The 115,343-nt window shown below is 60.8% G+C and carries 98 protein-coding genes, 2 tRNA genes and 2 riboswitches (2 of these 102 cut by a window edge); of the genes, 40 read left to right on the plus strand and 60 right to left on the minus strand.

Annotated elements, in window-relative coordinates; all coding sequences use genetic code 11:
* Positions 1–321, minus strand: the 5' portion of a protein-coding gene (gene rpsB, locus ABNT42_RS15815; RefSeq protein ID WP_348698866.1) for a 30S ribosomal protein S2. Its footprint begins 432 nt before the window's first position; the window shows 321 of its 753 coding nt (coding positions 1–321); its start codon is at positions 319–321; its stop codon lies beyond the left edge, outside the window.
* A gap of 375 nt (positions 322–696) precedes the next feature.
* On the opposite strand from rpsB, the gene ABNT42_RS15820 reads away from it, so the two are divergent.
* The 6 genes from ABNT42_RS15820 (at position 697) to ABNT42_RS15845 (ending at position 7,249) form a co-directional block, all read left to right on the plus strand.
* Entirely contained in the window at positions 697–1,512 is an 816-nt protein-coding gene (locus ABNT42_RS15820) for an MHFG family PEP-CTERM protein (RefSeq protein ID WP_348698546.1), read from the plus strand.
* Positions 1,513–1,647: 135 nt separating this feature from the next.
* The gene (gene map, locus ABNT42_RS15825) at positions 1,648–2,466 is read left to right on the plus strand and encodes a type I methionyl aminopeptidase (protein ID WP_348698547.1); all 819 of its coding nucleotides are present in this window, start codon (positions 1,648–1,650) and stop codon (positions 2,464–2,466) included.
* A 13-nt stretch (positions 2,467–2,479) separates the two neighbouring features.
* Positions 2,480–5,062 carry a [protein-PII] uridylyltransferase gene (locus tag ABNT42_RS15830; protein ID WP_348698549.1) on the plus strand — a complete coding sequence of 861 codons (2,583 nt, stop codon included), beginning with the start codon at positions 2,480–2,482 and terminating at the stop codon, positions 5,060–5,062.
* Between the two features lie 37 nt (positions 5,063–5,099).
* Positions 5,100–5,849, plus strand: a complete 750-nt coding sequence (locus ABNT42_RS15835; protein WP_202416615.1) for a pseudouridine synthase — start codon at positions 5,100–5,102, stop codon at positions 5,847–5,849.
* Between the two features lie 134 nt (positions 5,850–5,983).
* On the plus strand, positions 5,984–6,799 hold the full coding sequence (locus ABNT42_RS15840) for a transporter substrate-binding domain-containing protein (RefSeq protein ID WP_348698552.1): 816 nt from the start codon (positions 5,984–5,986) through the stop codon (positions 6,797–6,799).
* A gap of 18 nt (positions 6,800–6,817) precedes the next feature.
* Positions 6,818–7,249: a hypothetical protein gene (locus ABNT42_RS15845; protein WP_348698553.1), complete on the plus strand. Its 432-nt coding sequence runs from the start codon at positions 6,818–6,820 to the stop codon at positions 7,247–7,249.
* A 24-nt stretch (positions 7,250–7,273) separates the two neighbouring features.
* On the opposite strand, the gene ABNT42_RS15850 is transcribed toward ABNT42_RS15845, so the two are convergent.
* From ABNT42_RS15850 to ABNT42_RS15890, 9 genes are all read right to left on the minus strand, one after another.
* Positions 7,274–8,242 (minus strand): ion channel, encoded by a 969-nt coding sequence (locus tag ABNT42_RS15850; RefSeq protein WP_348698555.1) that lies wholly within the window; start codon positions 8,240–8,242, stop codon positions 7,274–7,276.
* An 11-nt stretch (positions 8,243–8,253) separates the two neighbouring features.
* A complete protein-coding gene (def, locus tag ABNT42_RS15855; protein WP_348698557.1) occupies positions 8,254–8,790 on the minus strand; it encodes a peptide deformylase in 537 nt (178 codons plus the stop codon).
* The gene (gene galU, locus ABNT42_RS15860) at positions 8,787–9,689 is read right to left on the minus strand and encodes a UTP--glucose-1-phosphate uridylyltransferase GalU (RefSeq protein ID WP_348698559.1); all 903 of its coding nucleotides are present in this window, start codon (positions 9,687–9,689) and stop codon (positions 8,787–8,789) included. The genes def and galU overlap by 4 nt, the downstream gene beginning before the upstream one ends.
* A gap of 9 nt (positions 9,690–9,698) precedes the next feature.
* The gene (gene ligA, locus ABNT42_RS15865; protein WP_348698560.1) at positions 9,699–12,038 is read right to left on the minus strand and encodes an NAD-dependent DNA ligase LigA; all 2,340 of its coding nucleotides are present in this window, start codon (positions 12,036–12,038) and stop codon (positions 9,699–9,701) included.
* 8 nt (positions 12,039–12,046) lie between these two features.
* Positions 12,047–13,177, minus strand: a complete 1,131-nt coding sequence (locus tag ABNT42_RS15870; protein ID WP_348698562.1) for a cell division protein ZipA C-terminal FtsZ-binding domain-containing protein — start codon at positions 13,175–13,177, stop codon at positions 12,047–12,049.
* On the minus strand, positions 13,174–16,701 hold the full coding sequence (smc, locus tag ABNT42_RS15875) for a chromosome segregation protein SMC (RefSeq protein WP_348698564.1): 3,528 nt from the start codon (positions 16,699–16,701) through the stop codon (positions 13,174–13,176). The genes ABNT42_RS15870 and smc overlap by 4 nt, the downstream gene beginning before the upstream one ends.
* 98 nt (positions 16,702–16,799) lie before the next feature.
* Positions 16,800–17,435 (minus strand): phosphatase PAP2 family protein, encoded by a 636-nt coding sequence (locus ABNT42_RS15880; protein WP_348698566.1) that lies wholly within the window; start codon positions 17,433–17,435, stop codon positions 16,800–16,802.
* A 230-nt stretch (positions 17,436–17,665) separates the two neighbouring features.
* Positions 17,666–19,936, minus strand: a complete 2,271-nt coding sequence (locus ABNT42_RS15885) for a DUF1631 family protein (protein ID WP_348698568.1) — start codon at positions 19,934–19,936, stop codon at positions 17,666–17,668.
* A 95-nt stretch (positions 19,937–20,031) separates the two neighbouring features.
* Positions 20,032–20,592 (minus strand): ATP-dependent Clp protease proteolytic subunit, encoded by a 561-nt coding sequence (locus tag ABNT42_RS15890; RefSeq protein WP_348698570.1) that lies wholly within the window; start codon positions 20,590–20,592, stop codon positions 20,032–20,034.
* Between the two features lie 108 nt (positions 20,593–20,700).
* A riboswitch (glycine riboswitch) is annotated at positions 20,701–20,787 on the plus strand.
* Positions 20,788–20,816: 29 nt separating this feature from the next.
* A riboswitch (glycine riboswitch) is annotated at positions 20,817–20,930 on the plus strand.
* Between the two features lie 73 nt (positions 20,931–21,003).
* Between ABNT42_RS15890 and gcvT the strand changes: the two genes are divergently transcribed.
* From gcvT to gcvP, 3 genes are all read left to right on the plus strand, one after another.
* Positions 21,004–22,125 (plus strand): glycine cleavage system aminomethyltransferase GcvT, encoded by a 1,122-nt coding sequence (gcvT, locus tag ABNT42_RS15895; protein ID WP_348698571.1) that lies wholly within the window; start codon positions 21,004–21,006, stop codon positions 22,123–22,125.
* 54 nt (positions 22,126–22,179) lie between these two features.
* Positions 22,180–22,560: a glycine cleavage system protein GcvH gene (gene gcvH / locus ABNT42_RS15900; protein WP_161038626.1), complete on the plus strand. Its 381-nt coding sequence runs from the start codon at positions 22,180–22,182 to the stop codon at positions 22,558–22,560.
* A 128-nt stretch (positions 22,561–22,688) separates the two neighbouring features.
* The gene (gcvP, locus tag ABNT42_RS15905; RefSeq protein WP_348698573.1) at positions 22,689–25,583 is read left to right on the plus strand and encodes an aminomethyl-transferring glycine dehydrogenase; all 2,895 of its coding nucleotides are present in this window, start codon (positions 22,689–22,691) and stop codon (positions 25,581–25,583) included.
* A gap of 117 nt (positions 25,584–25,700) precedes the next feature.
* On the opposite strand, the gene ABNT42_RS15910 is transcribed toward gcvP, so the two are convergent.
* From ABNT42_RS15910 to ABNT42_RS15960, 11 genes are all read right to left on the minus strand, one after another.
* Positions 25,701–26,789 carry a methyl-accepting chemotaxis protein gene (locus ABNT42_RS15910; protein WP_348698575.1) on the minus strand — a complete coding sequence of 363 codons (1,089 nt, stop codon included), beginning with the start codon at positions 26,787–26,789 and terminating at the stop codon, positions 25,701–25,703.
* A 46-nt stretch (positions 26,790–26,835) separates the two neighbouring features.
* Entirely contained in the window at positions 26,836–27,291 is a 456-nt protein-coding gene (locus ABNT42_RS15915) for a cache domain-containing protein (protein WP_348698577.1), read from the minus strand.
* Between the two features lie 154 nt (positions 27,292–27,445).
* The gene (locus ABNT42_RS15920) at positions 27,446–29,113 is read right to left on the minus strand and encodes a peptide chain release factor 3 (protein ID WP_348698579.1); all 1,668 of its coding nucleotides are present in this window, start codon (positions 29,111–29,113) and stop codon (positions 27,446–27,448) included.
* Between the two features lie 84 nt (positions 29,114–29,197).
* Positions 29,198–33,868 (minus strand): PilC/PilY family type IV pilus protein, encoded by a 4,671-nt coding sequence (locus ABNT42_RS15925; RefSeq protein WP_348698580.1) that lies wholly within the window; start codon positions 33,866–33,868, stop codon positions 29,198–29,200.
* Positions 33,869–33,894: 26 nt separating this feature from the next.
* Complete coding sequence (locus tag ABNT42_RS15930) at positions 33,895–34,476, minus strand: hypothetical protein (RefSeq protein ID WP_348698582.1); 582 nt, start codon at positions 34,474–34,476, stop codon at positions 33,895–33,897.
* Positions 34,473–35,669, minus strand: a complete 1,197-nt coding sequence (locus ABNT42_RS15935; protein ID WP_348698584.1) for a PilW family protein — start codon at positions 35,667–35,669, stop codon at positions 34,473–34,475. The genes ABNT42_RS15930 and ABNT42_RS15935 overlap by 4 nt, the downstream gene beginning before the upstream one ends.
* Before the next feature lies 1 nt (position 35,670).
* Positions 35,671–36,099 (minus strand): hypothetical protein, encoded by a 429-nt coding sequence (locus ABNT42_RS15940; protein WP_348698586.1) that lies wholly within the window; start codon positions 36,097–36,099, stop codon positions 35,671–35,673.
* Positions 36,096–36,761, minus strand: coding sequence for a prepilin-type N-terminal cleavage/methylation domain-containing protein (locus ABNT42_RS15945; RefSeq protein ID WP_348698588.1), 666 nt, complete (start codon positions 36,759–36,761; stop codon positions 36,096–36,098). The genes ABNT42_RS15940 and ABNT42_RS15945 overlap by 4 nt, the downstream gene beginning before the upstream one ends.
* A complete protein-coding gene (locus ABNT42_RS15950) occupies positions 36,749–37,174 on the minus strand; it encodes a type IV pilin protein (protein WP_348698590.1) in 426 nt (141 codons plus the stop codon). Before ABNT42_RS15950 ends, ABNT42_RS15945 begins: the two co-directional genes overlap by 13 nt.
* Positions 37,175–37,283: 109 nt before the next feature.
* A complete protein-coding gene (locus ABNT42_RS15955; protein WP_348698591.1) occupies positions 37,284–38,708 on the minus strand; it encodes a sensor histidine kinase in 1,425 nt (474 codons plus the stop codon).
* Entirely contained in the window at positions 38,705–39,382 is a 678-nt protein-coding gene (locus ABNT42_RS15960; RefSeq protein ID WP_348698593.1) for a response regulator transcription factor, read from the minus strand. Before ABNT42_RS15960 ends, ABNT42_RS15955 begins: the two co-directional genes overlap by 4 nt.
* A gap of 240 nt (positions 39,383–39,622) precedes the next feature.
* Between ABNT42_RS15960 and ABNT42_RS15965 the strand changes: the two genes are divergently transcribed.
* On the plus strand, positions 39,623–40,414 hold the full coding sequence (locus ABNT42_RS15965; protein ID WP_348698595.1) for a Crp/Fnr family transcriptional regulator: 792 nt from the start codon (positions 39,623–39,625) through the stop codon (positions 40,412–40,414).
* Here the strand turns inward: ABNT42_RS15965 and ABNT42_RS15970 are convergent.
* The 12 genes from ABNT42_RS15970 to ABNT42_RS16025 all read right to left on the minus strand — a co-directional run bounded on the left by ABNT42_RS15970 (position 40,311) and on the right by ABNT42_RS16025 (position 51,023).
* Complete coding sequence (locus ABNT42_RS15970) at positions 40,311–41,903, minus strand: CHASE3 domain-containing protein (protein ID WP_348698596.1); 1,593 nt, start codon at positions 41,901–41,903, stop codon at positions 40,311–40,313. The two genes, ABNT42_RS15965 and ABNT42_RS15970, sit on opposite strands and share 104 nt — an antisense overlap.
* A 104-nt stretch (positions 41,904–42,007) precedes the next feature.
* Positions 42,008–42,640, minus strand: a complete 633-nt coding sequence (locus ABNT42_RS15975) for a response regulator transcription factor (RefSeq protein WP_348698598.1) — start codon at positions 42,638–42,640, stop codon at positions 42,008–42,010.
* Positions 42,641–42,778: 138 nt separating this feature from the next.
* Entirely contained in the window at positions 42,779–43,186 is a 408-nt protein-coding gene (locus ABNT42_RS15980) for a MerR family transcriptional regulator (RefSeq protein ID WP_348698867.1), read from the minus strand.
* Between the two features lie 17 nt (positions 43,187–43,203).
* Positions 43,204–43,551, minus strand: a complete 348-nt coding sequence (locus ABNT42_RS15985; protein WP_155435261.1) for an integration host factor subunit alpha — start codon at positions 43,549–43,551, stop codon at positions 43,204–43,206.
* Positions 43,552–43,703: 152 nt separating this feature from the next.
* A complete protein-coding gene (pheT, locus tag ABNT42_RS15990) occupies positions 43,704–46,148 on the minus strand; it encodes a phenylalanine--tRNA ligase subunit beta (RefSeq protein ID WP_348698600.1) in 2,445 nt (814 codons plus the stop codon).
* Positions 46,149–46,220: 72 nt separating this feature from the next.
* On the minus strand, positions 46,221–47,240 hold the full coding sequence (pheS, locus tag ABNT42_RS15995; RefSeq protein ID WP_155435259.1) for a phenylalanine--tRNA ligase subunit alpha: 1,020 nt from the start codon (positions 47,238–47,240) through the stop codon (positions 46,221–46,223).
* Between the two features lie 103 nt (positions 47,241–47,343).
* Positions 47,344–47,703 (minus strand): 50S ribosomal protein L20, encoded by a 360-nt coding sequence (gene rplT / locus ABNT42_RS16000; RefSeq protein ID WP_008449404.1) that lies wholly within the window; start codon positions 47,701–47,703, stop codon positions 47,344–47,346.
* Between the two features lie 23 nt (positions 47,704–47,726).
* Positions 47,727–47,924: a 50S ribosomal protein L35 gene (rpmI, locus tag ABNT42_RS16005; RefSeq protein ID WP_057262756.1), complete on the minus strand. Its 198-nt coding sequence runs from the start codon at positions 47,922–47,924 to the stop codon at positions 47,727–47,729.
* 231 nt (positions 47,925–48,155) lie between these two features.
* Positions 48,156–48,725 (minus strand): translation initiation factor IF-3, encoded by a 570-nt coding sequence (gene infC, locus ABNT42_RS16010; RefSeq protein ID WP_348698868.1) that lies wholly within the window; start codon positions 48,723–48,725, stop codon positions 48,156–48,158.
* Positions 48,715–50,622: a threonine--tRNA ligase gene (thrS, locus tag ABNT42_RS16015; protein ID WP_348698603.1), complete on the minus strand. Its 1,908-nt coding sequence runs from the start codon at positions 50,620–50,622 to the stop codon at positions 48,715–48,717. Before thrS ends, infC begins: the two co-directional genes overlap by 11 nt.
* 189 nt (positions 50,623–50,811) lie before the next feature.
* Positions 50,812–50,888, minus strand: a tRNA-Val gene (locus ABNT42_RS16020).
* Positions 50,889–50,946: 58 nt separating this feature from the next.
* Positions 50,947–51,023, minus strand: a tRNA-Val gene (locus ABNT42_RS16025).
* 176 nt (positions 51,024–51,199) lie between these two features.
* On the opposite strand from ABNT42_RS16025, the gene ABNT42_RS16030 reads away from it, so the two are divergent.
* Both ABNT42_RS16030 and ABNT42_RS16035 read left to right on the plus strand, forming a co-directional pair.
* Positions 51,200–52,141 (plus strand): cation diffusion facilitator family transporter, encoded by a 942-nt coding sequence (locus tag ABNT42_RS16030; RefSeq protein ID WP_348698605.1) that lies wholly within the window; start codon positions 51,200–51,202, stop codon positions 52,139–52,141.
* Positions 52,134–52,778 (plus strand): CatA-like O-acetyltransferase, encoded by a 645-nt coding sequence (locus tag ABNT42_RS16035; RefSeq protein WP_348698607.1) that lies wholly within the window; start codon positions 52,134–52,136, stop codon positions 52,776–52,778. The genes ABNT42_RS16030 and ABNT42_RS16035 overlap by 8 nt, the downstream gene beginning before the upstream one ends.
* A gap of 95 nt (positions 52,779–52,873) precedes the next feature.
* Here ABNT42_RS16035 and ABNT42_RS16040 read toward each other — a convergent pair whose 3' ends face one another.
* The 3 genes from ABNT42_RS16040 to ABNT42_RS16050 all read right to left on the minus strand — a co-directional run bounded on the left by ABNT42_RS16040 (position 52,874) and on the right by ABNT42_RS16050 (position 56,433).
* Positions 52,874–55,129: a bifunctional (p)ppGpp synthetase/guanosine-3',5'-bis(diphosphate) 3'-pyrophosphohydrolase gene (locus ABNT42_RS16040; protein ID WP_348698609.1), complete on the minus strand. Its 2,256-nt coding sequence runs from the start codon at positions 55,127–55,129 to the stop codon at positions 52,874–52,876.
* Positions 55,130–55,136: 7 nt separating this feature from the next.
* Positions 55,137–55,487 carry a RidA family protein gene (locus ABNT42_RS16045; RefSeq protein WP_348698611.1) on the minus strand — a complete coding sequence of 117 codons (351 nt, stop codon included), beginning with the start codon at positions 55,485–55,487 and terminating at the stop codon, positions 55,137–55,139.
* A gap of 67 nt (positions 55,488–55,554) precedes the next feature.
* A complete protein-coding gene (locus ABNT42_RS16050; protein ID WP_348698612.1) occupies positions 55,555–56,433 on the minus strand; it encodes an alpha/beta hydrolase in 879 nt (292 codons plus the stop codon).
* Between the two features lie 132 nt (positions 56,434–56,565).
* Between ABNT42_RS16050 and ABNT42_RS16055 the strand changes: the two genes are divergently transcribed.
* Entirely contained in the window at positions 56,566–57,360 is a 795-nt protein-coding gene (locus tag ABNT42_RS16055; protein WP_348698614.1) for a 3-hydroxybutyrate dehydrogenase, read from the plus strand.
* 357 nt (positions 57,361–57,717) lie between these two features.
* The gene (locus tag ABNT42_RS16060) at positions 57,718–59,019 is read left to right on the plus strand and encodes a dicarboxylate/amino acid:cation symporter (protein ID WP_348698616.1); all 1,302 of its coding nucleotides are present in this window, start codon (positions 57,718–57,720) and stop codon (positions 59,017–59,019) included.
* Positions 59,020–59,084: 65 nt separating this feature from the next.
* On the opposite strand, the gene ABNT42_RS16065 is transcribed toward ABNT42_RS16060, so the two are convergent.
* Positions 59,085–59,735, minus strand: coding sequence for a CoA transferase subunit B (locus ABNT42_RS16065; protein WP_348698618.1), 651 nt, complete (start codon positions 59,733–59,735; stop codon positions 59,085–59,087).
* 17 nt (positions 59,736–59,752) lie between these two features.
* Entirely contained in the window at positions 59,753–60,451 is a 699-nt protein-coding gene (locus ABNT42_RS16070) for a CoA transferase subunit A (RefSeq protein WP_155435248.1), read from the minus strand.
* A 129-nt stretch (positions 60,452–60,580) separates the two neighbouring features.
* On the opposite strand from ABNT42_RS16070, the gene ABNT42_RS16075 reads away from it, so the two are divergent.
* Positions 60,581–61,144: a PAS and helix-turn-helix domain-containing protein gene (locus ABNT42_RS16075; RefSeq protein ID WP_348698620.1), complete on the plus strand. Its 564-nt coding sequence runs from the start codon at positions 60,581–60,583 to the stop codon at positions 61,142–61,144.
* A gap of 12 nt (positions 61,145–61,156) precedes the next feature.
* Here ABNT42_RS16075 and ABNT42_RS16080 read toward each other — a convergent pair whose 3' ends face one another.
* Positions 61,157–61,933 (minus strand): SDR family oxidoreductase, encoded by a 777-nt coding sequence (locus ABNT42_RS16080; protein WP_348698622.1) that lies wholly within the window; start codon positions 61,931–61,933, stop codon positions 61,157–61,159.
* Positions 61,934–62,149: 216 nt separating this feature from the next.
* Between ABNT42_RS16080 and ABNT42_RS16085 the strand changes: the two genes are divergently transcribed.
* Positions 62,150–63,826 carry an electron transfer flavoprotein-ubiquinone oxidoreductase gene (locus ABNT42_RS16085; RefSeq protein WP_348698624.1) on the plus strand — a complete coding sequence of 559 codons (1,677 nt, stop codon included), beginning with the start codon at positions 62,150–62,152 and terminating at the stop codon, positions 63,824–63,826.
* 127 nt (positions 63,827–63,953) lie between these two features.
* Here the strand turns inward: ABNT42_RS16085 and ABNT42_RS16090 are convergent, their stop codons facing one another.
* From ABNT42_RS16090 to ABNT42_RS16115, 6 genes are all read right to left on the minus strand, one after another.
* The gene (locus ABNT42_RS16090) at positions 63,954–66,149 is read right to left on the minus strand and encodes an EAL domain-containing protein (RefSeq protein ID WP_348698626.1); all 2,196 of its coding nucleotides are present in this window, start codon (positions 66,147–66,149) and stop codon (positions 63,954–63,956) included.
* A gap of 68 nt (positions 66,150–66,217) precedes the next feature.
* Positions 66,218–66,883, minus strand: a complete 666-nt coding sequence (locus tag ABNT42_RS16095; RefSeq protein WP_348698628.1) for an amino acid ABC transporter permease — start codon at positions 66,881–66,883, stop codon at positions 66,218–66,220.
* A 2-nt stretch (positions 66,884–66,885) separates the two neighbouring features.
* Complete coding sequence (locus ABNT42_RS16100; RefSeq protein ID WP_348698630.1) at positions 66,886–67,683, minus strand: transporter substrate-binding domain-containing protein; 798 nt, start codon at positions 67,681–67,683, stop codon at positions 66,886–66,888.
* 20 nt (positions 67,684–67,703) lie between these two features.
* Positions 67,704–68,111, minus strand: a complete 408-nt coding sequence (locus ABNT42_RS16105) for a hypothetical protein (protein ID WP_348698631.1) — start codon at positions 68,109–68,111, stop codon at positions 67,704–67,706.
* A 42-nt stretch (positions 68,112–68,153) separates the two neighbouring features.
* Positions 68,154–68,900, minus strand: a complete 747-nt coding sequence (locus ABNT42_RS16110) for a DUF882 domain-containing protein (RefSeq protein ID WP_348698633.1) — start codon at positions 68,898–68,900, stop codon at positions 68,154–68,156.
* An 89-nt stretch (positions 68,901–68,989) separates the two neighbouring features.
* On the minus strand, positions 68,990–69,826 hold the full coding sequence (locus ABNT42_RS16115; protein ID WP_348698635.1) for an EAL domain-containing protein: 837 nt from the start codon (positions 69,824–69,826) through the stop codon (positions 68,990–68,992).
* A gap of 155 nt (positions 69,827–69,981) precedes the next feature.
* Between ABNT42_RS16115 and ABNT42_RS16120 the strand changes: the two genes are divergently transcribed.
* On the plus strand, positions 69,982–70,779 hold the full coding sequence (locus tag ABNT42_RS16120) for a class II glutamine amidotransferase (protein ID WP_348698637.1): 798 nt from the start codon (positions 69,982–69,984) through the stop codon (positions 70,777–70,779).
* 65 nt (positions 70,780–70,844) lie between these two features.
* On the opposite strand, the gene ABNT42_RS16125 is transcribed toward ABNT42_RS16120, so the two are convergent.
* A complete protein-coding gene (locus ABNT42_RS16125; RefSeq protein WP_348698639.1) occupies positions 70,845–71,390 on the minus strand; it encodes a GNAT family N-acetyltransferase in 546 nt (181 codons plus the stop codon).
* Between the two features lie 286 nt (positions 71,391–71,676).
* Here ABNT42_RS16125 and ABNT42_RS16130 point away from each other — a divergent pair, with 286 nt between their 5' ends.
* Together ABNT42_RS16130 and ABNT42_RS16135 are read left to right on the plus strand one after the other, a co-directional pair.
* Positions 71,677–72,699 carry a sulfate ABC transporter substrate-binding protein gene (locus tag ABNT42_RS16130; RefSeq protein WP_348698641.1) on the plus strand — a complete coding sequence of 341 codons (1,023 nt, stop codon included), beginning with the start codon at positions 71,677–71,679 and terminating at the stop codon, positions 72,697–72,699.
* A gap of 236 nt (positions 72,700–72,935) precedes the next feature.
* The gene (locus ABNT42_RS16135) at positions 72,936–73,808 is read left to right on the plus strand and encodes a serine hydrolase (RefSeq protein ID WP_348698643.1); all 873 of its coding nucleotides are present in this window, start codon (positions 72,936–72,938) and stop codon (positions 73,806–73,808) included.
* On the opposite strand, the gene recD is transcribed toward ABNT42_RS16135, so the two are convergent.
* From recD to ABNT42_RS16160, 5 genes are read right to left on the minus strand one after another with little or no spacing between them, the layout of a single operon-like run.
* Positions 73,809–75,785 carry an exodeoxyribonuclease V subunit alpha gene (gene recD / locus ABNT42_RS16140; protein ID WP_348698644.1) on the minus strand — a complete coding sequence of 659 codons (1,977 nt, stop codon included), beginning with the start codon at positions 75,783–75,785 and terminating at the stop codon, positions 73,809–73,811.
* Positions 75,775–79,533: an exodeoxyribonuclease V subunit beta gene (gene recB, locus ABNT42_RS16145; protein ID WP_348698646.1), complete on the minus strand. Its 3,759-nt coding sequence runs from the start codon at positions 79,531–79,533 to the stop codon at positions 75,775–75,777. The genes recD and recB overlap by 11 nt, the downstream gene beginning before the upstream one ends.
* Entirely contained in the window at positions 79,530–82,946 is a 3,417-nt protein-coding gene (gene recC / locus ABNT42_RS16150) for an exodeoxyribonuclease V subunit gamma (RefSeq protein WP_348698649.1), read from the minus strand. Before recC ends, recB begins: the two co-directional genes overlap by 4 nt.
* A gap of 36 nt (positions 82,947–82,982) precedes the next feature.
* A complete protein-coding gene (locus ABNT42_RS16155) occupies positions 82,983–86,033 on the minus strand; it encodes a CHASE domain-containing protein (protein WP_348698652.1) in 3,051 nt (1,016 codons plus the stop codon).
* Between the two features lie 19 nt (positions 86,034–86,052).
* Positions 86,053–86,676, minus strand: coding sequence for a glutathione S-transferase family protein (locus ABNT42_RS16160; RefSeq protein ID WP_348698654.1), 624 nt, complete (start codon positions 86,674–86,676; stop codon positions 86,053–86,055).
* 213 nt (positions 86,677–86,889) lie between these two features.
* Here ABNT42_RS16160 and ABNT42_RS16165 point away from each other — a divergent pair, with 213 nt between their 5' ends.
* Together ABNT42_RS16165 and ABNT42_RS16170 are read left to right on the plus strand one after the other, a co-directional pair.
* Entirely contained in the window at positions 86,890–89,553 is a 2,664-nt protein-coding gene (locus ABNT42_RS16165) for a M1 family metallopeptidase (protein WP_348698656.1), read from the plus strand.
* A 424-nt stretch (positions 89,554–89,977) separates the two neighbouring features.
* Entirely contained in the window at positions 89,978–90,754 is a 777-nt protein-coding gene (locus tag ABNT42_RS16170) for a YceI family protein (protein ID WP_348698657.1), read from the plus strand.
* A 124-nt stretch (positions 90,755–90,878) separates the two neighbouring features.
* On the opposite strand, the gene ABNT42_RS16175 is transcribed toward ABNT42_RS16170, so the two are convergent.
* Positions 90,879–91,508 (minus strand): LysE family translocator, encoded by a 630-nt coding sequence (locus ABNT42_RS16175; protein ID WP_348698659.1) that lies wholly within the window; start codon positions 91,506–91,508, stop codon positions 90,879–90,881.
* A gap of 152 nt (positions 91,509–91,660) precedes the next feature.
* Here ABNT42_RS16175 and ABNT42_RS16180 point away from each other — a divergent pair, with 152 nt between their 5' ends.
* The 3 genes from ABNT42_RS16180 to ABNT42_RS16190 all read left to right on the plus strand — a co-directional run bounded on the left by ABNT42_RS16180 (position 91,661) and on the right by ABNT42_RS16190 (position 96,337).
* Positions 91,661–94,612 carry an ATP-binding protein gene (locus tag ABNT42_RS16180; protein WP_348698661.1) on the plus strand — a complete coding sequence of 984 codons (2,952 nt, stop codon included), beginning with the start codon at positions 91,661–91,663 and terminating at the stop codon, positions 94,610–94,612.
* Positions 94,613–94,739: 127 nt separating this feature from the next.
* Positions 94,740–95,366 (plus strand): phosphohydrolase, encoded by a 627-nt coding sequence (locus ABNT42_RS16185; protein ID WP_348698663.1) that lies wholly within the window; start codon positions 94,740–94,742, stop codon positions 95,364–95,366.
* Between the two features lie 371 nt (positions 95,367–95,737).
* Positions 95,738–96,337, plus strand: coding sequence for a hypothetical protein (locus ABNT42_RS16190; protein ID WP_348698665.1), 600 nt, complete (start codon positions 95,738–95,740; stop codon positions 96,335–96,337).
* A 243-nt stretch (positions 96,338–96,580) separates the two neighbouring features.
* On the opposite strand, the gene ABNT42_RS16195 is transcribed toward ABNT42_RS16190, so the two are convergent.
* Entirely contained in the window at positions 96,581–96,793 is a 213-nt protein-coding gene (locus ABNT42_RS16195) for a hypothetical protein (protein WP_348698667.1), read from the minus strand.
* Between the two features lie 173 nt (positions 96,794–96,966).
* Between ABNT42_RS16195 and ABNT42_RS16200 the strand changes: the two genes are divergently transcribed.
* Together ABNT42_RS16200 and ABNT42_RS16205 are read left to right on the plus strand one after the other, a co-directional pair.
* Entirely contained in the window at positions 96,967–97,545 is a 579-nt protein-coding gene (locus tag ABNT42_RS16200) for a chromate transporter (RefSeq protein WP_348698669.1), read from the plus strand.
* Positions 97,542–98,129, plus strand: a complete 588-nt coding sequence (locus ABNT42_RS16205) for a chromate transporter (RefSeq protein ID WP_348698671.1) — start codon at positions 97,542–97,544, stop codon at positions 98,127–98,129. The genes ABNT42_RS16200 and ABNT42_RS16205 overlap by 4 nt, the downstream gene beginning before the upstream one ends.
* Here ABNT42_RS16205 and ABNT42_RS16210 read toward each other — a convergent pair whose 3' ends face one another.
* From ABNT42_RS16210 to ABNT42_RS16225, 4 genes are all read right to left on the minus strand, one after another.
* Positions 98,130–98,696 (minus strand): YceI family protein, encoded by a 567-nt coding sequence (locus tag ABNT42_RS16210; RefSeq protein WP_348698673.1) that lies wholly within the window; start codon positions 98,694–98,696, stop codon positions 98,130–98,132. It abuts the gene before it with no gap.
* A gap of 257 nt (positions 98,697–98,953) precedes the next feature.
* Complete coding sequence (locus tag ABNT42_RS16215) at positions 98,954–99,661, minus strand: hypothetical protein (RefSeq protein WP_348698675.1); 708 nt, start codon at positions 99,659–99,661, stop codon at positions 98,954–98,956.
* Between the two features lies 1 nt (position 99,662).
* The gene (locus ABNT42_RS16220) at positions 99,663–100,055 is read right to left on the minus strand and encodes a hypothetical protein (RefSeq protein WP_348698676.1); all 393 of its coding nucleotides are present in this window, start codon (positions 100,053–100,055) and stop codon (positions 99,663–99,665) included.
* 78 nt (positions 100,056–100,133) lie between these two features.
* The gene (locus ABNT42_RS16225; RefSeq protein WP_348698678.1) at positions 100,134–100,631 is read right to left on the minus strand and encodes an MgtC/SapB family protein; all 498 of its coding nucleotides are present in this window, start codon (positions 100,629–100,631) and stop codon (positions 100,134–100,136) included.
* A 112-nt stretch (positions 100,632–100,743) separates the two neighbouring features.
* Here ABNT42_RS16225 and ABNT42_RS16230 point away from each other — a divergent pair, with 112 nt between their 5' ends.
* Together ABNT42_RS16230 and ABNT42_RS16235 are read left to right on the plus strand one after the other, a co-directional pair.
* Entirely contained in the window at positions 100,744–101,940 is a 1,197-nt protein-coding gene (locus ABNT42_RS16230; protein ID WP_348698679.1) for a multidrug effflux MFS transporter, read from the plus strand.
* Between the two features lie 49 nt (positions 101,941–101,989).
* A complete protein-coding gene (locus ABNT42_RS16235; protein WP_348698681.1) occupies positions 101,990–102,439 on the plus strand; it encodes an Rrf2 family transcriptional regulator in 450 nt (149 codons plus the stop codon).
* 20 nt (positions 102,440–102,459) lie between these two features.
* Here ABNT42_RS16235 and ABNT42_RS16240 read toward each other — a convergent pair whose 3' ends face one another.
* Complete coding sequence (locus ABNT42_RS16240) at positions 102,460–103,122, minus strand: GntR family transcriptional regulator (RefSeq protein ID WP_155435221.1); 663 nt, start codon at positions 103,120–103,122, stop codon at positions 102,460–102,462.
* Between the two features lie 140 nt (positions 103,123–103,262).
* On the opposite strand from ABNT42_RS16240, the gene dctP reads away from it, so the two are divergent.
* The 10 genes from dctP to ABNT42_RS16290 all read left to right on the plus strand — a co-directional run bounded on the left by dctP (position 103,263) and on the right by ABNT42_RS16290 (position 112,445).
* Complete coding sequence (gene dctP / locus ABNT42_RS16245; RefSeq protein ID WP_348698683.1) at positions 103,263–104,279, plus strand: TRAP transporter substrate-binding protein DctP; 1,017 nt, start codon at positions 103,263–103,265, stop codon at positions 104,277–104,279.
* Positions 104,276–104,839: a TRAP transporter small permease gene (locus tag ABNT42_RS16250; RefSeq protein WP_348698685.1), complete on the plus strand. Its 564-nt coding sequence runs from the start codon at positions 104,276–104,278 to the stop codon at positions 104,837–104,839. The genes dctP and ABNT42_RS16250 overlap by 4 nt, the downstream gene beginning before the upstream one ends.
* Positions 104,836–106,185 carry a TRAP transporter large permease gene (locus ABNT42_RS16255; RefSeq protein ID WP_348698686.1) on the plus strand — a complete coding sequence of 450 codons (1,350 nt, stop codon included), beginning with the start codon at positions 104,836–104,838 and terminating at the stop codon, positions 106,183–106,185. The genes ABNT42_RS16250 and ABNT42_RS16255 overlap by 4 nt, the downstream gene beginning before the upstream one ends.
* The gene (gene mdcA, locus ABNT42_RS16260; RefSeq protein ID WP_348698688.1) at positions 106,185–107,837 is read left to right on the plus strand and encodes a malonate decarboxylase subunit alpha; all 1,653 of its coding nucleotides are present in this window, start codon (positions 106,185–106,187) and stop codon (positions 107,835–107,837) included. Before ABNT42_RS16255 ends, mdcA begins: the two co-directional genes overlap by 1 nt.
* Positions 107,838–107,847: 10 nt before the next feature.
* Positions 107,848–108,162: a malonate decarboxylase acyl carrier protein gene (mdcC, locus tag ABNT42_RS16265; RefSeq protein ID WP_348698690.1), complete on the plus strand. Its 315-nt coding sequence runs from the start codon at positions 107,848–107,850 to the stop codon at positions 108,160–108,162.
* Positions 108,159–109,070 carry a biotin-independent malonate decarboxylase subunit beta gene (locus ABNT42_RS16270; protein ID WP_348698692.1) on the plus strand — a complete coding sequence of 304 codons (912 nt, stop codon included), beginning with the start codon at positions 108,159–108,161 and terminating at the stop codon, positions 109,068–109,070. The genes mdcC and ABNT42_RS16270 overlap by 4 nt, the downstream gene beginning before the upstream one ends.
* A gap of 1 nt (position 109,071) precedes the next feature.
* Entirely contained in the window at positions 109,072–109,800 is a 729-nt protein-coding gene (locus ABNT42_RS16275; RefSeq protein ID WP_348698694.1) for a biotin-independent malonate decarboxylase subunit gamma, read from the plus strand.
* Positions 109,801–109,807: 7 nt separating this feature from the next.
* Complete coding sequence (gene mdcG / locus ABNT42_RS16280; protein ID WP_348698696.1) at positions 109,808–110,518, plus strand: malonate decarboxylase holo-[acyl-carrier-protein] synthase; 711 nt, start codon at positions 109,808–109,810, stop codon at positions 110,516–110,518.
* Positions 110,519–110,613: 95 nt separating this feature from the next.
* Positions 110,614–111,543 carry a triphosphoribosyl-dephospho-CoA synthase MdcB gene (gene mdcB, locus ABNT42_RS16285; RefSeq protein WP_348698869.1) on the plus strand — a complete coding sequence of 310 codons (930 nt, stop codon included), beginning with the start codon at positions 110,614–110,616 and terminating at the stop codon, positions 111,541–111,543.
* On the plus strand, positions 111,540–112,445 hold the full coding sequence (locus ABNT42_RS16290; protein ID WP_348698697.1) for an acyltransferase domain-containing protein: 906 nt from the start codon (positions 111,540–111,542) through the stop codon (positions 112,443–112,445). The genes mdcB and ABNT42_RS16290 overlap by 4 nt, the downstream gene beginning before the upstream one ends.
* Positions 112,446–112,495: 50 nt before the next feature.
* Here ABNT42_RS16290 and ABNT42_RS16295 read toward each other — a convergent pair whose 3' ends face one another.
* Both ABNT42_RS16295 and ABNT42_RS16300 read right to left on the minus strand, forming a co-directional pair.
* Positions 112,496–113,104: a phasin family protein gene (locus tag ABNT42_RS16295; RefSeq protein ID WP_348698699.1), complete on the minus strand. Its 609-nt coding sequence runs from the start codon at positions 113,102–113,104 to the stop codon at positions 112,496–112,498.
* A 230-nt stretch (positions 113,105–113,334) separates the two neighbouring features.
* The gene (locus ABNT42_RS16300) at positions 113,335–114,159 is read right to left on the minus strand and encodes a hypothetical protein (RefSeq protein WP_348698701.1); all 825 of its coding nucleotides are present in this window, start codon (positions 114,157–114,159) and stop codon (positions 113,335–113,337) included.
* Positions 114,160–114,344: 185 nt separating this feature from the next.
* Between ABNT42_RS16300 and ABNT42_RS16305 the strand changes: the two genes are divergently transcribed.
* Both ABNT42_RS16305 and ABNT42_RS16310 read left to right on the plus strand, forming a co-directional pair.
* A complete protein-coding gene (locus tag ABNT42_RS16305; RefSeq protein ID WP_348698703.1) occupies positions 114,345–114,671 on the plus strand; it encodes a flagellar basal body rod C-terminal domain-containing protein in 327 nt (108 codons plus the stop codon).
* 85 nt (positions 114,672–114,756) lie between these two features.
* A protein-coding gene (locus ABNT42_RS16310) for a hypothetical protein (RefSeq protein WP_348698705.1) crosses the window boundary here: on the plus strand, positions 114,757–115,343 show its 5' portion. 154 nt of this gene lie beyond the right edge of the window; the window shows 587 of its 741 coding nt (coding positions 1–587); its start codon is at positions 114,757–114,759; its stop codon lies beyond the right edge, outside the window.

Raw genomic sequence — 115,343 nt, forward strand, 5'->3', positions numbered from 1 at the left:
TTTGATGGTTTTGAAGTTGGTCAGCATGCCGCCCAGCCAGCGCTGGTCAACGAAAGGAACGCCTGCGCGTGCTGCTTCAGCAGCAATGATTTCACGAGCTTGACGCTTGGTGCCTACCATCAGGATGGTGCCGCGGTTAGCAGCTACCTGTTTCACGTGTTTCATCGCTTCTTGATACATACCCATCGTCTTTTCCAGATTGATGATATGGATCTTGTTGCGGTGACCGAAGATGAACGGCGCCATCTTTGGGTTCCAGAAACGGGTTTGGTGACCGAAGTGGACACCGGCTTCCAGCATTTCGCGCATAGTTACGGACATATTTAACTCCAGGGTTGGGTCTGGAATCCGATCAGTCACCATATAGGCACCCTTGTCGACCGGATTCGCTTTTATTAATAAAAGTAGCAGCAAAAATTGCAGCTTGTCTTTACAACGTTGCCCGAACGGAATTCAAGCAACCCGCTATTCTAGCCCGAAAACCACTGTTTAGGCAATACCTTAGCCTAGCTTGAGCCATAGCAAGCCGGCACAATTTCAATGAATAAATAATCAACACTGCCAGAAAAACACCAAACGTTACATCTTGAGACGAATTATTTCTGCAAAGATACCTAAAATGTAATATCATACCGCAAAGTTTAATTGCACAAAGATAACTAAAAGTTCCTTAATGCACTAACCGGAAGGCATGCTATGTCGGTATTTCTCACTCTTGCTCTCGCTGCAGCCACCCAGCTCCAGCCCACCTGCTCGTGGGACCGGCCCGGTGCCAATCGCTACACCGGCAGCACCCGTGCGGCTATCGAGCGCTATACCGATATTCCCGAGCAGGTGCGAAGCACCCTGATACGCCGGATGGAAGAACGCCAGTCCGATGATCAGGTCCGCATCACCCGCGACGCCATCGTTGGCAAGAACCAGTACGAACCGGCGATACGCTATATGCATTTCGGCGCCGCCTCGGTCTGCGCCAGCGTGACGCGCAGCAAGTGGTCGGAACAGCGCCAGGAGCCGGGCGCCGTGTATTGCGTGGGCGAATACTGCATACTGGTACCCCGTATCTGCGGTAACGTCAGCCGGATTACCCGCCTGCCTGCCGCCCGTACTGCCAGCGCCCCCGCCACTCCCGCCGCTCCGGCCGCTGCCCAGCGCGATCTGGGTGATGCGCTGAATGCACGCGATCTAGGCCTCGCCGATGCCGCCCCGCGTGAAGCCAGCCCCGCCGACGACGACGATCAGCAAGTCCGCGACCGCGCGCGCGGCAAAGTCACCGAAGTGATCGAACTGGTAGAACAGGCCGCCGCCAGCGAAGCGGCCGTCGCAGGGATCGATGACAACGATCAGGACGGCCTGTATGGCCGCCGCCCCCTGTGGCCCAAAAATCCCAATGATGGCAGCGATGGCGGCTATTATCCGCCCGCTCCCGTACCGGAGGCAGACAGCTGGGCCATGCTGCTGGCCGGACTGGGCGTGCTGGGGCTGGCGCAACGCCGCCGCCGGCAGGCTTAATCACCCCCGCCCGCGCCAGCAACTGCACGCAGTTGTCTGCTGCGTCGTTTATAATCCCACCCATCGTGCATGCCGCGCCGGATCGTTCCGGCTGCCGCCTGCTTTTTGACCGTTTACCTTGCAGATTGTGAGCTTATGCCTATTTCCATCAAATCCGCCGAAGATATCGCCGGCATGCGCGTTGCGGGCCGCCTTGGCTCGGAAGTGCTCGACTACATCACGCCCTTCGTCAAAGCCGGCGTGACCACGGGCGAGATCGACCGCCTGTGCCACGAATACATGGTGAATGTGCAAGGCACCATTCCTGCCCCGCTCAACTACTGCCCGCCCGGCTATACGCCTTATCCGAAATCCATCTGCACTTCCGTCAACGACGTGATCTGCCACGGCATACCGGGTGACAAAGTGCTCAAGAATGGCGATGTGGTCAACCTCGACATCACCGTCATCAAGGATGGCTACCACGGCGATAACAGCCGCATGTTCTTCATCGGCGAGCCGTCCATCATGGCCAAGCGCCTGTCCGACATCACCTACGAGTGCATGTGGCTGGGCATCGCCAAAGTCAAGCCGGGCGCCTATCTGGGCGATATCGGCCATGCCATTCAGCAGCATGCGGAAAAAGCCGGCTACAGTGTGGTGCGCGAATTCTGCGGCCACGGCATCGGCAAGATCTTCCACGAAGAACCGCAGATTCTGCACTACGGCAAACCGGGCACGGGGGAACAGCTGCAGGCCGGCATGATCTTCACCATCGAACCGATGATCAACGCAGGCAAGCGCGAAATCCGCGAAATGGGCGATGGCTGGACCATCAAGACCAAGGATCGCAGCCTGTCGGCTCAGTGGGAACACACCATCCTCGTCACCGATACGGGCTATGAAGTGCTGACCCTGTCGGCCGGCAGCCTGCCGCCACCGGCCTTCATCACCAATCTTACCAACGCCGCCTGAACGATCTGACCGGATGAGCACACCAGCGATGAAGAAGGAACTGCGCGAACATCTGAAGCGCCAGTTGAAAGATGAGCGTCAGCAGATCATCGCTGGCTTCCGTGCCGACGGCATGCCGGAAAAGCTGCTACGCAGCCTGCGCCAGAGCGTCGATGCAGTGCTCACTACGGCATGGTTCGAGGCCGGTCTACCGGAAAACACCGCGCTGGTGGGGGTGGGCGGCTATGGCCGCGGCGAGCTATTCCCTCAATCCGACGTCGACCTGCTGATTCTGCTGGAACAGGCGCCCGATGGGGCAACCACGGCCAAACTGGAAGAGCTGGTGCAACTGCTATGGGATCTGGGGCTGGAAATCGGCCACAGCATCCGTACCGTGGACGAATGCCTGACTGAATCGGCGGCCGATATCACCGTGCAGACCAGTTTGCTGGAAGCGCGCCTGATCTGCGGTAATCTGCCCCTGTTCGGGCTGCTGCAGGAACGCTACCGTGCGGCCATGGACCCACGCGCCTTCTACCACGCCAAAGTGCTGGAAATGCGGCTGCGCCACGCCAAATACGAAGACACCGCTTTCAGTCTGGAGCCGAACTGCAAGGAAAGCCCAGGCGGACTGCGCGATCTGCAGGTGATCCTGTGGATGGTCAAAGCCGCCGGCGTGGCCAACTCCTGGCGCACGCTGGCCACCAGCGGCCTGATTACCCAGACCGAAGCCAAGCAGTTGATGGAAAAGGAGCGCGCCTTCAAGGACATCCGTATCCGCCTGCACTTGCACGCCAAGCGCCGCGAAGACCGTCTGGTGTTCGACGTGCAGACAGCCATCGCCGAGTCGCTGGGCCTGCAATCGACGGGTAGCGGCGCCAACATGCGACGCGCCAGCGAATACCTGATGCAGCGCTACTACTGGGCCGCCAAGACGGTGACCCAGCTGAACATGATCCTGCTGCAAAATATTGAAGAGCGTCTGTTCCCCAAGCCGGGCGTGACGGTACGCATCAACGAGCGCTTCAACAATGTCGATGGCCTGATCGACATCAGCGAAGACGACACCTTTGCCACCACCCCGTCGGCCATGCTGGAAGTGTTCGCCCTGATGACGGAGCGCCAGTCGCTGACCGGCATGACCTCGCGCACCCTGCGCGCACTGTGGCACGAGCGCTTCAAGATCGATGCCGAGTTCCGCGCCGATCCGCGCAATCACGCCCTGTTCCTGCGCATCCTGCAGGCGCCCGTCGGCCTGCTGCACGCACTGCGCCGCATGAACGATCTGTCGATACTGGGGCGCTACCTGCCCAACTTCCGCAAGATCGTCGGCCAGATGCAGCACGACCTGTTCCACGTCTACACGGTGGACCAGCATATCCTGATGGTGGTACGCAATATGCGCCGCTTCGCCATGGCCGAACACGCGCACGAATACCCGTTCTGCAGCCAGCTGATGGCCAACTTCCCTACCCCGTGGCTGCTGTATCTGGGCGCGCTGTTCCACGATATCGCCAAGGGCCGCGGTGGCGACCACTCCAAACTGGGTACGGTGGACGCCGAGCAGTTCTGCCGCGAACACGGCATGAGTGAGGAAGATACCGAACTGGTGGTGTTCATGGTGGAGCAGCACCTGACCATGTCGCAGGTGGCGCAGAAGCAGGACCTGTCCGATCCCGATGTAATTGCCGCCTTTGCCAATCTGGTCAAGGACGAGCGCCATCTGACGGCGCTGTATTTGCTCACCGTGGCCGATATCCGCGGCACCAGCCCGAAAGTGTGGAATGCCTGGAAAGGCAAGCTGCTGGAAGACCTGTACCGCGTGACGCTGCGCGTACTGGGCGGCGAACCGCACAGTGCCGACCGCGAACTGAAGAACCGCCAGCAGGAAGCGCTGGCTACGCTGCGCCTGTACGGGCTGCCGCCCGATGCCCACACGGCGCTGTGGAAGCAGCTCGACATGGCCTACTTCCTGCGCCACGATGCAGCCGACATTGCGTGGCAGACCCGCGCTCTGTACGACCGCTACGACAGCGACAAGGCTGTCGTCAAATGCCGCCTGGCGCCCATCGGCGAAGGCTTGCAGGTGGCCGTGTACATCAAGGACCAGCCTGACCTGTTCGCGCGCATCTGCAGCTATTTCGACCGCAAAAACTTCAGCATCCTCGATGCCAAGATCCACACCACGCACCACGGCTATGCGCTCGACACCTTCCTCGTCACCGAGCAGAATTTCGCCAATAGCTACCGCGACATCATCAGCCTGATCGAACACGAGCTGTGCGCATTGCTGTCGAGCGTGGAGGAACTGCCAGCACCGGGCAAGGGCCGGCTGTCTCGCCTGTCGCGCAACTTCCCTATCCAGCCCACGGTAGACCTGCGTCCCGACGAACGGGGCCAGTACTATCTGCTATCGATCGCCGCCAACGACCGTACCGGCCTGCTATATTCGATCGCCAATGTACTGGCCAAGTACAAGATCAATCTGCACACGGCCAAGGTGATGACGCTGGGCGAACGCGTGGAAGACGTGTTCCTGATCGACGGGCCGGCGCTCAATGTCGCACGTAACCAGATCCAGCTGGAAACGGATCTGCTGGAAGCCATCAAAGTTTAATCCGGGGCCTGCCCCTACAACATAAAGAAAACGCATCATGTCCGAAGAATTACTCCGCCTGTCCAAACGCATGTCCGAACTGGGCCTGTGCTCGCGCCGCGAAGCTGACGAATGGATAGCGCGGGGCTGGGTCCGCGTCGACGGCAAAGTCGTCTCCGAACTGGGCAGCAAGGTCTATCCGAGCCAGCGCGTGACAGTGGAGCGTCAGGCTGCGGCCGAACAGTCGAAACGGGTCACCATTCTGATCAACAAACCCATGGGCTATGTCAGCGGTCAGGCCGAAGATGGCTACACCCCCGCCGTGGCGCTGATCAAGCCGGAAAACCACTGGGTCGACGACCCCTCGCCGGAAGTGTTCCACCCAACCCAGCTGCGCTCGCTGGTACCGGCGGGCCGGCTCGATATCGATTCCGTCGGCCTGCTGGTACTGACCCAGGATGGCCGTGTGGCCAAGCACCTGATCGGCGAAACCACTGACGTCGACAAGGAATATCTGGTGCGGGTGGAATACACCAAACCCGGCAAACTGCCGGACAGCGACCTGAAAAAACTCAACCACGGCCTGTGGATGGACGGCAAGCCGCTGCTACCGGCCAAAGTGCGCTGGCAGAATGACGACCAGCTCAGTTTCACCCTGCGCGAAGGCAAGAAGCGCCAGATCCGCCGCATGTGCGACATGGTGGGCCTGAAGGTGGTGGGGCTGAAGCGGGTACGTATCGGCAAAGTCAAACTGGGCGACCTGCCCGTGGGCCAGTGGCGCTATCTGCGTCCGGACGAGCAGTTCTGAGCGTCTAACGCTCGCCACAGCGCCGGCCAATTTAACCTTTAAAGCATAAGATTTTACATTTTGTCATTTTGCAACCGATTGCTTCATGCTAGGATGGTTCACCACCTAACTGGCAGGCGACGGCAAACGGATAAATGGCGAACAAGGCGCACAAATTACTGGCCCTGTTATTGAGCAGCACCTGCGCAGGGGCGGCGCAGGCAGCCGATATTGCCGTCACCTTGTATGCCGACGCGGGCTACCCGCCGTATTCTTACGAGAAGAACGGCAGGCCAGCCGGACTGTACTACGAGATCGTCAGCACCGCCGTCAAGCGCATGCATGGCTACAAGGTCGAGATCCAGCCCGTGCCATGGAAGCGCGGCATGAACCTGCTCAAGTCCGGCACCGGCTTCGCACTCTATCCGCCCTACCACAACACCCGCGATGAGCCATGGACCTGGCCCTATTCGCTACCGCTGTACGAGGAAAAGGTGGTCGCCGTGTGCCGCAAGGAGGTACTGGCGGCCAAACCGCGCAAGCGCTGGCCGGAGGATTTTTACGGCCTCACCATCGGCAATAATGCCGGCTTCATCGTCGGTGGCGAAGCATTCGAGACCGCCATCCGCGACGGCCATCTGAAGGTGGAAGAAGCCCGCGACAACGCCACCAACCTGATCAAGCTGGGACTGAAGCGTATCGATTGCTATATCAACGACCGCATTTCCATCCAGTGGACGCTGAAGCAGCTCAAAGCGGAAGGCCGTTACGACGAAGGTCACAGCCATGCCGAACTGGCGGAAGCGCTGGTAATCGCTACCGAACAGGGCTTCCTAGGTTACAGCGATCGTGACAACGGGCGTTACAGTTACAAAACGGATTTCGTCAAACAGTTCGATAGCATCATCTACCAGATGAAGCGGAGCGGGGAAATTGATACCATAGCGCGTAACTTCTTTAAAACGCACTAAACGGTTTTCTACCTGTCCATGCCCGCTGCGCCACCCTTCCCGCTCCGCAAGGAATGTCCGCCCGGCGCTTGCGACTGCCAGCGCGACGAGCTGCTGGAGCAATGGTGTCAGCAGCCTGACAGCACCGATATCCGCGTGATGCGGCTGACACGGGAAGAAGAAAAGCACCTGATAGCGCGCATCGAAGCCATGGGCAGTTATGCCGACTTGCGCCGCATCGAGGAACGCCTTTACGAACTGCTGGGCATACGCCTGACCATCACGCCCAGCATCAACGGCGTGCGTACGGTGATGGGTCTGCAGATCCGGCTGGCGCCCCAGCCCGGCCTGTGCCGCCGCACCCGCGAAGCCGTGCCCGCTGCTGTGCGGCGCTGTCTGTCCAGCCATCCGGAAATCGTCTACGCCCTGCTGGATGCAGGTGACCTGCTCGGCGGTGCCGGCCAGCTATAGCCACATGCCACTTGCCGATTGCCGCTAGCCCGGGTGAGCCAGCGCGGCACCCGGCATGCTGCCGCCTTCCGAACCATCCGGATAGATGTCGTGGAATTTGCTGTAATCGAGTATCCGCACATTCCCTTCCAGTTTGTCGGACATGATGTCGGCGAAGTGGTGGTTATAGAAAATGTGGTCGGCCGAATAGGTCTGGCGCGCATGCACAAAATCGTTCAGGGTGTCGTCCGTACCCGTCAGCAGCACGGACAGGGTGGCCGCTTCGCGCAGCAGATCGTCCTGCGACTTGCCCCACAGCGGGCTCGATTCGTCGATGCGGTGCAGGATGGTCCAGGTCAGCGCGAACACGCCGGTGGTTTCGCGCTCCAGTTCCAGATCATAGAAGCGGGTGAACATCTGGCCTTCCTGCGTCATTTCACGCCGGATCAGCGAAGCGCGCACAGACGCTTCCAGAATCAGGTTGCCGCGCTCGTTACCAGCGCGCAGCATCAGCGTCGGCACGCCATTGAAAGGCGTAATCACGGCCACATCGGAAAACAGGATGCGCGAGGTAGGACGGGAAAAACGCGCAAACAGCAGCCCCGTTACCACGGCCACCTGCACCATACCGAACAGGATCTCGGTTGACGCCACCAGGTGACCGTAGGTCGAGCCGGGATTCATATAACCGTAGCCCACCGTGGCCAGTGTCTCGATAGAGAAGAATAGCGCATCGGGGAAATAGCCGGGACGGGCATTGGAAATCGAACCGGGCACCGCGTAGAACGCAGCCGCGAAAAACAGATTGGTCAGCAGATAGCTGATCCCCACCAGCAGGAAGAAATTCGGCCAGCTTAAGGTCAGCATCCAGTGATAGATATCGCCCCAGTACCAGCGCTCCACGCCGACCCGTTTGATCTTCGAAGTCCCCATCTGAAATACCCCGCGCTCATTGCCCACTTTAGGGCGCGCAGCTTTCTGCACAGGGACACGTACCGGGCCATGGTGGTTCATGCTGATCTTCCTTAATCGTCGTCGTTAGGATCGAGCTCGGGGAACATCACTTCGGTGTAGCCAAAACGGGAGAAATCGCGGATCCGCATGGGGTAAAGCATCCCCAGCAGGTGATCCACTTCATGCTGCACCACACGCGCATGGAAGCCATCGACTTCGCGCAGTATCGGCTGGTTATACTGATCTACGCCCTGATAGCGCAGCTGCGTATAGCGCGGCACGCTGCCACGCAGGCCGGGCACGGACAGACAGCCTTCGAAGCCGTCTTCCTGCGCATCCGACAGCGGCGTCAGCACAGGATTGATCAATACCGTTTCCGGCACTTGCGGCGCGTCCGGATAGCGCAGGTTCTGCTTGAAACCGAAGATCACCAGTTGCAGATTCACGCCTATCTGCGGTGCAGCCAGTCCGGCGCCGTTGGCCGCATGCATGGTGTCGAACATATCGGCAATCAGCGTGCGCATGGCGGGCGTATCGAACTCCGTCACCGGTTCGGCCACCCGCAACAGACGCGGGTCGCCCATCTTCAGAATCTCGCGCACCGTCACTTGGCCGCTCCGCTTTCGATCAGGCCATGCATCTCGCGCAGGAACTTGGTGTACTCGCCGCCCGTCTCCGCATGCTTGAGGCCCATGGCCGTCATGGCCTTCAGGTAGCCCAGCTTGGAGCCGCAGTCGTAGCGCGTGCCGTCGTAACGGTAGGCCAGCACCCGCTCATCTTTCATCAGCGCGGCGATACCATCGGTCAGCTGGATTTCGCCGCCCGTGCCCGTGCCAAGGTTTTCCAGATAGTCGAAGATGCGACCGGACAGCACATAGCGCCCCACCACGGCCAGCGTGGACGGTGCTTCTTCCGGCTTCGGTTTCTCGACGATGCCGTGCACCAGTTCCAGCTTGGGCTGGTAGGCCGAAGCACTGACGATACCGTACTGGCGGGTAGCCGCGCGCGGCACTTCCTGCACTGCCAGCACGCTGCAACGCTCGTAGCCATACAGCGCCGTCATTTGCGCCAGCACAGGCTGCACGCCGGCGTCGGTATCCATGAAATCGTCCGCCAGCAAGACGGCAAACGGTTCGTCACCGATGATGGGACGGGCACACAGCACCGCGTGGCCCAGCCCCAGCGGCTCGGACTGGCGGATATAGATGCAATTGACGTGCTTGGGGATGACATTGCGCACCAGTTCCAGCAGCGCCTGTTTGTTGGCCGCTTCCAGTTCCGCTTCCAGCTCGTAGGCTTTATCGAAGTGGTCTTCGATGGCGCGCTTGTTACGGCCCGTGATGAACACCATTTCCGTGATACCGGCTGCCACCGCTTCTTCTACCGCATACTGGATAAGCGGTTTATCCACGATAGGCAGCATCTCCTTCGGCTGCGCCTTGGTGGCGGGCAGGAAGCGGCTGCCCAGACCGGCAACAGGAAAAACGGCTTTGGTAATCTTCGGCATCTTAGTGTTCTATCCTTGGTTTGCGAGCAGTGCCAGCAGGCCTGCCTCGTCAATAATGGTTACTTCCAGATCCTGCGCTTTGGTCAGCTTGCTACCGGCATCGGCGCCAGCGACCAGATAATGGGTTTTCTTCGAGACGGAACCCGAAACTTTGCCACCCTGTGCTTCGATCATAGCGCCAGCCTGATCGCGACTCAAGCTAGGCAGGGTGCCCGTCAGTACAAAAGTCTTGCCTGTCAGAGGCCCTTCTGCAACAGCCTCCGGTAATTGCGCCAGCAAGTCATTGCGTAACTGATCTAGCGCAATCAGCTGGGCGCGGTGACCTTCACCCCGCATCCAGTCTTCCAGCGACTCGGCCACGCCGGCCGGCAGGCCGAACACATTGAATACGGGCAGATGCGCCAGCACCTGCAAGGTGACTTCCTGCTCCACCAGCTGTTTGCAGCGCGCCTCGGTCAGCTTGGGAATGCCCAGCGCCGCCATCAGCTTGACGGGATCGAGCTTCTCGCGCAACTTGGCGCTCGGAGCATGCTCGCCTTGCGGCGTCACGCCTGCGGCCAGCAGCGCATCGATGGCTTCCTGATTCTTAGGCTCGGCAAAGAACTCGGCGATGGAATCGGCCACCACGCCGCCGATATCGGGCAGCACACGCAGCAGTGCGCTCGGCACCCGCCGGATCAGATCAAAGCGGCCCAGCCATTCGGCCAGCGTCTTACCGGTGGATTCACCTACATGGCGTATGCCCAGCGCGAACAGCAGACGCTCTAGCGGTGGATTGCGGCTGGCAGCAATCGCCTCCAGCAGATTCTCGGCCCATTTAGTGGCGACTTTGCCCTGCACCACGGTTTCCGGCGTCGTACCGTCACGTTCGTCGGCCAGCCGTTTCATTTCCAGCAGATCGTCCAGCGTCAGCGCATACAGATCGGCCACGCGCTGCACTTTGCCGTGTTCGACCAGATTATCGATATAGCGGTCGCCCAGACCTTCGATATCCATCATGCGCCGGCCAGCAAAGTGGCGGATCGCTTCCTTGCGCTGGGCCGAGCAGAACAGGCCGCCCGAACAGCGCGCAATCGCTTCGCCCTCTTCGCGCACCACATGCGAACCGCATACGGGGCAGGTGCGCGGCAGCACATACATGGCCGGCTCCGGCTGGGGACGACGCTCCACTACGACGGACAGCACTTCCGGTATTACGTCACCCGCACGGCGCACAATCACCGTGTCGCCCACGCGCACGTCTTTGCGCCGCACTTCATCTTCGTTATGCAGCGTCGCATTGGTGACATTCACGCCACCGACAAACACCGACGCCAGCCGGGCTACCGGCGTGATTGCGCCCGTGCGCCCCACTTGCACTTCGATGGCTAATACCGTGGTCAGCGCCTCTTCGGCAGGGAATTTATGGGCCAGTGCAAAACGGGGCGCGCGCGACACGAAGCCCAGCGTACGCTGATCCTGCAGCAGATTGGCCTTGTAGACCACGCCATCGATTTCGTACGGCATGGTAGGCCGTGCAGCGCCGATGCGGGCGTAATATGCCATCAGCCCTTCATAACCGAGCACCACCGCGCCCTCTTTGGCCACTGGCAGGCCCAGCGTACGATACCAGTCCAGCAGCGCCGAGTGCGAAACCGGCATAGGAGCACCTTCCAGCGTGCCCACGCCGTAGGCGAAGAAGCTCAGCTTGCGCTGCGCCGTAATGCGCGAATCGAGCTGGCGCAAGCTACCCGCAGCAGCGTTACGGGGATTGACGAACTCCTTCTGTCCCGCGTCACGCTGACGCGCATTGAGTGCTTCGAAATCGGCTTTAAACATCAGCACTTCGCCCCGCACATCCAGCACGGCCGGCGGCGTGGACGTATTCAGGCGCAGCGGGATGCTGCGGATGGTGCGGATATTGGTGGTGACATCTTCACCCGTATAGCCATCGCCACGGGTAGCAGCCTGCACCAGCAGGCCATGTTCATAGCGCAGATTAATGGCCAGCCCGTCGTATTTGACTTCGGCCGCATATTCCACGGCAGCGGCAGCATCCAGCCCTTCGCGCACGCGGCGGTCGAAATTCTCGATGTCTTCGTCAGTAAAGCCGTTATTCAGCGACAGCATGGGCACGCTGTGGGTGACCTGATCGAACTGCGGCAGTGGTGCCGCACCTACCCGCTGGGTAGGCGAATCGGGCAGCGCCCACTGCGGGTGGGCCGCTTCCAGTTGCTGCAATTCGATGAACAGACGGTCGTACTCGGCGTCGGGGATAGTCGGTGCGTCCTCGACGTGATAGGCGTGCAGATGGCGGTTCAGCTCTGCGCTCAGAGCGGCTATGCGCGCCTGAAAATCTACTTCGGTCATGCCACTTCCTAGCTAAACAGACGCAGCGCGCGGGCCGAACCGGCCGGAATTTCGGCGTCGTTCATCTCGGTGTAGAAGTCCTGCACCTGACCGGCGATTTCCTCCAGCGAGGCATCGGACAGCGGCTGGTTGTAATCGTCCACAATGGTGGCATCGAGACGCGCCATCAGCGAGCGGGCGCAGGCCACCATGGCGCCGAAACCGTCGCGTGCTGGTGCCACGCAAGGCACATCCAGCAGCAGCGTCAGACGCGAAGTGGTTTCTTCAGCCAGCGTGACATTGGTGGACAGACTAAACAGGCTGCCGCCCTCGCCGTCCGGCATCACGTAGCGGCCATCCGGACGTACATCGAAGCCCTGCTTTTCCAGTGCGCCGATCAGCGTCGCGATGGCCCATGGGGCGCCGTTCGATTGCAGGTTGACGCCCAGCTGGGCATCGTGGCTGGCCACGAATCGGTGCAGATTGCGCGCCTCTGCCATCACTTCTATCATGTCCGGCACTTCCGGCTCGGCGCCGATTTCGTCGGCCATGGCGCGCAGTCGCGTCACCAGTTCCGAGTATTCCAGTTCGTTCAGTGCGGTGGTACGGCTGGCCAGCTGTACGCCGCCCTGCAGCTTGGTGTACACGCCCCCATGCACTATCGGCTCCCACTCGCCGGCCACGCTGTAGCCGATGAAATGTACCGGCTTGTTACCGGCCATGCGCAGGGTCTGCAGCACGGGCAGCAGCTTGTCGCCACGGGCAGCGCTTTCCAGCGCCAGCGGCAGCAGGCAATCGATCTGCGGATCAACCAGCGCCAGCGCCGCTTCGGCACGGGCATTGCGCGCTGCTTCCGCAGCCTCTAACGCAGCGCGTTCGGCCGCTTCGCCGTCCAGCCCTGCGGCCACAGCTTCCAGCGCCGCTGCGGCAGCCGAAGCTTCACCACCAGCCAGCCCCGGTGCATCGTCGTCGGTGGAAAAGCTAGGTTCGTGGCGCGTCGCCGGCACTTCGCCGACGCGCATCAGCACATCGTCGTGGTCGTTGGCAAAGGCCCGGTCCACGCTCTTGCGGGCGCGGTATTCCTGAATTTTGTTGTAGCTGTAAACACCGGCGACGAATACGCCGGCTATGCCGATTAAGCTCAGTTGTAGGTCTGTCATGCTGCTTGTGCCTCAGTAGCAAAATTGGCAGCGGATTCCATATCCACCGCCACGATGCGCGATACGCCCTGCTCTTGCATCGTCACACCGATCAGTTGATTGGCCATCTCCATCGCAATCTTGTTGTGCGAGATGAAGAGGAATTGGGTCTGGTCAGACATGCGTTTGACCATCCTGCAGAAACGTTCAGTATTGGCGTCGTCCAGCGGTGCATCGACTTCGTCGAGAAGGCAGAACGGCGCCGGATTCAGGCGGAACATGGAGAACACCAGCGCCGTCGCCGTCAGGGCCTTTTCGCCGCCCGACAGCAGGTGGATGGTAGCGTTCTTCTTACCCGGTGGCTGCGCCATCACCTGCACGCCGGAATCGAGTATCTCGTCGCCCGTCATGATCAGTTTGGCCTGACCGCCACCGAACAGTATCGGGAACAGTTCCGAGAAGTGGCCGTTAACGCGGTCGAAGGTATCCTGCAGCAGTTCGCGGGTTTCCTTGTCGATGCGGGTAATCGCATCTTCCAGCGTATTGATGGCTTCCGTCAGGTCGGCATTCTGCATGTCGAGGAAGTTCTTGCGCTCCGATGCCGTCGCCAGTTCTTCCAGCGCGGCCAGATTGACGGCGCCCAGCATGGCAATGGCATTGGTCAGGCGCGTCACCTCGCCCTGCAGATACGACGCCTTCATATCGGGATGTAGCTTCTCTGCCAGCGCCGCTTCGTCGGCCTGCGCTTCCACCAGTTGCGCTGCGTACTGCTCCAGATTCAGGCGCGCAGCCTGCTCCTTGAGCTGCATTTCCATAATCTTGTCGCGCTGCGGTTGCAGCGCACGTTCGGTCGACATGCGACCTTCTTCGAACATGCGCAATTGCTGGGCGATCTGGTCCAGTTCATGGCGCGCATCGGACAGAGCTTTTTCCTGCGCCGTGCGGCGATCCAGCAAGTCCTGCAGACCGTCGTTACTCTGGCCCGATTCCAGACTGGCCAGTTCGTGCTGACCCGCTTCCAGACTTTGCGTTACCTGCGCCACCTGTGCGCTGGCCGTGGCAATCGCGCGGCGGTATTCCTCGATCTTGCTGCGCTGCGACTTCTCGGCAAACTGGGCTTCCTGCGCGGCCCGTTCCAGATCGCGCAGCGCTTCGCGCGCGTCGGCCAGCCGCTGTTCCTTTTCCATGAACACGGTCTGCTGGTCTTCGTGCTCGCCCTGCAGATTGCCCAGCGCCATATCAAGCTGTTCGAACTTCTCTTCCGATTCCAGCTTGATCTGGGTCTGTTCTTCTTCCTGCGCGGCGATTTCGGCCAGATCGGCTTCCAGCTGGCCGCTGCGCTGCTTGAAGCGCGCTTCCACTTCGGCCGCCTTGACCACTTCCAGCTGCAGCGTATGCACGCTGGCCTGCAGGCTTTGCAGCTTGGCGCGGTACTCGGCCAGCTGGCGCGTCAGATTGCTCACAGCTGCGTCGGCACGCACGGCACGCGCGCGCGCCTCGTCGGCCAGCATCTGCTGGGCGCGCAACTGCTTGGTGATATTCTCGATTTCCTGCTGGCGTCCCAGCATGCCATCCTGCTCCGAATCGGCCGCATAGAAACGCACACTACCCTGCGTAATCGCATGGCCTTGACGGGTCACGAAGCAACCGCCGGCAGGCAGTTGCGCGCGGCGTGCAAACGCACTGGCCGCATCTTCGGCCAGATACACGTTGTGCAGCCAGTCCTGCAGCAAGGCGCGCAGCGACGGGTCGTTCAGTTTCAGTAAGCTGATAAATGGCGTCAGCCCCGCCACTTCCGTCATTTGCGACGGTTGCGCATTCGACGGTGCAAACAGCGCCAGTTTGGCCGGCGGGGCATCGTTGAAGAAGGCTTGCGCCCATTCGATGTTCGACATCTGCAAAGCCTGCATGCGTTCGCGCAGCACAGCTTCCAGTGCGTTCTCCCAGCCCTCTTCGATATGCAGTTTTTGCCACAGACGGGGCAGCGTATCGAGTTCGTGCTTCTGCAGCCAAGGCGTCACCTTGCCCTGCGACTGCACACGCTCCTGCATCTGGCGCAGCGCATTCAGGCGCGCTTCCAGCTGGGCGTTGGTGGCGGTCTCGGTCTGTACCTGCTGCTGCGCCAGCTGGCGCTCCGCTTCGAGCTGCGGCTGCTGCTCCAGTGCTTCTTCCAGCAGCATATTCTGCTCTTCCAGCGCCTGCTGCTTTTCTTCCAGCTGCAGCCGCAGGTTTTCCAGATGCGCGCTATCGGGCAGGCTCAGACCATTCTTCTCCTGCTGCAGCCGTTCGCGCCGCATCGCCAGCCCGTTCAGAATATTGTTGGCATTGCGTTGATGAGCCGATTCCAGCTCCAGTTGCTGCTGCGCCTGCATAATGCGGGCGCGCGATTCCACGCTCAGCGTCTGCGCTTCGCGCCACGTCTGTTCCAGCATGGGCAGCGATTCGGCCTTCTGTTCGGCCATCATCTGCGCCTGTTCCACCTTGGCTGACAGTTCTTCCAGCGTGAACTCGCCTTCCTCGATCTGGCCCGCGTATTCGCTAGCCTGCTGCTGCCACTGATCACGCTGCGCCGTCAGTGCGGCCAGCTGGGCCTGCAGACGGGTGCGCGATTCGACGACGAACTTGATCTGCGCTTCCAGACTACCAATTTCCGCATTGGTCTGGTACAGATGGCCTTGCGCCGTATGCAGATGATCACCGGCAGCAAAGTGCGCCTGCCGCGTCTGTTCCAGCGACAGTTCCACATTGCGCAGCTTGGCCGTCTGCTCTTCCAGCTCGTTCTGCGCCAGTTCCACTTCGCGGAAATACTTCTTCTGCTCGTTCTCGGCCTCGATCTTGCGCAGCAACCACAGCAGCTTCTGCTTTTCTTCCTGATCGGCCTGCAACTGGTGGAACTTGGTGGCCACGGCCGCCTGTCCTTCCAGTTTCTCCAGATTGGTATTCAGTTCGCGCAGGATGTCTTCCACCCGCAGCAGGTTCTCGCGCGTATCGTGCAGACGGTTTTCCGTTTCGCGCCGGCGTTCCTTGTACTTGGACACACCGGCTGCCTCTTCCAGAAACACGCGCAGTTCTTCCGGCCGCGATTCGATGATGCGGCTGATCATGCCCTGGCCGATAATCGCGTAGGCACGGGGACCCAGCCCCGTTCCGAGGAAGATGTCCTGAATATCGCGCCGCCGCACCGGCTGGCCGTTGATGTAGTAGGTCGAGGTACCGTCGCGCGTCAGCGTGCGCTTGACGGCGATTTCCGCGTACTGGCCCCACTGGCCGGCCGCCTTGCCCGCATTGTTATCGAACACCAGTTCGACCGAGGCACGCCCAGCCGGCTTGCGGTGCGTCGAGCCATTGAAAATCACGTCCTGCATGGACTCGCCACGCAGCTCCGACGCCTTGGATTCGCCCAGCACCCAGCGTACGGCGTCGATGATATTCGACTTGCCGCAGCCATTCGGACCGACTACGCCGACCAGTTGACCCGGCACCTGAAAATTGGTGGGATCAACGAAAGACTTAAATCCCGACAATTTGATGGAAGAAAGACGCACGTTGTTATCTGGTGGTTGGGCTGGAAAACTTCACAATAATACCATTTTGCACTCGAAATCAGGCCATTTTCACTGTGAGAACACTGTGAAACGCACGCTTATGAAGCTGGTTGCAGATTTTTCGGTTTGTGCCAGATGGCGCGCGTATAAGCCTGATCATGGCCCGACAGATGCATGGCCAACTGGGCAATCCAGCGCTCCGCTGGCACCGGCTCGACACGGGGCGCGATCAGCACGATAGGCAGGCACATCAGCAATAGCCAGCGGCTCAGCACCATGTGCTGGCTGACGCTGGCATACCAGATGAAGCTGCAGGCCACCAGCAGACCCAGAATACAGCCCGTGACCGATTCCGACACAGAATGGGCTTCCACGTACACGCGCGACACCGCGATCAGCACCGCCAGCAGCACACCGGCCGCTACGGCAGCACTGCGCCACGCCAGCGTGCGGGTGCGCACCAGCAGGTAGAACGCTACGGGAAACACGGCCGCCGCACGCATGGCATGTCCGCTAAAACCGGCAAACTCCACCGCTTCCACGCCCACGCCCCAGCCCATGAAAGCCACTTTGGTCGCCACCACCAGCGCCATACCGGCACCGAACAGCGCGCACCATGCCGCCGTCAGATGCCACGAACGCCCCGCAACCAGCCAGATGGCAATTGCTACCCCTATCGGCCCCGTTACCGCCAGACTCCCCACCAGACTGAGGCCATGCCACCACATCATCATTCCATTCGCCCTATCGCTGTCCTAAATTCCACCATCGCTCCGGCGCACACTTGCGCCACCCAAGACACCAACCGAGGCCATGGCCGTCATTAAAACACATGCAATAGTAAAACACGTAGAAATTGCTGTGAATCAATAGTTGGCATCGAAAGCCATACCATCGCATATTTTCATTAAGACAACATGAAATCGCTGCCAGCGCGGGCAGATTCGACGAGATCGGGACAGATTCAAGCGGCCTGAGCCAGTGCGCGGTCCAGAGCACCACTGACCACGTCGGGGTCGCAAGTGATACGCACCGTTCCGGCGTCAAAACGCCGTGCGAGTTCGTCCGCACTGAGGGAATAGGCTTCCTGCCGGCTAGCCGTGGCAAAGATGTACAGACTACGCAAGGGACTGACCCATGCCAGCTTGACCTGCTGCAGCGCGCCATGCCCAGCTACGAACTCCAGCCACATACCACGTTGTAGAGTTGCCACATTCACACTAAGTGGCAACTGGGTGGCTGCGCTGGCTGCCCGGGCACCGTTTTGTGCCGCCGCAAGACGGGCTGCATCTGCCGTGCCTGCGGCTATCGCCAGTTCCAGCTGCCGCTCGGGCGGCATTTCCAGCGGTGCGCGCACGATGGAGGCATGGCATTCTGCCAGGTCGGCAAAGAACCGGGTGCGTTGTTCGCCCTGCCACTGCACCAGATCCAGCCATTTGTTGAGAGCACCCAGCAGCGCCGGCAGGCGCAGCAACAGACGCTTGCGCTCGTGCACATTCAACTTGGGCTGTACGCTCCAAAGCAATTCATCCATGGCGCAGGTGGCATGGTCGATGGCGCCGGATTTCTCATCTTCAACGCGATAGGCGAAGGCCAGTACCTCGATCCAGTGCTGCGATAGAAAATCGCGCACCAGTTCCAGCACATCGCCCTGCTCGAGCCGCGCTGCCAGCGCCGCCTCGGCCTGACGCCGCGCCACCAACGCCTTTTCCTGCTTGAGCGCGCTCGCGATCGGCGTGGCGATCTGCTCGGCTTCCTGCTGCTCCTGCGCTGCCAGCGTCGCTTCCAGTTCATCCACGGCACGGGCAAACGCGGCAGATTCCTCGGCGCTATCACGCCCTACCCGTTCCACACTGCGCTGCATGGCCTGCAAGCGTGCCGCATCCGGCTGCACCCGCTGCTCCCAGCCCAGACGGGACAGCAGGTCGATCAGCTTGCGGGCGGGATGGCTATCCTGAAAGAAGAATTCGCGGTCGGCCAGCGCAGCCTTCAAAACCGGAATCTGCAGTAACAGCACCAGCTGGCGGATTTCCTGCGCCATCCTGTCGTCACGGAACACGGATTCAAATACGGCCGACAACAGATCGATTGCACCCGCCTCGGCATGGGATAGGCTGCCACGGGGCAGTCCCGCTTTAATCTGGGGTAGATACAGAATTTGCGCACCAGTGCGAGTACCAGCGTCCGCTTGCGAGGACGGCTGCAAGGACGCGTGCAACTGCGACGGTGCGTGCGGTGGCAACTGAGCCTGCGGCCATTGCGCCAGATAGGCCAGCAGCGACGAAGGCGCGGCGATGCCGCTGACGGCTCCGGCGCCAGCAACGCCAGCGCTAGCTGTGGTATTGGTGGCGCTAGCGGCTGCCCCTGCACCAGACCCGCCAGCGTCGGCCGCGTCGGCCGACGCGGCGGCAAAAAACTGACGCAGTCTCTGCGCCAGTTCAGCCTCGCCCGCGCGACCGAGCGTCGGGAGCGGCTGGCGCGCCGGACCGGCCACTATGGCGCCCGAGTCTGCCGCAAACGCCGCTTGCGGCAACGGCTCGACACAGATATCTGGCACGGCCACCGGCGCAGCAATGCTGTCCGGCCGGTGTGCCAGATGGCCCTGCAGGCAGGTGTTAAGCGCCTGCAGTATGGGCGCAAGGTCCAGGAACAGCTGCGGCTGACACAACTCGTCCAGCCGCAAGGCCGCGCTGTCATCTCCCGCAAAACCATCCCATGCTTGCCGCATCGCCGCCAGAAAGACCTCCGGCCGCAAGGGATTCTGGGCCAGCCGCACGGTGTCGCGCTGGAACAGACGTGCCAGCCCGCCATTCAGGCTCTGCAGCACAGCCGCATGGCGCAAATCATAGGATTTGGCCAGATTGGCCAGCGCCAGCTGCTGATCCATTTCATCCAGAGACACCAGCGACAGCGTCTGCGCGGCCACCGGACGGGCTGGCCGCAACGGCGCCAGCGCTGCCATCTCGCGCCGCACCGACTGCTCCAGCGCGCTACTGGCCACGCTCAAAAAGGCATATTGACGCTGGCGCAAATCATTGCCGGCGCGTAGACGCGCCTGCACCGCCTCAGGTGCCACCGCGCTGCCATCGAGCAGGCACTGGGTCAGCCGCAACACCAGCCCCGCCAGCTGCCCCTCCACCTGCTGCCTCGCCAGCGCAATCAGTTCTTCCAGCACGGCATGGCGCGCCGAGACGGCACGCTGCCTGGAATTCGATGATGTAGAAATTGCAACCATGGCCAGTGCATCCTGCCCTAATCCGAGATACCCTCATTCTGGCACATTATTTCCACAAGGCAATAGCAATCAGGTATTTCCGTGTGGGAAAATTCTCAGATGTTGCAGACCCGCTGCCCCGCCGGCGGCACGAAGTCCGTCACCCCATGCACCAGCCCCACCGCGTGTGCCTCGGCCGCCGTCAGGTGCAGATCGGAATAGGCATGAATCCGCCAGTGCTGCTCCTCCAGCTGCACATGCCGACGCAAAATGGCTTCGGTACGGGCGTCGTCGGCCTGCAGCCCTTCGACGATAATGCGCAGCGCGTCCGGCCGCGCCCCATGCGGTGCGCTGGCATGGGACTTGTGCACCATGAAGCGCGCCGTACCACTGGCGTAACGCTCGGTCCCCGCCAGAAATAGCGTCACGGCAATCGACGCCACTGCCCCCGCGTTATAGGTGATGAACTTGATGGGCAGCTTGCTCAGGTAGTTGTACAGGCAAATACCGTCACTCACATAGCCCCCGTTCGACTGGATCAGCAGATGCGCCGTACTGACCTCGTCCTGCGTCATCTCGGCGACGGCGTCGAACACGCGCCGCACCATATCGCTATTCACATCGCCGGACAGGGTGTACCACCCGTGACCCGCATTCTGACTGGCTTGCTGTGCCATGTTGCCTCCCATGAAATGGTGCAATTTATTCTAGCAAAGCCTGCATTTGCGGGGCGCTCCGTACTGCGTTCCAGATTGACATTAACCCTGTTTCTGACATATATTTCCGAGTCTTGATCGGGAGAGGGCAAACCAGCGTTGCCGCCGAAGGGGCACTACCCAAAAACTCTCAGGCAAAAGGACCAATCAAGGGACCAGCGCGACCGCACCAGCGGGATGCCAACTGGGCCAACTCTGGAGAGCGACTGCGGCACACGCCGGCAGTCCACCGAAGGGGCGCACGGAGCACGGTATCCCCGTCCCGTAATCTCTCAGGTACCAAGGACAGAGGGGCTGCGATCATTGCGAAGTGCCGCACTACGGGCGCTTCTTGTGTGTTCTGTTAACCCCTCACGATTTGGACCGAGTACTATGACGCTCAAAGCCACCCCCCTCAATAATGCCCACCGCGCAGCCGGCGCCCGTATGGTCGATTTCGGCGGCTGGGATATGCCTGTCAACTACGGCTCGCAAATCGAAGAACACCATGCTGTGCGTACCGATGTCGGCATGTTCGACGTAGCCCACATGTGCGTGGTCGATATCAAGGGCGACAATGTGCGCGCCTTCCTGCGCGGCCTGCTGGCCAACAACGTCGACAAGCTGCAGGTATCGGGCAAAGCCCTGTACTCGTGCATGCTGAACCCGCAAGGCTTCGTGATCGACGACCTGATCGTCTACTTCATCAACGAAAGCTGGTTCCGTCTGGTGGTCAACGCCGGCACCGCCGAAAAGGACGTGGCATGGATGCAGCAGCAGAACACCGCTACCAACAGCGGCCTGACCATCACCCAGCGCCGCGACGGCGCGAATGCCATGGCACTGATCGCCGTGCAGGGTCAGAACGCACGCGCCAAAGTATGGCAAGTGATTCCTGAATCGCAGGCCGTCAGCGCTGAAATGAAACCATTCAACGTGGCCTTTGCCCAGAGCGCCGTATTCGGCGAGGCGATGATTGCCCGCACCGGCTACACCGGTGAAGACGGCTTCGAAATCGGCGTTGCTGCGGAACAGGCCGAAGCGCTGTGGAACGCGCTGGCTGCCGCTGGCGTGAAGCCGGCCGGTCTGGGTGCACGTGACACCCTGCGTCTGGAAGCCGGCATGAACCTGTACGGTCAGGACATGGACGAAACCGTCAACCCGCTGGACGCCGGTCTGGCATGGACCATCGATCTGGTCTCCGAGCGTGACTTCATCGGCAAGGCTGCGCTGCAGAGCATGGGCCAGAACGCCCAGTTCGTCGGCCTGATCCTGCGTGAAAAAGGCGGCGTACTGCGCGCCCACCAGAAAGTCATCGTGGCCGGCACCGAAGCCACTGGCGAAATCACTTCCGGCACCTTCAGCCCGACCATGCAGCAAGCGATTGCGCTGGCGCGCGTGCCAATGAACGTGGCAGTAGGCGACACCGTGCACGTAGAAATCCGCGACAAGAAACTGGCCGCTTCGGTAGTTAAGCTGCCATTCGTCCGTAACGGTAAAATTCTGGCTGTCTGATTAGCCGATATCGACAATTAACATAAACATCACTCTCACACTCTGGAGCCACACATGAATATCCCTGCAGACCTGAAGTACACCGAATCCCACGAATGGGTACGCGCTGAAGCAGACGGCACCGTTACCGTCGGCATCACCGAATTCGCACAGGATGCACTGGGCGACATCGTTTTCGTCGAACTGCCTAAAGTCGGTGCCAGCTTCGGTGCCGGCGACGACGCCGCTGTAGTGGAATCGGTGAAAGCCGCCAGCGACATCTACGCTCCGATCGCCGGCGAAATCATCGCCGTCAACGACGACGTAGTGAACGCTCCTGAATCGATCAACAGCGATGCCTACGCTGCATGGCTGTTCAAGATCAAACCAGCTGACGCTGGCGCCATCGATGGCCTGCTGGACGCTGCCGCCTACGGCAAGACCACCGACCATTAATGCTTCTTAAGGCCAGCTTGCGCTGGCCTTTTGCTTATTGCCCAGCCGCGCGCAGTGCTGCTTTTGCGCCGGCCATCAGGCAATACTCCCCTGTTTTCCTCGTATTCCTCTATCGGCCCTGACACATCATGACCCGTACCAGCCTGACCCAACTCGAAGCGCGTGACGCTTTCATCGCCCGCCACATCGGCCCGGACGCCGCTGAACAGCAAGAAATGCTGTCGCTGCTCGGCTACGCCTCGCGCGCTGCCCTGATCGATGCACTGGTTCCAGCCAACATCCGCAACAAGAACCCGCTGCCACTGGGCGCCTATGCCCAGCCCATGCCGGAACAGGAAGCGCTGGCCAAACTGAAAGCCACCGCCTCGAAAAATCAGGTACTCAAGTCGCTGATCGGTCAGGGTTACTACAACACCCATACCCCGGGCGTAATCCTGCGTAACATCTTCGAAAATCCAGCCTGGTACACCGCTTACACCCCGTACCAGCCAGAGATTTCGCAAGGCCGTCTGGAAGCCATTCTGAACTTCCAGCAGACCATCACCGACCTGACGGGCATGGGCATTGCCAATGCGTCGATGCTGGACGAAGGCACCGCTGCTGCCGAAGCTATGACGCTGATCCAGCGCGTAGGCAAATCCAAATCGACCACCTTCTACGTTGCCAATGACGTGCTGCCGCAGACGCTGGAAGTGGTACAGACCCGCGCCAAGCCGCTCGGCATCACCGTTAAGACCTTTGACGCCGCCGAACTGGCTGGCGTAAGCGACGCTTTCGGCGTGCTGCTGCAATACCCGGGCGTGAACGGTGTGGTGCGCGACTACAAAGAGGCCGTTGCTACCGTCAAAGCGACTGGCGCGATGGTGATCGTGGCTGCTGACCTGCTGGCTCTGACCATGCTGACGCCACCGGGCGAATGGGGTGCCGACGTGGTGGTCGGTAACAGCCAGCGCTTCGGCGTACCGCTGGGCTTTGGCGGCCCGCACGCCGGCTATCTGGCCACTCGCGACGAATTCAAACGCAGCATGTCCGGCCGTCTGGTCGGCGTCACCATCGACGCGCAAGGCAACAAGGCCTACCGTCTGGCGCTGCAGACCCGCGAGCAGCACATCCGCCGCGAAAAAGCCACGTCCAACATCTGTACCGCACAGGTACTGCTGGCCGTGATGGCATCCATGTACGCCGTCTACCACGGCCCTAAAGGCCTGCAGCAGATTGCCCAGCGCGTCCACCGCTACACCGGCGTACTGGCAGCCAACCTGAAAGCCCAGGGCTACAGCGTGGTCAACACCACCTTCTTCGACACCCTGACCGTGGCTGTCAAAGACGCTGCCGCCGTACACGCTGCTGCACTGGCTAACGGTGTCAACCTGCGCCAGATCGACGCTACCCATGTGGGCGTGTCGCTGGACGAAACCACCACCCGCGACGACATCGCCGTGCTGTGGACCGTGTTCGCACAAGCTGCCGGTAGCAGCACCGTCTGCCCTGATCTGGACGCCGTGGAAGCGTCGGTCGCCCCTGCCTTCGGCGCCGAACTGGCCCGTAGCAGCGCCTACCTGACCCACCCAGTATTCAACCGCTACCACTCGGAAACCGAGATGCTGCGCTACCTGCGTTCGCTGGCCGACAAGGATCTGGCGCTGGACCGCACCATGATCCCGCTGGGTTCGTGCACCATGAAGCTGAACGCCACTTCGGAAATGATCCCTGTGACGTGGCCTGAATTCTCCAACATCCACCCGTTTGCACCACAGGCGCAAACCGTGGGCTACCGCGAAATGATCGCCCAGCTGGAAGAAATGCTGTGCGCAGTGACGGGCTACGCCGCCATCTCGCTGCAGCCTAACGCCGGTTCGCAAGGCGAATACGCCGGCCTGCTGGTCATTCAGGCTTACCACCAGTCGCGTGGCGAAGGCCACCGCAACATCTGCCTGATTCCATCCTCGGCCCACGGCACCAACCCTGCTTCGGCCAACATGGTGGGCATGCAGGTGGTCGTCACCGCTTGCGACGCCAACGGTAACGTCGATCTGGCCGACCTGAAAGCCAAGGCCGAACTGCACTCGAAGAATCTGGCCTGCGTGATGGTGACCTACCCATCGACCCACGGCGTGTTCGAAGAAGGCATACAGGAACTGTGCGAAATCATCCACAGCCACGGCGGCCAGGTCTATATCGACGGGGCCAACATGAATGCACTGGTGGGCGTGGCCGCACCGGGCGCGTTCGGCGGCGACGTGTCGCACCTGAACCTGCACAAAACCTTCTGCATTCCGCACGGCGGTGGCGGTCCGGGCGTAGGCCCGATCGGCGTGGGTGCCCACCTCGCCAAGTTCCTGCCTAACCAGCGCTCGAACGGCTACGTGCGTAGCGAAGACGGTATCAGCTCGGTCAGCGCTGCACCATTTGGCTCGGCCAGCATCCTGCCTATCTCGTGGATGTACATCGCCATGATGGGCGCAGAAGGCCTGACCGCAGCCACCGAAACGGCTATCCTGAACGCCAACTACATCGCCCGCCGCCTGTCGCCGCACTACCCAGTGCTGTACTCGGGCCACGACGGTCTGGTAGCGCACGAGTGCATCATCGACCTGCGTCCGCTGCAGGATGCCACCGGCATCAGCAACGAAGACGTGGCCAAGCGTCTGATGGACTTCGGCTTCCACGCACCGACCATGAGCTTCCCAGTTCCGGGCACGCTGATGATCGAGCCGACCGAATCGGAATCGAAAGCCGAAATGGACCGCTTCATCGACGCCATGATCACCATCCGCGGCGAGATCGCCAAAGTGGAAAGCGGCGAATTCGACAAGCTGGACAACCCGCTCAAATTCGCTCCGCACACCGCTGAAGTGCTGACCGCCGACAAGTGGGAACGCAAGTACAGCCGCGAAGTCGCTGCCTACCCAGTGCCATCGCTGCGCAAGCAGAAGTACTGGCCACCAGTCGGCCGCGCCGACAACGTCTACGGCGACCGTAACCTGTTCTGCGGCTGCGCGCCGATGAGCGATTACGAGTAATTCTGTCGTAGATAAAGCGGCTGCTCCGGTAGCCGCAGCAGCAAGGGTCAGACCGTATGGTCTGGCCCTTTTTTTATTCGTGCGCCTGCAGGTGCGCAGTTGCGCGTCAGGTGGGCGTCAATTGCGCACGGCACTCAGATGCTTGCGGCTGCTGCGCTTCTGCGCGCCGGCTGGCTCGGCAGGGTCACTCGGTTCGGTCGATGAGTAGTCATCCAGCTTGAACTTGGCGACGGCCTCGGACAGATCGACCGCCTGCTGCTGCAGGCTGCTGGCAGCCATGGCGGCCTGCTCCACCAGCGCCAGCTTCTGCTGGCTGGCGTTATCCAGCCCGCTGATGTGCAGATCGGCCGTACCGGCCGCAATCAGGCGCGAAGCACTGCCTATGGTCTGCGCCGAACTGAGGATGTTGCGCAGCGTGGCATTCAGATTGCGGATGCTGCCATCGAGCGTACGCGCCGTATCGGCAATCTCGTCGCTGCCATAACTGCGCTGCGGCACCGTCAGATTGCCCTGCGCCAGCTTGCTGGCAGCGCTGCCGATATCCTGCAGTTCACGCAGCAGCGCGCGCCGCACGTGCAGCGTCACCAGTAGCGACAAGGCGATCGAGACGATCACTAGCAAAGGCATCATGGTCTTCAGCGTAACGAACTCGCTCTCAGTAACCTCGTAGGCGCTCACACTCAGGCTCTGCTCCAGCCGAGCCAGTTCATCGAGACGTTTTGCCACCACATCGAAACTGCGCTCGGCCTTGGACATGGCATTCGCCGCCATCGAGTGGTCGGCCATACTCAGTTCCACCACATCGGCCACCGCCTTCACGTACAGCGCATAGGCCGCCTGCGACTGCACCACATAGCGCTGCTCGGCCGGCTGGCTCTGGGTACTCATTTCCAGCCGGGCAAACTGGCTATCCAGCGCGGCGTGACGGGCATGCATGTCGCGCAGCAGACCATCTACCCGTGGCGCTGAAAAGCTGGCGTTTATCCAGGTCAGTAGCTGATAGGCTTCGGCGTGCGCCTTGTGGGCATTGATCACCAGATCATCGGCGGCCTTGAGCCGCACGGCGCGCAACTGCACCATCTCCTCCAGTTGCTGATGCTGTCGCAGCAGCCCCGCATAGGCGCCTATCGACAACACCAGCAGCAGTATCAGCACCAGCCCCGGTGCCAGCAGCAGTTTCGGCCCTATCCGCAGTTTGCTTAACATAGTCCCTCTCGTGGCTTGCCTGTTATAGATTAGAGCGTGGCGAGATTCAGTGCCGGTTCACGCCATCCTCGTGCTTGTAGACGCCCGCCTCCAGCGCCACATCCTCCACCCGCAGCACATAGGTGGTCTTGGCCTCGACTTTGCCTGTCTTGGGGTTGAGGAATTTGTAGTCGACCCAGCCGCTGCCTTTGCCGCGCGCCAGCGCCAGCATCTCGTGGCGGAATAGCTTGCCGTCAGCATCGGGCACATCGAGCAGATTCTTGCCTATCAGTGCACTGGTAGGATGGGCGATGGTGATGCCGTTCATATCGCGCATGGCCAGATACAGCGCGCCCTGATTGAAGGCGGGATCTTTGCGGTTAATGCTGGCAATCAGGGCATCCTTGCCATGCTCCTGCATATAGCGCGCGCCCCGCACCGCCAGCGCCATGGCATCACGTTCACTGGGCGCAGCCAGTGCCAGCTGGCTAGCAGCAAACAGGGAGACGATTACAGCACGCATGGCGTCCTCCGACAGGAAAGATGCCATACGATACTGCCCATGCTCCGATGCAATCTTGCGATTGATCAAGCACTTCAGTAATGCAGCTTGTCGGGAAGGGACAACCGGGAGGCGCGTGCGATGGCGTTAAGCCGCCATCGCACGGCGGGGATGCTTACACCAGCTTGGCCGAGTGTTCGCGGGTAGCGTGGAACTTCAGTTTAGGCCAGCGTTCTTCGGTCAGACGCAGGTTGACGCTGGAGGTAGCCAGATAGGCCATGTTACCGGCCGCATCGTAGGCCACGTTATGACCGAGCGAGTTCTCGAAGTCGGACAGGGCTTTCTTGTCGTCGCTGGAAATCCAGCGCGCGCTGCTGATGCTGGTGCCTTCGAACACGGCGTCCACGCCGTATTCGTTTTTCAGACGGCTAGCCACCACCTCGAACTGCAGCACACCGACCGCGCCCAGTACCAGCTCGCCACCCTGCACGGGCTTGAATACCTGCACAGCGCCCTCTTCGCCCAGCTGCTGCAAGCCTTTGTGCAGCTGCTTGATTTTCAGCGGGTTCAGAATCCGCACGGAACGGAAGAAGTCCGGCGCGAAGTAAGGAATACCGGTAAAGGTCAGCATTTCGCCTTCGGAGAAGGAATCGCCGATCTGCATATTGCCGTGGTTAGGCAGGCCGATGATGTCGCCAGCGTAAGCCTCTTCCACCTGTTCGCGCGACGATGCCATGAAAGTCACCACCGACGATACCTTGATCTCGCGGCCCAGACGCAGATGCTTGACCTTCATGCCGCGCTCGAAACGGCCCGAGCACACGCGCAGGAAAGCGATACGGTCGCGGTGCGCAGGGTCCATATTGGCCTGAATCTTGAACACGAAGCCGGAGAATGGCTGCTCGGTCGGCGCGACGGCACGTACCGTGGCATCGCGCGCGCGGGGCGCAGGCGCCCAGTCCACCAGTGCCGACAGAATTTCGCGCACACCGAAGTTGTTAATCGCAGAGCCGAAGAACACGGGCGTCTGTATACCGGCCAGGAACTGCTCCAGATCGAAGGGATTGGAAGCGCCATGCACCAGTTCCACTTCCATGCGCAGCTGATCCATCTCCAGTGGGAACATCTCCTGCAGGCGCGGATTGTCGATGCCCTTGATGATTTCGAAAGCGCCATCGGCCTTCTCTTCACCTGCCTTGAACAGCATGATCTCATCGTTGAGCAGGTGGTACACACCGCGGAAGTTCTTGCCCATGCCGATAGGCCAGGTCACGGGCGCGCACTTGATCTTCAGGACCGATTCCAGTTCGTCCAGCAATTCCAGCGGATCGCGGGTTTCGCGGTCCAGCTTGTTCATGAAGGTAACGATAGGCGTATTGCGCATACGGCAGACGTCCAGCAGCTTGATGGTCTGGGCTTCCACACCTTTAGCCGCATCGATCACCATCAGAGCCGAATCCACTGCCGTCAGCACGCGATAGGTATCTTCCGAGAAGTCCTGGTGGCCCGGAGTATCCAGCAGATTCACCACGTGATCGCGGAATTCGAACTGCATCACCGAGGAAGCCACGGAAATGCCGCGCTGCTTCTCGATCTCCATCCAGTCCGAGGTGGCGTGACGGCCACTCTTACGGGCCTTGACGGTACCGGCCATCTGGATCGCACCCGAGAACAGCAGCAGCTTTTCGGTCAGCGTGGTCTTACCCGCATCCGGGTGAGAAATAATGCCGAAAGTACGGCGGCGCTGCACTTCGCGGGCGATCAGCGCCGGCGTTTTGGAGCTGGTGACGACGACATTGTCGTCAGCCGGCTCGGGGCTTACATTTTCGATATCGTTGGACATTTGTGATGTTCTGGTGCGGTTCTGCAAAACCCTCGATTTTACCGGAACTTCTCCCCTATCGTGCGCTTTTGTTGTCCCTGCCGGCTATTCGCCTTTCACTCTGCGCCAGCCGCTGCGGTGCGCATCGGCCGAGATCTGCTCGGACAGTGGCGAAGTCTTGTTACTGCCGTCGGCCAGCGTGGTCACCATTTTCAGCTGGCCATTGGGCAGACGGATGATGATGAAGCCCACTGCAGCCGAAGTATTCGACAGCGTCAGCCCGACCGGATGGCTGCCGATAGCCTGCCCGTTGCACACATTGACCTGATACAGATTGCTGGAACCGCCCACCGAGCAAGCAGAAGAAGATGTCGGCAAGTTGGTCACCACATTGGCCACGCCGCTGACGATCTGCGGGTCCAGATTCATCCGTTCGCCCGCGTTCAGTGCCCAGTCGAAGTACCAGCCATCCTTCTGGGTCAGATCAACGGGATTGCTGGTGATCTGGTAGGTGTTGATATTGCTGCCCGAACCCAGCGCGCTCAAGGTCTGTTTGACCATCGTGGCACCACGGATATCACTGATGGTGCTACCACCATCCTTGAGCAGATACAGGCTCTGGATCGAGGTGTCGGTCGTATCGGGGACATCCAGCAGACGTCCCGTCCCGAACAGCACCACGCGCACCCCGGCCGTGCTATTGACGGTCACGCCATTGACTTCCGTCTGCACCGGCACGGCACACATCGTCACATCGGGACGGGTGGTAATCGGCTTGCCGCTACCGGCATCGCCTAGCAGCTTGACGCTGATAGCGCCGGACGATGCACTGAGGTCGAAGCGCCACATCTGGCCCTGATTATCGCCGCCATAGATGTAGTTGACACGCGGATCGGCACCGGGATCGGCACTGATGGCTGAAATCTTGGCCAGCCCGGACGGCGTGGTGGTGTCGCCGGAATTGGTGCTAATCTTGTTCAGCAGCTCGCCCGTGTAGGCATCCAGAACATACAGATAGCCTTTGCCCGTTCCTGTCCCCACACCGTCCGTGCCCGGCACATTGTTATAGCCGGAGGTGAGGAACACCACCCAGCGGCCACTGGCCAGGGTGCCGAACTGGGGGTTACCAAAGCTCAGGCCCAGATCGCCGTCACTGAGCGGGCAGGTCGTGGCATCGGCGCAGAACTCCCATAACTGCTTGGGATTGCTGGTATCCGTGATATCGAGCGCATAGTAACCGCGCCCGCCGCCATTCAGACCGGCCACCAGTACTGTACGCCAGCTGCCGCCCGTGGTTTTGATGTCGGCCACCTCGGGCGAACCGTCGGCCGTAAACTGGTGGTTGGTACTATAGATAGTGCTGGCCAGCGCATACAGCTTGTTCATGGTGGTACGCGGCACATAGGCCCACAGTTCCTCGCCCGTAGCAGAACTGAAGGCGTGCAGCATGCCATCGTTGGCCGCCGTGAACACGGCGCCGCTACGGTAGCTAGGGCTGGACGGATTGCCGTAGGTATCCTTGAACGTCACATAGTCAGCATCGGCGTAATCGTTGCGGGGATCGCGCACATAGGCCGGCTTGGACGAAGCAATATCACCTAGCACAATCGGTATCGGCCCGCTGGCACCGGCCGGCGTATTCGGCGTCATGCTATAGGCGCGGAACAGGGTGTCATTGGCATACTGCTGCTGGCCACGCAGCCAGTTGACCAGATTGTTGCCGTCGTTGACGATGGCCTTGTCACTGGCCGACAGCAGCGCGCACTGGGGCAAACCGCTGCACTTGTTGGCAAACCATGCGGGTGCAATCCCCTTCATATTGGCAAAGCGGAATTCGTCCGGTGTGCTGCCATAGCTGCCGGCCGTGTTGTACATAAAGATGCGGCGGGTATCGCTGCTGCTGCCCACCTTCTTGCCCAGCGTATCGCTAGTGGTCCACGTTACCGTGCTGGAGACACTGCCATCGGTGCTGTCGATCTTACGGTCGGACAGTTCGCCAAACCACTTCACGGTAGTGAAGGTATCAGAGAAAATATCGTTATCGGTCAGCGTGATATTCGGCGTGGACGTGGCGGCCGCCGCAGCCGCGCCCACATGCACCTGCATATTCGACAGCGCTTCGCTAAGCCCGTTCACCACATCTTTCGGGTCCTGCGCACTGAAGTATTTGCCGTGACCGTTGATGGCAGCGTGCCACAGATCGTCCACTCGTTCCTGCACCGTGCTGGCCGTGTTGGTCGTGTCCGGATCAGGCCACACGTAGGCGCCATTGTTATTCCATGGGCAGCCCGACGTGGCACCGGTAATCAGCTTGTAGAAATCGCCGCCCGCCTTGGGCGCACTATCGTAGTTAGGCTCATAAGTCATCACCCCGTCCACACCCAGCCCCAGCGTGTAGGTATTCATGTGCAGGTGGGTGTTTTCGCCCGCCGCTGCCGGCACCGAACCGGGCTTGCTCATATCCGGTTCCAGTGATGGCCGCAGTGACACCGTGCCCGTGCTAGAGCCGCCGTTATACCAGTGCAGCGCCACATCCGAAATCGACGGCTGGCTCTGCGAACGCGCGTCCACGCAACCGCGCGCCAGCGTGCAGAAGCGCGCCGCATTTTCCACATTATCGTTATTCGTCACGTTGGCCGTACTGCTGCCGTTCCAGTATCCGTCCGTGGTCAGGATCATGAAGTTCTGCTGGCACGGGTACTGCACCACCTCCTGCCCTGCCGCATAGTTGTACGGCGACAGATTGCCAAACATGCGGCCCACGTTATCCATCGCTGTGCGGATAGGCGTCGAGCCGGAAGTGGTCGTGTTGTACAGCGTGGTGTACCAGTTGGCGCGTGCAGTACCGGCAAAATCGGCCGGCTTCAGATCAATGGCCGCACCGGCGCCGGCATTCGACAGCTTGACATAGCCCACCTTGTAATTCGAGGTGATGGCCGAGAAGGCAATGCCGACCGAGGTCTTCATCATTTGCAGCCGGCTCTTGTAGTACACGTACCAGTTAGCAAAGTTGGTCATTTCCTCCGCATAGCTACAACTGCTGGCAGCCGCACAATCAGTGCGGTCGGTGCTTTTCGGATAGCTCTGGCCGCTGACGATATTCACCCGCACGAAGGGATTGGGCGCACCGGAACCGGCCGACAGTGCACTGGTAGAGACGGGGATCGCATCATTGACGGCGGCCACAAAGCCGCTGGTGGCCGAACGGTTCCAGCTGATGCTGCCCTGATTATCCATGGTAAAGGCGCTGATAGTGGCCGTATTATCAGTCGCCGCCCAGTTGACCAGACACACACTGCTGCTGGTGTAGCCACTCGGGCAATTGCTGTTATTACCGAGATAGGCCTTGATGGTGCCCGCCGTGCCGATGGCACTGACGACGGAGCTGGCGATCTGTGACGGCGTGCGGCCTTTGCCCAGACTCAGATAGGTGGGGCTGCTGAACGATGAAGAACCAATCAGCGTGGTACCAGCATAGCTGAGGCTTTTCAGAATGGCGGTCAGGGAAGACGAGGTGGCTGTGCCGCTGAAAGTGATCACGGCACTGCCCGGCGCATACGGCGTCGTCACGACCGATGGTGCCGTAACGGCCAGTCCCCAGCCGGCGCGCGAACTATCCGTCAGCGGCTGGCAGTTGGTCACGCTGACGCTGCCCGTACAGCTGACGGGCAGCACGGCCACCACGTTTTCCGCCGTCAGGGTAATCCCGAAGGTAGTACAGGCGGGCACCGTGGCCTGCCCCGTCGGCGTGCGCACGCAGGCGTAATACAGCTTGCTGGAACCGGCACCCAGATTGACCGAGGTGGCGATAATGTTGGCGGCCAGCGCACTGGCCATGGTCTGCTGCTTGATCAGGCTATTGGTGCCGGTGGGTGCCGTCACCGTGCCGTTGGTGATGGTGGTGCTGCTGTTGACCACCACGCTGGTGATAGTCAGCGCACTGGCCGTGCTGGACGCACCGATGGCAATCGTGCCGTAGGAAGCGGTAGCACCGGTCGGGGTGGAATAGGCCGGATAGATAAAGCTGCCCACCCGCTTGCCCTGACACTGGGTCAGCAACCGGTCACTGCACCAGCGCACTTTGACAGGGACGGGATAACCAGCGGGCGCGGTGGCGCCCACGGCGGTGGACTTGCAGGTCTTCATGGTTTCATCGGTGCAGAACTGCCCTACGCCGATGGTGTAATAGTAAGGGCCCGTGGTGATCGCCGTCGCCGTCTGATAGGTGGCATCGGGATAGGTGTAGCTGGCCGTATTGAACTGGCAACTGCTGCCGGAACACCATTTCAGATCGGGGAAACCGGTCACCAGATTGATGTTCGAGGTGACCACATTACCGGCCATATCGTTCTTGCGCGCGCCAAAGCCATCCCCCGTCACCGAGGTCCAGTTGCTGGTATTGGCCGCATTCTGCTCGGGATAATAACTGCCGTCCGCCTTCACCGGCACCACATAGCGTATGGCCGGATTGTAGTACTGCTTGTTGAAGTCGGGGCTCATGAACGGCGGGTGCCCCACCGCGCAGGAAGTAACGCCTGCCTGCAAGGTGGCGCCGCTGCGGCAGATATTGTCGTTGACGTAGTCCGGCGTATAGGTCTGGTCCATCGAGCCGGAGTTATCGAACAACAGCATCAGATTCGGCTTGACTGTCCCCGTGCCAGAGATATTCAGCAGGGGCACCTGCGCAATCTGGGTCAGGCCAGCTTGCGCCGGCACGCACACCAGGAAAAACCCGGCTAGAGCCGCCAGCGTAGAGAATAAACGCAGCTTGTTCATGATTCTATCCATCCAGAGTACGGGCCTTACGGCCCTTTCATGATGACGGCCTGCGTCACCACATTGCCGCCGCGTGCACCGGCGATACGCGCCGTCACCACATAATGAAGCTGGGGCTGGTCGAGGTAATTCGGGCTATCCGAACGGCCGCTGCGGCCATACGGCTGACTAGTTTTCGAATTTGGCCGTGCCGACGTCAACTGGCAGCGATTATTCGCCGCGTTATACGGTCCGGCAAAGTCGCACAGACGGTGGATCACATATTCCACCCGATTGCCCGACGCATCGGCCGGCAGCGTCAGCGAGCCTTGCCAGAACGCCGGTGTGCTTACCGTCCACGTGGGTGACATGGTGGCGACATAGCCATTGGCCGCCTGATTCGATTCGAGCAGCGCGTTATTCGGGATATCACGCAGGTAGGCAAACGCCGTGTGCACACCCAGATCGGCCGCTTTGCTGAGCGAGGCCTCGTAAGCCAGATTCGACGTAGTCAGCGTGGTGGAAGTGCTGGACTTGAGCAGATAGATGCTACTGACCAGCATCACGGTCAGCATGATCAGCATGATGGGCAGCGCTATCCCGCGCTGCTGGCGACGATACGGCATCATGGCCTCCATTGCGCGTTACGGATAGGGACGATGTTCTCGAACACCCGATAGCGGTAGCACTGCCACGCCTGCGTATCACCTGCCACGGCGACATTCACCTGCATGGGCACAGCGGCCACGTTAGCGGGCGCTGCGCTGGCAAACACGGTCGGCTGTTCCGTCGTCGCCGAACACTGTCCTTTGGAATCAGGCTTCTCCACCGTCTTGCTGCGCGCAACCACGGCCAGCCGCACGGCGGCGATGCGCTGATAATCGCCGGGACTGCCCACCACACCATCGCCATCGGCATCGATCATGGTGGCGCTCCAGCTGGTGATCTGCATGCCATTACCGCTGGGATTAGGGTCGTAAGTGCCAGCCACCACCCGCGTATCGAAACCATACTGGCCTTTGATGCTGACCACATTGTCCGTCACCGACACGCCGGCAGACTCGGCCCCGGCCAGCTCGGCGGCGCGCAACAGCAGTACGCCGTTGGCCACCGACCAGGTGTGAAAATGCAGCTGGGTAGACGGCCCCAGATTGTAGATATAACTGACGTTCTGGCGGTACACATTGGCCAGGCCGGCCGGTGGATTGAAACGGAAGCCCGTGCCGGCATTGAACTGCAAGGTATTCAGCGGTGCTGCGCCAAAGCCCGAAAGCTGCACCAGCGAGCATTGCGCGCTGCCCTGCGCCAGCGGCGCAATCACCATCACATCGCCAGTCTGGAAAGTATAGGGATTGCGGCTATCGATGGTGAACTGGCTGCCCCCCAGATAATCAGCAAACAAACGCGCCGAGCCATTGCCGCTTTGCGAAGTACCGCTGCTGAACGCGATCACATCGGGATTGCTGCCGTTCGACTGGATCAGCACTGCCGTCAGCGGCGTAATGTTAACGCCGCCGCGGCTCGCGCTGGGCAGTACATAGCCACTGGTATCGGTCAATACGGTATCGCAGCCGGCCAGCATGGGATCATTGATACCCCAGCCCGATTCGGCCGCATCGTTACTGAGCGAATACAGCGCCAGCATACCGTTCTGCATACTGTCCGAGCCGCCCACGGCGGCATCCTTGTTCAACTCGCCGCTGATGATCAAACGCGTCGCGAACAGCAGCGCCAGCATGCCGATCACCACGCTGACCATCAGCTCGACCAGCGAGAAACCCGCTGCGTCGCTGCGCCCATTCGATAGATTGAAATGCTTCATCTCAGTTCGCAATATAAGAAGTGACCTGATGCTGGTTCATATCGTCGCCCGCCTTGCGCTTCCAGCGGATGGAAATATCCACCCGCACCCGCCGCGCTTCCGGCGTCACCTGCACGGCCAGCAAGGCATCCGGTATGTACTGACGGGTTTCCTCCACCCATGGCTGCAAGGCTTCGGTGGCCTCTTCGCCCTCTGCCACCCCGTAATTGAGGACATTGGCCACATCGGCATTCATCACGCCCAGCAGCTTCTCGCTGGCCATGGTGGCTTCCGCACGCTGACTGGCATCGGACAGTGCCGAATAGGCGCGCGCCTGCAGGCCTATGGTGCCCAGCAGACCGATGCCAAGTATCAGAATGGCCAGCAGCGCTTCTAGCAAGGCAATGCCGCGCTGGCTGCGATGGTGCGGGATGACTGGATGCGGTTTCATGGCGGACAGGCTCGCGTATCTGAGGCCGGCACATCAGGCTGGCATTTGGTGGCCATACCGGCCAGAGTTACCACCAGTGCCACACTGGGCACTTCGCCCTGAAAGCGGCTGGCTGGGTCTAGCTGCAAACGGCTCAGGCGCTCGGCAAAACGGGTATCGACCCAGCCCATGGGCGTGAAATACACTTGCGAACTACCTTCCGGCAGTGTGCTCGGCAGCAGCACTTCGGAATTGGGCAGCGCATCGGCCAGTCGCAGCACGGACTTGAAGCCGGCTGCGCCTTCCGGATCATTGGCGGCCGCTGCGGCCACGGTGGACCAGCCGCTTTCCGCTGCCCCGCACTGGCTGTTGGCCGAGACAAAGCACAAGTCTACCTGCCAGTTCATCTGCCCCGTCGTCACATTCGGCGTCAGGCTGATGCGGCTGAAGGTGTTGTGCAGTATCGCCTGCCGGCGCGCCATACTGAAGCCTTCGGCATAGAATTCGCTGGCACTACGGGCACGGTTAGCCAGCAGCCAGTTGCTGGCATTCGGCAAACCGATGGCCAGCATGAAAGCGAAAATACTCAGCGTGATCAGCAATTCCAGCAAGGTCAGCCCGCGCATACGGGCCAGCCCCGGCCTGCGCGACAGCGCCTGCAACACTGGCATCAGTTGGAACATGCTCCACCTTTGTGATCCACCCAGCAGGATGCGCTAGTGCCCCAGCCCGTCGGGCTGCCCGTGGTGGCATGGGTGCTATTCTGGTCAATGGTGTAGACGAAACCGGCCATCTTGCCGCTGCCCGTCGCCGTGATGGTGTAAGTCGATGCCGTGGCCGTGGTCAGCGCGTAGGTGAAATTGGCCGTGCTGGCCGGGAAAGCTGCGGCCCCGTCGAAGCCCGCATAGCTGCGGTTATTCGCCCAGTACTGCTCGGCAGCCGGTTGCGCCCCGCCCAGCGCTGTGAAAGCTTCGCTCAGGCGGCCGCGCACCACGTATTCCGTGTACGAGGGAATGGCGAACGCCATCAGTATCCCGACGATCGCCACGGCCACCATCATTTCGATCAGAGTAAAGCCGCGCTGGCTAGTTTTCATGGCCTGCTCCTGTTATCAATGTGCACGTTTAATAGTGTAGCCGAGCAAGCTTGCATTTCCCTGAGGAAATGCTGACAAAGTGCTGACAATTGCACGAAAGAATTAAAAATCAGGGGAAAATGATGGAAAAACGGGCACCCTGCCCGCTGCTGGCGTCGTCGATGCGGCATTCGGCACCGTGGACGGTGGCAATATCGCGCACGATGGCGAGACCAAGGCCACTACCGCTGATGCGGTCATCAAGGCGGACAAAACGGCTGAACACCTGCTCGCGCCGCTCGGGCGGAATCCCGGGGCCGCTGTCTTCCACCACCAGTCTGGCGCCGCCCGCAGCACGACCGCCAGCGGGCGGCAGACAGCTCACCGTTACGCTGCCACCGGCGGGCGTGTAGCGGATGGCGTTATCGATCAGGTTGTCGATCAGATCGCGCAGCAGGAAGCGGTCACCCCGTATCATCACTGGCTGCAACTCGAAGCCCAGATCGATCTGTTTGCGGCTGGCCTGTTCGACAAATAGCTGGATCGATTGCTCGATCAGACTGTGCAGCGCCAGCGGCTCCAGCCGGGCCTTCTCGAAGTGCTCAGGCTCGGCACGGGCCAGCGCAAGCAACTGGTTAGTCTGGCGTATCATGCGCTCGGTGGTGGCCAGCATCAGTTGCACCGACTTGGCTGGTTCTGCCTCGCTCTGGCGCGCGCCCAGCCATTCCAGCTGGGTTTTCAGACCGGCTAGCGGCGTACGCAACTGATGCGCCACATTGGCCAGAAACTGCTGACGGGCCTGCGCGCCCTCACCCACTTTTTCCAGCAGCCCGTTAAGGGCATGCACCACGGGTTTGAGTTCCTGCGGCAGATCGGTCAGCGCCAGTGCCGCCAGCTGATCGCTGTCACGCCGGTTCAATTCCGTGCGTAAGCGCTGCAGCGGCAACAGACCGTTGCTGACACTGAACCAGATCAGGCCGATACTGGCCAGCGCAAACAGGCCTTCCAGCAGCAGCAGGGCACGCAGCGTGGCTTGCTGGATCTGCTGGCGCTTGCGCAGCGTCTTAGCCACGACGATGCGTGCGTGCGTAACGGGAGCGTTCTCTGCGCGTGCCGGTAACGCCCACGGCAGTACCAGCACCCGCAACGCCTGTTGCTGGCGTATGGCATCGAATACCTGCTGCGTTCTGCCGCTGGCGCCGACACCGGTACTTGCCGCTACCAGCTTCTCGCTTGCAGGAGCTGCAGCAGGCAAGGGAAGCTCGCGGTCGCCGGCGATCTGCTGGCCGGCACCGTCATACACGGCAAAATACAGGCTATCGCTATCGTCGTTGCGCAACACGGCTTCCGCCAGTGCGGGCAGATCCAGCCGTAACTGGCCGCCCTCATCGCTCAGGCGGGCGCCCAGACTGGCCGCCGCCTCGGCCAGACTTTGATCGAAGGCTAGCTGGGCAGGAGTCCATGCCAGCAGATAGGCCAGCGCACCGCCGGCCAGATTGATCAGCAGTATCGGCGCAATCAGCCACTTGAGCAGATGCAGGCGGATACTGCTCATGGCGCTAGCGGCTCCGCTTCCAGCATATAGCCAAAACCCCGTATGGTGCGCAGTGTCACGCCCGTATCGGCAATTTTCAGGCGCACGCGCGACACATAGACTTCCACCGCATTCAGCGTGAGATCATCGCCCCATGGCAGGATGGCATCGATAATCTGCTGTTTGGAGACCACCTTGCCAGCCTGCTGCAGCAGGAATTCCAGCACCGCCCATTCGCGCACCGACAGTTCGATCAGTTTCTCGCCCACGCGGGCCCGTTTGGCATCCAGATCCAGCGCCAGCCTGCCCAGTGCCAGCAGCCCCGGCTTGGGAGCATTGCGTCGCGCCAGCGCGCGCAGACGTGCCACCAGCTCGGCCGTAGCGAACGGTTTGACCAGATAATCATCGGCGCCCAGCTCCAGTCCCCGTACACGCTCATCGATGGCATCGCGCGCCGTCAGCAGCAGCACGGGCAAAGCACTGCCACGGGCACGCAGGCGCCGCACTAGCTCGTAACCATCAAGGCCGGGCAGGCCGATATCGAGCACCGCCACGGCCAGCGCGTCGGCATGTTGCAGGCGCAGGTCGGCCTGATGGCCATCGGCCAGCAGTTCTACTGACATGCCATGCTCGCCCAGCACGCGGCGCAGGCCATCGGCCAGAACAGCATCATCTTCAACGACCAGTACCTGCATGGTGCACGCCTATCTAGGGGAATGGCTGCATTATGCACTTGCCCCGAGACTAAGCCTAGTACCGTAGCGCCTGCCCGGCCAGCGCGCCATGTAGGATCAGGACTACAAAGCTGCGCCACACAGGACTACAAGCCAGCGTCTGCTGCGCTTATGTTCGTCAGCTCTCCCTCCCCTTACAGTAGTGACAACACCGAAGCGCAGCAACGGTGTTGTTTGAGTAGCCAGACTGTGAGGAACAAGATGAACAATACCCAACTGAGCCCATCGCCCAGAACACGCGATTACGGCAACACAGCCCGTCCACCTTTAGCTTTTTCCATCAGCCCCAGCGGTGCACGCCAGAACGAATTACTGGCCGCCTTGCCCGAGCGCGAACTGGCCGCACTGCTGCCTGAACTGGAGCTGGTCACTCTGCCCGTGGGCAAAGAGCTGTTCGAATGCGGCGCCTGCATGGAGTATGTGTATTTCCCAACCAGCGCCATTATTTCGCTGCTCTATGTGATGGAAAATGGCGCGACCACAGAAATTGCCGTGGCTGGCCGTGAAGGCGTGGTCGGCGTTTCGCTGTTTGCTGGCGAACGTGCCATGTGTAGCGCCATGGTGCAATCAGCTGGCTATGGTTATCGTATGCATGCCCGCCATCTGCGCACCGCCTTCCATCAGGGAGGCGCCCTGCCCGCCCTGCTGATGCGCTATAACACGGCCCTGTTTGCCCAGATGGCGCAGAACGCCGTGGGTGGCCGCCACAGTTCCATCGAACAGAAACTGTGCCGCTGGCTGCTCGAACGACTGGACCGCTCCAGCGACAACGTGCTGAAAGTCACACAGGAGATGATCGCCATCATGCTGGGCGTGCGGCGCGAAAGCATTACCGCGGCTGCCGGCAAATTGCAGGAGGAAGGATTGATCGCCTACCGCCGCGGCACTATCACCGTACTGGATCGCTCAGGTCTGGAGCTGTATGCGGGGGAGTGCTACAAGGTGGCGAAGACGGAATATGACCGTCTGCTGGAGGATGTAGCGCATTATTGAGCACGGCGCTGAGGGCGGGCGGCAAGGTGGCTGACAGTTCGCTGACGCTAACCGCAGCGAGTGCCGCTATCGGCGCTTCAAGCTGCGCGTCCGCTACCGCGCTCGGCTGTGGCAAAGGTATGCACACTTCGATGCAGGTGCCCTTGTCATTGCGTCCCCGCCGTATGCTCATGCTACCGCCCAGCAGTAAGGCACGCTCGCGCATGCCGAGCAGACCGTGCGACATAGGCTTGGCAATATTGGCAGCGGCAATGCCGATACCATCGTCAATGATACGCAATATCAGCCCATGCTGGTCGCGCGTCAGCGTTACCGTCACATGGCTGGCGCGGGCATATTTGCGGATGTTGGTCAAAGCTTCCTGCACGATACGGAACAGTGCTATCGCCAGGTCGCCGGAGCGGCGCGCAGTTTTCTCGACGCCCGCTGCCACATCGCAATCGCAACGCACTTGCGCCAGCCGGCTGAATTCTTCGCAATAGCTTTCGATGGCCGCACATAGCCCCAGATTATCCAGCAAACTAGGACGCAGATTCTCGACGATACGGCGCTTCATCTCCACGGTTTCCACCAGCGTGGCGCGGGCGCGCTTGAGCTGCGCGGCCAGTTCCGGCTCGCGCTGCTGCAGTTGCTGAGTCACAGCGGCGATATCCATGCTGATGGAAGTCAGGTTGGCCCCCATCTCGTCATGCAGTTCGCGGGACAGACGGATCTTCTCTTCCTCGCTGATGCTGATCAGGTGGCGCGACAGCAGCGACAGCTGTTCGGTACGCTGCTGCACTTGCGATTCCAGCGTTTCGTTCGCGCTCTGTAAAGCGTGCTCTACTTGCGCCCGGTTGGCAAAACTACGCCGCACCAGCTGGTAGAACATGATCAGCACGAAGATCGCCAGTGCATTGATGCTCATGCCCAGCAGAATGGCTTTCAGATACTCCTGATAGAAGGCGCTACTGCGGTGCGCCATGGTTTCGTTCTGCTCCTGCTCCATGATCACCACCTGCAGGCGGATCTCGTCCATATTGACGCGCCGTTCGCTCAGCTTGGCGATCTTGACGATTTCGGACAGGCCGCCATCGCGGTAGACATCGACTGCCTGCCCCATCAGGCGCAGCCGGCGCCGCACCAGCGTATGCAACTGGGCTAGATTACGTAGCTGCGAAGGGTTATCGGCCAGCAGGGTTTCCAGTTCCTTGAATTCGGCTTCCGTCTCGGCAGAAGCCGAGGTAGTCGCGCGTAAGGTCTCTTCGCGGCCATTGAGGAAATAGCCGCGCATACTGCTTTCCGCTTCCAGCACCAGCACATTCAGGTACTGCAGGCGGTCAGCGACGCGGGCCGACTGGGCCAGCGACTGCTGCGCCACTCTTAAAGACTTCAAATTATGGAACAGGCTGAAGCCGTTCACGATCAGCAGCAGTGCGCAGGTCACGCACAATACCGTCTTGTACAGAGGCAGACGGTGTTGCGGTGCCGGTTCTACAGTGAAATGCATCCTAAGGAGTTCCTTCATGAGAGTTGCGCCGGCTTGACTAGGCGCATTATAGACCCGTGAAAGAATGGCTGCGCTGCCCCCGCAGTTCAACCGTGCGCACCTGCTCACTCGAGCAGATTATTCTTCATGGCGTAATAGGTCAGGTCGGAATTCGACTGCATGGCCATTTTTTCCATCACCCGGGTACGGTAGGTACTGACCGTTTTGATACTGAGCGACAGCGCCACGCCGATATCGGACACCGTTTCGCCCTTGGCCAGCCGCAGAAATACCTGAAACTCGCGGTCCGACAGTTCCGTATGCAGCGCCGTGTTCGGATCGCGATCCAGCGTCTGCGCCAGCAGTTCACCCACAGTGGCATTCACGTAGCGGCGCCCTTGAAACACCGTGCGCACAGCCGTCATCAGTTCCTCGGCGTCGCACTCCTTGTTCAGATAGCCGTTGGCCCCCATCTTAAAAAGATTCACCGCATACTGCTGGGCCGGATAGCCGGATAGTATCAGTACGGGCAGATCGGGCTGGCCCTGCCGTATGGTGCGCAAGGTATCGATGCCGCTCTGGTCCGGCATGGCGATATCCAGCATGAGCACATCGCAAACTTCACGACGGGCAATATCGAGCGCTTCACGGCCGGTGCCGGCCTCAGCCACCACTTCGAATTCGTCGGTGGCGGAAAAAATCTGTTTGAATCCTGCGCGGACTATCTGATGATCGTCGCAAATGGCAACGCGTATCATGCATCCTCCTGTCTGGCCGGCGTGCGGCATAGACTTTACCGGAACGGAAGTACCGGTATTCAGCGTCGCTGATTTTTAGTCAATGTTGAGAGTATAGCAGCTAGGCGCCGGGGTGCCGCGTACGGCTGGCGCCAGCTTTCAGTTCTGCTTGAGCAGGTCGAGTATGGCCTGCAATTCGCGCCGGATCAGGCTGCGGTCGAGTGGTGCGACTTCGGCCGGCACAGCGGCCTCGAGGCCCACCTCGGCACTAGGCGCCAGATGATGCTCGCCACGGCTATCGAGCTTGTTGCGGGCACCACTGATGGTAAAGCCCTGCTCGTACAGCAGTTCGCGGATACGCCGGATCAGCAGCACTTCATGGTGCTGGTAATAGCGCCGGTTGCCGCGCCGTTTGACCGGTTTCAGCTGGGTGAATTCCTGCTCCCAGTAGCGCAGCACATGGGGCTTCACGCCGCACAGTTCGCTGACTTCACCGATAGTGAAATAGCGCTTGGCCGGTATCGGCGGCAGCGGGGCAGCGTCGGTCTTGGCAGCGCGGTCATTCATCACGACTTAGCTCCCGTTCAGGCGACACGTGCCGCCGGATTGCTCTCCTCCACCATGCCTTTGAGCTTCTGGCTGGCGTGGAAAGTCACGACGCGGCGCGCCGTGATAGGAATTTCTTCGCCCGTCTTGGGGTTGCGGCCCGGACGCTGCGGCTTGTCACGCAGCTGGAAGTTACCGAAACCGGACAATTTCACCGCTTCACCGCGTTCGAGCGCATTGCGGATCTCGTCAAAGAAGGTCTCCACCATGTCTTTGGCTTCACGCTTGTTCAGGCCCACCTGTTCGAACAGCAGTTCGGCCAGTTCCGCCTTGGTCAGCGTCGGCAAATCTTTTTCAGCATCCTGACGTACTTTGGCAACCTGCATGGCGCGATGCAGATCGGCAGCCAGTGCGGACTGCAGTACGGCGGAATCGACGTCGTTGTTATTAATTTTACTGCCCTGCCTTCTCTAATAACGAATGAGTCCGGCATTAGCCGGACTCCCGAGTATACACAACGCTCAGCTATGCGCCCGTATCAGGTGCGCAGACGTGCGCCATGTTGCTGCTTGGCGGCGTCGCCCAGCGCCGTCATAACGGCCTCGACTACGTCATCCTGCAGCGTGTTTTGAGTATCTTGCAAGCTAAAGCGGAAAGCAAGCGATTTTTCGTCCGCTTCCAGCCCTTTACCACGATATTCATCAAACAAAACAATGGCTTGCACAATCTTTCCGTGTGGATTTGTTGCCAAAGCTTCATTGAAGGCATCTTGCAGAGCCTGCGCCGGAACATCCTGTTTGACCACCACCGCCAGGTCGCGGGTGGCGCCAGGGAACTTGGAAATTTCCGCGTACACCGGCAGATTGCGTTGCTGCAGCGCCTCAGCGTCCACTTCGAACACCACTGGCGCTTGCGGCAGCTCATATTTCTGCAGCCAGCGTGGATGCAGTTCGCCGATGAAGCCGATAACTTTACCATTCAGCAACACATTGGCCGAGCGGCCCGGATGCAGCGCCGGATGTTCGGCTTTGACGAAGCGCAGCGACAGCGGCGCGAACAGGTGTTCCAGATCGGCTTTCAGGTCGAAGAAATCGACATGGCGGCTGTCCAGACCCCACTGCTCGTCTGCCACGTGGCCATAGGCCATGGCAGCGACACGCTTAGGCTGGTGGTAACCGGCCACGGTCAGCGCGCCATCGGTCACGCTGTCGTCGCGCAGATAGATGGCACCGACTTCGAACAGACGCACGCGGTTGGTCTTGCGGTTCAGGTTGTAGCGCACATTGCTGACCAGACTGCCGATCAGATTGGTACGCATCACGCTCATCTGGCTGGCAATCGGGTTCTGCAGACGGATAGGCTGGTCGTTACCGGCAAAATCCTGCTCCCATGCCGCTTCTACGAAGCTCATGTTGACCACTTCCTGGAAGCCCAGATCGGCCAGTTGGTGGCGCACGGCGAACAGCGAACGGGTGTTTTCCGGTGCAATGATCATGGTGTTGGCCGCTACCGGCGCCACCGCAGGAATATTCTCGAAGCCGTACACGCGAGCCACTTCTTCGATCAGATCTTCTTCGATCTCGATGTCGAAACGGTAGCTAGGTGCCGTTACGGAGAACACGCCATTGTCATCACCTTCGCCCGCTTGCAGCGAGAACGGCAGACCCAGACGGGTGAAGATGTCCGCGACCATCTGGTCGTTGACGGCCACGCCGATCACCTTACGCGCACGCGCCGTGCGCATCTGCACTGGCTTGGCCGCTGGCACGTTGACGATCTGGTCATCCACCGGACCTACTTGCGTGGTCGGCGTGCCACAGATTTCAATCAGCAGCGAGGTAATGCGCTCGATGTGCTCAACGGTCGTCGCATGGTCCACGCCGCGCTCGAAACGGTGCGCAGCATCGGTCGAGAAGTTGTACTTGCGGGCACGGCCCTGAATGGCATTCGGCCACCAGAATGCCGCTTCCAGATAGATCGATTCCGTCTCCAGCGAAACAGCCGTAGCGTCGCCGCCCATGATGCCGGCCAGCGATTCGATTTCCTTGTCGTCGGCGATCACGCCCACCCATTCATCGATGTTGATGGTGTTACCGTTCAACAGCTTGAGGGTTTCACCAGCTTTACCCCAGCGCACATTCAGGCCGCCGTGGATTTTGGCCAGATCGAACACGTGGGTAGGACGCCCCAGTTCCAGCATCACATAGTTGGAAATATCCACCAGTGCCGACACCGAGCGCTGGCCGCTGCGCTCGAGGCGCTGCTTCATCCACGCTGGCGTGGCGGCTTTGGCGTTCAGGTTGCGGATCACGCGACCGGAGAAACGGCCGCACAGATCCGGTGCCGAGATTTTCACTGGCAGCACTTCGGCGCTGTTCACAGCGACCGGACGGAAGGTCGGTGCCTGCAGCGGCACACCCGTCAGGGCCGACACTTCGCGCGCCACGCCCAGCACGGACAGGCAGTCCGCCTTGTTCGGGGTCAGCTTGATGGTGAACTTCAGATCGTTCAGCGCGTAGTAGTCGCGGAAGTTCTTGCCGACCGGTGCATCGTCCGGCAGTTCCAGCAGACCACTGCCCTCTTCCGACAGCTTGAGTTCCTTGGCCGAGCACAGCATGCCTTGCGATTCCACTCCGCGCAGCTGGCCTACCTTGATTTCGAATGGCTTGCCATCGGCGCCCGGTGGCAGCACGGCACCCGCCATGGCGCACACCACTTTCAGGCCCGGACGCACATTCGGTGCGCCGCAGACGATGTTGAGCAGCGTACCCGTGCCCACATCCACCTGACACACGTTCAGACGGTCGGCATTCGGGTGCTTGGCCATTTCACGTACATGACCGACCACCACATTGGAAAACGGTGGCGCCACCGCTTCGACTTCTTCCACTTCCAGACCGGACATGGTCAGCATGTGGGCCAGTTCGTCCGAAGTCATCTTCGGATCGACCATGGTACGGAGCCAGTTTTCAGAGAATTGCATAATCAAGCCTTCAAAGAGAGTCCGACGGGAGCGCAGCCAGCCAATCGCGGCGCGCTCGACCGACTTGAGGATTTAGTTGAACTGCTTCAGGAAACGCAGATCGCCTTCGTAGAACAGACGCAGATCGTTCACGCCATAACGCAGCATGGTCAGACGTTCCAGACCGGAGCCGAAAGCGAAGCCGATGTATTTTTCCGGATCCAGACCGAAGTTGCGCACCACCGATGGATGCACCTGACCCGAGCCGGAAATTTCCAGCCAGCGGCCTTTGAGGGGACCGGAACCGAAAGCGATGTCGATCTCGGCCGAAGGTTCGGTGAACGGGAAATACGACGGACGGAAGCGCACTTGCAGATCGTCCGTCTCGAAGAAGGCTTTGACGAAGTTCAGGTACACGCCCTTCAGATCGGCGAAGCTGATGTTCTCGGCGATCCACAGACCTTCGACCTGATGGAACATCGGCGAGTGGGTGGCATCGCTGTCGACGCGGTAGGTACGGCCCGGTGCGATCACCTTGATCGGTGGCGTGTGGCTACGCGCATAACGCACCTGCATAGGGCTGGTGTGGGTACGCAGCAGCAGCGGTTTGCCGGTGGTGTCATTGCCTTCGATGTAGAAGGTATCCTGCATGGAACGGGCTGGATGGTTTTCCGGGCTGTTCAGCGCCGTGAAGTTGGTCCAGTCGTTTTCGATTTCGGGGCCGTCGGCCACTTCGAAACCGATGGAGCGGAAGATCGCTTCGACGCGTTCCCAGGTGCGCATCACGGGATGCAGACCACCGCCGGCGCGGCCGCGGCCTGGCAGGGAAACGTCGATCGCCTCGGCGTTGAGGCGGGCTTGCATCTGGGCTTCGGCCAGCGCGTCGCGCCGGGCCGTCAGAGCCGCTTCGATCTGCCCTTTGGCAGCGTTGATCAGGGCGCCCTGCGCCTTGCGTGCTTCAGGGTCGAGCTTGCCCAACCCTTTCATCAATTCGGTAATCTGGCCAGTCTTGCCCAGATATTTGGCTTTAGCATTTTCCAGTGCGGCGGCGTCATCTTGCGCGGCCATGAAATCCTGCACTGCTGAGGCGACGAGTTGTTCCAGGGAGTCCATGCGTTTTTCTTATCCTCAATCAAAAACGGGGCACAGGTATCTCACCTTGCCCCGTTCTCTCGGCTGCTGCGTTGCCGCAGCAGCTAGTGACAATCATTGCGTATTAAGCAGCGATTTTAGCTTTCACAGCGTTGACAATCGCAGCGAATGCTGGCTTGTCCATCACTGCCATATCGGCCAGAACCTTACGGTCCAGTTCGATCGAAGCTTTCTTCAGACCGTTCATGAATACGCTGTAGGTAACGCCGTGCTCACGGGAAGCAGCGTTAATACGGGCGATCCACAGACGACGGAAGACGCGCTTCTTGTTACGACGGTCACGGTATGCGTACTGGCCAGCGCGCATAACTGCTTGCTTAGCAATACGATATACCTTGCTACGACGACCGCGGTAGCCTTTGGCCAGGTTCAGTACTTTTTTATGACGGGCACGAGCTGTAACCCCACGTTTTACTCTAGGCATAGTAACTCCTTAACAGTGTGAGATTAAGCGGATGGCATCATACGCAGTACGGACGTTACATCCGAAGCGTTGATGTTGCGAGTGCCGCGCAGTTGACGTTTGTTTTTGGTGGTTTTTTTGGTCAGGATGTGGCGTTTGAAAGCCATACCCGATTTAACAGTACCACCTGGACGCACGCGAAAACGTTTTTTCGCGGAGCTTTTGGTTTTCATTTTTGGCATAGTAATCTACCCCTTCGGGTAGCTCCATATCAAACAGGATTGCAGGTGGTAACTACGTTACGCTTAGATGCCTGCTTTCACTTGTTTTTGCAGCAGATGCGAGTCCACTACATTTACTACAGCCGGACATTATAGACCAGTTGTAGCAATAGCGCAGCAAAAAATTCGGGGCTGGAGCACGTTTTTTTAGAAAACGCCCTCCAACCCCGAATTTCTCTTCAGTCTAACGACTTACTTTTTCTTTTTAGGTGCCAGCACCATAATCATCTGACGGCCTTCCATTTTCGGGAACTGCTCGACCTGGCCATGCGGCTCCAGATCAGCTTTCAGACGTTCCAGCATACGGAAGCCAATATCCTGGTGCGCCATCTCACGACCGCGGAAACGCAGCGTGATCTTGGTTTTATCGCCATCTTCCAGGAACTTGATCAGATTGCGCAGCTTGATATTGTAGTCGCCGTCATCGGTACCCGGACGGAACTTGACTTCCTTCACGGAGATGACTTTCTGCTTCAATTTCGCTTCGTGAGCCTTCTTCTGCTCCGAATACTTGAACTTGCCGTAGTCCATCAAACGGCAGACCGGCGGGACCGCAGTAGGTGCGATCTCGACCAGGTCGACGTTTGCCTCTTCCGCCAGGCGGAAGGCTTCGGCCAGGCTCACGATACCGAGCGGCTCGTTATCAACCCCGGATAAACGCATTTCAGGGTGAGTGATTTCGCCATTGATGCGATGCGACTTGTCAGTAGCTATGGTGATTCCTTTTAATGTCTGATGAAATGCTGCGCGCTTAGGCTTTATTGGCGACGTCTTGCTGGAGTCGCTCGATCAGGGCTTCGACGGACATGACGCCCAGATCGACATTACCCCGTGCCCGCACAGCTACGGTATTAGCATCCCGCTCCTTGTCGCCCACAACCAGAATGTAAGGCAGTTTTTGGACGGAATGTTCGCGTATTTTATAGGTAATTTTCTCGTTGCGCAAATCGGTCTGCACGCGGAACCCGCACCGGCGCAGCTTTTCAGCCACTTGACCCACATATTCAGCTTGCGCGTCGGAGATGTTCAGAACCGAAACTTGCACTGGCGACAACCAGGTTGGCAGCGCGCCCGCATAGTTTTCGATCAGGATACCGATGAAGCGCTCCATCGAACCAACAATCGCACGGTGCAGCATGACCGGCACCTGACGGCTGTTGTCAGCGGCCACATATTCGGCACCTAGACGTTCCGGCATGAAGAAGTCCACCTGCATGGTACCCACCTGCCATGGACGACCCAGCGAATCCTTCAGGTGGTACTCGATCTTAGGACCGTAGAACGCACCCTCGCCTGGCAGCTCGGTCCACGTCACGCCGCAGGCGCGCAGGCCGGAGCGCAGCGCTTCTTCCGCTTCGTTCCAGATTTCGTCGGTACCGATGCGGTTATCGGGACGCAGCGCCAGCTTGACTTCGATGTTATTGAAGTGGAAGTCTTTGTAGACTTCCATGGCCTGCGTGTGGAAAGCCACCACTTCCGGCTCGATCTGCTCTTCGGTACAGAAGATGTGACCGTCATCCTGCGTGAAGCCGCGCACGCGCATGATGCCGTGCAGCGCGCCCGAAGGTTCGTTGCGGTGGCACTGGCCGAACTCGCCATAGCGCAGTGGCAGATCGCGGTAGGAACGCATATTGCTGTTGAAGATCTGCACGTGACCCGGGCAGTTCATCGGTTTCAGTGCGTAGGAACGGTTTTCCGATTCCGTCACGAACATGTTCTCGCGGTAGTTATCCCAGTGACCGGTCTTGCCCCACAGGCTGGAATCGAGAATCTGCGGCGCTTTAACTTCCTGATAGCCGTTCACCTGATACTTGTTGCGCATGTACTGCTCCACCTGCTGCCAGATGGTCCAGCCTTTCGGATGCCAGAACACCAGACCCGGCGCTTCATCCTGGAAGTGGAAGAAATCAAGCTGCTTGCCCAGTTTGCGGTGGTCGCGCTTTTCCGCCTCTTCCAGCTGGAACAGGTACTGTTCCTGATCTTCTTTCTTGGTCCATGCCGTGCCATAGACACGCTGCAGCATTTCGTTCTTGCTGTCGCCGCGCCAGTAGGCACCGGCCAGTTTCATCAGCTTGAAGACTTTCAGCTTGCCCGTCGATGGGACGTGCGGGCCGCGGCACAGGTCGGTGAAATTACCCTCCGTGTACAGCGACACATCCTGATCGGCAGGAATCGACTCAATGATCTCGGCCTTGTAGGCTTCGCCGATGGACTTGAAGTAGGCCACCGCCTCGTCACGTGGCAGTACTTTGCGGGTGACTGGCTCGTCTTTCTTGGCCAGTTCCGTCATTTTCTTTTCGATCGCCACCAGATCGTCCGGCGTGAACGGACGCTTGTAGGAGAAGTCGTAGTAGAAACCGTTGTCGATGACCGGGCCGATGGTCACTTGCGCATCAGGGAACAGTTCCTTGACGGCGTAGGCCAGCAAGTGGGCGGTCGAGTGACGGATCACTTCCAGACCTTCCGGGTCCTTGTCGGTGATGATGGCCAGATCGGCGTCCTGTTCGATCAGGAACGAGGTATCCACCACTTTGCCATTGACCTTACCGGCCAGCGCGGCTTTCGCCAGACTGGTGGCGATGCTGCCCGCCACTTGAGCCACGGTTACCGGGCCGTCGAATTGACGGGACGAACCATCAGGAAGGCGAATTGAAAGCATAGTGATCTCCATTACGGCGCACAGGCCAGGGTGTCGATGAATTAAAAAATACGGACGAAAAAAAACGCGGACTAGCCGCGTTTTCTCTTTTTTTGAGCAAAAGGATCCCGTTCGACTAGCGTCACTCACCAATACTGGTAGTAGTTCGCGGTGTCATAACCGGATTGCCTTTCTCGCTCTTACATGTTCTGGTGGGCGGTGCAGAATTCGAATCTGCGACCCCTTGGATGTCGACCAAGTATTCTAACCAGCTGAACTAACCGCCCGAGGTACTGCTATCGTTATAGTGATGTACTGCTTGCTCCACTACCTACTACTTAATTCTGGTGGGCGGTGCAGAATTCGAATCTGCGACCCCTTGGATGTCGACCAAGTATTCTAACCAGCTGAACTAACCGCCCGAAGACCAGCATTATAGAGAGCGATGCGAAGAAACACAAGGGCATGGAAGCGAAACATTTACAGAAAGCACTATCTTGCTGTTTTGACTGTATTAATCGGGGCCGAGCGCCTGCCAGCACGGCAGGAAATGCCGTGATCCATTAAACTACGCTTTTCCCAACCTCGCATTCGTCCCATGCCCCAGAACTCCGTGGCTGGCAGCCAGCTGCCCGACTCCCCTTCCGCCCACCTGCACGCGCACCGCGATGGCGACGCGCTGCACGTCCACTTTACGGAGCAGCGCAGCCAGTCGGTACTGGCATGGTCGCTGATTCTGACGCTGGGGTTTGCCGTGGTGGAAGTGGTGACGGGCTTCATCTCGAATTCGCTGGCCCTGATTTCCGACGCCGGCCACATGGTGACGGATGCCGCGGCGCTGGGGCTGGCTCTGCTGGCGCAACTGATCGCCAAGCGGCCGCCATCGGCGCGTAATTCCTTCGGTTTCGGCCGCGCCGAAGCGCTGGCCGCCTTCGTCAATAGTCTGGTGCTGCTGGTACTGGTGGGCTGGATCGTGGTGGAGGCCGTGCACCGCTTCTCGCAGCCGGAACAGGTACAGGGTGCCATGGTGACGGTGGTGGCGGCCATCGGCCTGCTGATCAATGTCGTGCTGGCGTACATTCTGTCGCGTGGCGAGAGCAATATGAATACCCGCGCCGCACTGGTGAATGTGATCGGCGACCTGCTCGGCTCGGTGGCAGCACTGGCAGCCGGTGCCATCATTTACTACACGGGCTGGATGCAGATCGACCCGCTGCTGTCCATCTTTGTGGCCATGCTGATCCTCAAATCCACTTGGGGCGTGCTGCGCGAGTCCTACCACTTCCTGATGGAAGGCGTACCCGAACATATCGACTATCTGCAGGTGGGCGCCGATCTGGGCCAGATCGATGGCGTGCTGTCGGTGCACGACCTGCACGTGTGGGATATGTCGCCGGGCCAGCCGGCACTGATTGGCCACGTGGAAATCACCGACTTGTCGCGCTGGCCTACCATCCTGCAGAATATCAAGACCATGCTACTGGATAAGCATGGCATAGACCACATCACCCTGCAGGCAGAAGTCCCCCACGATGCATAATTTCGAGAAACGCCGCGACCGCTACAACGGATACACCCAGTTCGCCAACCCGCTGATCAACCTGAGCTTCACGCTGACCGTACCGGATCTGCGGCCCTACTGCAAAGCGCAGCAACTGCCACCCTTCCACGTCTTCCTGTATTGCGTGCTGCGCGCTGTCGCCAGCATCGACAATTTCATGTACCGCGAGCTCGATGGCGAAGTGATCCGCATCAAGGACTTCATGGCCTCGTACACGGTGCTCAATAGCGATAACAACCTGAATTTCGCCCGTTTCGACATGACGGACGATCTGGCCCTGTTCGTGGAGCGTAGTCTGGCCGCCAAAAAAGTAGCGGAAGCCAGCGCAGAGCTGATCAACACTAGCGCCGGTCTGAGCCCGCTCGACCACAAGCGCAATGTCTACATCACCTGCATGCCGTGGCTGGAGCTGACAGCGATCGAACACCCGATCTACCTGCACAAGACGGCCGACATCCCCGCCCTCGCCTGGGGCAAATTCGGCCCACCGCAAGACGACGGCATGATGCGCCTGCCCTTATCGGTACAGGCCCACCACGGCTTTGCCGACGGCTACCACATCCACCTGCTGGGCGAGGCCATCAGGGCCCAGCTCTCCCAGCTGATTACCACCTAGGGGTCAGGTCGGGCAAAGTGCAGGTGTCAGGTCGGGCAAGGTGTCACCTTTTGATATTTCTCAAAAAGTGCACTTTGCCCGACCTGACCCCAAGTTTAGGCGCGGCGTGCTTCCTGTACGCCGCTCACTTCCGCAATCGCCGTCAGCGCTTTCTGCAATTGCGCGGTGGCGCCAATTTCGGCCGTGAAGGTCATGCGTGCGAAGCCTTTGGCGCTCTGGGTGTTCACCCCGATCACATTGATTTTCTCGCGCGAAAAAATCTCCGAGATATCGCGCAGCAGCCCCTGCCGGTCGCCCGCCAGAATGAAGATATCGACTGGATACACGGTGTCGGACGAGGTGCGGCCCCATTCCGTGACGATCACCCGCTCCGGTGCCTGTGCGCGCATTTCGGCGAAGTTCTTGCAGGTGGCGCGATGGATGGATACGCCTTTGCCACGCGTGACGAAACCGACGATGCCATCCGGTGGCGCAGGCTTGCAGCACTTGGCTAACTGCGTCATCAGGCCATCCGTCCCCACTACCAGCACACCGGATTTAGCGCCCTGCTCCACACTGGAAGCACGGCTGCGGCTCAATACCACGGCATCTTCCGGCTCGGCCGGCTCGCCCGTATCGTTGAGCGCCTGCTCGACCTGCCGCAGACTGAATTCGTCCTTGCCCACCGAGAGGAACAGATCGTCCACCTTGGCGAAGCCCAGCTTGTTGGCCAGCGCTTCCAGATTGACGGCGGTTTTGCCTTCACGCTGCAGCGTCTTTTCCACCATCGCACGCCCATCGGACAGCGTCTGCTGCATATCGATGGCATGGAACCATGCGCGGATTTTGGAACGGGTGCGCGAGGCCACCGTGTAATCATTGTTCAGCCAGTCGCGCGACGGGCCGGCAGTACCGGGCGCGCCTTTGGCGGTAATGATCTCGCAAGTCTGGCCGTTCTTCAGCGGCGTATTCAGTGGCACCATCACATTGTCGACGCGCGCCCCACGGCAGCGGTGCCCCACATCCGTATGCAGATGGTAGGCAAAGTCCACCGGCGTAGCACCCACCGGCAGTTCCAGCACGCGCGCCTGCGGCGTCAGCACGAAGATGCGGTCATCCAGTGCAGCGGATTTGAGCTTTTCCACCCACTCGCGCTGCTGCTGCTCTTCCTGCCCCACCACGGCATCGGCCACGTCGGTTTTCCACGCCAGCAGCTGGCGCAGCCACGCAATTTTCTCGTCGTATTTCTGCCCCTGGAAGTTGGAACCGCCTTCTTCCTTGTAGCGCCAGTGCGCTGCCACGCCATATTCGGCGAAGTTGTGCATTTCCTGGGTGCGGATCTGCACTTCCAGCGGCCGGCCATCTTCCGCCGTCACCACCGTGTGCAGCGACTGGTAGCCGTTCGGTTTGGGGCGCGAAATGTAGTCGTCGAACTCTTTCGGGATCGGCGTCCAGATGTTGTGCACCACGCCCAGCACCGTGTAGCAAGTCTTGACGTCCGCCACGATCACGCGGAAGGCGCGCACATCGTACAGATCCGTGAAGTCCAGCTCCTTGCCCTTCATCTTGTTCCAGATTGAGTAGATGTGTTTGGGCCGGCCGAACACGTCAGCCTGTATGCCGGCCGCCGCCATCTCCGCCTGCAGACGCGCAATCGCCGATGTCACGAAGCCCTCGCGCATCATGCGCTTCTCTTCCAGCATCTTGGCGATACGCTTGTAGGTATCCGGTTCGATGAAGCGGAACGACAGGTCTTCCAGCTCCCATTTGAGCTGCCAGATCCCCAGACGGTTGGCCAGTGGTGCGTACAGATCCAGCGTTTCGCGCCCGTAGGTACTGGTCATTTCATTAAACAGCTTGATCTCGGCGAAATAGCGCAAAGTGGTCACGCACGACGCCAGCCGTACCAGCACCACCCGCATATCGGAGGCCATCGCCAGCAGCATCTTGCGCAGGGTTTCCACCTGTGCCACCGCCTGCTGCGCGGCATTGCGGCCACGCGCTGCGGCACTCGATTCCTTCTGCCCCAGCGTCAGTTCGCGCAGGCGTATCAACTGGCGCACACCGGAAGCCAGATCACAGACATCTTTGCCGAAGCGGGGTTCGATCAGCGGTGCATGGGAGGGATCGAGCAACGTCAGCTCGAACATCAGACCTGCGATACGGGTCTCGACGTCGGTACGCATGAAGGCCAGCGTACTGGCAACGCCCACGGCAAAATCGAAGGCGGTCTGCCCGGTGGTGCACACGCGCTCACCATAAGCGTCGCTGGCGTAATCGAGCGCGGCCAGCATACGGGCGCCGTCGTCGACCGACAGGCCCTGTACCAGATGTTCGGAAGTCGCGCTGGTGATGGCGGTGGTGGAAACCATGGGACTCCTAGCGCTGCGCAGCGATGACGACGATCTCCACGCGCCAGTCCGGATCGGCCAGCTTGGCTTCCACCGTCGCCCGCGGCGGCGTGTGGCCGTTCGGCACCCACGCATCCCATACCTCGTTCATACCGGCGAAATCGGCCAGATCGGCAATGTAGATCTGGCAGCTCAGGATACAGGTCTTGTCGCTGCCCGCTTCGGCCAGCAGCCGGTCGATATGCCCGAGCACTTCGCGCGTCTGGCCTTGGATATCGAGGGTCTTGTCATCGGCGATCTGACCGGCCAGATACACGGTGCCGTTATGAATCGCTACTTCGGACAGGCGTTTGCCCACATGCAGTCGTTTGATTTCCATACTCATCTTCTTGTTAAAACCAGTACGCAAGCATACTGTTGATTCTTTAAATACTGATTAGTGCAGATCAGCCCAGCAGGAACTTGCGCACAATAGCGATCTGGTCGTCATGCACAAAGGTTGGCGCATGGCCGACGCCGGGAATTTCCACCAACTGGGCGCGAGGACCACGCTGGCCCATCTGCTGCGCCGTTTCAGCCGACAGCAGGTCCGATTCGGCACCTCGGATCAGCAGCGTTTCGCAACGGATCGCATCATAGGCCGCCCACAGTGCCGCCTGATCGGCATCGACGGATTCCGGCGTGGCCGAACGGAATGGCTGCGCCAGACCCATATCGTAGTGGCGCACCCACTTGCCATCCTTATCCTGACGGAGCACATCCTGTGCCAGCTTGTGCCATTCGGCTTCCGTGTGGGGACCGAAGGTCACGGACACATCACGGATGAACTGGGCCGCGTCTTCGAAAGTGTCAAAGCGCATGTCCTGACCGATGTAATCGCCGATGCGCTGCAGCGCTGCCGGTGCCAGTACGGGGCCGATGTCGTTAAGGATCAGCTTGCCGATCGGGTTGCCGGGCAAGGACGCCAGCCCCAGACCGATCAGACCGCCCATCGACGTGCCAAACCAGTCCACCTTGGCTGCACCATGATCGGGCAAAACGCGCGCCAACAAGGTGACGATGTCGCTAACATACTGGGGAATCCGGTACAACTGCGGGTTGAGCAGGCGCCCCGAACGGCCACGACCGACAATGTCGGGCGCGATTACTCGGTAGTCGCCGGCCAGTGCTTGTGCCATTGCATCAAAATCGTCGGAGACACGGGTCACGCCGTGCACACATAACAACACGCGGGGATTATCGGCATCACCCCATTCCTTGTAGGCCATGGTGTGCAGGCCGGTCATCGACAGGCATTGAACAGACTTTATTTTTGCTTCGAACATGCGGCTTCCTTGATGATTTTTATTCGATTTATGTAATGATGTTCTGAACTAACATTTTACTGGGCAATGCGCTTAAAATCCTACAGAAGTGTAGCGCAGCGCGACTTTAATCTCCAACCCTGCAGAGGAACTATGGCAAACAAGACTTTGAGCGGCAAAACGGCACTGGTGACGGGTTCGACATCCGGCATCGGGCTGGGCATCGCACGCACGCTGGCAGCGGAAGGTGCCAACGTCCTGCTGAACGGTTTCGGCGACGCGGCAGAGATCGCCAAACTGCAGGCGGATCTGGCGGCCGAATTCAGCATCAAGGTGGAATATCACAATGCGGATATGTCGAAACCGGACCAGATCGAAGCCATGATGGCCTACGCGGGCGAAAAATTCGGCGGCGTGGACATTCTGGTCAACAACGCCGGCATACAGTATGTTGCCAACGTGGAGGACTTCCCCGTCGAGAAATGGGATGCCATTCTCGCCATCAACCTGAGTTCGGCGTTCCACACCACCCGTCTGGCGCTGCCGCGCATGCGCGCCAACAACTGGGGCCGCATCATCAATCTGGCCTCGGTGCACGGCCTGGTCGCCTCGGCCGGCAAATCAGCCTACGTAGCAGCCAAGCACGGCCTGATCGGCCTGACCAAAGCGACGGCGCTGGAAACCGCCACCACGGGCATCACCGCCAACGCCATCTGTCCGGGCTGGGTATTGACCCCGCTGGTGCAGAAGCAAGTCGACGACCGTGCGGCCAAAGAAGGCATCAGCAACGAAGCGGCCAAGAAAGCCCTGCTAGCCGACAAGCAACCATCGCACGAATTCGTCACACCGGAAGAACTGGGCGCCATGGCCCTGTTCCTGTGCAGCGACGCGGCCCGCCAAGTGCGCGGCGTAGCGTGGAATATGGACGGCGGCTGGGTTGCCCAATAACCCCTTCGCAACTTCGGGGTCAGATCTGTCATTCGGACATTGGCGCCTGACCTCTGAGGAAAATCAATACAGCTCCGCTTACATCGATACCATGTAAGCCCACAACTTCCCCATGGTTCCTGCTTCACTGCCGAGGCAGGCACCAATCCCCCCCTAGAAGCGGCTTTCAGCGCTAGCACAACGCATCGTGCCGCAGCTTGCGCTAAATCAGAAAACAGCCGCCGATGTCCGAATGACAGATCTGACCCCGAATTCGGCAATACGGGTTTTCACCAATGTCGCGGAGGATTTCCACAATAGTGATGACTGTTATTTTCACGGATGATGAACGCTTGACATTGAAGCGTGGAGACATCCGTGAAAAAACCTTTCTATAAAATCCTGTACGTACAGGTGCTGTTCGCGATTGCGGTCGGCGTTCTGCTGGGTATGTACTACCCTAGCGATGCGGTTGCCATGAAACCGCTGGGCGATGGTTTCATCAAACTCATTAAGATGATCATCGCACCCGTGATCTTCTGCACCGTGGTATCCGGTATCGCCGGTATGCAGGATGTGAAGAAAATCGGCCGCGTGGGCGGTAAGGCCCTGCTGTATTTCGAAGTCGTCTCTACTTTCGCGCTGGTCATCGGTCTGTTCGTGGCCAATCTGGCCCGCCCCGGTGCCGGCTTTAACGCCGATCCGGCTACGCTCGATACTAAATCGATTGCCCAGTTCACGGAAAAGGCCAAACAGCAATCGACCATCGATTTCGTGATGAACATCATCCCGAATACCATCGTCGATGCTTTCGCTAAGGGCGATATCCTGCAAGTGCTGCTGATCGCTATTCTGTTCGGCTTCTCGCTGTCGCTGCTGGGCGAGCGCGGCAAGCCAGTTGCCAAGCTGATCGATGAACTGGCTTCGGCCATCTTCGGCATGGTCGGCATGGTGATGAAGGCCGCCCCTATCGGTGCCTTCGGCGCCATGGCTTTCACCATCGGCAAATACGGCATCGCTTCGCTGAAACCGCTGGCCGCGCTGATGGGCTGCTTCTACCTGACCTGCGGCGTGTTCGTGTTCGTCGTGCTGGGCGCCATCGCCCACTTCACCGGTTTCTCTATCTTCAAATTCCTGCGCTACATCCGCGAAGAACTGCTGATCGTGCTGGGCACTAGCTCGTCGGAAAGCGCGCTGCCTTCGCTGATCACCAAGCTGGAACGTCTGGGCTGTTCCAAATCCGTCGTGGGTCTGGTAGTGCCAACCGGTTACTCGTTCAATCTGGACGGCACCAACATCTATATGACCATGGCTGCCCTGTTCGTGGCACAAGCCACCAATACCGATCTGACGCTGACGCAGGAACTGACCATTCTGGGCGTGGCCATGCTGACCTCGAAAGGTGCTTCCGGCATCACCGGCGCCGGCTTCATCACGCTGGCCGCCACGCTGGCTGTGGTACCGACCATTCCTGTCGCCGGTATGGCACTGATCCTCGGCATCGACCGCTTCATGAGCGAATGCCGCGCCCTGACCAACTTCATCGGCAACGGTGTGGCAACGGTAGTGGTGTCGAACTGGGAGCGCGAGCTCGATCACGACACCCTGCACAAAGAGCTCAACAATCCGGGCTCGACTGTGACGGATCCTGATCTGATGCCACTGCACCGCGCTCACTAAGCGCCGTCAGCGGAATAAAAAAAGAGCACGCCGCGGCGTGCTCTTTTTGCATCTAAAGCGCAGGCTTACACCGCCGACAGATCGAGCGGCACGCCCGTCGCAGCCTGAATCTGTTCCTTATTTACACCCGGTGCCAGTTCCAGCACTTTCAGACCGGACGGCGTCACTTCCAGCACGCCCAGATCAGTCACGATCAGATCGACCACCCCCACGCCCGTCAGCGGCAGATCGCACTGCTTGAGCAGTTTGTGCGAAGTGGAGCCATCTTTGGCCGTGGCCACGTGTTCCATCAGCACCACCACACGTTTCACGCCGGCCACCAGATCCATGGCGCCGCCCATGCCTTTGACCATCTTGCCCGGAATCATCCAGTTAGCCAGATCGCCCTTCTCCGACACCTGCATGGCGCCCAGAATAGCCAGATTGATCTTGCCACCACGGATCATGCCGAAGGAATCGGCCGAGCTGAAGTAGGCCGCGCCGGGCAGTGCCGTCACGGTCTGCTTGCCAGCGTTGATCAGATCGGCGTCCACCGCATCATCGGTGGGGAAAGGGCCGATCCCAAGCAAGCCGTTTTCCGATTGCAGGAATACTTCCATACCCGCCGGCACATAGTTGGCTACCAGCGTAGGCAGGCCGATGCCGAGGTTCACATAGAAACCGTCCTGCAGTTCCTTCGCCGCACGCGCGGCCATTTCATCACGAGTCCAAGCCATAGTAATCTCCGTTGTTCTTAGTTGGCGCGCACGGTGCGCTGCTCGATACGTTTTTCCGGCGTCGCGTTGACGACGATGCGGTGTACGAAGATGCTCGGCAGATGCACGGCATCCGGATCGATCTCGCCCACTTCCACCAGCTGCTCGACTTCGACAATGGTGATCTTGCCGGCCATGGCGGCATTCGGGTTGAAGTTGCGCGCCGTTTTACGGAACACCAGATTACCGGCCTTGTCGGCTTTCCACGCTTTGACCAGCGACACATCGGCCACCAGCGAGCGCTCCATCACATACTGTTCGCCATCGAATTCGCGGATTTCCTTGCCTTCTGCCACGATGGTGCCCACGCCCGTCTTGGTGAAGAAGGCGGGAATACCGGCGCCGCCTGCACGCAGCTTCTCGGCCAGCGTGCCTTGCGGGGTGAATTCCAGTTCCAGTTCGCCGGCCAGATACTGGCGTGCGAATTCCTTGTTCTCGCCCACGTAGGAAGCAATCATCTTCTTGATCTGGCGGGTTTCCAGCAGCTGGCCCAGACCGAAACCGTCCACGCCGGCATTATTCGAAATCGCCGTCAGGCCTTTTACGCCAGAGTCGCGCAGTGCCGCGATCAGCGCTTCAGGAATACCGCACAGACCAAACCCGCCCACGGCGATGGTCTGGTTGTCCTGTACCACACCGGCCAGAGCGGAGGCGGCGTCCGGATATACTTTATTCATGGGTCTCCCTTGTATGGATTGTTGCAAGTTCGGTGCCAAACTTATGAAAAATGAATCGGCAGCGAAGCGTGTCAGCATAGAATAGGCACATCAAAAGTACAATACCGTAGAAATACCTGTACCTCGCCCATGACTGCTGCCCCTGCCATCGACTACGAATCCATCTTTCTGCATGCCCCCGTCGGCATGTGTATTTCGGACCACCGCACCATACAGGCCAGCAACGATGCGCTGGCGCAGATGTTCGGTTATACGCGCACGGCCATGAACGGCATGTCGTTCCAGCTGTTATACCCCACCATGGACGAATTCCTGCGCACGGGTGACCGCATCATTCCCATCATGAATGCCAAGGGGCGCTATTCGGACGAGCGCATCATGCGCCGCGCCAACGGTGAACTATTCTGGTGCCACGTAACAGGCCATGCCATGCGCGCCAGCGAGCCGCTGGGGCCGGGCATCTGGACTTTCGAGGATGTGAGCGAGAAGCGCCCCGTGACGGCAGAACTGACCCCGCGCGAACGGGAAATTGCCGCGCTGCTGGTGGAAGGCAAGACCAGCAAGGCGATTGGCCGCCAGATCGACCTCAGCCCGCGCACGGTGGAAATGCACCGCGCCAAGCTGATGCGCAAATTTGCTGCTGCCACCTCGTCCGAACTGGTACACAAGCTGGTCGGGTTGCAGCAGCTGTAAGCAAGGAGCGACTCAGGTGGCCGTCATGCCGTCATCGGCAGAGATGATGGCACCGTTGATAAAGTTGGAATCTTCACCGGCCAGCAGCAACAGCAGGCCATCGAGGTCTTCCGGCTTGCCCGGACGCTTGCGCGGCAGCATATCGATCAGTTTGCGTCCCTGTTCGCTGGCGAAATAGTCTTCATTGATCTCGGTCGAGATATAGCCCGGGCAGATGGCGTTGGTATTGATGCCGTACTTACCCCACTCCACTGCCATGGCTTTGGTCATCTGCACCACACCGGCCTTGCTCATGCAGTACACGCCGATCTGCGGCAGCACGCGCAAGCCCGCCACCGAGGCGATATTGATGATGCGGTGCTTCTTGCTCGGATCGCCCTTGGCGCGCGCAATCATGCGCTTGGCAGTTTCCTGTGCCACGAAGAAGCCGCCGCGCAGATTGGTATCCATCACAAAGGCATAATCATCCGGCGTGACATCGACCAGACGTTGCGTAGTTGATACGCCGGAATTATTCACCAGAATGTCGATCGGGCCCGCTTCCGTTTCCGCATGGGCGATGGCCGATTTGATGCTGGCATAGTCCGTCACATCGAGACTGACCACATGGGCGGCGCCGCCGTCTGCTTCGATTTCGGCGCGCAATTCCTTGAGCCGGTCGATGCGGCGCGACGCCAGTACCACTTGCGCTCCAGCCTGAGCCAGCACTTTGGCAAACCGGGCTCCCAGACCGCTGGAGGCGCCCGTAATCAGCGCAATTTTTCCCTCAAAGTTGACTTCTATGCCCACGAGCTACTCCTAAATGATTTTGATGGTGACAAACGCCAGCCTAAGGGGTCTAAGCGGGAATGTCTATCCATAATCATTACATAAATCGCCAGTATTAGATTGCGGTGTCTAATAATGTCCCTCAAAATGGCGCCACAATTGCATTTCGGACGAAAAAGAAGCACACTCGTGCTAAAATTTTTTTGATCCTTTCATTCACCACTATAAGAAGAGACTATGACACAGCCTCAAAACCTCGTTGAACAGTATGGCCCACGCGATGCGATGGAGTATGACGTCGTCATCGTTGGCGGCGGCCCTGCAGGCTTGTCGGCAGCAATCAAGATTAAACAGCTGGCCGCGGAACAGCAGCGCGAAGTATCGGTCGTCGTGCTGGAAAAAGGCGGCGAACTGGGCGCCCACACCCTGTCCGGCGCCGTGATGGACCCGAAAGCGCTGACCGAACTGATTCCTGACTGGAAAGAAAAAGGCGCGCCGCTGCACACTCCGGTAACGGAAGACCGCGTGCTGTTCCTGACCGAGACCGCCGCACATAAAACCCCGAACGCGCTGCTGCCAGCCTGCTTCGAGAACCATGGCAACTATGTGATCTCGCTGGGTAATGTGGTGCGCTGGCTGGGTCAGCAGGCCGAAGCGCTGGGCGTGGAAATCTTCCCCGGCTTCGCCGCAGCCGAAGTACTGTACAACGATGATGGCTCCGTCAAAGGCGTGGCCACCGGCAATATGGGCGTCAAGCGCGACGGCGAAGCGGGCCCTGACTTCCAGCTGGGCATGGAACTGCACGGCAAGTACACCCTGTTCGCCGAAGGCGCACGTGGCCATCTGGGCAAGCAGCTGATCGCCAAGTTCCAGCTCGATCAGGGCAAAGACCCGCAATCCTACGGCATCGGTATCAAAGAACTGTGGGAAATCGATCCGTCCAAACACCAGCCCGGTCTGGTCGTGCACACCACCGGCTGGCCGCTGGACAGCAAGACCTATGGCGGTTCCTTCCTCTACCACCTGGAAAACAATCAGGTCGTGGTCGGCTACGTGGTCGGTCTGAACTACGAAAACCCGTACCTGTCGCCGTACGAAGAATTCCAGCGCTACAAGACTCACCCAGCCATCAAGCCGTTCTTCGAAGGTGCCAAGCGCATCTCCTACGGTGCACGCGCGATCGCGGCCGGCGGCCTGCAGTCGCTGCCTAAGCTGGTATTCCCCGGCGGTGCACTGATCGGTTGCGATGCCGGCTTCCTCAATATGAGCCGTATCAAGGGTAGCCATGCGGCGATCAAGTCGGGCATGCTGGCGGCCGAATCGGTCTACGAAGCACTGGTGGCCGAGCGTCAGGGCGATGAACTGAGCAGCTTCACTACCCGCTTCGAGCAATCGTGGCTGCACGAAGAACTGCACGTGGCCCGTAACGTCAAGCCATGGCTGAGCAAAGGCCTGTATCTGGGTTCCATCATGACCTGGGTCGATCAGAAGATACTCAAAGGCAAAGCGCCATGGACGCTGCACCACAGCTATGCGGACCATGAGTGCCTGAAACCGGCCTCGCAGTTCAGCCCGATCAACTATCCTAAACCGGATGGCAAGCTGACCTTCGACCGTCTGTCCTCGGTGTTCATCTCCAACACCAACCATGCAGAAGACCAGCCTATCCACCTGACGCTGAAGAATGCCAGCGTGCCGGTAGACGTCAATCTGGCCAAGTATGCCGGTCCGGAAAGCCGCTACTGCCCGGCCGGCGTGTACGAATTCGTCAAGACCGACGACGGTGCCGACCGTCTGCAGATCAACGCGCAGAACTGTGTGCATTGCAAGACTTGCGATATCAAGGACCCGACCCAGAACATCGTCTGGATCACGCCGGAAGGCGGCGGCGGCCCTAACTATCCCAATATGTAATGCCCAAGGGCAGGCCAGACGGCCTGCCCTTTTTGTTTCCAGCCCCGGGGTCAGGTCGGGCATTGGCGCAGAGTCCGCTTAATTTGAAGCGAGCTCTGCGCCAATGCCCGACCTGACCCCGCCGTTTTTAAAAGTGATCGAGCGTGGGCAGGCCGTTGCGGTACAGTTGCTCGAACTGTTCAGGCGTCAGCGCCCCCGCATACACATAGCCCTGCACATAATCGCAGCCCGTCATGCGCAGCAGCGCGCACTGGGGCGCCGTCTCCACGCCTTCCGCCACCACCCGCAAGCCCAGTTTGTGCGCCATCACGACCAGCGCTTCGCACATGGCCAGTTCGCTACTATCGGTGACGATGTCGGCGAGGAAGCTGCGATCGAGCTTGAGCTGGTCGATGCCGAACTGCTTCAGGTGGGATAGCGAAGCATGGCCATTGCCGAAGTTGTCGAGCGCTACCTGCAAGCCCATTTCGCGCAGATTGCGCAGCCGCTCAACCACCCGCGTGACGCCATCGGCCAGCACGCTTTCCTTGATTTCGATGACCAGACTGTGCGGACTCAGCTGCAGTTGCTGCACATAGTCGCACCAGCCCGCATACAGCGCCGCTTCGCCGCGCAACTGGGCGGCAGAGAAATTCACGCTGATCTGGAACTCGCTGCCACAGGTGCGCTGCCATTGCTGGGCCTGACGGGCAGCATGGCGGAACACCCAGTCGCCCAGTTCCAGCATCATCCCGCCCGTTTCCGCCTGCGACAGAAAATCGGCCGGTGCCAGCAAGCCCCGCTCGGGATGGCGCCAGCGTAGCAACGCCTCGGCCCGTTCGATGCGGCCCGTGGCCAGATTGACGATGGGCTGGTAATGCAGCTCGAACTGCTGGGCCTCCAGCGCGCCGCGCAAGTCCAGCGTGGTCTGCAGGCGCTGCTGCGCAGCCTGCTGCAATTCGGCCGTGAAATAGCTGTAGCGATTGCTGCCGCCCGATTTGGCGGCATACATGGCCTGATCGGCGTTGCGCAGCAGTTCTTCCGGTGCATGGCCATCGTTCGGGTAGAGCGCAATGCCTATGCTGGCCGAGATAGTCGGGGCACCGCTCTGCAGCAGGAAGGGACGGGTCAGCTGGGTCAGCATGTTCTGGGCGATGCGCTCGATGCCGACCGTCTGTTCCAGCCCCGGCAGGATGACGGTAAATTCGTCGCCGCCCAGCCGCGCCACCGTATCGGAGGTACGCACGCAGTTGCTGATGCGGCGCGCCGCTTCGATCAGCACGCAATCGCCCTGCTCGTGCCCCAGTGTGTCGTTGACTTGCTTGAACTCGTCCAGATCGATGAACAGCAGCGCCAGCTGCAGGCCTTCGCGCTGGGCCTTGCGCACCTCGTAGTTCAGGCGGTCATGGAACATGTGCCGGTTAGGCAGAGCCGTGAGCGCATCGTAATTGGCTTTTTGCCAGATCAGCTCGCTATTCGCGCGGCTGGCCGTGACATCTGTCACCAGCGCCAGCGCGCCCAGATAGGCACCATCGGCATCATAGATGGGGTTGGTAATCAGCGAAGTCCACAGTTCGCCGCCATCTTTGCGCAGGAATTTGAACTCATGCCGTTCGGCCACGCCGCGCTGGCGCCGTGCGATATTCTGTTCCAGTATGCCGCGCCCTTCTTCATCCATGAAGGCCACCAGCGGCTGGCCCAGCATTTCCTCGATGGCATAACCCAGCATGCTGGCCATCTTGGGATTGACGAAGCTGGTACGTGCCATCGCATCGATTTCCCAGATGCCCTCTTCGGCCGTATGGACGATGCGGCGGAAGCGCTCCTCGCTACGTTCCAGCGCGGCCAGCTTGCCTTCGGCCAGTTCCAGCACCACACGGATGGCTTGCGAACTGGCATCGGCACTGGCACGCAAGGTGGCGGCAAAACCCTGCTCATCGGGGTGACGGCAGATCTGTACCCCGCATTGCTGGGCCTGATTGGTATTTAAGGCATTGCGCACCATGGCATCGAAATCACCATGGAAACGCTCGGCCACAAACTGGCGGAACGGCAGCCGGGCGGGGTTGCTGCGGGGAACGCCCAACACATCGGCGCCCACCACATTCATCTGCAGGATGGTGGTATCGAGTCCCAGTACGAAGTAGCCGACGGGGGCCAGCAGATAGATATCGTTGAAATAGGTCTGTTCGGCACTGAGCTGGTCAGCAGTCAGACCCGAGCGTAGCGCGGCGGCCATGGCGCTGCCCTCGAGGCGCTCTAGCTGGCCCCGATTGTCTTCGCCGGTCCCGACGACAGACCGGCGTACTGCCGTCAGTTCTGTCAGCGGCACACGCTCGTCCATACCATTCCTTTGTGAATGGTAGCAAGACTATCATTTTAGCAAGGGGGTGTCGAGCGTCCTGCAGGCGTTTAGCGGTGGGCGCGGTTCAAACGTTGTTCGGCGCGCCGTTGCAGGGCTTCGAAAAGCAGGCTGAGCACCCAATAGATGGCCGCAGCGGCCATATACAGGGGCAGCGGCTGGAAGGTGGTGGCGATCACTTCCTTGGTCGACAGCATCAGTTCCGTCATGGTGATGACGGACACCAGCGAGGTATCCTTAATCAGGCTGATCAAGGTATTACTCATGGCCGGCACGGCGATGCGCAGCGCCTGCGGCAGCACCACCTCCACCAGTGTGGCACGGTAGCCCAGCCCCAGACTGTAGGCCGCCGCCCATTGTCCCTTGCTGACGGCACCGATCGCGCCGCGCAGGCTTTCCGACAGAAATGCGCCCGAGTTCAGACTGAGCGCCAGTATGCCCGCCGTTACGGGCGTGAATTCAATGCCTATGCTGGGCAGGCCATAGTAGATCACGAACATCTGTACCAGCAGCGGCGTGCCGCGCATCAGGCTGACGTAGACGCTGGCCGGCCAGCGCAGCAAGCGGTAAGGCAGCAGCCGCATCAGGGCAACGGGGAAACCGATCGCCAGCCCGCCCAGCATGGACGCCAGCGCGAACAGCACGGTATAGCCGGCGCCCCGCAGCATCACGGGCGCTGCTTCCTGCAGCAGTTCGAACAGCCCTTGCCAGTCCATGCTCAGGGCGCTTTGCTGACGTCAGTACCGAACCACTTGATAGAGATGGCCTTCAGGCTGCCATCGGCGGCTGCTTCGGCCAGCGCCTGATTTAGCGCCTGCTTGAATTGCGGATTACCCTTCTGGAACGGGATGCCCATACGTTCCACCGCGCCCACTTGCGCCCCCGCCTTGATCGGCAGACGGCTAGTCTTCAGCAGATAGGCCGACATCAGGCTATCGTTCAGGGCCGCATCGATGCGGCCGGCCGCCAGATCGGCCATATTGTCAGGCGCAGCCGGATAGCTGCGCACCTCGATACCGGCTACAGCCTTGGCCTGCTGTTCGTACACGCTACCCTGCCCCACGCCCAGCTTCTTGCCCTTCAGATCGGCCAGCGATTTGTACTCGGCCTTCTCATCCTTGCGCACGATCAGCTGGGGCATGGAATAGATATACGGCTGGGAGAAGTCGAATGCCTGCTCGCGCTTGGGGTTGATGCCCACCTGCGAAATGATCACGTCATAACGGTTGGCGGCCAGACCGGCCAGAATGCTGGCCCATTCGCTGCTAACGAATTCCACTTTCAGCCCCAGCTTCTGGCCCAGCAGGCGGGCCACATCCACATCATAACCGGCCAGTTCGCCGGTTTTCTGATCCTTGTAGTTAAACGGCGGATACGTGCCTTCCATCGCCACCCGCAGCGTACCGCGCGCCTTGACCGTATTCAGCAGCTCGGCCGCACTGGCCGGCAAAATACCCAGAGCCAGCAGCGCCAGCGCCGTGCCCACCAGTCGAACTGAAAATCCGCGTTTCTGCATAGCTTACCTTGCTCAGGGAGTTACCACGCGCCCATGCGCTGTGGCCGGCCAAAACGGTGCCCTACTACCAGTATGGAACTGGCGATCAGGCTGCTTAAGCCCAGCATCAATTGTATGAGTTTATCGTCCGGCAGCACCCACAGCTGTCCGGGCGGGGCTTCTGCCACCTGCGCGGCAGCCATGATCAGCGGTGCGATCCACTCGGCTTCCGGCGTCACATCGAGCAGCAGCGCGCCATCGGTAGTCTGTAGATACACTTCGCCACCGGCGGCCAGCGTAAAGCACACGCCATAGCCCGTTTCATTGCGTCCCACATGCTCCTGCAGGGCCAGATTGTGTTCGGCGATCCAGAGTTCGACATCGGCCGGCGTCTCCAGCCCTTGCCAGGGCACGGGACGGAAACGGGGTGCTTCAGATTGGTCTTGCATGAAATTCCTGTTTTGAAAAGCAGACGCCAGTGTAACCCAGCCTCAGCCTTTCCATGTGCGGTTCAGGCCCGTGTCCGTATGGATCCAGCCACCCTTGGGGCCGCTGCGGTAATAGAAACCCACCCCGCCCTGACGGAAGCTGCGCACCAGCCCGCCCAGCACTTCGGAATTCAGATTGGCCAGCCGGATATCGGCCGCCCGCCCTTCCATGTGCAGCGACTGGCGCGCCGCTGGCACGCCCGCTTCGCGCAGCTTCTGGTTGGAAGCAGGCGTGCGGTAGCCGGACAGGATTTCCAGCGGGGTGTCGATGCCATAGCGCGCCACGAAAGCCTGGGTGCCCCACAGCGTTTCGAACAGTTTGGGATCGATGGCGATGGTTTCCTTGCCATTCACGTCGCGCATCAGATGGCACAGGTCCTGATAGGCCGACTGTATCAGTTCGCCATCGCGCCAGTACAGCAGCTTGGCCCGCTCGCCGCTGGCAGGACGCACCACTTCGATGGTGCGGGGACGCAGCCAGAATTCCAGATCGAGTGCCTGAGCGTCAAAAATATCGGGCGGCGGTGCCAGTTCCGTACCGGATGGCGCACTTTGCTCGGACGCCCGCGCCATGCTGGCGGCCGGTTTGCTGGCCGCCGCCTGCGGCGCCCCGTGGTTCACTGGCTTGCTGGCCGATACCGTACTATGGGGCGCCACGCTGCGGGCAGCACACCCTATCAGCGGCACGGTGACCAGACCGGCGCCGACCACACCTAAACTCTGCTGTAAAAAATCTCTGCGCGTTGCCATACAACTACCTGTCAAAAGCAATATGGATACTATAGCCTATGCCGAGGGAATACAAAACCTCCGCACTGGCTCCAATTGCTTCATCCGGCTCAGGCCGCTACCGCTACGGCGGCGACCAGTGGCGCCACTTCCGCCAGCCGGGCGCGGGGCTGATCCAGCAGATAACCCTGCCCCAGCAACGTCACCGACGCGCTGCCCGCTAGCTGCTGCAGGCGCTCCAGCGCAGCCGCCGTTTCTATGCGTTTGAATACCAGCCCGACGCCCTCGTCGCGGCAGCGTGCCATCAGCGTCAGCAGCGCATCGGTATCGGTCAGTTCACGCGCATCGAGCTTGAAAGCAGCTGGCTGCAACCGTTCCAGTATCTGCAGTGCCTGCTCCGCAGCCGCCACGTTGATGGCGAGACGGAAGCCATTACGGCGGTAGTTATCGGCCACATAATTCAGCAGCCAGCTCTGCTGAGGTGAGGCCGCCGGCAACTGCAGTACTACCCGTTGCAGCGGCAGTTCCAGCGCATCGAGTATGCGACGGAAAGCATGGCCATGGTTGCTGCTGACGGCACTGAGCAGGCGGTCGTGCACATTCAGATACAGGTCCTGCCCGTCATCGCCTGCCTGCCGGAAGAAATTAATCGCATGCAGCAAGCGGCACAGCCGGTCCAGTTCCACCGATTCGTCATCGCTGGCCGCATGGTCGAGCAAACGCCACAGCGACAAGCCCTGATCCTGCGACGCCACACTGCGTGCCAGCCCTTCGTAGGCCTGCACGGCACCGCCCTGCAAGGCGCGTATAGGGTGAAAAGTACTGCTCAGCGTGCAGTTAAAAAAGCGTCCCTGCGCACAGCCCGCGTGATCGAGCCAGATGCTGGACGTGGTACTGGCACTGCCGGATAGGCGGGCCAGATAGTCTTGGAGTACGGGGAAGGACATGCTGCTCCTCGCTGCATAGAGATAACAACGACAGCCTAGCGGCGCGACGGCAAAAGCTGAACGAATGCTTTCACCTATGAATATGCCAAAAGCTTCGTTCCCTCTGCTGCAGGGCGCCGCTATCGTTAGTCATCGCCACTGACTACGGAACCCGCATGTGCCAATTACTTGCCATGAGCAGCCGGCAACCTGCCGCACTCGATTTTTCCTTCACCGGCTTCGCCCAGCGCAGCACCGAACATGGCGACGGCTGGGGCATTGCCCTGCATAATGGCAGCGACTGCCAGCTCTACACGGATGCGCTGGCCTGTAGTAACTCGGCGCTAGCGCAGCAGTTCCGCGCCCGACCTATCAAGGCGCGCAATGTGATCGCGCATATCCGCAAAGCCACGCAGGGCCGCGTCTCGCTGGAAAACAGTCACCCGTTTACCCGCAGACTGTGGGGGCAGACCTGGTCGTTTGCTCATAACGGCGACCTGAAACTGTTCCGCCCGCGCGCGGGCCTGTATGCCCCATGGGGCGATACCGATAGCGAACTGGCGTTCTGTCACATTCTGTCGGAACTGGCGCTACGCTACGAACACCGGCCACCGCGCCACCAGCTGTATGCCACCCTGCAGATGCTGGCCACCGCCATCGCCGAATATGGCAGCTTCAATTTCCTGCTGTCCAATGGCGAACTGCTATTCGCCTACTGCAGCACGGAGTTACATCTGGTACAGCGCCAGTATCCGTTCGCACAGGCGCAACTGGTGGACTGCGATCTGAGCATCGATTTCAGCCAGCACAATCAGCCCGATGACTGCATGACGGTGATTGCCACCCGTCCACTGACCAGTAACGAAGCGTGGCAGCCGTTTGCACAAGGCGAACTGAAACTGTTCGTGCAGGGCGAGGAAGTGGGCGCACAGCCAGTGCGCCAGCAGGAATGGGATTTGCAAATCTGCGCCTGAGGGGGCGCAGCGAAAAGTTAGGCTGATCCGGCTAATCCGGCCAAATCAGGCCAAATCAGGCCAAATCAGGCCGAGTTACAGTTACAGAAGCGTTTGCGTTTACTGCCATCGGCCGCCGTGGCCCCCGCGTCGAGCTGCTTCCAGAAGAACACGGTTTCCACGCCGTATGGCGAGCGCACCTTACCGGAATCGATGTAGCCGCATTTGGCAAAGAAACCTTCGCCCGTGGCCGTGCTATGCAATTGCAGTGCCTTCACGCCCCAGTTGCAGGCTTGCGCCTCGACCCGTTCCAGCAGCGCCTTGCCCACGCCCTGCCCGCGCGCTTCCGGCAGCAGATAGCAGAGCGCCAGCTTGCCGGCGCCCGTCAGCAGGGCCACGCCCACGACCACGCCATTCTGCACGGCCACCACGGAATAATTGGTGGGCGAAGCAAACCAGCTAGCCACCATTTCCGGTGTTTTATTGCCCAGCCATGCAGCAAGGATGGCTGGATCCTGCTTGTGATCCTGGGCACAGCATTCGGCGATGGAACGCCGCAGCACCGTACAGGCAGCGACTGCATCGCTGACCTCGGCCGGCCGGACTTCAAGACTGCGAATTTCAGAACTCATGTACGCTCACAAACATTTCTATTAGCAAAAATGAAGCGTTTAAACGCTTTCTTCAGTGCCTGATTCGACTATACACCAAGCCATGAAAGTCGTTGCGGACAGCCCGCATCTGCCTTCACAGCCTAGTAGCTGGCCCTGCTTTTGCCCACGAATGATTCCGGAGTTCCTTATGCGGAAATCGAGGAACTATCGCGTGTCTCCCTAAAAATAAGCATATAACGAAAAATTCGTATCTTTTCGGCGCGGAATTTTACACTATGAGCGTCCGTTCAACAGAAAGCCCGTTATGACTACCAAACCTGCTGCCCGTCGCCTGTTCACTACCGCCCTGCTTGCCACCAGCGCCAGCCTGTTCGGCCTGTCCATGCCCGCACAGGCGGCCGACACCGTACTGCTCAACACCTCGTACGACGTGGCGCGCGAGCTGTTCAAGGACATCAATCCCCTGTTCGTTGCCGACTGGAAAAAGACCACGGGCGAAACCGTCAACGTCAATCAATCGCATGGCGGCTCGTCGAAACAAGCCCGTTCCGTCGCCGATGGCATGGAAGCGGTCGTGGTCACCATGAATCAGGCCAATGACATCGATATGCTGGCCGACCGTGGTCTGGTGGTGCAGGACTGGGCCAAGAAATTCCCCCATAACGCTGCGCCGTTCTACTCCACCATGGTGTATCTGGTGCGTAAAGGCAATCCGCAACAGATCAAAGACTGGGGCGATCTGGCCAAACCGGGCGTAAAAGTCATCATCCCTAACCCTAAAACGGCCGGCAATGGCCGCTACACCTATCTGGCGGCATGGGGTTCGGTACTGAAAAAAGGCGGCAGCGAAGCACAGGCGCGCGAGCTCGTGACCAAAATCTTCAAGAATGTGCCGGTCCTCGATGCGGGCGGCCGTGGCGCTACCACCACCTTCACCCAGCGCAGCATCGGCGATGTGCTGGTGACGTTCGAGAACGAAGTCAATCTGGTACGTGCCGAGTTCGGCGACAATTTCGAGGTGGTCTACCCGTCCATGTCGATTCTGGCGGAATCGCCTGTCGCTGTCGTCGACAAAGTGGTGGATCGCCGTAATCTGCGCAAGCAGGCTACGGGCTACCTGAACTTCCTGTACACGGAGCAGGCTCAGGACGTGATCGCCAAACACTATTTCCGCCCCCGTTCGGAAGCGGCTTTCAAAAAATACAACGCCAACTTCCGTCAGATCAGCCTGTTCACTGTGGATGATGTCTTTGGTGGCTGGAAAGCCGCCCAGAAAAAGCACTTTGATGACGGCGCCGAATTCGACCGCATCTATCAGAGCAAATAAGTAGCGCAAATAGCTGTTCACCTGCAGCACACCGGCCCCGCCCTCGTCGCGGGGCCTTTTTTTTGGCGAACTGGGCAATAAGCCGTGTGGAATCCGACAGTTACAATCAATAGACGAGAAAGCACATTAATGTTATCTTCCAACCTGAGAGATTATTGCCGTACAGATAGTGGCAATCCGTGGCGCGCGCCGCCTGCTCGACCGAATTTCGCCTGAATTAACCGAATATTGAAACTATGCTCAAAAAAATTATCGCTGTCTTACTGAGTTCCGTGACGGCCGCCGCGCTGGCAGTGCCGCTGGGCTCGCAATCCGTACTGGTGGTGGAAGATGACACCGGCAAGGTATTGCTGGAAAAGAATTCCACCGTACAAGTACCGATCGCCTCGCTGACCAAGCTGATGACGGCCATGGTGGTACTCGATTCGCGCGCCGATCTGGATGCACCGATCAGCATCGAAAAAACTGATGTGGACACCCTCAAGCACAGCACCTCGCGCGTACCGGTGGGTGCCGAACTGTCGCGTCGCGATGTGCTGCAACTGGCACTGATGTCGTCCGATAACCGCGCTGCCGCTTCGCTGGCCCGTACCTTCCCCGGTGGTCCGGAAGCCTTCAAGGCGGCCGTGAATGCCAAGATCCGTGCGCTGGGCATGAGCCAGACCGTGATCGAAGAACCGACCGGCCTGTCGCCCAACAACCGCTCCACCGCCACCGATCTGGTACGCATGGCCAGCGCCGCTTCGGCCTATCCGGAAATCCGCCGCATCACCACCGATACCAAGGACATCATCAATATCAAAGGCCGTCAGGTCGAGTACCACAACACCAATCGTCTGGTAGGTGCCAAGGGCTGGGATGTGGGCCTGTCCAAAACCGGCTACACGGAAGAAGCGGGCCGCTGCCTGATCATGCGCTTCAAGTCGGCCGGCAAGAACGCCACGCTGGTTCTGCTCAATGCCAAAGCCAATTCGGCCCGCATGATGGATGCACTCAACATCCGCCGCTTCATCGCCGGTCCCGATGCCGAACCTAAAGTGATGAAGGCCTCGGCCAAATCGCACCGCAAAGCCGCCAAGAACAGCAAGCAGCGCCGCCGCGCTGCCTGATTAATCCTGTAGCAGCGCGCGCAGTCCACTGGCGCGCTGGGTGCGCTGGGCGATGGCATCCAGCAGCACCTGCTGGTTAGGCGTCAGCAAAGTAAAGTATTCGCGCGCCCGCGTAATGCCGGTGTACACCAGTTCGCGCGCCAGCGTGCCATTGCTTTCACGTGGCAGCACCAGCACGGTGTGCTCGAATTCCGAGCCCTGCGATTTGTGTACCGTCATAGCGAATGCCGTTTCCACATTGCGCAGGCGGGTAGCCAGTACACTGCGTACCGTCTCGCCATCGGAGAAGTACACCCGCATGGCATCCCGCCGGGCCGGGTCGGGCAGCGTCAGGCCGATGTCGCCATTGAACACCCCCGTGGCATAGTCATTGCGTGTCACCATCACGGGACGTCCCGCATACCATTCACCGCTACGGCGCAGCAGGCCAGCGCTCTGCAGACGCGCTTCGATGGCGTCGTTCAAGCCATTGACACCCCATTCGCCATCGCGCACGGCGCACAGGATGCGGAAACGTTCAAACGCCACGATCAGGCTGCGCACCCACGCCAGATAGTCGGTGCCCTCGCCTTGCGGCGCACCGGCTTTGAGCAATTGCAGATAGCGGCTATAACCACCGGCCGCGCCATCACGACCGGCCAGCGCCAGTTGCAAAGCATCGGCCGGCACCGCCGGATCAGTCCATCCGAGGCGGCCTGCCGAAGGCTGGCGCAGCACTTGCACGGTGGCCGCAGCATCGCCGCGATTGACGGCCAGCGCCAGCGCACCGATAGGCCCGCCGAAACGCCGGCTTTCGCGCAGCATCACCGTCTGCTGGGCAATCGGGCCGGCATGTCCCGCATACGTAGCAGGAATGCTGATGCCACTGGCATCGAGCACGTAGTTGAGTGTCTCGGCATGGTAGCCGCCCGCTTCGGCATCGAAGCACAGGTCGCCCAGAACGGCCCCAGCTTCCACCGACGCTAGCTGGTCCTTGTCGCCCAGCAGTATCAGCGTGGCATGGGGCGGTAAGGCTGCCAGCAGCGCCGCCATCATCTCTAAATGAATCATCGAGGCTTCGTCAACGATCAGTACATCCACCTCCAGCTGGTTACCCGCGTGATGACGGAACGCGCGCGTATCGGGACGTGCGCCCAGCAGACTATGCAGGGTACGTGCCGCGCCCATGCGTCCCGCCAGTTCGCGCAGCGGCAGCGCTGCGCCGACCCGCTGATCGAGCTCCTCCAGCGCGCTATCGATCGCCTGTTTCAGCCGTGCCGCCGCCTTGCCGGTGGGTGCCGCCAGCGCTACCCGCAGGTTGTCGCGTCGGCTACCGGCAGTGGCAAACAACAGCGCCAGCAGACGCGCCACTGTGTAAGTCTTGCCCGTGCCGGGGCCACCCGTGATGATGCCCAGCTTGCCCCGTACGGCCACGGCACAGGCCATTTTCTGCCAGTCCGGCCCCGCCGCGCCTGCCGTTTCAGGGAACAGCAGATCAAGCCAGTGACGGATGCTGGCGATATCGGCGCCGGCATCGCCGGCCAGCACTTCACCCAGCGCGCGCTGGCGCACGGCCTGCGCCACCAGCTTTTCATCGCGCCAGTAACGGCGCAGATACAGGCGTTCGCCATCGAGCACCAGCGGCTGATCGAAATCCAGATCGCCCACTGCCCACACCTGTTCGCTGGCAGCGAGCAGCTTGCGCCACGCCGCCACGTCCTGCGGCCAGCCTGCCACGCTGTCGTGCAAGGCGCGCCACAACTCCGGCTGCCAGCCTAACTGGGTGCCCACGGCACCGGACAGGTCGGCCAGCTTCATGCAGCTATGGCCGCGCCCTTCCAGTTCGGCCAGCAGCACGCAGGCCGCCAGCAAAGGCGCGCCATCCTGCCCCAGCGTGCCGATAAAGCGGGCGAAAGCGCCGCTCAGGCGCCGCAGATGGCCCGCTTCGGTCAGCACATCGACCTGTACCAGCAGTGCTTCCGAACGATTACCCAGCATGCTGCACCTCGTTTTGTTCCTTGCTTGCCCCCTTGGTAGGCAGTTCCAGCAGTTGTTCCAGTCCGTCCAGCAGTGCGGGGTCGGGCGCAATCAGATAAGCGCCGCGCGTTTGCTCGTTGGCGATCCCGCGCAGGAACAGAAACAGCGCGCCGCCCAGATGGCGCGCCGCATCGTAGCGCGCTCCCAGCCGGCTGCGCAGCAGACGGTGCAAGGCCAGCATATAGATCGCACCCTGTATGTCGTAGCGGTGATCGGCAATGGCCGCCACCAGCGCCGGCGTGTGATAGGCCGCATCGTTGCCGCCCAGCGCATTCGATTTGTAGTCCAGCACCCAGTAACGTCCTTCATGTTCAAAGACCAGATCGGCAAAACCTTTCAGCATGCCGTGCAGTTCGCGCTCCGGCAGGGCCGGCCGGGCCACGCCACCCAGCAGATGCTGCACGCACAGCGCATCGAGTGCGCTGGTGTTGAGCCGTTCGCTGGGGAACCAGAACTCCATTTCCGGCAACGGCTGACGAATCGCCGTCAATGGCGCCTGCAAGTGTGGCAGCGGCGTGGTGACGATCTGGCGCAACCAGACTTCCGTGTCCTGCAGCCGGTTGCTCCAGCCGGCCCGCTCGACGCGTCGTGCCAGCCGGCTGGCAAAGCTATCCTGCGCCACTGTGGCAAAACCTTCTTTGCCCAGCCATTCCAGCTGCTCGTGCAGGAAATTGCCCGGCACGGACCCACGCGGGAAGCGATGCCATGCCACGTCTTCCACCTTCTGCATGGTGGCGCCCGTCGGCGCCGACACTTCGCCCTGCAGCAGATCTTCCTGCGCGCTATCGCGTGGCACGGGCAGCGCCTGCCCTATGCTGGCTGTGGGCCCGGTACGCCGCGCCAGTGAACTGAAACTGCCTACCGTCCAGTCACGCTCGAAGCACGCCGCATAAGCTTGCGGTTCCAGCAGCGCGGGGCGCTGTTCCACCCGCTGCAAACGCGTCACGGACGCCTCGCCCGCCGCCTCCAGTGTGCGCAGCACGATGCTGTCACAGCCCGCGATCGCATGCTGCCAGCGTTCCAGCATCAGCTCTGACGGCAGCGCTTCGCCACCCGTCAGCAGATAGCCGAGTGCCGATTCATGCAGTGTATTTTCGCCTTCCTTGCGCGCTGCCTGCGCCGTGACACCCAGCCATAGATAGTGACGGGCGCGCGTCAACGCCACGTACAGCAGACGCAGATCTTCCTGTAGGCGTGCCTGCTCCATCAGCGCCAGCGCTTCGTCAGTCAGCGCCATATCGATCTGGCGTGCGCCGTTGCCGTCGCTATATTCGAAGAAGCTGCGGTTACGCCGCTCCACTTTACGCGCCGTAACGGCAAACGGCAGATACACCAGCGGATATTCCAGCCCCTTGGATTTGTGCACGGTGATGACTTGCACCAGTTCCGCATCACTTTCCAGCCGCAGCACCCGCTCATCGCCGCCTGCCTCGCCACCTTCGATCTGCTCGGCCAGCCAGCGTATCAGCGCCTGTTCGCCATCGAGCTGGCGGCTGGCCGTCTGCAGCAGTTCGGCCAGATGCAGCAGATTGGTCAACCGGCGCTCGCCACCGGGCTGCTGGATCAGCGTCGCCGGCAGATTCAGATCATGGATGAAGCGGCGCAGCATGGCCAGCACGCCCTGCCGCTGCCAAACCGTGTGCCAGCCTTTCAGCTGTTCCACCCGGCTTTCCCACGCCAGTTCATCGGACGACAGGCGCGCCAATTCTGCCAGCGACAGGCCACAGGTGGCGGTCGCAAAAGCGGCACGCGCCAGTGCGCCATCAAGCGGCGTGGCCACGGCCGACAGCCAGCGCAGCACATCGGCCGCTTCTTCGCTATCCGTTACGGCATCCTTGTCGGACAGGTAGACGCTGGCCACGCCGCGCCGCTGCAATGCCGTACGGATGGCGCTCGCTTCGCGCCGGTCGCGCACCAGCACGGCGATATCGGCCGGCTGCAAACGGCGCATGCCGTGCGCGCCGACAAAACCCATAGCCGTATCGTTCAGCTGGCTGACGATCTGCTCGGCGCACTGCCACGCGAAGAACTCGCGATAGGCTTCGGCCTTGAGCGGCATGGCACTACAGGCCAGCACCATCGCCGGTAATTCGCCCGCCTGATTGGCTAACTGCTCATCACGTCCGCGCGCGCCCACGGCCTCGAACGGCAGCGGATTGTGCCGGTCAGCCGGATTGCGGAAGCGGAAGGCGCCGCGGGCAAAGCCACTACCACCAGCCAGCGTTTCCGCATGCAGGAATAGCCGGTTGACGGCGGCCACCACCGCCTCGGTAGAACGGTAGTTAGTGCCTAGCTGGTAATGCCGCCCTGCGGTCGCCTCCCGTGCAGCCAGATAGCTGTGGATGTCGGCACCACGGAAGCCGTAGATCGACTGCTTGGGGTCACCGATCAGGAACAGGCCGGTGGCCACATCATTGTCGGCCACGCGGTATAGCTGATTGAAAATCTGGTACTGGTTAGGCGCCGTATCCTGAAACTCGTCCACCAGTGCGACCGGATACTGGCTGATGATGCGCTGGCGCAGCGCGCTACCATTCGCGCCCTGCAGCGCGGCATTCAGCCGGTCCAGCATGTCGGCAAAGCCGAACTGGCGGTTACGCTGCTTGAGTTCCGCCATGCGTGCAGCGATCACGCCGACCGCATGTCGGTACAGCGCGAACGACAGCGGCTCGATCTGATCGAGCGCCTCTTTCAGCGGCGCGATGGCATCAAAGCTGTCCGGTACCTCGGCACTAAAGCCTTTGGCAAAAGCGTCGCGGATGCCGTCGGGAGTCAGGCGGCGCCAGGCCGTATCTTTCAGATCGGGATGGGTCGCATGGGGATCGGCCACCCATGCACGCAGGCGCTCGAACCAGCCGGCCACGCTTTCCGGCTTCATCTTTACGCCATTAAAGCACTTGGGCGCAAGCTCGCGCTGTTGATTGATCCATCGTTCCATGTCGGCGATACGCTCACTCCAGCCCTGTTTGAGCTGGCTCAGTATGGCCTGCTGCTGTTGCTGCAACTGCACGATCAGGGTGCCCAGCGCAGCGTCGGTGCAGCCGGTAGCACGGCTGGCGCCGATCAGATCGGCCCGCCGCGTCAGCTCGCGCAGGCTGCTCTTCAGCGCTCCCACATTCGGCCAGCACGCGAGCAGCGGCTGCAGGCAGGCTGCATTGAGCGGATAGACCTGCTGGCGCCAGTAGTCGTGCGCTGCATCTTCGTACAGGGTCTGCTCGTCGCTCAGTAATTCTTCGTCAAACAGGCTACCGCTATCGAAGGCATGCTCGCGCAGCATGCGCTGACACCATGCGTCGATGGTGAAGATGGCCGCTTCGTCCATGGTCTCTGCCGCCAGCATCAGGCGGTGCGCGGCCTGCTGCTGGGCGCTGCTGTCGGGATAGTCGAGCAGGATTTCGTCCAGATAGTCATCACGCTGGTCCCCTAGCGTGTGCGCCGCATGGGCGCGGAAATACGCCGCCGCTTCCACCAGCCGTTCGCGCACACGGTTGGACAATTCGCGCGTGGCCGCACGGGTAAACGTCATCACCAGTATTTCAGCCGGCAGCAAGGGGCGCTGGTAGCCATGTTCACCACCATGGCCCAGCACCAGCCGCACATACAATGCGGCGATGGTCCACGTCTTGCCGGTACCGGCGCTGGCTTCGATCAGGCGCGAACCGTGCAGCGGGAATACCAGTGCCCTGAGGGCGATTGCGCTGCTGCTCATACTGCACCTTCCTGATCCAGTGGATATATCGTCACTGCTGCACCCAGCCATGCCAGCAGCGGCCCGTACAGACGCTCGGCGATATCGGCATACGCGGGCTGCCGTTCCAGTTCGGCGTATTCGGGCCAGAGCCGCGCCAGACACAGATCGGCCACTTCGCCCGTCAGTTCGTAGCCGCCATCATAGACGGAACGGGCATCCTGCTGGTTCAGCAGCGCCAGCGCCGTCTTGCAGGCGGTGGGTAAAGGCTGGTTCATATTCTCGCGCCACAGGCCGGCCAGCTGTTCCAGCGCCGTCTGTGCAGCTTGCTTCAGCATGGGCGCCATCTGCACATGGGCATCGCGCGCAATCAGATGTGCCGTGACCGGGCTGCCGCTGGCGGCCAGTGCCAGCTGGCGCAGCCAGATTTCGATCAGCTTCTCGGCCCGCACTTCGCCCTGCTTGCCCATCACTTTGGACGAGATCTGCCCCAGCCACACCGTGCTATGACCATCGCTGCGCAACTGGTCTACCCAGTCTTCCAGCGGTGCCGCGGACAGTGCCAGCGTCACGGCCACCTTGGCGGCCGGATGCGGATAGCGTTGGCGCAGCTGCAGCCATGCGCTACGCACCGGCACCAGTCCGGCCACCAGCTGCTGCTGGTACTGCTGGCCGATCAGACCGATGGGCAAGCGCCCTTCGCGCGCCAGCCGTGCCGCGCGCAGGGTCAGCTGGTCGGCGACCTGCTCCGCTAATTCGTCCTCGCCTTCATCAGCCAGCAACTGGTCTTCCAGCTGATAGCGTTCCAGCCCGTCCAGCGCGAACGGTTCCTCATCCTCGCCCACTTGCGCAGCATCGCCGAACACCACACCCAGCCGCTGACGGAAGAAGTAGCGCGCCGGCTGGCGCATGAAGTTGACCAGATCGGCCAGTTTCAAACGATAGCTGGCATCGAGCTCGAACGCCGGCAGCGCCGTCGCGACTTCCGCCTGCTGTTGTTCGCCGTGTGCTACGCGCCATTCGCGCGCATAGGTGAGCAGGCCATCCTGCTCGAAGTAGCGCCGACTAAACGGCTGCAGCGCGTGCTCGGTGGTCAACTGATCCAGCTCGATATTCCAGCCCGCACGCAGATAGTCACACAACTGCGCCACCAGAACCGAAGGCGGCTGCGCCGAGTTATCGCGCACATTGCGCCCCACCCAGCTGATGTAGAGCTGATCGCGTGCGGCCAGCACGGCTTCCAGCATCAGGTAGCGGTCATCATCGCGCCGTGAACGGTCGCCGGGACGGGCCATGCCGGGCAGCGCCAGCAAGTCGAAATCGGCGCGTGGCGCACGACGGGGAAAATCGCCATCATTCATGCCCAGCAGGCAGACCACGCGGAACGGCACGGCGCGCATCGGCATCAGGGTACAGAAAGTCACGCCGCCGGAAACAAACTGGTGGTTCAGGGTCGGCTCGTCCAGCAATCCTAGCCACGCTTCGCGCAGCACGGCCAGCGGCACAGCTTCTACAAAGCCGGCGTTGTCGCAGGTTTCCAGCCAGCGCCCCAGCGCTTCATCCAGCTGCGCCAGCGTCAGACGGTCGCCCTCTTCGTCGGCGCTGAAGAATACGGCCAGCAGTGCGCGCGCCTGCACGCCCCACTCGGCCGGCGTGCGCTGTTGCGCCAGTACGCCGCGCCAGTGCAGCAGTGCCGATACCAGCTGTGCCAGCGAACCGGCCAGCGCAGCATCGAGCCCGCCCACTTCGCCATAAGGCTCGATGCCGCCAAAGGCCGCGCCCTCGCCACTAGCATAGCCGAGCAGCATGCGGCGCACGCCGAACAGCCAGGAATTCTGTTCGCCCACGGCGCCCAGCCCCAGCCCGCCGCGATGCTCGGGGTCCAGCCCCCAGCGCACGCCCACGCCCTCGATCCACAGGCCCAGCGTGGCCATATCCTCGCTATCGAGGCCGTAGCGGCGCGCCACCGCCGGCACATCGAGCAGATCGCGCACTTCGCTCTGGCGGCAGCGCTGCTGCGGCAACCGCAACAGCCATTCCAGCGCCACCAGCAGCGGATTGACGCTGCGGTCATTCACATCGCCGATCTCGAACGGGATATAGCGCGCATCGCTGCGCCGGTACTGGGCAAACACGGCATGGATGGCCGCCGTGAAGGTATCGATGTCGGGCACCATCACCACCACATCGCGCGGCCGCAGGCTGCTATCAGCTGCCAGCATGGCCAGCAACTGGTCGTGCAGCACTTCCACTTCGCGCTGCACGCTGTGAGCAATGTGGAATTGCAGCGAGCGGTCGCTGGCCGGTGGCGGCGTAAGCGGGTGTTCGGCCAGCGGCAGCAGATCGCGCACGGCTGCCTGAATCTGCTCCAGTAGCGTGTTACCGGCGCCATCGCTGAACAGATCGACCCGCAGCGGCTGGCCTTCGCCATCGTGCAGACTGGCGCTGGCGCTATCGAATTCGTCCAGCAGACGGATGAAATCACGTCCCTGCCGGCCCCAGCTGGCCAGCAGCGGGTGGCTGTGCGCATGCAGCTGCTCCAGCGGCAGTGCACCCAGATCCTGCCCATTGCGCGGCTGCTGGCGTTTATGCGCGGCGCGCAGCAGTTCGCGCCCTTCGATGATGTCGCCCCAGTAGAACTGGCAGGGGTTAGGCACGGCCAGCAGCACCTGCGTGTAGCCGGCCAGCGCGGCCAGTGCCTGCAGGGTCTGGAACGGCAGCGCCGAGACGCCGAAGATGACGATGCGGCGCGACAGATGGCCGCGCGGCGCTTCGCCGGCGGCAGCAGCGCGGACAAATTCCGTATGGATGGTGGCGCGTCCCAGTTCGCGCTGCGCCGGATCGACATCGGCTATCACGGCGCGCCACAACTGCGCCTGCCAGCACTGATCCGGCGCCAGCGCCTGTGCCGGCGCGGCCGCGCCAGCGCCAGCACCGGCACGACGCAACTGGTCGCGCCCGTGTGCCCAGTCATCTAGCCAGTCGGCACGATAAACCTGATACTGGTCATACAGGTCGGCCAGCCGCTCGGCCAGCTGCAGGCGGCGCTCCGGCGCACCGTCGGCCAGAAAATGGCGCAGCGGCGCGAACACGGGATCTTCCAGCAAGGTGGGCAGCAGACGCATCAAACGCCACGTTAGCGGCCCCTTGTCGAAGGCCGATATGGTAGGCACCTGCTCGTGTCCCAGCATGCCGCGGTAAGTCTCCCACAGGAAGCGTGCCGGCAGCGCCACGCGGGTGGCCGCACAGATGCCCAGTTCCTCGGCCAGTGCGATTTTCAGCCACTCCGCCACGCCGTTCGACTGCACCAGAAAAGTCTCCGCTTCCAGCGCCCCCAGCGGGTGCTGGCGCAACCACTGGAACACCGCACTGCGCAGCATTTCCAGCTGGTTGCCATGCAAAACTATCAGTCCGGGCGTTACGCTTGCGTCCATAGGGCTCATCGGGAAGAAGGAGCTGGTATTATCGCTCTAGCTCTCCATGTAGGCCAGCAGTTCCTGCGTCATTAGCGCTTCCAGTTGTGCCAGCATGGCATGCAGCTGCTGCACCAGCAGCGTGGCCGTGGCCAGCTCGCCCTCATGGCGCAGCTGTTCCAGCGCCAGACACAGGGCACCGAAGCGCATCGCCCCCACCGCCCGAGCCGAGGATTTGATGCGGTGCCCCAGTTCCGCCAGCTGGGCGTAATCCTGCTGCGCCAGCGCGGCATCGAGTTCGCCCAGGCCATCGCGCGCAGCGTCGAGGAACATCAGCGAAAATTTCTGCATCTTGTCGGCGCGGTGGCCGAAAGTCTGGGCCAGTACGGTCAGATCGAACATAGGCTGGGCCAGCACTTCATCATTTGCCACCGGCTGGGCCGGTGCCAGCGGGCTGGCCGGCAGCGCATAGTAGGAGGCCGCCAACGGCGCCTGTGCAGCGATAGCACGCTGGCGCATCCAGCGCGCCAGCGTATTGAACAGCAGCGTAGGCGCAACCGGTTTGGAGATGAACGCATCCATGCCGGCCACCAGACAGCGCTCCTGATCGGCCATGCCGGCATTGGCCGTCATGGCGATAATCAGGCTGCCGGCCAGTTTGGGATGGGCGCGGATCAGCCGCGTGGCTTCATAGCCATCCATCACCGGCATCTGCACATCCATCAGCACGCAATCGAAACGCTCCTTGAGCAGCAGGTCGATGGCTTCCTTGCCGTTATTCGCCACGCACACGGTGGCACCGGCTTCTTCCAGCAGTTCACGCCCTACCTGCTGGCTGAACACATTGTCCTCCACCAGCAGGACGGCGCTGCCCCGTATGCTGTCCAGCACTTCGGCCTGCAGCGTATCTCCGCTATGCTGCAGCAGGCTGCTGGCACAGGCCAGTTGTGCCGTGAACCAGAAAGTACTGCCGGCACCGGCGCGGCTATCCACCCCCACGCTGCCTCCCATCAGTTCCGCCAGCTGCTTGCTGATGACCAGGCCCAGCCCCGTACCACCGTAGCGCCGCGTGGTCGAGGTATCGGCCTGATGGAAGGACTGGAATAGCTGTTCCAGCTGCTGCGGCGTCATGCCTATGCCCTGATCGGCCACTTCGAAACGGACCTCCAGCATGCCTTCACACATGCCCTGCAGGCTGGCGCGGATCTGCACCGTGCCCTGCTCGGAAAACTTGATGGCATTGCTGGTGAAATTCAGCAGCACCTGTTCCAGCCGTAGCGGGTCGCCGCGCAACTGGCGCGGCATGCCGTCGGCCACGGCAATTTCCAGCTTGAGCCCGCGCGCTGCCGCGCTTTCGCCTAGCTGACTGACGACGTTATCGAGCAGCGCATCGAGCGCGAAGTCCAGCACTTCCAGCTCCATCTTGCCCGCTTCGATCTTGGAGAAATCCAGTATGTCGTTGATGATGCCCAGCAGGTGACGCCCCGAATGGAAGATCTTCTCCAGATAATCGCGCTGTTTCGGATCGCTGACAGATTTCAGCGCCAGATGGGCCATACCGATGATACTGTTCATCGGCGTGCGGATTTCATGGCTCATATTCGACAAAAATTCGCTCTTGGCCTGATTCGCCGTATCGGCCTTCTGCTTGAGTTCATGCAGTTGCGTCACATCGGTCGACAAACCGATCACCGCCGTTACGCTACGGTCTATCACCACGGGCGCCTTGATGGTCCAGCGGTAATGGGCGCCGCCATCGGCGTCCACCTGATGCACTTCGCCCGTGCGGGTATGGCGGTCGGCAAACACCTGCCGCTCCTGCTCCCACGCTTCGTCGGCCACGCCGGCCGGCATCAGTTCGCGGTCGGTCTTGCCTATCATCTGGTCGGCCGTCATGCCCATGGCACCGGCCATGCGTGCATTGACATAGATGAAGCGGCGCCGGGCATCTTTCATATATACATGGGCATCGACATTATCCAGCACGGTATCAAGCAGCAAACGCTGCTTGATGGCGCGCCGGCGCGAGGAATACAGCACCAGCACATAGCTATACAGCAGCGCACTGCCGGCAAAGCCAGTTACCCCCGCCACCCACGGCAAGGCGCGGTCGAACGGCGTCAGCAGCTGGTCTTTGCGCACGAAAAACTGCGCCTTCCACAGGCTGCCATGGAAGTCGATTGGTAGCACTGAGACAAAATAGTCTTCGCGCTGCGCCAGCAGATCACGCCGCGCCTGCAGACTGCCGTCGTCATTAAACAGCACATGATCGGCCAGTTCCAGCTCCAGCCGCCGCTGGTCCACCTCGCGGCTGGCATCGGCGTACAGCACCAGATGCAGCTGGCGCACCGCCATTTCATCGATGGCACCCTGCAGCAGGCGGGGAATGCTGAAACCCACGCCCACCGAACCCAGATAGGCAGCGCGGCGCTGCGCCACATCGGTCAGCGCCATGCCGGAGCGGTACACGGGCAGCCGTATGCCCATGCCGATATGGGGCAGCGGATGCTGCACCATTACCGGCTGACCGGAGGCCATCACCTGCCCGCTGTCGCGCGCCGCCATCAGCACCCGTGCCACGGCCGGATCGGCCATCACATCGACGCCCATTTTTTCCTGCAGAATCAGGGGCGGTTCCAGATAGGTCAGCGGCATGTACTGCGCGCGCTGGCCCGCTGGCCGGATCTCGAAGGCGGGATAAGCGCGCTCATCGAGGCTGGCATCGCTACGCACGGCCGCCACAAAACTGGCGCGCTGGCTATCACTCACCAGCGGCGCCCAGTTCAGGGTTTCGATAGCGGGAAAATGGCGCGCGATCGCCAGACTGTCCACGTACTGGTGGAACTGCAGGCGGCTGATCTGCGGCGCCGTCTGGAACAGCGCCACCAGCCCGCGCGTAATGTCGGAATACGATTTGATGCGGGCGGCAATGCTGTACTGGGTATTGCGCGCCAGATTATCGAAGCGCAGCGCTGCATTCGCATCGACCGTGCTGGCCGCCGAACCATACAGACCCGCCCCGATCAGACTGGCCAGTCCGACGCCGCCCAGCCAGATCAGCAGGCGCTGGCTGCGTGCTGCCGCACGCGCATTGGCATCCCTGAACATGCTTCAGTGCTTGCAGCGTTTAATACGCTGCCTGTGCGCTCGGACGGGCAGCAATCCGGTCGCGCCACTCCTGCAGGTGCGGCATGGCTTCGTCGGCGGGCCGGAATTTCAACATGCCGCGACCAAACTCCAGTGCACAGAACGCGGTGATGTCGGCGATGGTGAAACGCTGCCCCGCTATATAGGGCTGCTGCGCCAGTTGCTGGTCCAGCCAGCGTGCCGTGTGGCGCATCTTTTCGCCCTGGGCACGACCGAAATCGGCAAACTGCGGCTGTTCCAGCGGCGCCAGCACAGGGTGGGTATGGCGCGCACAATCGGCAATGGTACTGAGCAGATGCAGTTCGACGCGGCGATCCGCCATTTCGATGAACGCATGTTCGTCATAACCCTCGCCCATCAGATTCGGCTCCGGCACCCGACCTTCCAGCCAGCTGCAGATGGCGCGGGTCTCGGTCAGTATGCGCCCATCATCGAGCTCCAGCGCCGGCACCCGTCCGAACGGATTTTTCTGCAGGAAGTCGGCGCTGCGCTGCTGGCCCTGCAGCAGATCGAACGACAGCAGTTCCACCGCTATACCTTTCTCGGCGAGGAACATGGCCACCCGGCGCGGATTCGGGGCGCGCGGCGCGGAATACAGTTTCATCTAACACTCCCTTCAGTCGGATCACGGCAAGGCTGGCCGCGTAGCGCATGATACGCCGGATTGGGCGAAATGATGCTGGCGCTGTCGTCCGGTGTGAACAGCTGCGGTGCAAAAGATTGACATTATGACCAGATGCACTTAGATTGCCGCTAGGCTCACGAAGCCCACCGGACCATTCGTCAGCCCACCGGCTCACTCTCCACAAGGATCCCCATGCAACGCACTCTGATTTCGCTCGCCGCCATGCTGGCTCTGGGCGCCACGCTGCCCGCCGGCGCACTCGCCGCCGCCCGCGCACCTGCCAGCGCCAGCAAACCCGCCATCGTCACTAGCCAGTTACCGCGCCACGCTGTGCCCAGCCACTACGCCGTATCGCTGGTACCGGATGCCGCCCAGCGCAGCTTCAGTGGCAGCGTCACCATCACGCTGAATATGCTGGAAGCCAGCGACAGCCTGACGCTGCATGCGGCCGACCTGAGCTTCCGTGGCGCCGCCATTAGCGCGGCCGGCGGCCAGACTGGCCTCGCGGCAGACAAAATCAGTGTCGATGCACAGAAACAGACCGTCACCCTGCACTTCCCCCGCCTGCTGACCAAAGGCGGCTACCAGCTTAAACTCGATTACGACGGCAAGATCAACACCCAGGCCAGCGGCCTGTTTGCGCTCGACTATGAAAACGGCGGCGCCAAAAAGCGCGCACTCTACACCCAGTTCGAGAACTCCGATGCGCGCGCCATGATCCCGTCGTGGGATGAACCTAACTACAAAGCCACGTTTGCGCTGGAAGCCACCATCCCGGCCGGCCAGATGGCCGTGTCGAATATGCCGGTCAGCAGCACCAGCACACTGGCCGATGGCCGCCAGCTGGTGCGCTTTGCCGCCTCGCCGAAAATGTCCACCTACCTGCTGTTCTTCGCCATGGGCGAATTCGACCGCATCAGCAAAGTCGCCGAAGGGACGGAACTGGGCGTGATCACCCAGAAAGGCATGGCCAGCCAGGGCCAGTTCGCGCTCGATTCCTCGGTCGCAGTACTAAAAGAGTACAACGATTACTTCGGCGTCAAATATCCGCTGCCGAAACTCGATAACATCGGCGCGCCGGGTCGCAGCCAGTCCTTCAGTGCGATGGAAAACTGGGGCGCCATCTTCACCTTTGAAAACGCCATCCTGCTCGACCCGCGCATCGCCACGCAGGACGACCAGCAGACTTCCTTCCTCGTCGCCGCCCATGAAATGGCGCACCAGTGGTTCGGTGATCTGGTCACCATGGCATGGTGGGACGACCTGTGGCTGAACGAAGGCTTCGCCTCGTGGATGGAATCGCGCACCACCGACCGCCTGCATCCGGAATGGCAATGGTCGCTGCGCGCGGTCGATACGCGCGAGCAGGCCATGGGGCAGGATGCGCTGGCCACCACCCATCCGGTGGTACAGAAGATCGCCACGGTGGAACAGGCTAGTCAGGCCTTCGACAGCATCACCTACCAGAAAGGTGAAGCCGTGATCCGCATGCTGGAGGACTATGTGGGCGAACAGGCATGGCGCGCCGGCGTGCGCCAGTACATGGCCAAGCATAAGTACAGCAATACCGTTTCGGATGATCTGTGGCGCGCAGTAGAACAGGCAGCGCACAAGCCGGTATCGGCGATCGCCCACGATTTCACCCTGCAACCGGGCGTGCCGATGATCCGTGTGGACGCCGCCAGCTGCAGCAAGGGCCAGACCCGCGTTACCCTGACTCAGGATGAATTCAGCAAAGACCAGCCAAATAAAAAAGCCCTGCGCTGGCGTGTACCGGTCATCGCCCAGACCGTTGGCGGCCAGCCAGTCCGTACGCTGGTCACGGGTGGCAAGGCCAGCGTCAACCTGCCCGGCTGCGGCGCGGTGGTCGTGAATGCCGGCCAGACCGGCTACTACCGTACGCTGTATGCACCGGCAGCTTTCGCCAAGCTGGCCAGCCAGTTCGGCCAGCTGCCGACCATCGACCAGCTGGGCATACTGGGCGATACCCGTGCACTGGGCATGGCCGGTCTGATGCCGGCCAGCAGCGCACTCGATCTGGCCAGCAGTACTGCCGTCGACGCTGCGCCGCAAGTGTGGAACAGCATTGCCGGCACCCTGCTCAATCTGCATGCGCTATACGAAGGCATGCCGGCCCAGCAAGCCATGCTGGACAAGTATGGCCGCCAGCGGCTGGCCCCCGTGCTGGCCCACGTCGGCTGGCAGGCACGCGCGGGCGAAAGTGCGGCACAGGCCAATCTGCGCGAGACACTGGTGGTAGCGCTGGGCGCCATGGGCGATGAAGGCGTGAGTGCTGAAGCACGGCGCCGCTTTGCGGCCGTCGGCAACGATGCACGCGCCCTGCCGGCCGAACTGCGCCGCCCTATCCTTGGTGTGCTGGCCGAAAATGCCGATGCCGCCACGTGGGAGCAGTTGCACAAGGCAGCGCGGGAAGAAACCACGCCGATGATCAAGGCCGAGCTGTATGGTCTGCTGGGCGCCGCCAAAGATAGCCAGCTGGCCCAGCGCGCGCTGGAACTGGCGCTGACCGATGAAGGTGGTGTGACCACCAGTGCCGCGATTGTCGGTCACGTATCGGGCAACCATCCCGATCTGGCCTATGACTACGCACTGGCGCACTACAGCGCGTTCGAGCAGAAAGTCGATGCCAGCGCGCGTAGCCGCTACTTCGCCCGTCTCGGTGGCCGTTCGTCCGATCCCGCCATGATCGATAAGCTGCGCGCCTATGCCGCCAAATATCTGGCACCGGAAGCGCAAGGCGACACCAATATGGCCATCGCCGCCATCCAGTACCGCATCAAGGTGCGCCAGACCCGCCTGCCGGAAATCGAAGCCTGGCTGGCCAAGCACCAGTAAGTCAGCTCCACCGAGGCAAAAAAAAACCAGCGTCATCGCGTGATGATGCTGGTTGTAAAACGCTCGAAGGCGTGGGGATGTCGGAAGTCTGGCGGCTAGCGTGCCGCCTGGACGGTAACTGTGCCGGGCTTGCGGGTCCGGCAACCGGGCGCGGGGCTCAGGCCGCGCGCTACAGGTGTTACTTTGCCAGCCTTCCGTCTGACTAGGCTTAGGGGATGATTAAGCTAGATTAATTTTCCCGAACTGCTCGTGCCTGTTCAGGACAGAATGATGGTGCCGGTGCTTCAGGCCACCGGCCAGCCTGCCGAGTCATGCACCGTGGTATCCCGCACCGGCTTGGGTGCGGCGAGCAACTGGCACATGCTGGAATCAGCGAAACGCATCATAATCAAGCTTTGTGACGCCGCCGTGACGCCTTCCAGCAATGACAAAAATACATGTTTTAGCCTGCCCGCGCCAGTCCGTGCGCGCCATCGCCCTACTGCTATGCTGCGGCATGGTGCTGCAGGCCTGCAGCCCTGTGCCGGCGCAACCCTCTCACGCCGGCACCGCCGATTCTGCACCGCGCGGCAACGCTAGCAGCACCCAGCAGCCCACGGCTGCCACTGTGGCTGCAGCGTCGGCGCCAGCGCAGGCCACGGCAACTGCCAGTGCCCCAGCCCCTTTGCCGCTGCTGCAATTCGATGATGGGGCCAGCCAGATCACCGTGATCGTGCGACGCGGCGGGCTGCTGGCACGACTGGGCCATGACCACCTGATACGGGTGAAGAATCTGCGCGGTAGCATCGATCAGCAGCACAACCGCGCCAGCCTGCAGTTCCGGCTCGACGAAATGCTGGTCGATCCACCCGAACTGCGGCTGGCCGCCGGCCTCAGCCCCCAGCCCTCGGCAGATGCCGTGGCCGGCACACGGCAGAATATGCTGAACCGCGTGCTCGATGCGGCGCGCTATCCACTGGTAGTGCTGGAAGCCGAACGCAGTGCCGACGGCCAGAGCCTGCAACTGAGCCTGACGCTACATGGCGTAACGCGCCGCATGCAACTACCCGCCAAGATCCAGAGCGATGGCCGCAGCCTGCGCGCCGAAGGCAGTTTTACCATCCTGCAGAGCGACTACGGCATTACCCCGTTTGCCGTGATGGGCGGCGCACTGGCCGTGCAGGACCAGCTGGAACTGCATTACCGCCTGCTGGCGCACTAAAAAAAAAGCCCGCGGATGAGCGCGGGCCAAAGAAAATTTCAAATCGGGAGAGACTTGAAAGAGCAGAGACAGTATCGCTGCTCAACGTGACAGGGTGATGACAAACCAACGTTTATCTTCCAGCTCATCGGCTAACCAGCAATTTCAATCCCAGCCCGACAAAAATCGCCCCGGCAATGCGGTCCATCCACTGGCCTGCACCCGGATGGCGGTTGATCCAGCCACCCACCGCGCCGGAAAAATAGCCGAGCAGACCGAATACCAGCACGCCCTGCAGGGTGAAAAGTATCCCCAGCTGGGCCGTCTGCCAGCTGGCATCGCCCCGCTCAGCCAGCACGAACTGGGGCAGGAAAGACAGGAAGAACAGCACCACTTTGGGGTTGATGGCATTGGCCAGCAAGCCTTTGCAGAACAGCCGCACCAGAGATTCTTCCGGCAGGCCCGCCCCCTCCACCCGCGCACCGCCACGGCTGCGCAGCGCACCGATGCCCAGCCAGACCAGATAGCCGCCACCCAGCAGCTTGAGCGCACCGAAAGCCAGCGGTGACGCCTTGATCAACGCGCTGACACCCAGCGTGGCCAGCACAGTGTGGCTCAGACAGCCGAGCGCGCAACCCAGTCCGAACGCCATGCCCTGACGCCGTCCGCGCGACATGCCGACACTGAGCACCATCAGATTATCCGGTCCCGGCGAGACGGTAATCAGCATGGCAGCCGTGAGAAATCCAACCAACTGTTCAGGTGAAATAAGCATTCTGGCTTTCCTGCGCGAAAAAACGCCATCTTACCTGCGTTGAAACGACAGTGCCATTGTGCCAAAGATCAATTTTTACTTTCAGGCACTAAGTTCTCGTTTAAAATGCACTCTCCTTGCCAACCCGACTGCCGTCGCTTTTACGCCCCTCTATGAGATTTGCGCGTCGCCTCCTGCAGCAACTGATCTCCGGCCTATCCGGTGCGCAGGCACGCTCGGGCGCAGCGCCATTGCGCAGATGGATGCTTGGGCTGGCGCTCTGGCTATGTGCAAGCACCTTCATGGCGCCTGCGCAGGCACAGATAGGGGATGGCCCGATAGGCCTGAACAACAGCAGCATCGATCTACTTCAGCATGCCCGCCTTTACAGCGACGAAGGCCAGCCCTTCCCGGTCGATGCGGCCAGCCTGCCCCAGTTCGTCAGCCAGCTGAAACCGGCCGAAAAGGTCGATCTGCTGGGCGGACACTACTGGCTGGTGGCAGAAGTACGCAACGACAGCCAGCAGGCAGCATGGGTGATCGATCCCAACGACACCCTGATCGATCTGGTGGATATCCAGCTGTATGGCCCTGATGGCAGCGTGCGTCAGATGCTGACCGGCTATCGCCAGCCCCACGCCTACCTGCTGCACTATGGCCGCGATATGGATCTGCTGCCGGGCCAGCGCTACCAGATCCTGATCCGCTTCTCCAGCCCTTATTTTGCCCGCACGCCCGTCATGTCGGTGCTGCCACGAGCCCAGTACCAGCAACTGGTGGCGACGGAAAATGTGCTGATCATCGGTTCCATCGGCGCCCTGCTGGCGCTCACCGTGTTCAATTTCTTCATCTATTCCATCACGCGCGACCGCTCCTCGCTGTACTACTCGCTGTATGTACTGTGCTATGCGCTGGCGTGGGGCATGACCTTCCACCTCTCGGCCGACCTGTTCGACTGGCACAATCTGCACTGGCATTACGTGCCCTTCTTCCTGCTGCCGGTACTGAGTACACTGTTCTACACCAGTTTTTTGCGCCTGCAGGACTATGCGCCCAGACTATACCGTCTCAGCCGCATAAATCTGATCCTGCCGTTGCTGACGCTGCCCACCTGCTTCTTCGCGCTCAGCTACGCCCACACCATCGCCACCATCGTCATCACCATCTGGATGACGCTGGCCCTGATCAGCGGCATCGTGGTATGGCGCCGCGGTTACTATCCGGCGCGCTTTTTCGTACTGGGTTTTGTCGCCCTGATGGTGCCCGGCCTGCTGATCCTGCCTGCCAATGTGGGCCTGATCCCCGCCGTGGTCAGCAACGCCCAGCTATTCACCCTGCTGGGCGGCACACTCGATGGGGTGTTGCTGGCGTTTGCGCTGGCTGACCAGATCCGCCTGCTGCGCAATACACTGGAGCAGCGCGTGCATGAACGCACCGCCCAGCTGAGTGAAGCCAAGGAACATGCGGAAGTGGTGAGCCGCCACCGCATCGATTTTCTGTCGGCCATGAGCCACGATATCCGCACCCCGCTGGCCGGTGTGATCGGCATGATCAAGTTCGCCATGCGCGATCAGGCCGTGCAGGGCCGCACCGAAGAATACCTGCGCATCGGTCTGCAGAACAGCGAATCGCTGCTGGCCATCCTGAACGACATTCTGGACTTTTCCAAAATCGATGCGGGCCGCCTTTCGATCGAATCGGTCGATTTCGATCTGATGGAACTGGTTGACGACGCCGTTGGCATCCTGCAGACCCAGGCCGATGCCAAGAGCCTGCTGCTGCGCACCGAACTGGCGCTTGATCTGCCGCGCTATGTACGGGGCGATCCGACCCGTCTGCGCCAGATTCTGCTCAACCTGCTGGGCAATGCCATCAAATTCACCGACCGCGGCGAAGTGCGGCTGCAAGTGTCCACCATGCTGCTGCAGGCGGGCCAGCACAGCATCAGCTTCGATGTCAGCGATACGGGTCCCGGTATTCCTGCGGCCGCGCTGCCGCGCCTGTTCCAGAAATTCGAGCAGGCCGACCAGTCCACCACGCGCCGCTACGGCGGCACGGGGCTGGGTCTGGCCATCTGCAAGGAACTGGTGGAACTGATGGGTGGCTCGATCGCCGTTCAGAGCCAGCTGGGCGTGGGTTCCACCTTCAGCTTTACCCTGCCGATGGCGCTGGGCGATGCACCGCTGGCACCTACCACGCGCCTGCCGCGAAGCGAGCGCCATAGCTACCGCCTGCGCATCCTGTGCGCGGAAGATGTACGCACCAACCAGATCATCGTCAGCACCCTGCTGGAAAACATGGGGCATGAAGTGCGCATGGTGGAAAATGGCCTGCAGGCCCTGCATGCACTGAGTAACAGCCAGTACGATCTGGTACTGATGGATGGCCGCATGCCGATGATGGATGGCGAACAGGCGGCGCGCCTGATACGCATCGGCGGCAGCGATGACTATCAGGTGCTCGATGCCGGCGTACCCATTATCGCCCTCACGGCCAATGCCAGTGACCATGACCGTCAGCGCTATCTGGCCGTGGGCATGGATGGTTTCCTCAGCAAACCGGTGGACGAGCAACTGCTGTACGAGCAGATCGAACAGATCATTGCGCGCCACCTGAGCCGCGGCAGGCCGCTGGCACTGGGCCAGCACAGCTACCGTGTCGCCACCAGTGCCGAAGCGCTGGATGCCCAGTTCGGCGTCGCGCCGGCGGCGCCACAGCAGGCTGCTACCAGCCCACCTGCGGCCGGCAAGGATGGCGCCATCCGTATCGAGCCCCTGTCCGGCATGTCGCCCAGCCACATGCAGCGCATCACCCTGGCCTTCCTGGAAGAAGCGCCACGCCGCCTGGAAGCGGCCAGCTCGGCACTGGAAGCAGGCAACGCCGCCATGGCCGCTGCCGCCATCCACGCCCTGAAAGGCAGTGCCAGCTACCTGAGCGACAGCCAGCTACATGGCCTGTGCACGGCGATGGAAGAAGCCGCTATCAGCGGCGACCTGCCGGCCACGCGGGCCCACCTGCCAGCCGTCACGCTGGCGCTGGAACAGGCCTGCGCCGATCTGGCCCATGCCACGCCTGAGCCGCTCAGAAAGCCGGCTCGCCCGCAATCGGCTGTGGATAGCCACTGACACCTGATACAGCAATTAGTTGTACGATGGTCGTATGCCTTCCTGTTTCAGGTTGAAAGCTCAAGGTAGTCACAGTGCGAGGCTAAATTGCCACTCTCTACAGTTTTTTTTCAAAACAGGAAACATCATGGAAGCACGCGCCTGGGTCAGGATGCCATCCGCCCGCCGCCTCGATCTGCTTGATCCTACCCCGTTCGACTGGGACGACAGCGATCTGGCGCTAGGTCTGGCCCGTACCTATCGCTGGGGCGGTCATTCGGCATGGCGCCGTCCCCTCTCCGTAGCCCAGCATTCGCTCAGCGTGATGCATCTGCGCGCCGCCGACAGTCTGGCGCGCGGCACCCCGCTGGCGCCGCTGCAGGCGCTGCGCGAACTGCTACACGATGCCGAGGAAGGCTTGCTGGGCTTCGACTGCATCTCCCCCCTCAAACCGTTTCTGGGCGAGGGCTTCAAGGCACTCAGCCAGCGACTGGAACAGGCCGTGTTCCTGCGCTACGGCCTGCCGCGCTGGAACCAGCGTGACTATGCGGCGCACAAGCGGGCCGACCATCTGGCGGCTGCCAGCGAGGCTGTGCATGTGGTGGGCTGGTCGGCAGCGGAAGTGCGACGTACCCTGCAGATCCGCAGCCAGCCACTGGAACACGATCCACTGGTGGCGATCTACGGCGGTGTTGCATGGGAACCATGGGAACCGGCACTGGCCTGCGAGCGTTTTCTGACCCAGCTAGAACAGCTAAAAACCCGCACCGCGTGACAAACTACCTGACCTTTATACGCTAAAGGGGCGGCAGATAAGGGCTTTTTACAGATATCCACATCAACTGTGGATAAGCTTGTGAATAAGCCCCACTTGACAGCAGAGAACGCCTGTAACGACGCGGCGCAGAACAAATTGCCCATTCTTCGAGCATTTTTTTCACCTCATAAAATCAAGTACTTAGCGCTGGCAGTCGTTAAGTAAACGGGCTCGCTACGGAACCCGGAAAATATTTTTTTGCCCCGCCGGTATAATGCGCGAGACAGTGGCTTTACCGGACGCGCGAAATCTTTGACAAACTTTGCGGCAAGGAATAGTGTGAGCCTTACAACCGCTATTCTTTCTTCGACTCACCGTGGGATTGATGCATGAATCACAACGACGAAGACACTGACTGGATCATAGAGGACGAAGCGGTACCCGGTGCAGAAACGGCTCTGGCCAGCAAACCCGAGGCACCGGCCGGTCCGCCACCATGGCGCATACTCATCGTCGATGACGATGTGGATGTGCACGTCGTCACCAAATTCTCACTCAGCAATGTGTGCTTCCAGGGGCGCCGCCTGAGCTTCCTGCATGCCTACAGCGGTGACGAAGCACTGACCGTACTGGCCGACAACCCCGACGTGGCGCTGGTGCTGCTCGATGTAATCATGGAAACCAGCGATGCCGGCCTGATCGTGGCACGCCAGATCCGCGAAACCCTGCATAACCAGCTGGTGCGCATCGTGCTGCGTACAGGCCAGCCCGGTCAGGCGCTGGAACATAGCATCATTCTCGATTACGACATCAACGATTTCTGGTGCAAAACCGACCTCACCACGCGCAAGCTGTTCACCACCGTAATCGCTTCGCTGCGGGCCTACGAAGGGCTGCAGCAAGCCCACCAGCAGACCCTGCAACTACGTGCCGAACTGGAGATGGCGCGCCAGTTGCTAGCCGCCGCCAAACAGCCCACCAGCGCTTAAGTTTCACTTAAGTGTAGGATTGTTAAAGCACTTTTCTTGATATCCACAGAGGCTGTGGATATCTATGTGGAAAAGCCCCTCTTGACAGCCCACAAAGCCTGTAACCATGCGGCTTTCAACAAACTGCCCATCAATCAGGCAAAAATAAACTCCTTAATAATCAATGACTTAAAATCTCACAGATTATCACCCGAATTTATTTGAAAAAAATTCTTGCTAACATGCTTTGTGTATAAGTAAACATCAAAAACCTGCTAGCTGTGCCAGTTTGCGGCGCAATTCCGGCTCTAGCAGCACCCGCTCGATGACTTCGGCGGGAATGTTGTGCGACTTCATATATTCGATCGCGCACAGGGTATTGAAGCTGCGCTGCACTTCAATGCCCCGATCCACTGCGGCACTCACGAGCGCATTGCGGCGCGGCTGGATCAGGTGGGTGGAAACAGTCTGGTTCATAGTCGTCCCGAGGGCGGTTGGAAGTCGAAAAACCGTATGATCGCAAACAGATGCTACGGGATTATTAACCAGCCGCGACAAAAGTCAATGTCAGCCTCGTATCGGCGGAAAATATACTATTCATGCGTGGAAACCGACATAGACACAGGGAAAGAGCGGCGCGATAATGCCGCATGACCCGCCTTCCCGACCACCCGCAACCCTCCTCCCTGCTCGATCTCTTCGTTTCCTTCACCCTGCTGGCGCTGCAAGGCTTTGGCGGCGTACTGGCGGTAGTCCAGCGCGAACTGGTGGAACGTAAACGCTGGCTTACGAAAGAAGAATTCATCGAAGAATGGGCCGTCGCCCAAATCATGCCGGGCCCCAACGTAGTCAATCTGGCACTGATGATAGGCGGTCGCTACTTCGGTCTGCGCGGCGCGCTGACCGCACTGGCGGGCATGCTGGCCGTGCCGCTGATGGTGGTACTGGCGCTGGCCGTGCTGCACGCCCAGTTTGCCGATGTCGCCGCCGTGACCGGTGCCCTGCGTGGCATGGCCGCGGTTTCGGCCGGCATGATCGCTGCCACCGGCCTGAAGCTGGCGTCGTCGCTACGCAAGCACCCATTACGCTGGTGGATCTCGGCCGTGCTGGCCGTATTCTGCGTGATTTTCGTGGTGCTGCTGCACCTGCCGCTGGCCTACACCCTGCTCAGTCTGGGCAGCATAGGCGTTACCTGCACCTACCGCGCACTGCAACGGGGGCGGGCATGAGCGAAGCACCGCTGCATCTGGTCCTCACGCTGGGCGACTGGCTCAACCTGTTTGGCCACTACCTGCTGCTCTCGCTGATGTCGATTGGCGGCGCCATCTCCACCACCTCGGAAATGCACCGTTTTCTGGTGGAAGAACATCACTGGCTCACGCAAGCCCAGTTCAATGACGCAATCGCCATCGCGCAGGCGGCTCCGGGGCCGAATGTGCTATTTGTGGCGCTGATGGGCTGGAAAGTGGGACTCAACACGGGCAGCTATCTGGCCGCATTTGCCGGTGTGGCAGTGACCATGCTGGGCATACTGATTCCCTCGACTACGCTGACCTATCTGGCCGCGCGCTGGGGCCATGAAAACCGCGAACTGCTGGGCGTACGCGCCTTCAAGCAAGGCATGGCGCCGGTCGTGGTCGGGCTGATGGTTTCGGTCGGCATCATCCTCGGCAGCGCGCATCGCGACTGGCAGCAGGACTGGCCGCTGTGGACCCTGTCCGCGGTGGCAGGGTTGCTGATCTGGCGCACCCGCATCCATCTGCTATGGCTGCTGGCTGCAGGTGCGCTGCTGGGCGGATTACAACTGGTGTAATCAGTCCTTGATGGCTTCGACAGCGAAGCTCAGCGTCACATCGTCACCCACGTAAGGCGCGTATTTACCGGCGTTGAATTCGGTACGCTTGATGGTGGCCGTGGCGTTGGCGCCGCAAGCCAGTTTCTTCATCATCGGGTGATCCATGCACTGCATGTGGGTCACGGTCAGGGTGACTGGCTTGGTGATGCCTTTGATGGTCAGGTTACCGTCGATGGTGGCCAGTTTATCGCCATTGAAGTTGAACTTGGTCGACTTGTAGGTAATGGTCGGGAACTTGGCGGTATCGAGGAAATCTTCGCCCTGAATGTGGCTATCGAACAGTTTCGAGCCGGTATCGACCGATTTGGTGTCGATCACCGCTTCCACCGAACCCGTCTTGGCAGCACGATCCAGCACGATTTTGGCGCTGGTGGCGTTGAAACGGCTTTGCTGCGTCGAATAGCCGAAGTGGCTGTATTCGAAGCGGGCAAAGGTGTGGTTAACGTCGGAAGTGAAGGCTTCCGGTGCCGCAGCAGCGGACAGCGAAACGCCTGCAGCGATCAGCAGAGCAAGGATTTTTTTCATGGGAAACTCCAGTTAGAGCAACAATTAGTCAGAACTCGACCGGACAGGAAAGCTGGCCAGTGAATATCTTCGAGTGCTGACGATTATGCTTGCGAGTTTCTTGAATGTAAAACGCAAAATTTACCGTTTTATTATCGAAAAAATCGATCATACGACACTGTGCGCCGGCCGACGCATGGGCTGACGCTGACCATACATCCAACTCCGCCAACACCATTCGATAGGTCCGAAACGGAAATGGCGCAACCAGTACTGGCTTAACACCAGCTGTCCCGCATACACAAGCAGCCCCAAAAGCGCAGCTGGCGCGGGCGATAGCCAGCCAAACAGTCCCAGCCCGTAGCCGAAGAAGATAGCACCAGCACGCCCGCCAGCAACAGCTTGCCCCGCTGTGGCGCTGCCAGTGTGAATAGCCGGCTACGCCACGCCAGCATGCCGAGCACGAACAGCGCTAGCGTACGGGGGAAAATAGTCACATGCAGCGGCACTATGGCAGACAGTTCATGCCAGCTAAATTGCAGCACCTGCAGCCAGTTGCCTTCACCATAAGCTTGCCGCGCCTGCCGGATATGATTGACCAGCCAGATGCTATCGGGCCATTGCAGCGCCAGCCCGAGTTCGGATGACAACAGGGGCAGTAGCGCGGGTAGCAGCGCAGGCAGTAGCAGATACAGCAGCAGTAGCGCCAGCGCCGACCATGCGAGCGTGCTGCGACGGGCGCGCAGCAGCGGCAGCACCAGCAGACCAGCCAGTGCATACTCGGTCAGAATGTCTCCATTCCAGATCAGCAGCAGGTGGATCAGCCCCAGCACCATCAAGAAGAGCAAGCGCCGCAGCAGCCAGTAATATGGCCGGCCCGTGGCGCACAGCCGCTCGTACTGCATCGCCAGCCCGCGCAGAATATCGATGGCCTCCAGCCGGTTCTGGCTGGCGCCAACGGGCGCCAGCGGGATCGATGGCGGCAACTCAGGCCGCTCCATCGGCCAGGGACATGCGCCACTTGCGCCACTGACGCCATAGGCTGAACGCCAGTGCAGCACCAAACCACAGCATGGTGTAGTAGCTATTGCGTACGCTGCTACGCTGCTGGGAAATGCTGGCGCAGCTCGCCAGTGCCGGCTGTGTCGCGGCATAGCTTACAGTCACTTCGGCGCCCTCTTGGACATGGGTGCAGTCCTGCAAACCGCACACCGATGCACTATCCGTACCCGTGTAGGCGTTGCCGTCCACCACATAGCGATAACTAACGCGCCCATGGTTATGACAGGATTTTTCCGTCACATACCCCGTCACGCTACGCCCAGCGCGGGCGATCTGCTGCGTTTCATAATCACGCTTGAACGTGCTAACTGATATCACCAGAAAAAACACCGCGCCCACAAGATTCAGACCGCGCTGCGACAGCAGCCACTTCCATCGATTTATCACCGCTTTGCCTCAATCTTCATGGCGAGTTAGCTCGTCACGTTCTTTATCGCTCTTGCGCATCCAGCGGTTGTGCAGATGGCGCTCGATCGGATGCCCCACTACGAACAGCAGCAACACCAGCAGCAATGCCATGGCAGCGATGCGCCAGCCGCCCATGCCGCAGACGATGCCGATACAGGCTGTGACCCAGATCGATGCGGCCGTGGTCAGCCCGCGCACTTTATTGGAATTCCGGTCCAGCACAATCACGCCGGCCCCCAGAAAACCGATGCCGGTAATGACACCCTGCAGTGCGCGGCTCAAGGCTTCACGGCTATAGCTGCCGGGTGCCGTGACGAACTCCATGCTGGCCATGGTGACCAGCGCTGCACCCAGCGCCACCAGCCCCAGCGTCTTCATGCCCGTCTGCTTGCCCTTCAGATTGCGATCGAGCCCGATGATGGCGCCAAATACCAGCGCCACCACCAGCCGCGCCAGTACATCCCAGTAATCTATCGTGTCCGTCATTCTGTGCCATACGGTTGCTATCGAATCACTGCATTCTACTCCGGCCACAGCAGCGCCGATGCAAAAACGGCAAATCGCGTAAAATGCTCGCTTAACTCCTCGTTACTCCCACATGAATACTCTGCTGACACTGCTGTTGGCCGGCCTGTCCATGGTCGGCCCGCTGGCCATTGATACCTATCTGCCCTCGTTCCCTGCCATTGCCCGTAGCCTCGACGCCAGCCCGCTACTGATCCAGCAGACGCTCAGCATGTTCCTGTTCTGCTTCGCCTTCATGATGCTGTTCTACGGCACTCTGTCGGACTCGTTCGGACGTCGTCCCGTAATCCTGATCTCGCTGGTGCTCTACATCGCTGCCTCGATCGCCGGCGCGCTGGCGCCATCGATAGGTGTGCTGCTGGCCTGCCGCATCGTGCAGGGTCTGGCCGCCGGTGCTGGCTCGGTGGTAGGGCGCGCCATTATTCAGGATCGTTTCTCCGGCGCCACCGCGCAAAAGATCATGTCGCATGTGATGATGATCTTCGGCCTGTGCCCCGCTATCGCGCCCGTGCTGGGCGGCTGGCTGCAGGTAGGTTTCGGCTGGCGCTCGGTGTTCTGGTTCCTCGCCGCCTTTGGCATACTGATGTTCGTCGCCGTGCAGCGCATGCTGCCGGAAAGTCTGGCGGAAAAAGATCGCCATCCCTTCCACCCCGGCGTGATCGCCGCCAATTACTGGAAGGTGGTCTGCCACCGCCAGTTCCTGCTGCTGTCGGTAGCGGTGGGCACCAGTTTTGCAGGCGTGGCGCTGTACATCGGCTCGGCCGCCTACTTCGTGATGGATATTCTGCACCTGCCGGAAACGGCATTTGCATGGATGTTCGTCCCACTGATTAGCGGCATGGTGATCGGCTCGGCCCTGTCGGGCAAATATGCCCACCGTACCTCCCGTCCGGCACAGGTCTGGGCCGGCTTCGTGGTGATGCTGGCGGCCGGCGTGATCAACGTGGCCTACAACAGCTATTTCACCGCCAGCGTGCCTTGGGCTGTGGCACCGCTGTTCATCTACACCTTCGGGCTGGCACTGGCGATGACGCCGCTGTCGCTGCTGGCACTGGAATACTTCCCCAACAATAACGGGCTGGCGTCGTCCATGCAGTCCTTCATCCAGATGATCCTGTTCGCGCTGGTGTCGGGACTGGTGGCGCCGCTGCTGTTCGACAGCGCGCTGAAACTGGCGTGGGGTGTGCTGGTGAGTCTGGTCGTCAGCCTGCTGGCATGGGTGTGGGCACAGGCCGGACAGCCGAAAACACCGGATGGGGCTGGCTTGTAATAAAATAGCAGGCTGATCTTTCTAACCCTCCCCTAACTATAAGCTGTCTATGCGCCTGACCTCCTTCACCGACTATTCCCTGCGCACGCTGCTGTTTCTCAGCGCGCACCGCGATCGTCTGGTGACCATACAGGATATTGCCGACACCCACGCCATTTCGAAAAACCATCTGATGAAGGTGGTCTACCAGCTAGGGCTGGCGGGGCTGGTGGAAACCGTGCGTGGCCGCAATGGCGGCCTGCGGCTGGCCAAAGAACCCAAAGATATCAATATCGGCGCCGTGGTGCGCAGCACGGAAAGCGATTTCTACGTGGCCGAATGCTTCGACCGCGCCCACGACACGTGCGCCATCACGCCCGAGTGCATCCTCAAGCACTCGCTCAACGACGCCATGGAAGCCTTTCTGGCCGTGCTCGACAAACAGACTCTGCAGGATCTGCTACCGCCGGCCCGCGGCAGCGCCCGCCCCGTCAAACTGCAGCGCGGCGCGGCGGCATAAAATCCGCCGGACCGCCCTACTCAGGCGGCAAACAGCTGCAACTGCGGCAACGAGGCCATCAGATCCGAGAAACGCTGCCCCTGTATCATCACGTGCTCGCGCAGCAATTGCGCTGCACGCTCGCCATCGCCTTCAATAATCGCCTGCACCACCCCATCATGCTCGCGATAGGAATTCGACAGCCGGTCGCGCACCCGTAACTGCAGGCGACGGTAAGGCCGCAGACGACGGTAGAGCGCGCGGGTCTGCTCGATCAGGAACTGATTGTGGCTGCCCGCATAGATAGCTTCATGGAATAGCTCGTTCTTGTAGTAATAGACGTCCGGCTCTTCCGCTTCCATCGCCTGCATGCAGTCCTGATGGGCAGCCAGCAGAGCCTGCTGTTCTTCGCGCGTCATGCGCCGTGCCGCCAGCCGGCCGCAGGTGGCTTCCAGTTCCGACATCATTTCAAACATCTCGACCAGTTGCTGCGGCCCTAGCTCGGCCACAATGGCGCCGCGCCGTGGACGGATAACAACAAGCCCCATCGAGGCGAGCTGGATCAGGGTTTCGCGTATCGGTGTGCGCGACACGCCAAAGCGGGCCGCCAGTTCGGTTTCATCCAGATGCTGGCCCGGCTTGAGCGTGCCAACGGCAATCATTTCTTCGATTTCTTCACGCAGGGTGGCGGAATGGGTAGTCATGGCAATTTGAACCTTGTGTATAACAAGCTTCATTATAAGTGTTCAAAATCTCTTGACAATGTATTTGGACAGGATATTCTTGTATACACAAAAAACAGAGTTGCATAATAGACCCACCCCTTGGAGGAAACATGAGTAAGATGAGTAAGATAAGCCGCCGCTCCGTGCTGGCCGCGCTGGCCGTCAGCCCCCTGCTGCTGCAACCCGCCTGGGCCCAGAACACCACCCTCAAGATCTCCCACCAGTTCCCCGGTGGCACCATCAACGAGGGCGACTTTCGTGACCGCCTGACCCGCATGTTTGCCGCAGAAGTGGAAAAGCGCAGCAAAGGCAGCCTGAAATTCGAGATCTATCCGGGTTCGTCTTTGATGAAAACCAACGCCCAGTTCTCCGCCATGCGCAAGGGCGCACTTGATCTATCGCTGGTTCCGCTGTCGTATGCGGGCGGCGAAGTACCGGAAGTGAACATCGGCCTGATGCCCGGCCTCGTGACTTCCTACGAGCAGGCTTACGGCTGGAAGAATGCGGAAGTGGGCAAGGAGCTGAGCCGCATCCTCAATGAGAAAGGCATCGTGCTGATCAGCTGGATCTGGCAGGCGGGCGGTGTGGCATCGCGCACCAAGCCAGTGATCGATCCGGAAGATGCCAAGGGCATGAAGATCCGTGGCGGCTCGCGCGAAATGGATCTGATTCTGAAGGCGGCCGGTGCCGCCGTGGTTTCGCTGCCTTCCAACGAAATCTATGCAGCGATGCAGACCGGTGCCATGGAAGCGGCACTGACCTCCTCCACTTCACTGATCTCGTTCCGTCTGGAAGAAGTATCGAAAGCGCTGACCACGGGACGCGCCGGCGCCTACTGGTTCATGTTCGAACCGCTGATGATGTCGAAGGCTGTGTTCGACCGCCTGAGCAAAGAACAGCAAGCCACCATCATGGCCGTGGGCGCCGAGATGGAGAGCTTCGCCCTCAACGCCGCCAAGGCCGACGATGTGGAAGTGGCCAACGTCTACACCAAGGCCAAAGCCAAGGTAGTGGATCTGAACCCGGCCGCGCTGAAAAAATGGCAGGCGATTGCCCGTACCACGGCATGGAAGGACTATGGCGAGCGCAATGAAAACTGCGCCAAACTGCTGAAACTGGCGGAGAAAACCCTGTGAGCCACGGCTTCGAACTGGAACCGGCACGCGCCGCCGCCGTGCCGGACAACCCTGCCATTGCTGCGGCCATGGCGCTGCTAGCCAGCATCAACCGTGGCCTGATGCGGCTGTCGATGATCGCGCTGGTGCTGACGGCCGTGATCCTGACCTACTCGGTGGTGTCGCGCTACTTCTTTCAGGCGCCTACCGACTGGCAGGATGAAGCCTCGGTATTCATGCTGGTCGGCGTGACCTTCTTCTGCACCGCGTATGTGCAGTCGCAGCGCGGCCACATCGGCATCGAAGCGATTGCCGGCCTGCTGCCGCCGCGCGTCAATGCGGCCCGCTTGCTGCTGGTTGATCTGGTATCGGCGCTGTTCTGCTGCTTCTTCGCATGGAAATCGTGGGCGCTGTTCCACGAAGCCTATGTGGATGGCCAGACCACCTCCTCCACCTTCGCCCCGCCGCTGTGGATCCCCTACGGCATGATGGCGCTCGGTATGAGCCTGCTGGCACTGCAACTGGTGCTGCAGACGCTGGCCCGCATCACCAATAAACCTGTTACGGAGCGTGCCGCATGAGCGATCTGACCCTCGGCGCGCTGTACGGACTCGCCACCCTTGTCATCATGTTTTCTGGCCTGCCTATCGCATTTGCGCTGGGCGTGGTGGCCACCGGCTTCATGTACTTCTGCATGCCGCCGTCTTCGCTCGACACCATCACCCAGAACGTCTACGAGGAAATGGCATCGATTACCCTGCTGTCGATACCGCTATTTATTCTGAAAGGCGCGGCGATCGGCAAATCACCGGCCGGTAAGGATTTATATTCCGCCATCCACACGTGGATGCACAAGATACCGGGCGGGCTAGGCATCGCCAACGTGTTTGCCTGTGCGCTGTTCGCGGCCATGGCCGGCTCTTCGCCAGCCACCTGCTCGGCGATCGGTTCGGCCGGCATTCCGGAAATGCGCAAGCGCGGCTACTCGCCCGGTTTCGCGGCCGGCATCATCGCTGCCGGCGGCACGCTGGGTATTCTGCTGCCACCATCGATCACCATGATTCTGTATGCCGTGGCAGCCGAACAGTCGCTGGGCCGCTTGTTCCTGGCTGGCATAGGCCCGGGCATTCTGCTGGTAGTGCTGTTCGCCGGCTATGCCGTGTACCGCGCCCGCAAGGAATACCGCATGGCGCTGGAAGTCTATAACAACGGTGGCGCCAAATCGGCCTATCTGGAAGACGAACACTTCACGCTGGCACAGAAAGTGGAAATGCTGCCGCGCGTGCTGCCCTTTATCATCCTGCTGATCGGTGTGATGGTGGCGCTGTATGGCGGCTTTGCTACGCCATCGGAAACGGCCGGTCTGGGCGCGCTGCTGGCCATGCTGCTGCTGGCCGTGATCTACGGCGTATGGCGTCCGAGCGAACTGTCGCCCATCCTCAGTTCTTCGATCAAGGAATCGACCATGCTGCTGCTCATAATCGGCATGTCGCTGTTCTATTCCTATGTGATGAGCTATCTGCACATCAGCCAGTCCGCTGCCGCATGGGTGGTCAGCCTGCACCTGTCCAAGTGGCTGCTGCTGGCCGTGATTCTGCTGATGGTGGTGGTATTCGGCTTCTTCCTGCCGCCCGTCTCCATCATCCTGATGACGGCGCCCATCATCCTGCCGCCACTCAAAGATGCAGGCTTTGACCTGATCTGGTTCGGCATCGTCATGACGGTGGTGATGGAAATGGGGCTGATCCACCCGCCGGTGGGACTGAACATCTTCGTGATCAAGAACATCGCACCGGACATTCCCCTCAAGGATGTGGTGTGGGGCGTGTTCCCTTTCCTGATCCTGATGCTGGTGGCAGTGATACTGCTGTGCTTCTTCCCCGCCATCGCCACCGGACTGCCTGACATGATCATGGGAGCAAAATAATGAACTGGAACACCCTACAGCAGAACCGGACGGCGCGTTTGCAGCGTGCCGCCACGGTGCTGGGCAGCGCGCTGGAAGGCAAAAGCCTGCCGGCGGCGCGCATCGCCGATCTGCTGCATGCCGTGCTCGAATGCGGTGACCGCGTCTGCCTCGAAGGGAACAACCAGAAGCAGGCTGATTTCCTCGGCCATGCGCTAGCGAATCTGGACCCGACCCGCATCAACCAGCTGCACATGCTGCAGTCCGTGCTGGCCCTGCCCGAACACCTCGATGTGTTCGAGCGCGGCATCGCGGCGCGGCTGGACTTCTCCTTCTCCGGCCCGCAGGCAGCACGGGTGGCCCGGCTGGCTTCGGCCGGCAAGCTGAATATCGGCGCCATCCACACCTATCTGGAGCTGTTCAGCCGCTACTTCGTCGACCTGCCGCCACGCGTCTGCCTGATCGCAGCCGAAGCGGCCGACCGGCACGGCAATCTGTACACGGGGCCGAACACGGAAGACACGCCCGCCATCGTCGAAGCCACCGCCTTCAAGCAGGGCATCGTGATCGTGCAGGTCAATCGTATCGTCGATCAGTTACCGCGGGTTGACGTACCGGCCGACTGGGTGGACTTCGTCGTGCAGTCGCCGCGCCCCTACTACATCGAACCGCTGTTCACCCGTGATCCCGCGCAGATCTCCGAGATACAGGTGCTAATGGCGATGATGGCCATTAAAGGCATCTATGCCGAATACGGCGTACAGCGGCTGAATCACGGCATCGGCTTCGACACGGCAGCGATCGAACTGCTGCTACCTACCTATGCCGAATCGCTGGGCCTGCGCGGCAAGATCGGCCAGCACTGGGCACTCAATCCCCATCCGGCTCTGATCCCTGCTATCGAAGCGGGCTTCGTCAAATCGGTGCATTCCTTCGGTTCGGAACTGGGCATGGAAAACTACATCCACGCCCGCCCCGACGTGTTTGCCATCGGCCCCGACGGCAGCATGCGCAGCAACCGCGCCATGTGTCAGGCCGCCGGCCACTATGCCTGCGATATGTTCATCGGCTCGACGCTGCAGATCGATTTGCAGGGCAATTCGTCCACTGCCACGGCAGGCCGTATCTCCGGCTTCGGCGGTGCCTCCAACATGGGTGCCGATGCGCGCGGCCGGCGTCACGCCAGCCCTGCATGGCTGAAGGCCGGCCAGCAGGCACGCGCAGGCCGCAACACCATCCCGCGCGGCCAGAAGCTGGTCGTGCAGATGGTGGAGACCTTCCGCGAGCACATGCAGCCAGCCTTCGTCGAGAAGCTCGATGCTTGGACGCTGATGGAACAGGCTGACATGGCCATCCCGCCCGTGATGATCTACGGCGACGATGTGACCCACATCCTGACGGAAGAAGGCATCGCCAACCTGCTGCTATGCCGCAGCGACGAGGAGCGCGAACAGGCGATTCGTGGTGTGGCCGGCTACACACCGGTGGGACTGGGGCGCGACCAGCGCATGGTGGAAAACCTGCGCGATCGCGGTATCATCCAGCGCGCCGAAGATCTCGGCATCGACAAACGCATGGCCACGCGTGATCTGCTGGCAGCACGCAATATGAAAGACCTGGTGCGCGCTTCGGGCGGGCTGTATCAGCCGCCCAAACGCTTCCGCAACTGGTAAGGAGCACGGCATGGAAACTCTTAATTATCGATTCGAACAGGGCACGCGCTCGCTGACGGCGCAGCCGCAGCTAGTTGGCGTGGTGGGCTCGGGCAATCTGGAAGTGCTGATCGAGGCAGCCGAACTGGGTGGCGCCTGCAGCATCGAAATCCAGACTGCCGCCGTCGGCTTCGGCGCCATCTGGCAGGCCGTGATGCAGGACTTCCAGCAGCGCTGGCAACTGGCCAATGCACGGATATCCATCAACGATATGGGCGCCACGCCTGCCGTGGTCAGCCTGCGCATGGATCAGGCGGTACAGACCATGCTGGGAGGCGCCGCATGAGCCGCCCGGTCAGCTATCAGGAAGCCAGCGCACGCGAACGGCTGCAGCAGCTATTCGATGCCGGCAGCTTCGAAGAATTCCTGCCACCGTCGGCACGCATAATCAGTCCCCATCTGGGCCAGCTCAATGCGCCGGTGGCGTTTGACGATGGCGTGGCCGTGGGGCGTGCGCGCCTGAACGGCATCACCGTGTACACGGCCGCACAGGAAGGCGGTTTCATGGGCGGCGCGGTGGGCGAAGTGCATGGCGCCAAACTGGTCGGCCTGCTGCGCCGTGCCGTACAGGATCAGGCCACCGCCGTCGTGCTGCTGGTTGAATCGGGCGGCGTGCGTCTGCATGAAGCCAATGCGGGACTGATCGCCGTATCCGAAGTGATGCGTGCCCTGCTCGATGCGCGCGCGGCCGGTGTGCCCGTGATCGTGCTGGTAGGCGGCGCCAATGGCGCGTTCGGTGGCATGGGCATCGTGGCGCGCTGCGCCAATGTGGTGATCATGTCGGAAGAAGGCCGGCTGGCCATGTCCGGCCCTGAAGTGATCGAGACGGCCAGCGGGGTAGAAGAATTCGATGCGCGCGACCGTGCGCTGGTGTGGCGTACCACGGGCGGCAAGCACCGCTATCTGATGGGCGACTGCCAGACCATCGTGGCCGACGACATCACCGCCTTCCGCGCTGCTGCGGCGCAGGCCATGGCCACGCTGACGGGCGCGCAGCAACAGGCCGTTCAACTGAGTCTGAGCGCACTGGAAGCGGAGCAGGCAATGCTGGCGCAGCGCATCGAACGCTACGGCCAGTTGCGCGACCCTGTCGACATCTGGAGTGCCATGGGCATTGCCGATGCGGCCAATCTGCCTATGCTGGACATCGATCAATTCATAGCTGTCGCGGGCCAGTGCCGCATGGGAGCCTGAGATGCAAGCAAAAACTGACTGGAAAAGTATCGCTGCGGCGCTGTTCCCCGATGGTCACAGCATCACCGAACAGGACTGCTTCCTGAGTGGCTATGGCCAGTTCGAAGGCCAGCAGATCGGCGTGATCGGCACCACCGAGCACACCCCGATCGGCGTGGAGATTGCACTAGCACAGGCGCAGGCCATATTGCGCATCGTGCGCGAACATCCGGGCATGCCTATCCTGATGCTGATCGACACGCAAGGCCAGCGCCTGCGCCATCGCGACGAAATGCTAGGCATTAACAGCTACATGGCTCATCTGGGCAAATGTGTCGATCTGGCGCGCCGTCAGGGTCATCGCATCATCGGTCTGGTGTACGATCAGGCGCTGTCGGGCGGCTTCATCACCAGCGGCCTGATGGCCGACGCCTGCTTCGCCCTGCCCGATGCTACCATCCGCGTGATGGGTTTGCCCGCCATGGCACGCATCACCAAGGTGCCGGAAGAACGCCTGCTGGAACTGGCACAGAGTAATCCCGTGTTCGCACCGGGGCCGGAGAACTACCAGCGTATGGGCGGGCTAGGCGCCATCTGGCAGGGCAATCTGGCTGCGCATCTGCGCGCCGCACTGGCGCAACCCGTGAGCGGCGATATTCGCAGCGGACTGGGACTGGAACGGGGCGGCCGCCGCTACGCCCAGCCTGTGATCAACGCCGTGCTGCATGGCGGCGATGTGCAGATCCGCTGAAGTGCTCATGTCTGCCAGCCATACCATGCCAGACCGCGCCCATACGGCTACGCCGCGAACCCACCATGCGGCGCGCCACCAGCTAGTCTGGCTCGATGCAGGCGGCTGGCAAGAAGTGCTGGCTGCGGCGCCGCCCGAACACCGTCCGGCGCTGCAGCAGTGGCAGCAACAGCAGGCACCGCTGGTGGTGCGGCGCCATGAGCCCGATGCGCGGGCCGACCAGATCTGCCTCGGCCTGCCCTTGCCGCCCGATGCCGTCAGCGGCAACAAGCTACGCATTGGCCTGAAAGTGCAGCGCACGCACATCGCCCGCATCAAGCCGGCGCTGCCGCTGCATCTGGCGCTCACGGTACAGCAGCCATGGCACGACGCGCTGCTGGAATTTGCCCGCGCTGCACGCCCGCTCGCGCTGCAGGTATATGGCTCGCTGGCCATGCAGGTGCTGACCGGCCTGCCCTACCTGAGTGCCAGTTCCGATATCGATCTGCTGTTCCATCCGCGCAGCGCCAGCCAGCTAGAACTGGGGCTAGCCCTGCTGGCTGAATATGCCCAGCGTCTGCCGCTTGATGGCGAAATCGTCTTCCCTGACGATCAGGCCGTTGCATGGAAAGAATGGCGGTTGGCGTGCAGCACGCAGGCCAAGGTGCTGGTAAAGTCCGGCGCAACCGTGCGCCTGTGTGATACCGCCAGCCTGCTGGCAACGCTGGAGCAGTCCTGATGGCCCAACTCACTCTCGATCCTGCGCTGGCAGCCAGCGCGTCGCTGCACCAGCGCCATGCACTGGCCTTGGCGGCGCTGCAGGCCAGCGCCGCCATGCAGGCACGCGCCCGCGCCCGTGCCTACGCCGCACAGGTGGCGCGACTGGCCGTACGCAGTCTGTATCACGAACTCTGTCTCTATCCTAAACCCGGGCTGGTGTCGCTGGTAGATAACGGCAGCCACGACGATATGGATGCCGCCACCTTCGTGCGCAGCCTGTTCTCGCTGCGCCACTACTTCCGCAAAATCTGTCAGGCCGGCTGGGATGACGCGCCGTTTGCGCAGCTCCGACAGCTGGGCATGGAAGCGGAACGCGCCATGCTGCGCGCCACCCGTGGCATCAACACTCACCGCGGCGCCATCTTCAGTCTGGGACTGCTATGCGCCAGTGCCGGACGCGCGCGCGCACAGGGCATGGCCAGCACACCGGCCAGCCTGCGCGCCGTGCTGCTGATCCGCTGGGGCATGGAACTATCCCAGCACGCAGCCGTGAAGCCTGCCGAGCAGCACCGCAGTAATGGCCTGCAGGTGGCGGCACGCTATGCCGTCAGCGGTGCGCGCGAAGAAGGTGCGCTGGGGCTGCCGTCAGTGTTTGAAGTAGGTGTGCCGGCACTGCTGGCAGCGACCCAGCGCGGCGCCAGTCAGCGCTGCGCCCGCATCGACACGCTGTATGCGCTGATGGCGCACATCAGCGATAGCAATGTCTATCACCGTGCCGGCCCCGATGGTGCACGCGTGGTACGCCAGCATGCCCAGCATTTTCTGGCGCTGGGCGGCACCCGCCATGCGCGCTGGCATGCGCTGGCACTGGAAGGCCATCGCAACTTTGTCGGTCTGCGCCTGTCGCCGGGCGGCGCGGCCGATCTGCTGGCAGCGAGCTGTCTGGTGCAGGCGCTCGCCAGCGCTGGAGCCAACGCCGGAGCCAGTACAGGTGCTAGTGTCAATGCCGCTGCCGGCTTTACATCGCAAGGCAGCGCCACATGAGTGGCAACGGCCGCCTCTTGCTGCTATGCCCCGGTCAGGGCGGCCAGCATGCTGCCATGTTCGATCTGGCACGCAGCCATCCGGCTGGTGCAGCGTTACTGGACAGTCTGCCCCTACCGCATGGTGACGATCTGTATGCCAATCGCCATGCCCAGCCGCTGATCGTGGCGGCTACGCTGGCTATGTGGGAAGCCCTGCGCGAACAGGCCCCCGCCCCCGCCATGGTGGCTGGCTATTCGATAGGCGAACTGGCGGCGTATGGTGTGGCCGGAGCCTACAGCCCCGCCACGTGCATGGCTCTGGCGACGGCGCGCGCAGACATGATGGATCAGGCGGCACAGGCCGAGCCGGATCAGACCCTGCTGGCCATCTCCGGCATGGCGCTTGCGCGCGTACTGCCACTGCTGCCCGCCCATGCTTACGAACTGGCCATCGAAACGGGGGAAGATAGCTGTATTGCCGGTGGTCCGGCTAGCCAGCGCGCAGCACTCGAGCAGACGGTTCTGCTGCACGGTGGCCGCAGCACGCATCTACCAGTGGCAGTGGCGTCCCACACGCGCTACATGCAGACCGCAGTGGCGCCATTCGCTGCGTTGCTACAGCAGACGCCGTTCGGGATGATGCAAGCGCCGGTACTAGCCGGCATCAGCGCCATCAGCGTGCGCGATCAGGCCAGCGCCAACGACCTGCTAGCGCGCCAGCTTGCCACGCCTATCCGCTGGGCCGCCTGCATGGATGCCGCTGCCGAAGCAGGCATCCGCTATGCACTGGAACTGGGGCCCGGTGCCGCGCTGTCACGCATGCTGCAGCAGCGCCCCCCCCACATCAGCACCCGCTCGGTGGCAGACTTCCGCACCATCGATGGCATTTTGCGCTGGCTGGAACGCTGCAGCGAGGAATAGTCAGGCTGCGCCTGCGGCCATTCCCCTGTGACGGCCGATGCAGGATACGCCTAGCTGTCCTTGCGTGCGCCCGTCTGTTTCGCACTTGCCGCACTCTGGGCGCTGCTGCCGCCCGTAGTCGACTGCGCGGTCTGTGGCGTATGGCCGCCCTGCATATTGCCCTGGCTGTCGCTGCCATGCTGGCCGGCGCTCTGCATGGTCGAAGTGCCGCGCATTTCGCTGCCACGCGACTGGCGCATGCCGTCGTTATAACTGGTGAACGGATCGCTGAATTTTTCCAGCGCATCCTGATGGCTGCGCATGGTCTTTTCCGTTTCTTCCGACGTTACGCGTGCCACTTCATCGGCCAGTGCCTTGGCCGTGCGGCTGGTTTCCTGCACATGTTCTTCTGCCACTTTGGACAGGTCCACCTGGGTGTCGGCGGCGATGCGCGACAGGTGCTGCTGATAGGCGCGGACTTTTTCTGCGGCGGGCTGGGCATGCGCTGCCACGGCAGCAAACGCTTCCGTAGGACGATGCGACGTAATGACCTGCTGGCCAGCCTTGGTACTTTCTTCCAGCATGGTCTGGGCCAGCTGGATATTCAGATCGCTATATTGTTGCAGAGTACGGAACAGCGATTTCGACATGTCGTTGAAGAACGACAGTTGCGCTTCCATGTGCGTCTTTGCTGCGGGAGTAACGGATTGGGAGTATGGATACATAGATGTGCCTCGAAAAGTTGGTGAGCCTGAAAGTCGAATCGACGAGTAACACGCCGCGTTGGCAGCGCGAGTGACAAGGCTACGTGACATGCACGAGGCACCTCTGATCCAGATCAAAGGTGTGCCCCCGAATTTGAGGGAACTTTTTAAATCGGAATTTTCTGATACTTGCCGCGGAACTCTGCTCAACGCAGCCGTTTCAAGTCATTCAGACTGAACCACAACTCCTTGCGCGCCAGCGGCGTCTCTGCTGGTAGCAGAGGATTAGGCAGTTCGATCAGTAGGCGCTTGTCCAGTTGCGCGCGGCGGATGGCTGGTCCGAAATGGCGCCAGAACAGTTGGCTGAACGAACCATCTGCCAGTGCCAGCTCCAGCCCCTGCCGCAAGTTTTCCGCCAGTTCAGTGTTCTGGCGATTGACGAAGTAGTAGTCGGCCGTAGGATAGACCAGCAAGACATGCTGATCGACAACAAGCTCCGGATGGCGGCGCGACTCAGCCCAGATTTCGTGCAAGGAACGGGGAGCCCAGTCAAACCGGCCTGCATTCAGCATACCGAACAGACTGCTATACACGGTCACTGGGAACACCACGATACCGTTATGACGCAGGATAGTCAGATCGGGCCAGTCATGCCCTTGTCCCGTTGAGTAGCGGCGCAAGTCTTCGATATTGCGTACATTGGCCAGCAGTTCTTTGTGATCAGCCCGCAACAGACCTAGTCGCCAGCCGATCAGACCGCGCGACATCGGAATGCGGATTGGCAACAGCATGTTCTCCCGTTCCGTCGAGGTCATCGTGCTGACCACGTCGATGCGTCCGGCGCCGGATTGCAGTTCCACAATGGCACGATTCTGCTGCATGCTGGTAGGTGATAATTCCACCCGATACTTGTTGCCGCCCTTGGCCAACGCCAGTTTCAGCAAGGCATAGCCATATTCGCCGCGCTCGTCTTCTACACTTTCCGCGCGTGGGTAATGCACCACGATAGGCTCGGCACGAACCGCGACCATCCACCATAGCGCCAGCAAAACTAGACCATATCGCAACGTCAGCATCATTCCACAGCAAGAATTTTTTCCAGTTCGACAATACCCAGACGTCGTCCAGCCGTCAAGCCTGCCTTTTTTTTCATCAGCGCCGTGCACAGAGCCCGCCACGGGTGTACACTGGAAGCTAATTACCTTGGAGAAACACCATGGCTATCGCTGTGCTCAGTTCCGGCGTCACCGGACTCAACGCTGCTGAACGCGCGCTGGGCAATAGCGCCCATGCCATCGCGAATATAGGCACGCAGGGTTTCCAGCCTTCGCAAGCGTATTTCACCGAGAGCCAGCCGGCGGGCAGCGGTGTTACCGTGTCGTTTCAGGCCCAGCAACTGCAGCAGATCGATGGACCCAGCCAGACCGATCTGACCAAGGAAACCACCAATTCCCTCGTCTACGAAAAACAATACGATTTCTCCGCCAAAGTCCTGCGCACGGCCGATCAGATGCTAGGCTCACTCATCGACATCAAAGCCTAAGTGATCTAGGCATCTATACAACAATCCAGTAGTCGCTATCGTCATAGCAGTGTATTCTCTGCGGATGTTCCTGATGAGGCCGCTCATGCTGCGTTTCCGTTTTGCCAACGTCTGCGCTACCCTGTGCACGCTCGCCAGCGCTGCACACGCCCATGAACCGACCGTGCAGGTACTGTACAGCGAACGCCCGCCCTATCTGGTGGCGGCCGCAGAGAGTGGCCCCAGCGGTCTGACCGGAGCACCGGCCACGCGTGCGTTCCGGCTGGCCGGCATCAGTGCGCGCTGGCTCAACCTGCCCACCAACCGCCAGCTGATGACGGTGCGCGACAGCAAGACACCGAGTTGCGCCGTGGGCTGGCTCCGTACGCCGGAGCGCGAACATTACGCCAAATTCACCCGTGCCATCTACCATGACCGCGACTGGACCGTGCTGGCCCATGCAAGTCTGGCCGAACGGGGCGATGCCAGCCTGCAGGAACTCATGCAGCGCAAGGATGTGCGCATCCTCGTCAAGGATAATTATTCCTACGGCAGCGAACTGGACAAGATGCTGGCACGTACCAATCCCGTCATCGCCGTCTCGACCGCACCCACTGCCAAGATGGTGCAGTCGATCAGCAAAGGCGCGGCCGATATGATGTTTGTCTCGGACGAGGAAGGCAGTTTCATCAT

The organism is Duganella fentianensis, from assembly GCF_964031615.1.
GTDB classification, from domain to species: Bacteria; Pseudomonadota; Gammaproteobacteria; order Burkholderiales; family Burkholderiaceae_D; genus Rugamonas; species Rugamonas fentianensis_A.

Coding starts and splice junctions, on each gene's coding strand:
- ABNT42_RS15940 (WP_348698586.1), bottom strand. CDS start 36,099: ATGAAACCGCATCCAGTCATCCCGCACCATCGCAGCCAGCGCGGCATT.
- ABNT42_RS16090 (WP_348698626.1), bottom strand. CDS start 66,149: ATGGACGAGCGTGTGCCGCTGACAGAACTGACGGCAGTACGCCGGTCT.
- ABNT42_RS16275 (WP_348698694.1), top strand. CDS start 109,072: ATGCAAGCAAAAACTGACTGGAAAAGTATCGCTGCGGCGCTGTTCCCC.
- ABNT42_RS16200 (WP_348698669.1), top strand. CDS start 96,967: ATGACCCGCCTTCCCGACCACCCGCAACCCTCCTCCCTGCTCGATCTC.
- rplT (WP_008449404.1), bottom strand. CDS start 47,703: ATGCCTAGAGTAAAACGTGGGGTTACAGCTCGTGCCCGTCATAAAAAA.
- ABNT42_RS15845 (WP_348698553.1), top strand. CDS start 6,818: ATGCCCGCTGCGCCACCCTTCCCGCTCCGCAAGGAATGTCCGCCCGGC.
- ABNT42_RS15945 (WP_348698588.1), bottom strand. CDS start 36,761: ATGTTCCAACTGATGCCAGTGTTGCAGGCGCTGTCGCGCAGGCCGGGG.
- ABNT42_RS16050 (WP_348698612.1), bottom strand. CDS start 56,433: ATGTTCGAAGCAAAAATAAAGTCTGTTCAATGCCTGTCGATGACCGGC.
- ABNT42_RS16255 (WP_348698686.1), top strand. CDS start 104,836: ATGAGCGATCTGACCCTCGGCGCGCTGTACGGACTCGCCACCCTTGTC.
- ABNT42_RS15985 (WP_155435261.1), bottom strand. CDS start 43,551: ATGCAGGTTGCCAAAGTACGTCAGGATGCTGAAAAAGATTTGCCGACG.
- ABNT42_RS15925 (WP_348698580.1), bottom strand. CDS start 33,868: ATGAACAAGCTGCGTTTATTCTCTACGCTGGCGGCTCTAGCCGGGTTT.
- ABNT42_RS15880 (WP_348698566.1), bottom strand. CDS start 17,435: ATGATGATGTGGTGGCATGGCCTCAGTCTGGTGGGGAGTCTGGCGGTA.
- ABNT42_RS16175 (WP_348698659.1), bottom strand. CDS start 91,508: ATGCTTATTTCACCTGAACAGTTGGTTGGATTTCTCACGGCTGCCATG.
- ABNT42_RS16290 (WP_348698697.1), top strand. CDS start 111,540: ATGAGTGGCAACGGCCGCCTCTTGCTGCTATGCCCCGGTCAGGGCGGC.
- ABNT42_RS16065 (WP_348698618.1), bottom strand. CDS start 59,735: ATGGCTTGGACTCGTGATGAAATGGCCGCGCGTGCGGCGAAGGAACTG.
- ABNT42_RS16170 (WP_348698657.1), top strand. CDS start 89,978: ATGACAAAAATACATGTTTTAGCCTGCCCGCGCCAGTCCGTGCGCGCC.
- mdcC (WP_348698690.1), top strand. CDS start 107,848: ATGGAAACTCTTAATTATCGATTCGAACAGGGCACGCGCTCGCTGACG.
- ABNT42_RS16130 (WP_348698641.1), top strand. CDS start 71,677: ATGACTACCAAACCTGCTGCCCGTCGCCTGTTCACTACCGCCCTGCTT.
- ABNT42_RS16205 (WP_348698671.1), top strand. CDS start 97,542: ATGAGCGAAGCACCGCTGCATCTGGTCCTCACGCTGGGCGACTGGCTC.
- ABNT42_RS16055 (WP_348698614.1), top strand. CDS start 56,566: ATGGCAAACAAGACTTTGAGCGGCAAAACGGCACTGGTGACGGGTTCG.
- ABNT42_RS16185 (WP_348698663.1), top strand. CDS start 94,740: ATGGAAGCACGCGCCTGGGTCAGGATGCCATCCGCCCGCCGCCTCGAT.
- ABNT42_RS16105 (WP_348698631.1), bottom strand. CDS start 68,111: ATGCAAGACCAATCTGAAGCACCCCGTTTCCGTCCCGTGCCCTGGCAA.
- ABNT42_RS15910 (WP_348698575.1), bottom strand. CDS start 26,789: ATGTTAAGCAAACTGCGGATAGGGCCGAAACTGCTGCTGGCACCGGGG.
- ABNT42_RS15840 (WP_348698552.1), top strand. CDS start 5,984: ATGGCGAACAAGGCGCACAAATTACTGGCCCTGTTATTGAGCAGCACC.
- ABNT42_RS16210 (WP_348698673.1), bottom strand. CDS start 98,696: ATGAAAAAAATCCTTGCTCTGCTGATCGCTGCAGGCGTTTCGCTGTCC.
- map (WP_348698547.1), top strand. CDS start 1,648: ATGCCTATTTCCATCAAATCCGCCGAAGATATCGCCGGCATGCGCGTT.
- ABNT42_RS16235 (WP_348698681.1), top strand. CDS start 101,990: ATGCGCCTGACCTCCTTCACCGACTATTCCCTGCGCACGCTGCTGTTT.
- mdcB (WP_348698869.1), top strand. CDS start 110,614: ATGCAGGCACGCGCCCGCGCCCGTGCCTACGCCGCACAGGTGGCGCGA.
- ABNT42_RS15935 (WP_348698584.1), bottom strand. CDS start 35,669: ATGAAGCATTTCAATCTATCGAATGGGCGCAGCGACGCAGCGGGTTTC.
- ABNT42_RS16115 (WP_348698635.1), bottom strand. CDS start 69,826: ATGTCCTTCCCCGTACTCCAAGACTATCTGGCCCGCCTATCCGGCAGT.
- ABNT42_RS15915 (WP_348698577.1), bottom strand. CDS start 27,291: ATGCGTGCTGTAATCGTCTCCCTGTTTGCTGCTAGCCAGCTGGCACTG.
- ABNT42_RS16135 (WP_348698643.1), top strand. CDS start 72,936: ATGCTCAAAAAAATTATCGCTGTCTTACTGAGTTCCGTGACGGCCGCC.
- ABNT42_RS15960 (WP_348698593.1), bottom strand. CDS start 39,382: ATGCAGGTACTGGTCGTTGAAGATGATGCTGTTCTGGCCGATGGCCTG.
- galU (WP_348698559.1), bottom strand. CDS start 9,689: ATGCCGAAGATTACCAAAGCCGTTTTTCCTGTTGCCGGTCTGGGCAGC.
- dctP (WP_348698683.1), top strand. CDS start 103,263: ATGAGTAAGATAAGCCGCCGCTCCGTGCTGGCCGCGCTGGCCGTCAGC.
- gcvP (WP_348698573.1), top strand. CDS start 22,689: ATGACCCGTACCAGCCTGACCCAACTCGAAGCGCGTGACGCTTTCATC.
- ABNT42_RS15980 (WP_348698867.1), bottom strand. CDS start 43,186: ATGAATGACCGCGCTGCCAAGACCGACGCTGCCCCGCTGCCGCCGATA.
- thrS (WP_348698603.1), bottom strand. CDS start 50,622: ATGCTTTCAATTCGCCTTCCTGATGGTTCGTCCCGTCAATTCGACGGC.
- ABNT42_RS15920 (WP_348698579.1), bottom strand. CDS start 29,113: ATGTCCAACGATATCGAAAATGTAAGCCCCGAGCCGGCTGACGACAAT.
- ABNT42_RS16030 (WP_348698605.1), top strand. CDS start 51,200: ATGCCCCAGAACTCCGTGGCTGGCAGCCAGCTGCCCGACTCCCCTTCC.
- ABNT42_RS16190 (WP_348698665.1), top strand. CDS start 95,738: ATGAATCACAACGACGAAGACACTGACTGGATCATAGAGGACGAAGCG.
- ABNT42_RS15970 (WP_348698596.1), bottom strand. CDS start 41,903: ATGCATTTCACTGTAGAACCGGCACCGCAACACCGTCTGCCTCTGTAC.
- ABNT42_RS16165 (WP_348698656.1), top strand. CDS start 86,890: ATGCAACGCACTCTGATTTCGCTCGCCGCCATGCTGGCTCTGGGCGCC.
- ABNT42_RS16300 (WP_348698701.1), bottom strand. CDS start 114,159: ATGGTCGCGGTTCGTGCCGAGCCTATCGTGGTGCATTACCCACGCGCG.
- ABNT42_RS16195 (WP_348698667.1), bottom strand. CDS start 96,793: ATGAACCAGACTGTTTCCACCCACCTGATCCAGCCGCGCCGCAATGCG.
- recC (WP_348698649.1), bottom strand. CDS start 82,946: ATGGACGCAAGCGTAACGCCCGGACTGATAGTTTTGCATGGCAACCAG.
- ABNT42_RS16035 (WP_348698607.1), top strand. CDS start 52,134: ATGCATAATTTCGAGAAACGCCGCGACCGCTACAACGGATACACCCAG.
- ABNT42_RS16100 (WP_348698630.1), bottom strand. CDS start 67,683: ATGCAGAAACGCGGATTTTCAGTTCGACTGGTGGGCACGGCGCTGGCG.
- ABNT42_RS15850 (WP_348698555.1), bottom strand. CDS start 8,242: ATGAACCACCATGGCCCGGTACGTGTCCCTGTGCAGAAAGCTGCGCGC.
- ABNT42_RS16040 (WP_348698609.1), bottom strand. CDS start 55,129: ATGGTTTCCACCACCGCCATCACCAGCGCGACTTCCGAACATCTGGTA.
- recD (WP_348698644.1), bottom strand. CDS start 75,785: ATGCTGGGTAATCGTTCGGAAGCACTGCTGGTACAGGTCGATGTGCTG.
- ABNT42_RS16270 (WP_348698692.1), top strand. CDS start 108,159: ATGAGCCGCCCGGTCAGCTATCAGGAAGCCAGCGCACGCGAACGGCTG.
- ABNT42_RS15870 (WP_348698562.1), bottom strand. CDS start 13,177: ATGACAGACCTACAACTGAGCTTAATCGGCATAGCCGGCGTATTCGTC.
- ABNT42_RS16095 (WP_348698628.1), bottom strand. CDS start 66,883: ATGGACTGGCAAGGGCTGTTCGAACTGCTGCAGGAAGCAGCGCCCGTG.
- ABNT42_RS16045 (WP_348698611.1), bottom strand. CDS start 55,487: ATGGAAATCAAACGACTGCATGTGGGCAAACGCCTGTCCGAAGTAGCG.
- ABNT42_RS16110 (WP_348698633.1), bottom strand. CDS start 68,900: ATGGCAACGCGCAGAGATTTTTTACAGCAGAGTTTAGGTGTGGTCGGC.
- gcvH (WP_161038626.1), top strand. CDS start 22,180: ATGAATATCCCTGCAGACCTGAAGTACACCGAATCCCACGAATGGGTA.
- ligA (WP_348698560.1), bottom strand. CDS start 12,038: ATGACCGAAGTAGATTTTCAGGCGCGCATAGCCGCTCTGAGCGCAGAG.
- ABNT42_RS16180 (WP_348698661.1), top strand. CDS start 91,661: ATGAGATTTGCGCGTCGCCTCCTGCAGCAACTGATCTCCGGCCTATCC.
- ABNT42_RS15955 (WP_348698591.1), bottom strand. CDS start 38,708: ATGAGCAGTATCCGCCTGCATCTGCTCAAGTGGCTGATTGCGCCGATA.
- ABNT42_RS16085 (WP_348698624.1), top strand. CDS start 62,150: ATGACACAGCCTCAAAACCTCGTTGAACAGTATGGCCCACGCGATGCG.
- ABNT42_RS16295 (WP_348698699.1), bottom strand. CDS start 113,104: ATGGAAGCGCAACTGTCGTTCTTCAACGACATGTCGAAATCGCTGTTC.
- ABNT42_RS16120 (WP_348698637.1), top strand. CDS start 69,982: ATGTGCCAATTACTTGCCATGAGCAGCCGGCAACCTGCCGCACTCGAT.
- ABNT42_RS15890 (WP_348698570.1), bottom strand. CDS start 20,592: ATGGCACAGCAAGCCAGTCAGAATGCGGGTCACGGGTGGTACACCCTG.
- ABNT42_RS15830 (WP_348698549.1), top strand. CDS start 2,480: ATGAGCACACCAGCGATGAAGAAGGAACTGCGCGAACATCTGAAGCGC.
- ABNT42_RS16240 (WP_155435221.1), bottom strand. CDS start 103,122: ATGACTACCCATTCCGCCACCCTGCGTGAAGAAATCGAAGAAATGATT.
- ABNT42_RS16075 (WP_348698620.1), top strand. CDS start 60,581: ATGACTGCTGCCCCTGCCATCGACTACGAATCCATCTTTCTGCATGCC.
- ABNT42_RS16155 (WP_348698652.1), bottom strand. CDS start 86,033: ATGTTCAGGGATGCCAATGCGCGTGCGGCAGCACGCAGCCAGCGCCTG.
- ABNT42_RS15820 (WP_348698546.1), top strand. CDS start 697: ATGTCGGTATTTCTCACTCTTGCTCTCGCTGCAGCCACCCAGCTCCAG.
- mdcG (WP_348698696.1), top strand. CDS start 109,808: ATGTCTGCCAGCCATACCATGCCAGACCGCGCCCATACGGCTACGCCG.
- mdcA (WP_348698688.1), top strand. CDS start 106,185: ATGAACTGGAACACCCTACAGCAGAACCGGACGGCGCGTTTGCAGCGT.
- ABNT42_RS15950 (WP_348698590.1), bottom strand. CDS start 37,174: ATGAAAACTAGCCAGCGCGGCTTTACTCTGATCGAAATGATGGTGGCC.
- rpmI (WP_057262756.1), bottom strand. CDS start 47,924: ATGCCAAAAATGAAAACCAAAAGCTCCGCGAAAAAACGTTTTCGCGTG.
- ABNT42_RS16230 (WP_348698679.1), top strand. CDS start 100,744: ATGAATACTCTGCTGACACTGCTGTTGGCCGGCCTGTCCATGGTCGGC.
- ABNT42_RS15975 (WP_348698598.1), bottom strand. CDS start 42,640: ATGATACGCGTTGCCATTTGCGACGATCATCAGATAGTCCGCGCAGGA.
- ABNT42_RS15835 (WP_202416615.1), top strand. CDS start 5,100: ATGTCCGAAGAATTACTCCGCCTGTCCAAACGCATGTCCGAACTGGGC.
- ABNT42_RS15885 (WP_348698568.1), bottom strand. CDS start 19,936: ATGGTTGCAATTTCTACATCATCGAATTCCAGGCAGCGTGCCGTCTCG.
- pheT (WP_348698600.1), bottom strand. CDS start 46,148: ATGCAATTCTCTGAAAACTGGCTCCGTACCATGGTCGATCCGAAGATG.
- ABNT42_RS16125 (WP_348698639.1), bottom strand. CDS start 71,390: ATGAGTTCTGAAATTCGCAGTCTTGAAGTCCGGCCGGCCGAGGTCAGC.
- ABNT42_RS16070 (WP_155435248.1), bottom strand. CDS start 60,451: ATGAATAAAGTATATCCGGACGCCGCCTCCGCTCTGGCCGGTGTGGTA.
- ABNT42_RS15930 (WP_348698582.1), bottom strand. CDS start 34,476: ATGATGCCGTATCGTCGCCAGCAGCGCGGGATAGCGCTGCCCATCATG.
- pheS (WP_155435259.1), bottom strand. CDS start 47,240: ATGGACTCCCTGGAACAACTCGTCGCCTCAGCAGTGCAGGATTTCATG.
- ABNT42_RS16225 (WP_348698678.1), bottom strand. CDS start 100,631: ATGACGGACACGATAGATTACTGGGATGTACTGGCGCGGCTGGTGGTG.
- gcvT (WP_348698571.1), top strand. CDS start 21,004: ATGACGCTCAAAGCCACCCCCCTCAATAATGCCCACCGCGCAGCCGGC.
- recB (WP_348698646.1), bottom strand. CDS start 79,533: ATGAGCAGCAGCGCAATCGCCCTCAGGGCACTGGTATTCCCGCTGCAC.
- ABNT42_RS16160 (WP_348698654.1), bottom strand. CDS start 86,676: ATGAAACTGTATTCCGCGCCGCGCGCCCCGAATCCGCGCCGGGTGGCC.
- ABNT42_RS15965 (WP_348698595.1), top strand. CDS start 39,623: ATGAACAATACCCAACTGAGCCCATCGCCCAGAACACGCGATTACGGC.
- ABNT42_RS16305 (WP_348698703.1), top strand. CDS start 114,345: ATGGCTATCGCTGTGCTCAGTTCCGGCGTCACCGGACTCAACGCTGCT.